Origin of the sequence: Enterobacter chinensis, assembly GCF_034008295.1 — a bacterium.
GTDB classification, from domain to species: Bacteria; Pseudomonadota; Gammaproteobacteria; order Enterobacterales; family Enterobacteriaceae; genus Enterobacter; species Enterobacter chinensis.
On the sequence record NZ_JARDVI010000006.1, the window covers coordinates 1 to 115,343 of the forward strand.

Consider the following 115,343-nt stretch of genomic DNA (forward strand, 5'->3'; position numbering starts at 1 on the left):
GGGCGAACGACTCGGACATCGCCTCGCGGCCGGAGAGTTTCCAGAAGAGCAGCCCCTCGACCGGGAGCTGAACGGTAATTCGGTTGAGCATAATCTGTATTCCGTAATGGTTTATGCTGAAAACGTGTTTGAACGTAAAGCTAATTTTGACTAAGTGGTTTTGGATATGCGCTTATGCGTCAGAAACGTTAAAGAAAGTTATCCTCAGGTGCACTGTGAAATAGCTCCCCTGCCATGCTGACGAGACGTTCGTGTTGGACCAGTTTATCTTTCCACTCCTGCGGAATACCGGAATAGCCATATAACGCACCGGCCAGTTGACCTGCCGTTGCCGCAACGCTGTCGGCATCATCCGCCAGATTGGCGGCAAGAAGGATCGCATCACGGAAATTATCCGTATGCCATACCGCCCACATTGCGGCCTCAAGCGTATCGATAACATAACCGCTGGAGCGAATCTGGTGACGGGCCTTATGCTTGTACTCACCAGCGTTGACGATCATAACCCTTGCACACAAAGGAAACCGATGAGGCTCGAACGACGCCTCTTTTGGATAACCGCTCATTAAATAATGGAGAATAAGCCCCAGAAACTGGCATGCATTAATGGATTCAACCGCGCCGTGAGTTGCCCGGCTCTGCGCCTGAGATTCAAAATAGATTGCGCGGAGCGATTTTCTGCGAAAGATCGAGACGGGCGCCTGACGAACAATAGCGGCATTCCCAGCGGTATGCTTCTCGGTGTTACCGTACCAGGATGGGCCGATACGCCTGTACTGTTCCAGCGCAAAACGGGTGGTATTACCAATGTCAAAACAACGGCCGTTGCTGCTGTTTGAACCTGTGAGATACCACTTCAGAAGCCATTGCCGCATAACATCGGTATGCATTCTTTTTTCTGAAAGGTAGGTCTGTGCCACACAGATTGCCATTGAAGTATCATCAGTCCATTCCCCAGGTTTTAACTGGAAAGGCCCGCCGCCGAGCATATCATTTATGTGTTCGCTATCTCGGCGCTTAAATTCCAGCGTCGCCCCGACGGCATCACCAACCGCCAGCCCTACGAATGCCCCCAGTGCTTTATCAAGCGAAACACCCTCCGTTGTGACGAGGGGTAATGTTTTATCCCATATCTCAGACGCTGTCGCTTCAGCCGTATCCATCTGCTGTATGGTCTTGCGGATATTTGCCGGCATCAGATTACGGTAGCGATCGGCATAATGGTTAACCACAGCATCGTCACTGTGAAGATCGAGCATTACGCGTCCTTCCGTATTGATGTCTCCACAGAGAGTAGATCTTAAGAAACTCTGAAAATATAAACAAAACACTATACAGCCAGACGTTCGAGGCGCCCGCGATATTCAACAACAACGGGAAAAGGGTCACCGAGTACCGGAAGGAGATCAGACGAAAAACTTCCTGGCAGAGCGCCAGTCTGCTCGCGAAAGGCTTCCCGGTCAGAAAGCACCATGCCGAGGCAAAGAGCGACAACAGCAACAGGAAATCGAGAATAAAGAAAAGCAGCAGAACGCCGGATCCACCACCAGAAAGCCAGTTTCCTGTCGCACTGAAAGAGGATATATCGGATACAAAGGGGACTCTGTCATGGCGCACGGACTGCGCACAGTAGACCGCAACAGCCAGCGCATCCATCGTTCCCCAGAAAATGAATACCTGCTTTTTAACACTCATCATTGCTCAAGGAAGTGCACTGTTTAACAACATCACTGACTCACCGGTGCAGGAGGCCATTTACCGCCATGCCGAATAAGCGCGTCTTTGATTTCAGTCAGCTTTTGATATTCGTCACTACCCTCTTTCGCCCGGTTCAGATAACGCTGCAGCTGGTTGGCCATTGTCCAGCCATTATCCGCCTTGATCTCAGCGTTTGCGCCACGCTCCAGCAAAAGCAGGACATGGTCGTAAGAGTGAAAGTCCAGCGCGGCGATCAGCAACGTATTACCCAGTGAGTTGGTAATATTGATGTCCGCTCCACCGTCAAGCATCGCCTGCAGCGTATCGGTGTTTTTTGCTTCGAGGGTCTCGAAGATAATCGGTTCCCCAAACGTTTTATCCTTCGCATCCGGCGATAATCCGCCCTCCAGCATCGCCTTTATCCAGACCCCACTGTCCGCTTTCAGCACATATTCAGCCGGACTGCTCTCTCCTTTAGGCCTTGGCTGGAGCGGGTCTGCCCCCGATTTAACCAGCGCGGTAATAATTTTTAGCTGTTCCGGTGTTTTTTTATCGTTAATTGAGTTCATCACCGCCCAAAACAACAGCGTCATGTCTTCTTTGCCGGGCTTATTAAGGTCTGTTTGCGAAGCTAATTTAATAACCTCATTCATCTCACCGGCTTCAATTGCACGCGCGACTGTGAGCTGCTGACCACTGAAGTAATTGTCTGGTTTTAAATCCATATTTTGCTTGCACCCCTGAACCATAAACATTAAACAAAGCGCTATCCAGCCAGTAATCAATGATTTCACGCGCGACTCCCGATAATTGCGATGTCTTCATCTTTCTGTTGCTCAATACAGTTAATCGCCTGATCGATGCCATGGCGATCGAGAGCGCCTCCCGTTCCCCCCGGAAGGTCGTGTGCAATTCCGGCAGCGTTAGGCATGACGGCAGAAAGCTCTTCTTTGGCTATCAGCGCCGGCACGTGTCCTTTAACCGTTTTGAAATCTTCCCAAAGGTTAACTTCCTGAATTTTTGTCAGCAGTTCACCTTCAACCCGGTAAGCCTGAATATTTTCCGTACTGCCCAACAAACTTCCGCCGTACTTCTCTACGGTACCTGAATTTAGACCGGCCGCATTGAAGGTCCATCCCGGCATACCGCTGGCCATCGCGGTAGCAGACGCTAATCCGCCCCCTAAAGAGTGGCCAGCAATGTCCACTTGTTGACCGGATTTAGAGAGTTGTTCACCAAGACCCACTGCTCTTTTATAATAATCTGACGCCATTCCGAGCCCTTGCGCACCGTTATTTTTCCAGTCAGCCATGTTCTTCATGGGGAAAAATTCGGGTTGCCGTGACCCTCTGAAAACCAACGTTGGGTTCATATCACGACCAAACACCTCTGGGTCGGGTTGATATACGCGGGCCAGAAAATCAGGAGAGGCTGTATTGTCGAAAAGTGATTTGCTGTTCAGCCCAAGCTTCTTCAGCGCCGCTGCGTCATTACTGATATCCGTCCACCCCTCCGGCACGCCCGGCGTTGTTTCCAGCGGGTTTACGGTCTTATAAACATTTTCCGCAAGCTTCGCTTTCTCCACGGCAATATTATTCGCCGCTAACCGTTTAGCCGCGATCTGCGCATCCGGGTAGAGACTGTTGCTGCCCTTCGCAATCAGGTCCTTTCGGGCCTGCCAGCGTTCGGCTTTGGTCATATTCTGCAACTGAGAGGCATAGGTTTTACCGTCTTTGCCCGGCGTCGGCTGGTCAGGCACCTGCGCCGCTTTGGATTTCACCACCTGCGTCGGCAGCTCCGTTGGCGCAGGGCGGGAACCATAGGTGCGCACCATCGTTTCATAACGATCGACAATAGTGCTTACCGGGTACCAGCCCAGCCCGGTGAGCGAGGCGGCCTGCAGCCGCCCCTGTGCATTGATATAAAAGATTTCCGTTACCGACGACCAGCTGCGAAAACTCTCGTCAATCGCAACGATTCTGCCCATATCGAGATCCTGCACAATCAGCTTGCGCGTATCGCGCCCGGACTGATAGGGATTCGCACCGGTAATGGTTCGCAGCAAATCGTAGCGCGTGAACAGCGAGCGCAGCGAATTGTCGGGCACCGACATAATCCACTGCCCGGCAACGGACGGGCGGATAATTTTCGCAAAAAGCGCTGGCGAGACGTTCTCGCTGAAAAGATAGACAAACTTAATGTTATACATTCGCTCCGTCCTGTTCCCTGTCCCTGCCTGACTTACGGATTCACCAGCCAGGTGCCCGGCTTGGTGATATCCAGCGTCTGGCTACGCATTCTCCCGTTGCCCTGCAGTTCAATCTTCACTTCGCCGGCTGGCAGCTTGAGCGACGCGTAGCCGTTATTCGCCGGACGCAGCGCTTTTGGTTCGCCGTTCACTTTCAGCGTTTCGCCGTCGAGAATACGGATGTAGACCAACGCCACCGGGCTGGCCTCGACAGGCGGTGGCGTCGGCTGCGCCGTTGCTGGCGCAGTGGCCTGCTCGTTCACCGTCGCCGTTTCTGGCTTCACGTCTGGCGCGTTCGCGGCTGTTTCCGTCGCACGCGTCTCTGCCGGTGCCTGCGCAGCCTGCTCAGGTGCGTCATGACTACCACCGCTGAACAGCATCGCGCCGGCAACGACGCCCACCAGCACGCCCGCGGCAACCATGCCCGGGATCTTGTAGCGACGCCAGTCGAGTGCCGAAGCCGGTTTTTCATCTTCTACCGGGACCAGCATCGTGCCGGGTTTTTTCGCCGTCAGCACGTCGTTAATGCCAGCAACCGGCATCTCAATCAGCGCGGCGAACTCGTCAATAGACTGAGGACGGTCCTCCATGTGCAGCGCCAGCGCGCGGTCGATAGCCTGCAGCAGCGGAATGGAATAGCCCTGCGGCATCAGCTCGACCAGCGGTTTACAGGTGTCCTGAATGGAACGCACCACGCTGACCGGCGGCGGCGATCCCACAATCAGGGTACGCAGCACGGCACCGAGGGCGTATATGTCCGTCCACGGGCCCTGCTCGCTTTCATTATCGTCGGTGTACTGCTCAATCGGCGCAAAGCCCGGACGCAGCATGGTTTCCGTTTCGTCGGAGAGGTTACCAATCGTGCGGCGCGCGGAGCCGAAATCGAGCAGCACCGGCAGGCCGTTATCCTGGATCTGGATGTTATCCAGAGAGATATCGCGGTGCAGATAGCCTTCGTCGTGGATGGTCTTGATCGCGCCAAACAGCATCGGCAGCGTGCGGCGGATCCAGGCTTCGTTAATCAGCTCCGGCTTTTGTTCACGCAGGCGCGAAAGCGTGGTACCGCTGTAAAACAGCGTCCCCATGTAGGCCGTGTCGTTTTGCACCCAGAAACGCAGGACGTGCAGCAGGTTCGGGTGGTTAAAGCGCGCCAGCAGACGCGCCTCCTGAATAAAGCTGTTCAGGCCGGCGGAAAAGGCTTTGCCAAAGCGCTCGCTGCGCAGCACCAGGGTCATGTCGTCGCCGCGCACGGCGAGCGAGGAAGGCATAAATTCTTTGATAGCGATAGTGCGTTCGAGCTGGTGATCCCACGCGCGATAAACGATGCCAAAACCGCCGCCGCCGATCACCTCTTTGATTTCAAACTCGTTGAAGCGGTACCCGACCGGGAGCGCGTTTGGGACAGTCCGATTGTTATCATTATCCGTCATCTTTTACAGTTCTCTTGATGATTATTACGCGGCAAACTGACAGTGAAACTCGCCCTGCTCGCAGGTAACGTGCAGACGTCGGTACTGCTCGTCGCTGCGGCTGGCGGTAAGTAATATCTGGCTCATCTGAGGCAGCAAGGTGTTGGTCAGAATAGCGTCCACCATGCGGCCGCCGGACTCCACCTCGGTGCAGCGCTGAACAATTTGTTCCACCACGCTGTCGTCAAACTCAGAAATAATGTTGTGATTCTCTTCCAGACGGCGCTGGATGCGCTTGAGCTGCAGGCGAACAATCTGCCCCAGCATCTCGTCGCTGAGCGGGTAGTACGGCACCACCAGCAAACGGCCCAGCAGCGCGGGCGGGAACACCTCCAGCAGCGGCTGGCGCAGCGCGCCGCTCAGGGCATCCGGCTCCGGCATCAGCTCCGGATCGGCGCACATGGCGCTAATCAGGTCGGTGCCCACGTTCGACGTCAGAATAATAATGGTGTTGCGGAAATCAATATGGCGCCCCTCGCCGTCCTCCATCCAGCCTTTATCAAAGACCTGGAAGAAGATCTCGTGGACGTCCGGGTGCGCTTTTTCAATTTCGTCCAGCAGCACTACGCTGTACGGGCGGCGGCGAACGGCCTCGGTTAATACCCCGCCTTCACCATACCCTACGTACCCCGGAGGTGCACCTTTTAAGGTGGAAACGGTATGTGCTTCCTGGAACTCACTCATATTGATGGTGATAACGTTCTGCTCGCCGCCGTACAGCGATTCCGCGAGCGCCAGCGCGGTTTCCGTTTTACCAACGCCGGACGGGCCGCACAGCATAAAGACGCCCACCGGTTTGTTCGGATCGTCCAGCTTCGCCCGCGAGGTTTTGACGCGGCGGGCAATCAGGTCCAGACCGTGACGCTGGCCAATGACCCGCTGGTTCAGCGTGTCGGCAAGGTTCAGCACCGCGTCGATCTCGTTTTTCACCATCCGCCCCAGCGGGATGCCGGTCCAGTCAGAGACCACCGCAGCGACAACGTTTTCATCCACCGCGGCAAACAGCAGCGGTTCATCGCCCTGTAAGGCGTTCAGCGCCTGCTGCTGCTCCGCCAGCTGGCTGCGCAGCTCGGCAGTATCGTCATCACCCGCCGCAAACAGCGCGGCACGCAGGCGGATGATCTCCTGTACCAGGCTGCGTTCTTCTTCCCAGCGCTGAGCAAGGGTTTCGCGTTTTGTTTCATACGCGTCGCGTTCTGCGCGTAATGCCGTTACGCGCCCGGCGTCACCGGCCCCCACGCGCGCTTCGCGTTCGGCTATCTCGATTTCCACGTCCAGCGCGGCGAGATGGCGCAGGCAGTCTTCCAGCTGCGCCGGCGGTGCGCTCTGGCTGACCGCGACGCGGGCACAGGCGGTGTCGAGCAGGGCCACGGCTTTATCCGGCAGCTGACGCGCCGGAATATAGCGATGCGACAGCTTCACCGCCGCGCTGACCGCTTCGTCGAGCAGCAGAACCTGGTGGTGCGTCTCCAGCGGGGATACGGTGCTGCGCAGCATCAGAACGGCTTTCGCTTCGTCCGGCTCGTGAACCTGTACGGTCTGGAAACGACGGGTCAGCGCCGGATCTTTCTCAATGTATTTTTTGTATTCCGCCCAGGTGGTAGCTCCAATGGTGCGCAGCTGTCCGCGCGCCAGGGCAGGCTTCAGCAGGTTGGCGGCATCGCCGGTGCCCTGCTGGCCGCCTGCGCCAATCAGGGTGTGGATCTCATCGATAAACAGAATAATCGGCGTGGCGCTGGACTGTACTTCATTGATCAACGCCTGCAGTCGGGCCTCGAACTCGCCTTTCATGCCTGCGCCTGCCTGCAGCATGCCGATATCCAGCAGCCACAGCTGAATATTTTGCAGCGGCTCCGGTACGTCGCCCTCGGCGATACGCAGCGCCAGCCCTTCCACCACCGCCGTTTTCCCGACCCCGGCTTCCCCGGTCAGCAGCGGGTTGTTCTGGCGGCGACGCATCAGAATATCGACCATCTGGCGGATCTCTTCATCGCGCCCGACAACCGGGTCAATCTTGCCGTCACGTGCGCGAGCGGTCAGATCCTGGCCGTACTGGGCCAGCGTCCCCTGCGCAGCCGGGACCGCACCCGCCGGGGCGTCAACCGCGGCAGCGGCCTGCTGCGTCTCTTTGCTGTTGGCACAAATGGCATCGAACTGCTCGATCAGCACCTCGACGTTAAGACGGGTGAACTGCGCCGAGATGCTTTTCAGCACGTTAGCCAGGTTCCAGGTTTTGAACAGGCCGATCAGCAGGTGGCCGCCGCGAATACGGCTAACGCCAAACTTCAGCGAGCCATAAACCCAGGCGCGCTCCACGGCGCTGTCGATATGTTCGGAGAGATCGGAAACGGAACTCGCCCCGCGCGGCAGGGCGTCCAGCGCGGCTACGATATCGCGCGTCAGCTGCTGTTCGTCGAGGGCAAAGTGGCGGATGACCTGCTGCAGATCGCCATCCTGCTGCTGCATCAGCTGATGCAGCCAGTGCACCAGCTCCACGTAAGGGTTGCCGCGCAGCTTGCAAAACGCAGTCGCACTTTCCAGAGAGGTAAATAACAGCGCATCCAGTTTGCCGAAAAGCACGGCACGGCTAATTTCTGACATGTTAGTTTCCATTAACAATGATTCGGTATACGGAAGGATTACCGCTCTGCGCGATACACCAGATCGCCACGCGGGACAGGCTGGGGTTGGTGGCCCAGCCAGGTGCTATAGCCTAATCGCCCGTCGCCGCCGAGCGTGGAGCCCTGCACCGCGTCTTCGCGCAGGATCACCCGTGTTTCCCACTCAAATTCCACCCCGGCATACTGGCGCACCCAGTCGCGCAGTTCGGTGACCCACGCTTCGCCCGGCAGGAAGCGGTTGTACTCCTCCGCGCTGAGCGGGCCAATCTCGATGCGAAACTTATGCTGCACGTCGCGCACCGCAACGCCCAGAAAGGCGGATTCACCCATGCGCGGCATGCGGCGTCCTGCTCCCAGCTGCGCCTGCTCACGCGCGGAGAGCGGCATCCACTGCGGCACGTTGCTTACCAGTCTGACCGGGGCCTTAAAATAGTCGCGAAGGATCTTTTCCAGCCCCTCCGGATCCCGCCCGTTACGCGTCAGGTGTCCGGCGTGGGTAAAGCGGGCATGGGCGCTCAGGCTGCCTTTGCTCATCTGACCCGGCTGCCCCATCCCAATCAGCGACGCCAGATATCCCTCAAAGCGCCTGTTGTCGGCGCGGTCAAGGGAGACGGCGGGCTGCGCATCCGCCCAGGCGCGGTAGAACAGCAGCGTCAGGCGATGGTGGAACAGGTCGGCAAACGCGCTCAGGCTGGTGTCCTGATGATGATGAATACGCTCGCGGGCGTATTCGGTCATATGGACCGGCAGCGGGCCGTTAGGGCCAAACAGGCCGAAGCTGAGGATAGACACCTCGTGCAGCCCGCTCTCTTCCCGCTGTCGTACCTGTGCCAGCGTGGAAGGCGCAAAGCTCATCGACGGCTGCTGGCCGATGCGTAACGGCTCAAATTTCGGCAGCGGCGCGCGTCCCAGCGGATAGCGCTCTCCGCCCTGGGCATCAATGCGCCTTAACAGCTGGAACAGGTCATAGCGCCACGGCGTTTCGCGCACGCCGCGCCAGAAACTGTCCGGCAGCGGCGTGAGGCGGTGAACGCGCAGCGGTGCGGCAGCAACGTCACTCATAGCAGCGCCCTTTTACCCATTCGCGGTGCCCAGTAGCCGATTTCACCGCGCTGCTGACTTTTCAGGGTGAATTCCGTGAAGCTGTTAATCGAGACCAGCCGGGCAAACAGGCGCTCCAGCACGCTGCCGAAAAGCCAGGGACTGGCACCGGAAAACGCTCGCTCATCTACCGTCAGGGTAATGCCAATCCCGCGGGCGAAAACGACCGGGCCGGGTTCAGGCACGCGGCGGTGAACCGGCTCCAGCACGCAGTGGCGAACGCCTTCCACCTGGCGCGCAACCGGTGTTTCTGCCAGGTTAGCGTACAGCCCTAACAGCTGACGCAGCGCGGCCGCGCCGTCTTCATTTTCGCTGTCCATCAGGCTGAGGTAGTTCATCTGCAGTTGGCTGATAAGCCGCCAGGTGCTGAACCCTTCGGCCAGCGCCGGACGTGGCGGCGTCGGGCCTTTACGCAGCGTCAGAGATTTCACCGGCATGGAGTCAGCCATAATGAACTGTCCGAGCTCCTGCTGCAGCATCAGCGGCAGGTCACGGCTGGTGCAGAGTACCTCGGCAGAGATATAGCGCAGGTTTTCCTGCCACGGCGCATGCTGTTCATCCACCAGCGAGACAAACACCTCCGAACCGATATAGCCGGTACGGGTGCCGTAACGCAGGGCATGCTCAGAGAGCACGCGCTGTTCCCGGCGCAGCGAAAAATAGGCCCCGTAGTTGCCCGCGTCGCCGCTCCAGGTGCTCCAGAAAGGACGAAACGTCTGGTCGTCACGCTGCCCGTCGGCGCTGCCGAAGATTTTATTCACGGCGTAAATTTCATAATCCAGCGGCCGGATGTTATCGACCACCAGATGGTATTCATGCTGGCCTTCGTTCAGCTTCTGCCGGGCCGCCACCTTCGGGAAGAGGTTGATCACCGGGGTGCAGTGCAGCGCCAGATGGCTGGCGTCGACCACGCGCTCCAGCTGTTCATCCGATTTATCCAGCAGGATGAAAATATCAAAGGCTTTTTCGTTTTCACAACGCTGAATCAGCTTGCTCAGACCGCTCAGGCTGATAAAGCGGAAACGAGCCGGGAAAGCAAAGTACTCCTGCAGCAGACGGTAGCCGTCAAAGTTGCGCAGATCGTCCGGGAGCAGCGCCTGGTCCGGCTCAAAGCCCTCCTGGCGCAGCGCGTCCGACGCCAATAGCTGCCGCTGCGGATGTTTGCTGACCGTCTGACAGACGATCCCGGCATGGTGCTCCATCACCAGCTCCAGCAGCTTCAGCGCTTCGATATCCGGGCCGCTAAGGAAAAACTCGAGCCGGTCAAAATCCAGGTGTCCGAGGTTTTGCGGACCGTCGCAGGCGATGCGGATCCGTAAGGCGCTGTTGATACCCCGCTGGCTCAGGCCCAGCTGCGCCAGCGGCAGGTCTGCGGGGACACCGCCCAGCTCAACCTTGTCGATTTTCACCGGCAGCAGATTGACCTCCTGCGCCGTCGTATAGCTGCAGGTAACACCCGTTTTTTTCAGCGCCAGGCTGTCCATCATGGTGCCGCGCGGCACGATAAAGCCTTTGCTCAGGTCGCCCCGGCTGCTGTCGGGCTCAATTTGGGCAATCGCCATCGAGGGCGTGGGCGCGAGGTAGTTCGGCGCAATCATCTCCAGCAGACGCTGGGAGAAGCGCGGAAACTCCGCATCCATTTTCATCTGCACGCGGGAGGTCAGGAAGGCGAAGCCCTCCATCAGGCGTTCAGTGTACGGGTCCGCCACTTCGATGCCGCGCATGCCCAGCCGCCCGGCGACTTTAGGATAGCGCTCGGCAAACTCGGCCCCCATTTCACGCAGGTAGGCCAGCTCACGGTTGTAATATTCGAGCAGTTTACTTTCCATGATTACCCCGCATCTTTCAGTTCAAAATGGCCGTTTTCCAGATCGACATCGGTGCGAAACAGGAACTCCAGCGGGTACGGCACACACCATAAACGCCCTTTTATCTCGATGGACAGCACGTTGTGCAGATCCAGCGAGGAGGTATCCGACACGCAGCGAACCTGCAGCCCCTGCGGCAAAATGCGCGGTTCAAAATTGATGATGGCCTCGGTGAGCTTGCGCTGAATATCGTGCCATTCGATATCCGACATTCGCTTCCCGGCCAGCGGCGCGACGCCGAAGTTAACCACCGAGCGGTTCACGTGCGGCAAGGCGCTTAAATCACTTGAGGCATCATGGTTGATGGTATTAAACAGCCACTGCAAATCCCGCAGGACATTGCGGCGCAGCGCGGCGTGGGTGATCAGATTGCTGTTGGCCGACTCGCGTTTTTTTTCCGGGTCGTTATCGGTGAGACGATCCAGCAGCGAGGGCTGCATTTTATCGCGCGCCCCCACCTTCTCCTGCTTGCTGCGGGCTTGCCAGCCGCTGCGCAGCAGATCGCCTTCGCCAGCGGGATTACTCATCGGCTCCGTCCGTCGCAAACGTCACAAGGCTTAGCGACAGCAGCGGGCTTTCGCTTTGTTCGCTCAGCCAGGCTTTCTGGCCCATCCCTTCATAAAGGGTGCCGTCCTCGTCGAGCGGACGCCACTCGGTGGTGCGTGCCAGTTTGACCGCATCGGAGGCATCGGCCGCAAAAGGATAGCGCGCCGGGATCTGGCACACCTGTTCCGTACCGTCGGTGAGACGCACCAGCGCATGACGCCAGACCAGGTCGGTGACGCTGGCCGGTGCCTGGAAACGGATCTCCGCAATAGCGCTAAACGGCAGCCAGAAATAACGACCGTTAACTATGGTTTCGCACACCGGGCCGAGACGGGCATCGCCGTCCATCAGCCAGTCAAAGGCCTGGGTCTCTTCGTTTTCAAGCACGATGTGGCCTGGGTTTGCCTGAGCCTGTTCAAGTGCTTCAAGACGCAGCGCCTGCGCACGCTCGCCCTCCTCGCTCAGCGCCGTGGCAAGGGTGGTCAGCCACGGCCACTGGGTTTCAGGCATGGCAGGACGCTGCGCACCGGCCATCACCTGCGCGCGCTGCAGCTCGCCCTGAATGGACTGCTCCAGTAGCGTCACGGTGGGCTTCGCCTGAGGCTTCAGCGCCAGCCAGCTTTTCAGCTGGGTCAGGGCCCGCGTCCAGTTGCCGCTGAGGGTTAAAAACTGCACGAACGCGGCGCGAAGATCGGCATCTGCCGGACGGGCTTTGATTTCGGCTTCAAGACGCGCCAGCGCGTCGCTGAGCGACTCACCCGCCAGGTGTTGATAGAGCGTATTCATAGCCATTCCTTAATTCGCCGCGCGCCATGCGCCCACTGCCGGATCGCGCAGCTGAGGACGCAGGGTGTCAATCAGAACGATATTCAGCGGGGTGCCGGGTGCAACCCAGGCGCTCCACGTCTTTTTCACCGCGGCGATACGCGCCTGCAGTTTGGCATCGTCGCTGGCGGTTTCACGCGAAATTTCCACCGCCACCGTGCCGTTGCTCTTCCAGCTGTTCAGAGAGTTATCGTAAGGCAGGATCATCCAGCTCTGGTCGCTGTTTGGGGTGCTGAATACCATGCGCTCTTTGTTGACGGAGGTGATCAGCGCATTTTCCGGGTCGGCGCTTTGGTTCAGTCCCATCACCGGGAAGCCATGAATGTAGGTCACTGCCATCTCTTTCTGCCCGCCGTTGCGGGACTGAGAAATAACGGTGTGTCCGCTCAGCCAGCTGCCGTTACCGCAGCGGGTGGTGTCAGAATCCGGAATGAAGAGCGCCGGTGCGGAAGCGCCGCCTTCCCAGAAGGTGCGCAGGTGGCAGCCGTCCTGAAGGGTAAACTCCTGCCACGGCGTGCGGTCGGCAGCGACGGTATTGGCTGCCACGTTCTGGTCTGGCGGCAGTAACGCGCCGCTGGCTGTGGTCGCGGTCGGGGTTGCGGCTGGCTCAGCCTGCGCCTGTTTCACCACCAGCGCCCAGTCCTGCGCTTTGCCTGCTGTGCCCTGCGCCAGCGTCGTACCCGCCGGATCGTTGAGCGTCCAGCTAAGTTTATTCACTTTGCTGCACTGGTGTTCCAGCAGTGAGCCAAGACGCGGCACAAAGTTTTCCAGCACAGAGACGTCTTTCTTGCCGTTCGCCACAATACGCAGCGCCACCTCTGGCTTACACCAGCTTTGTGGGGTGTTGTCTTTGATGTTGTCGATCCAGATATCCAGCTTCTGCGCAGGAGACTGCACGATGCGGAAATTTTCAGCCTGCGCGGTGGAGGTTACCGCCAGTATTGCCAAACCCGATAGCCAAAGTTTCATATCGTTCCTTGTGTGTCTAATCAGTTCCGCAGGGAAGAAATTGTGCTGCATCAGAGAGGGTATGCAGCAAAGTGGTATCCTGAGGGTTGCCCATCCATACCGCCAGGGCAGTATAGTTATCCTGAGCATTCCCCTCCTGTTCGCCATTCTTTTGAATGATTTGGTTCATTAAGGTCAGCCACTCCTGCGGCGTATTGACCATATGCAGCGACTGCTTCATTTGCTCTTCGCTGACGCCGTGCCAGAAGCCGTCGGTGCACAGTAAGAACGCATCGCCGTCTTCGACCTGCACCACGTCGCTGTAGCTGGCTTCTGGTCCACCGTTTTCAATCCCCAGCGCCAGATACAGCAGGTTGCTGTTCAGGTTGTCGGTCTGATGCCCGGCGTCCTTCATCTGCTGCACCAGGCTGTGGTCGGTGGTCACGTGCCACAGCCACCCCCGGCGGAACAGGTACAGGCGGCTGTCACCCGCGTGCGCCCAGTAGGCCAGGCCGTAATCCCGGTCAATGAACAGGCTGACCAGCGTCGTGCCCATCCGGCGATAGTCCTGAACGGCCTGCTGTTCACTCAGAATGGTGCGATTCGCGGTCTGCACGTAGTCGCGAATATGCTGCGCATTAAGATGTTTGTCGCCATCGAAGCGGGAGATAATGCTGTTGCGGGCCAGTTCAGCGGCGACCTCACCGCCCGGCAGGCCGGCAATGCCGTCGCAGACGACAAAGCAGGCTGAACGTTCCCCGATGGTTTCTCCCGTCTGATCCTGGTTGCTGGCGCGCGTCCCCTGTCGGGAGAGAGAAGCCGTTGCGATATTCATTTGTCTTCCGATCCGCTCTGTGAGTCTTTGTACTGATTCACCTCCATGTCATACGCATGAAGGAAGGCTTCGCCAAACAGGGTGTGGAAGTCATCTTCAATCTCGCCGGCCGTCTCACCGTAGCTGCGAACAAAATAGTCCCACAGGGCGGCTTTTCGGCTTCCCGGCAGCGCCAGACGAGAGGTCATCCCGTTCTGCTTCGCCTGCTCTTCGAGCTGTTCCGGGTTAAAGGACTGCAGCATCGCGGCAATAATGGCGCGGATACCGGAAATCATACCCAGCTGGTGCGCCTGCAGATCGATCAGCGCGTCGCGCACGGATTTTGTTGGCGGCATAAAGCCCGGCATTGGCGTACCGAACATCTGGATCAGAACAGTTTTCCCGGTCGGCAACAGCTTGAACGGGTTGTTGGCATCGTCCAGCACCATGGTCATGTCGGCTTTTACGCCGCGTTTGAGGATGGAGCGCGAGGAGAGCAGCGCCACGGTCCCCTGGGAGAACATGCCCAGGATCTGACCCAGTTGACGCATATTTTCGCGGTCAAACTGCGGCACCGGCTGCATTTCGCTCAGGCCCATGCCTTCCAGCAGCGCCTCCAGCAGTTCGCCCTGCAGCACTTCGCCCTTCTCACCGCTGTTCGCCGTGGCGGCTGGGGAGGCGGCGTTATTGACCGGGTCAATACGCAAACGGCCCTTAGGCGTCTGCGCGCTACTGCGCGCAACGGCCTGCGGCGTAGGCATGGTAAAGCCTGCGTAATCCGGCCGCGCGGGCTCTTCCTCAGCACGCGGGGTTTCCTGCGGCTCAGGGGCGAACAGCGGGGAAGCGGCAAGCACGTCCTCCTCCTGCACTGGCGCTGGCTCCGTTTTTGGCTCCGGCTTTTCGTCGGCAATGTCATCCGGATGGGTTAACGGCGCGCCGCCCATCAGCCCGAGCGGGTCGTCATTACGCGCAGCGGGCGCGCTGGCCTTTCCACCAAACAGGGCCAGCGGATCGAGCTCATCCGTCGCCTCTTCTTCTGGCTGCACGGGAGGCGTCTCGCTCGGCGGTACCAGCGTTGACGGGGTGACGTCGTCAAAAATACTCTCTTTTTTGAACAACGCCTCATCGCTGAACAGCGTGTCCGGATCGACATTCTTCCGCTCAAGCTTCAGATCGCTGTCGTTGAACATCGCCAGAGGATCTTCGGCGTTACGCTCCGGCGCCGCTGGCTGGGTGAAGGGGTCGTGCGATGCAGCGGGCTGAGGCCTCGTGCGGTTGCTGGAGATGCTGTCGGAGATAGAGAACTCCTGCATCAGGCTATCCCAGATTTCCGTTGGCACGGCTGTCGGCTCGGTTTTCCCGCGCGGGGCGGCGCTCGCCGGTTTCGGCTGCGGAGCGGGCGCTGGCGCTGCTGGACGAACCTGCTGCTGCATGGTGGCCGCCATACGGCTCACCGGCTGCGTGTCGTGGATAAGCTCGGTCACTTCGATGCGGTAGTCATCAATACCGAGAATGTCGCCATCCTGCAGCTCAACCTGACGCCCCCGCTCCAGCGGAATGTCATTTAATACCACGCGGGTGACGCTGCCACGGTTGGTGACGCGGCATTCCCCCTGGGCGTCAACGTGAACAATGGCCTGCAGACGCGAGATGGTGCGGTCATTGTCCGGCAATACCAGATTGTTATCCGTACCGCGCCCAATAGTGCCGCCCGGGGCGTAAAAATCACAGCTGCTCTGCGGCGGCTGATGACCGGGTTTTGTAGAAATAATCGTGAATCGCATGGCGTATTCCTGCTGGTATGATTAGCGCTCAAACGCTGCCGCTCTCGGGGATGAAAACGGCGGCGTTTGGGGGTTAAGCCTACAAAATCAATCATAAAGACAATGAAAAATTATATCTCATTAATACTCGCCAAAATTAAAAGCAGTATAAAAATAGCCATAGTGAATTTAATTTTTTTGTCATATGAATAAACCCAGGAGAGTTCAAAGCCGGACAAAACATCATGACATGCATGAGATTGAAGCCTTCGAGAGTCGGTTAGCTTAACGCTTTTCCCCCGTAATAACCTTAATAAAATTGTGATACGGAAACCGAAACCCCAGAACCCCAAGCCTTCCCAAACTTGATAATCTTCCTTCCTTAATAATCTAGCTTGCGTTAATGCATCATATATTTCAGAAACTTCACTTGAGTGCTTTCGATAATCAATATAAAAAGTAACCGTCAGGATTAAGAATAGAGCAAAAAGAAAAATTACAAAAATGGAGAAAGTATTATTAATAATCACATTACTCTTCATTGAATAATATTAGCACTCAAACGCTACCACACTCGAGGAGAGAACGACGTCTGGGAACTAAAGGTCGATAAAAGCTATTTTATGGCATACTGAAAAATAGTACCGACAACAAGCCACAGCGTAAAAAGCATTGCCTGAATAATATAACGTCGGTGCAGTTTTAATATCCAGCCAATTCGCTCTTCCGGTAAAGACTGAACAAATTTATAGGCTTCACTCTTAACATTTCTGTCTTTGATAAATTTTATCTTCACGCCTTTGCGAAGACGAACAAACCAGATTATTTTTTGATAATTCGCCAACGAGCCAAAAAACGATGCATAATTTGTCACCAGGTCGAGATCGTACCCTTTCAGGCGATACTCAGAGAGTAATTCCTTATAATCTGACTCGTGTTTTTTAAAATACCGAGAACTGTAAAAATCCATGATTACAACGTTGACAAATAAAACCACAAGAACCAATAAAGTTATATTTACCAAGCAGAAGGATGACATGGTTTTAATGCCCCGTAGCAACCAATAAGAACAGTAGAAGCATTAAAAAGACAACAAAAAGAGTCATCCTGTAAAACATTTTGATCCATGAGAAATCGTATGTCGATGATATTAATACTTCTGCCTCCGGGGGAAGATTTTTTTTGCTATTTTGTTTCGTGGCTTTTCCAGCCAAAATCTTTTTCATTAGGAACACACGATGCGCAAATCCGGGAAGACCAAGCTGTTCATAAAAAAGATAATCGTTCACATCTAAATATTGTTTATCACTCAAAAGATGAAATGATTTTGATAGCTCTTGGGAATATTTACGATAAAAATAAAAATAAAAACATAACGAAGCAAACAATCCTAAAAAAACAAATAAAAGCAATATTAAACGCAAATATCCATACATTTACTCGTCCCCGGAAAAAATCAAGTTGCTAATCTCTTCACCCAATTCAGCCCCTCCTTTTGTACCCATCCAGGCTCCCGCAGAAGTAGCGCCTAGTCCTACAACAATTCCACATACAAGGGCACCGGTGCCCATCGTAGGTATTCCCATTGCACCGCAAAGAGCGCCAGTTCCTAAAGACGCAGCCCAGGCTCCTCCCGCAGCACCAAGCGTACCTCCACCAAACTTACTGTATTCAGTAACAGCAACTTTTCCACATTCATCTTCACGATCGACAGTACAGGCTTTATAAACATCATTAGAAGTATTCAAAAAAGAGAAACCTAATGAGATCCACCCCCCTGCTTTCATAATACTAGCCGCGCGTGAAGAGCGTACAATATAATCTGAATATCCAGGAATCGCGCCAACACCTACCGTACTCCATTCATGGACAATAGAGCGACTTGATAAGTTCAGTGCTTTTTTAATGTTTTCGTAGGTTTGAATCTTAAGTGTTAGTTTGCTTACGTTATTTAGTAAAGGTTTTAGCTGAGAGAATAGCGCTCTTCTTTCTATATAAAACTGCTGACCAATTAAAGAACCTTGTGATATAAACTGATTCTGATAAGTCCTCTCAATTTTAATGAGTATACTTTCAATTTGCCTGAAATATTTCTCACCTAAATCACCAGCATTTCCAGCTAGTTTATCACCTAAGGAAGTCAATGCAGAAATATTGTCATAATTAGCGTGAAGATACTCTGCAACAGATGTGTTTAATGATGCCAACGCATGGTTAATTTTCTTTTTTGCTCTGGCAAGAATACTCAGTTGCGATGACTGATTCGTGTTGTTTGGGTCAGCCACGATGAGTAATTGCCCCGGTTTTAACCAAGGAGTATCATTGTTTATTTGCATAAAGTATCTGGCGGCTTCGCTATTGATATTATTAAACAATAATCTCGCTTGATAATCTAAAGTTCCAGGGTGTTGGACCACACAGTAGCCCGGACTAACGGTTGAACGATGTGTCATATTTAATCCCTTTAATCAACACACTTAGTGTCCAGAGTTTGCAGTGGTGAATTGTTTAATCATTTCGTAATTAAACAAATATTCAAACGCTGATGCACTCTTGAAAATACCGACGTTTGAAAAGTATATCATTCACTTGTCGTTAAAAGTAACTCGCTACTCATACCTTTCTTTAATATAAACCGTGCAGCATACCGAACAGCAGTTTTTTCATTGACAACCTTCAATACAACATCATACTCACCCTCGCGCCAGTCAACCTCATCCAGACGAATACATTCCTCTGAATTTAAGATACGCATTGATGGAAGTTGATCATGGAAATTAATAGTTTTCCATTGATTACCAACGTGTTTCATTACAGTTGGTGCGTAAACTGATACAGGCCCATTAAAATTTGAATCCTGCCTGATACCAAAACAAGGGATATTATTTTCTAACGTAACAGAAAGTTTCACATACTGCGCAGGAGGTGAGATACAAGCACTACACGCTAATGCAATCGATATTACGTTCAACTCTCTAATCATCATTAACCTGCAGCAAATGCGGAATCAATCATCATGACCGGGGCAAAACCCCGGTCAAGGATGAACAATTACGCTTCTTTGTTCTCTTTGATGTTCCAGCCAGCGCTGCTTTCAGCACCTTTACCACCGGCAGTGGTCTGCTCCCAGTACTGCTGTTTCACTTTCGCAGCCTGGAATGCATAGGTCACACCAACGGTATCGCCGTTGTCTGCACCGGTGTACTGAACAGAAGTGACCAGCACATCTTCCAGCGTGATGCGGGTATATTCCACTTGCTGGCCACCGGCTTTACAGACGGACAGCTCAACTTTGGTCAGGTGTTTACCGCTGGCGCAGTGCTTCAGGATTGCTGTAGTGGATTTGTCGATCAGGGCGTTAACGTGCAGATCGTTAAAGTTAACTTTACCGGCACCGCCGCCACCGCCAACGCTCATATTACCAGGCTGGGAAGCGCCCCAGGAGAAGGAGGTAATATCAGTCCAGCCGGTGTGGTTAGAATCTTTAGATTCGCCAGTAACACCCTCGACCTTCAGAAACATATCAATAGCCATAATATCTACTCTTCGTGGATGAACAATATTGCTTTCGAAAAAGCACTTATATGGCAAACAGGAAAGCATGGGGCTGAATAAAACCGTCCATATTTTACCTCTGCCTCATATCAAATGACCCGTGTCATTTGACAGTCTTACATTCCCCCTGAATGAACGGAAAGAATGTGAAGTCTTTTACTACTCCGGGTTATCCTGAATCCAGGTACGTTCAGGATCGCCAATGATGACCTGCGGAACCAGTTTATTCAGTTCGTCGCTATGATAAAGACGTAAACAGTTTAAGGTTACGCCTTTGACATCGGGTTTTCGCTCTGAATGAAAACCGTTAATTTGATTTTTATATTTCGCAATGAGGGCATTCACTTTATCAGTGCCATTTTCGGCATCAAAAGGTATCCACTCAATGAATGCACTCGCACTACCGGCCGCATCAGCAGAAAATTGGCTGTCTTTATCTGCCACCTGCGCAAGACAGCGCGCCAGAACTAAATCTTTTAAAACCTGCCGATATGTTTGCTGATGATAAAAATCAGGATAGCTATTTCCGGCACACACGTAAAAAGTCATAAATGCGAGGAAAAAACAGAAACGTTTCACCTTATATCCTTTGCCATATGCTCAGTAGCGCATCTGCCAGCGTGAGGCACTATTTTTTCTCTTTCCATTTCTCTGTGACAACGTATATCCCTATCGCTAATGCATTAAGCCCAGCACATAAGAACCCATGCATTGCGATCCGGGGTATATCTTTCGGCCAGTCAAAGATAAACAGATAGTAGCCGGATACCGTCACACACAGCATGAATGAAATAATTAACAACGTATAAATCGTTAAATAGCTGATGAATTTTCTTGTTATCGCTTTCACAGGTAAATTCATTAGCTATCTCGTATTCACAGTAAGGCCGCCGGCCCCAATGGGCCGGCCACCTTCATTACGCGTCTTTCGTCTTCAGCGACGGCAGTTTAGAAACCAGACGCAGGGAAACGGTCAGGCCTTCCAGCTGGTAGTGTGGACGCAGGAAGAACTTCGCGGCGTAATAGCCCGGGTTGTCTTCAATCTCCTGCACCTGCACTTCCGCAGCCGCCAGCGGTTTGCGGGACTTCGTTTCCTGAGAGGAGTTAGCCGGATCGCCGTCCACGTAGTTCATGACCCAGTCGTTCAGCCAGCGCTCCATCTCTTCGCGCTCGCGGAAGGAGCCGATTTTGTCGCGCACGATGCACTTCAGGTAGTGCGCAAAACGGCAGCAGGCGAACAGGTACGGCAGACGAGACGCCAGGCGCGCGTTAGCTGTCGCATCCGGGTCGTGGTACTCCGCCGGTTTTTGCAGAGACTGCGCGCCGATGAAGGCGGCAAAGTCGGAGTTTTTGCGGTGAACCAGCGGCATAAAGCCGTTTTTCGCCAGCTCGGCTTCACGACGGTCGCTGATGGCGATCTCGGTCGGGCATTTCATGTCCACGCCGCCGTCATCGCTCGGGAAGGTGTGGCACGGCAGGTTTTCTACCGCCCCGCCAGACTCCACGCCGCGAATCGAGGTGCACCAGCCATACTCTTTGAAGGAGCGGTTGATGTTGGCCGCCATCGCATAGGCGGCGTTCGCCCACGAGTAGCTGTTGTGGTTTGCGCCGTCGGTCTGCTCTTCAAAGTCAAAGCTGTCGACCGGGTTGGTGCGAATGCCGTACGGCAGACGCGACAGGAAGCGCGGCATCACCAGGCCCAGATAGCGGGCATCTTCAGATTCACGCAGTGAACGCCAGGCCGCGTATTCGGTGTTCTGGAAGATCTTGGTCAGGTCGCGCGGATTAGCCAGCTCCTGCCAGGACTCCATCTGCATCACGCCCGGTGCGGTACCGGTGATAAACGGACAGTGCGCCGCAGAACCAATGCGCGCCATTTCACCCAGCAGCTCAACGTCCTGCGGGCTGTGGTCGAAGTAGTAGTCGCCGACGATGCAGCCAAACGGCTCGCCACCAAACTGACCGTACTCCTGCTCGTAGATTTTCTTGAAGATCGGGCTCTGGTCCCAGCCCACGCCCTTGTAGCGTTTCAGGGTACGGCCCAGCTCCTGCTTGGAGATGCTCATAAAGCGGATCTTCAGCATCTCGTCGGTTTCAGTGTTGTTCACCAGGTAGCTCAGACCGCGCCAGGCGCTCTCCAGCTTTTGAAACTCGTCGTGGTGAATAATCTGGTTTACCTGCTGCGACAGCTGCTCATCGATACCCGCAATCAGGTTCTGAATGGTACGGTAGGTATCGTTTGAGAAGGTGACGGTATTTTCCAGCGCCTGCTGCGCCAGAGTTTTAACCGCGCTTTCTACGGCGGAACGCGCCTGGTCAGTTTTCGGGCGGAACTCTTTGTTCAGCAGCGCGCTGAATTCATCCTGGCTGAACGCCTGACCCGCCTGCTGCTCATGTTGTTGAGTCTGGTTGCTCATCGATTATTCCTCGCTACCTTTCGCGCTTTCGTCATTTTTCGGCAACTGGCTCAGGGATTTGAGCAGCGTCGGATCCTGCAGAATTTTAGCGATCAGCTCTTCCGCACCGTTTTTGCCGTCCATGTAGGTCAGCAGGTTGGAGAGTTGAGTACGCGCTTCCAGCAGCTTGTTCAGCGGCTCAACCTTGCGGGCCACCGCATCCGGCAGGAAGTCGTCCATGCTGTCGAAGGTCAGATCGACGTTGAGCTTGCCTTCGCCGGTCAGGGTGTTATCCACCTGGAACGCCACGCGCGGCTTCAGCGCCTTCATGCGTTCGTCAAAGTTGTCGATGTCGATTTCGAGGAATTTACGCTCGTCGACGGCCGGCAGATTTTCCACCGGTTTGCCGACCAGATCGGCCATGACGCCCATCACGAACGGCAGCTGAATTTTACGTTCTGCACCGTAGATCTCTACGTCGTACTCGATCTGCACGCGGGGGGCACGGTTACGTGCGATGAATTTCTGCCCACTGTTACTCATTGCCATGATGTTCTCCATCAAAGATGCGCGGTGAAGGTGAAACGGCAGGCTCCATGCCTGTCGTCATAATGCCTGGACGCGTTATTCGCGGCGTCCAAAGATGTTTTCCAGTTGGTTAACGCCGTCTGGCGCCAGGTCGCGAATAATGTCCATGAAGTTAAGTTCTGACAGCCGCTGCACCCGTTCAATCATCAGCGGTGCGGGGTGGCTCGGTTCGTACTGTGCAAAATACTGCTTCGCTTTTTCCAGCATCAGCTGCGCATCGGCGCGGCTGGTGACCTGCACGCTGCGCCAGTCGGTCACCTGCTGGACAGGCTGCGCGGCCACCGGCTGTGGCCCGGCAGGCTGTTCAGCCTGTGCGTCACGGTTCGGTAGCAGCTTGCTGATGTCGGTCACCTGACAGGCGTCGGCAACCAGCCCTACGGTTTTCAGTAGCTGCTCCATCTCCGGCACCCCGCTTTCACCGAGATAGCCGGTGAGCAAACCGCGAATCGCCAGCAGCCGTTCGTTAATGACGATAACCGCTGCGGTTCCCGGCTGGTCGCCGCGGGCCAGTTCGTCAATCAGCCGTGGACGGCCGCCGGGATAGTCCGGGCATTCCGTCTTACTGCCGTCCAGCAGCGCCTGGGCATCCCGGAGCGAAATTTCATCGCCGTTTGAACGCAGAAGCGAGGCGTTACGCACGGCGACGGTGAGATCAGACTTATCGCTCAGCCCGGCCAAGGCGTTGATGCGGTAGAACGGATCGGTCTCGCCAAACTCTTCCAGCAGCGGATAGAGCGGCTCCCAGTAGCGTGCGATCGCCTCCTGCACCAGCAGTAATCCATCCGCGTAGCCCGCCAGCCCGCGACGGCGCGTCCAGGCATGGGTTAACGCCAGCAGCACGCGAAGATCTTTGGTGCGGGTCAGCAGGCTGGTGGCGTATTTTTCAACCGTGTTCCAGTCAGCCGGCTCTGCCGGGATTATGGTGTCGCCAAACTGCTGTTCCGCTTTTCCCTGGCCTGCCTGATTCATGATCTGGAAGTCAGCGTCGTACTCCAGGTTTTCGCCGCAGGGTTTGTCGGGGCTGATTGGCGCGAGAAATTCTTCGATATTCATAAGATCCCTGCTTATTCAAACATAGGCGGATAAAGACCGTGACGGCCCGGGCGGGCCCCCCCTGCCGGATCGAACAGCAGGGTAAAAAGCTGCCCGGTAAAGTTACCGCTGTGAACGTGGGTGTACAGCGGGTAGCCGTCGCAGCGGTTGGTCCACCAGTAGCTGGTCTGACGAAGCGGATCAAAACATTCAGCCGCCTGAGGCCAGCCCAGCGTGCTTTGGCCGTCCTCGTCATAACCAATCACATCAAGGATATCGGAACGCTTTTGCGGCTCGACAGGCTGCGGTGCCGGAATGGTCATCAGCATCTCGTCCAGCTGCGAGGCGGAAAAGCTGTTGCGCACCGCATGCAGCCCCAGGCGTCCAATCTGCTGATACCAGCTTTCGGCCTGGCTGAGCAGGTTAGTCGACCACTCTGACGGGGCGAAGCTCAGCTGCAGGCAAACCGGATATTGTCGGCCAACGCTATCGCGACCGGGCAGCAGACAGCCCATCTGGATCATCTGGCTGCCCAGCATAGGCGGTACCACATAGTTCCAGACTGGCGCTTTATGGAACTGGCGCTCGCCGCTGCGCAGCTCTTCCTGCTGCCAGGCCAACAGACCGACCTGGAACCAGTGGGACCACTGGCGTTGTAAGGTGTCAGGAAAGCGGCGCTGCAAAAAATCTCCGGCGCTGGGTAATTTGCCATACCAGCTGTAGCGGTTCATCGCAGGGGTATTCGTCATACGGCTGTCCTTGCGGTTATGGGCATGAGAAACGAGGAAGCTGGAACGGGTTGCGAATGCTGTTTGGCGCAAACTCCAGCGTGACCTGATGTCCGTCAACGTTGAAGGTGGCCTGACGGCTCAGGCTACCCGCGCCCGGGCTGGTGCTCACTTTATCGAAAAAGCGGTTTAGTGCCCAGGCACCGTTCGTTACCAGCGTCGCCGTACTGCCGTTCGCCAGCCCCAGCTGCATACGGACCTGATTGGTACCGCCCGGCCCCGGCCAGTTCATGATCTGCACGGCCTGCGGGCCATGGCTGTAGCGCAGCAGCTGGCCGTCAACGTCCAGCGTCAGGTTCAGAATGGTGTTATCCATTCGCACGGTGCGTACCGTCACCTTGAAAGACGGCGTGGTTGCGCCGTTAGCAAAGAAGGCGTCGCGAATGGACTGGGCCTGCTGGAACGGTCTCAGCAGCCCTTCGCTTCCCGGCAGCGTTTTACCGTCAATGCCCGGCATAAAGCGCCAGTTTGCCTGCGTGGTATCCACTTTATTGGTCAGGTTGTCGCGGAAGAAGGCGTCCATCAGACCGGTGCCAGGGGCAAACATGCGCGCGAGATCGTCAGGGGTGACCTCGGTGCTGGCGCTGCGCACCAGCGGGTAGCGACCGGCAATCGCCTGGCGACAGAACCCGCCCACTTCAACGTTGATCCGCTTACGCACGTTTTCCAGGTCACGGCGCTGGGTATCGCTGCTGGCACCCACCGCCATATTGCTGAACATGGTTTGCAGCCCGCCCGGCAGACGACCGGCGCTGGCCTGCAGGCGGCTTATTGCCTCGCCGCCCGGCGCCGGCATGCCGCTGTTGGCGGCGTCCTGTACGGCGGTCAGGTAGCGATAAAGCTCGTCCACCTGCTTGAGAAAATCGTCAAATACGATGGTCTTCCCGCCCTTCTCCAGCGGCTGCGCCAGCTCAATCATCGGCGCATAGTGGTCGGTCACCAGCTGCTCCGGTGCCTGCGTAACCACGGCAGCCTGCGTCGGGGCTACGTCATTGTTACTGAACAGCGCTTCCAGCGTACGCGTGGCACGGTTGCTCTGATCCTGCGCTTTACCCGCATCCTCTGGTACTGGGGCATTGCGCGATAGATTCAGCACCTGGCTCAGGTTCTGCACCAGACGGCGCAGCGGCGAGTTTGCCCCTGAGAGCAGGCGCGCGGTGTTGATGCGCTGGGAAAGATCGGCGCTGTTGTTCAGCTGAATGTCGGCGAGAAAGCGATCCCAGTTAGCGATAAAGTCGCGCATGTAGAGCTGGCGCACGGCGTTATCAATTTGCTGTTTATCTTCCTGCGCCGTGGCGGCTCCCAGCACCCAGGCGTCGTCCTCGTGCAGCGCAGTGGTAACGCTGTCAATCTGGCCGTTAAAACTTTTCCAGTAGCCGTCCGGCGTATAGAGGCCCGGTACGCCTTCGCTCACCGGCTTGCCGCTTTTACGTGAAAAGACCAGCTCGCTCTGCGGTCCGCCGAGGTCGGAAAGGGAGACCGGCTTCAGGTTTTCATCATGCTCCAGCAGGCGCTTTAGACGACCGTACACGCGCGTGGAGAGCGGCTGCTGGTTGATCATCGCCCTTTCGCGCGCAACCAGAGATTCATCCTGAGCGTACGGGGAGGCCTGAATTTTCGGCTCAAGCAGCTGAGTCAGGTGCCATTCAAGCTGTTGCAGCTGCGCCTTCGTAACGTTCTGCGGCAGGTTACGCTGCAGGTTCAGCATCACCCATGAGTGCAGGAATTTGCCGTCATAGTGCTTCGGCTGATACAGCATCTGATAGGCTTTCAGCGCTTCGTAGCTGTATTCCACATCGCTGCCGTTGTCGTTGCGAAGCCAGGTGGTAATGTGCATGGCGACGGCGGGCAACAGCATCTGATCCAGCGCTTTCTGGTACAGAGACTGGGATGCATCGCTGACGTCATCGCCACGATAAAGCCCCATACGGCGGGAAACGGGCGGGTCGTTCACGTCAAACGCGTCGCTTTTCGGCAGGTCAACCAGACCGTTCAGCAGCGGCAGCAGATCGAACAGGTCGCGCTGGGTCTGGCCCTGCAGCGCTTTACTCTGCTGGTCCAGCAGAGGCACCTTCGCATCCACCTCTTCCAGATAAGCCTTGTTTTTGGCATAGCTGGTCAGCCACAGCCCGCCCAGGATCACCAGCAGGGCCAGCAGCGCCGCGTAGCCGGACCAGATCACGGCCCGGTTGCGCAGTTCCCACCAGCGGTTTTCTCCGGCGATCCCGGCTTCCTGGAAAATAACGTTTTGCAGCAGGTTCTTAATGAAGAAGCTCTGGCCTTTCGCCCCCGGGATAGGGGCCTCTTTGCTGACCGAATCCCAGCGATCCGCCTCCGCCCCTTCCGGCAGCGACAGCGCACGGTTCAGTTCGCCCATCACGCGGTCGAACGGCATGCCTTCCTGAGTGCCGCTGGCGAAGTAGATCCCACGCGGGGAGAATTCGGTTTCGAAGTTGGAGCGGGCGAAGACCGTGCTCAGGTAATCCGCCAGCAGCGGACGCAGCGCGGCGAACTCCTGAGGGAAGAGATACGCTTCGGCACGGGTTTTCGCGTCATGCTCTTTCAGCATGGTTTCCGGCAGCCCGGCATCGAGACGCTGCTGTAAAAGCGAAAACTCCTGCTGGAAGTTGCCCATCAGGTCGTAGTCGGCGTGTTTGGTTTGCTCCCACGGCAGCGTAAAGCCCCAGATCTGGTCGCGCTGCGCTTTGTCGTAGTCGGCAAACCAGGCGCGGAAGCCTTTAAGCAGGTCGGCCTTGGTCACCATCACGTACACCGGGAAGCGGATACCCAGCTGTTCATGCAGCTCAGACAGACGCTGACGCAGATTCACCGCCTGCTGGCGGGACGCCTCGGCAGACTGGGTAAGCAGGTCAGAAATGCTGATGGTGATGATGACGCCGTTGATCGGCTGGCGGCGGCGATACTTACGCAGTAGTCCCATGAACTCCAGCCATTCGCCGGCGTCCTGTATCTGCTCGCTCTCCTGCGTGGTGTATCGACCCGCCGTGTCCAGCAGCACCGCCTCGTTGGTGAACCACCAGTCGCAGTTGCGCGTGCCGCCGATGCCCCGCAGCGCGGTCTTACCGAAACGATCCGCCAGCGGGAACTGCAGCCCGGAGTTGACCAGCGCCGTGGTTTTACCCGATCCCGGCGCGCCGATAATCACGTACCACGGCAGTTGATAGAGATATTGCGTGCTGAAGCGCTGGGTCCACTGGGCACCCTGTCCCGCTTTGCTGAAGTGCGCTTTTTTCAGCATTTGCGCGGCCTCATCAAAACGGCTGGCGAGGATCTGCTCCTCGCTGTTCAGTCGCTTCTGCGGATCCGCCGCTTCCGGGCTGGTGGTGTTCTCATTGAGCTTGTCCATCAGCTTGCGGTTCAGCCAGGCATTATACAGCCGCGGCAGAATGTGGCCCTGCGCCCAGAGCAGATAGACCACGGCGATGCTGATAATGCGGTTCTGTTCGGATTCAAGCGGCCTGGTGTCCACGATGGACAACAGGGGACCAATCATCCAGATCACCGCCGCCAGCGCCGTTACGCCGAGGAAGCTCCACAGAATGCGGTTGGTCAAAATGGAAAGAAGTGTAGTCAGCATCCTTAGTTTCCTTGCGGCAATCCGTTCAGCTCGGCCTGCGTATTTTCAGGCGACACCAGCAGAGTAATTTCCACACGGCGGTTACGGGCGCGGTTTTCTGGCGTCGTGTTTGGCGCCACCGGGTTAATCTCGCCCCGCCCTTCCGCTTTCACGCGGCCAGGCTGAGAGAGGCTTCCCTGCAGCATTTTCTGTACAGAGCGGGCACGTTCCAGAGAGAGTTCGTAGTTAGAGGCAAAGCGCGCGCTGCGGATCGGCACGTTGTCGCTGTAGCCCACCACCAGAATTTTGCCGCTGACGTTATTCATCGCCTGCGCAATGCGGTTGATCACCGGTTCATAGCGGTCGCGCACGACGGTAGAGGCAGACGCAAACAGCCCGTCGCCTTTCAGGATAACGACGCTGCGATCCGCTTCGTCTTTCACCGCGACGAGGCCAGCCTCGATTTCCGGTTTCAGGAAGCCCCGCAGGTTCAGCACCGCCGGTAGCTGACGAGCCGGCTGCTGAATAGTGGTTTCCGGCAGCTGAGACTGGTAAATCTTCGCCAGCACCGGGTTAGTGTTATCGCCGAGACGCCAGTTAAGCACGATATAGAAGAGACAGGCGATAAACCCGGCCAGCGCCACGCAGGCCCACAGGGGAACCATCGGGCGCCAGAGCTTGCGCAGCACCGGACGATCTTCCGGATGGGGTGAGAGCGGCGGCGGATAGCTGCCGCGCACGCCGCGGATCATCTGCCACAGCCGCTGCTTGATGGTTTCAAGCTGGGTGCGGCCATTGTCCAGCACCCGATAGCGCCCTTCGAAACCGAGCAGCAGACAGTAGTTGATCATCTCCAGCAGGAGGATATGTTCGCGCGGGTTCTGCGACAGGCGCGCCAGCAGCTGGAAAAACTTCTCGCCGCCCCAGGTTTCGTTATGGAACGTGACCAGCAGGCCATTGCTTGACCAGACGCCACTGCTGCCCCAGGGGGTGAGCGCGGCGGCTTCATCAAGCGCCGTACACAGACAGTAACGCGCCCCGACGATCACTTCGTAAGGCAGCCCTGCCTGCTGGCAGCGGACTTCAAAACGGCGAATCTCATCGATCAGACGCTGGCGTAACGCCACCTGGTCGTCATGCGATACCGAATGACGAATCTGCGGGATCGCATTGAGCAGCGGATTGGCGGCCGCCACCAGCTGATTGTTGCTACTGGCTCCGGTAAACGCGGCATCACTGCCGGTATCCTGTCGTTCCTGCATATTAAGCGCTCGCTTTATTATTCAGTCGGGCTACGGATGGCCCAAAACTCCATATCCAGCCCCGGGAACTCCCCTGCAAGATGCAGGGCGAATGCGCCGGACTTATCCATCTCGTGCCACAGCTCGCTGCCCTTCTCGAGCTCAAAGTAGCTGTAGCCGGCATGCCACGGGATCTGCGGCGGTGCGACCGGCATGGCGCGCAGCATAATGCCCGGCAGCTGAAGCTGAACCAGATCGCGGATTTTCGAGACCGGCGCAACCTTCATCTGCGCCGGGAAATGCGTTTGCAGGTGTTCGCCTGGCACATTGGCTTTTACCGCCAGCACGAAACCAAACTCACGCACCATGCTCGTTTCAGGCACCGTGGCGATATTCAGGCCGTGAGAGCGCTCGTTAAGCGGCAGCTGAATCGCGTGGTCTTCCATCACCAGCGACAGTCCCTGGCGCAGCATCAGCATCAGTTTGCTGAAGCAGTTTGCCAGATCGTCATGATCGTAAATCGGCAACACGCTTTCGGTGGTACGTTGCGACGTCCAGGTGGAGAGCTCGGTGGCGAACGGCAGCCAGCTGCGCCAGAGCGTTTCCGGATGCAGCAGCGGGAGGGTTTTTAAATGAGACACCTCGCCCAGATGACGTTTAACCAGCGACAGCAGCGTAAACTCAATCATTTCCGAGGTGTTAAAGCGGCCAGGCTGGCGCAGACGGCCGCCAATCTGCTGGCTGCGCTGCACCAGTAAGCCGTGCAGGTCGTTAATCATGCTGTAGATCTGCGGGCTGTTATTGGCGTTCAGCATCGGCGGGATGTAGCTGTTATCGAGCCGCACGTGGTTGTCGTTACGTTTCTCAGCCACAAACGCCACGCCGATGGCGGTCCATTCGGCTGTGAGGTCTTTTTCGAGCATCAGAGTCAGACGCAGACGGCCAAACTGGACGGTGGCATCCCCCACCGACATGGCGTTATCGTCTTCCACCTCTTGCTCGAACGCGATAAAGCGCGCTAGCGACGCTGGCTCTTCGCTGAAAATCACCTCTTCTCTCTCGCCACGACGAACCGGCAGTGCGAGCACCACCTTTTCATTGGTGAGGTTGTCAGGAATTTTCAGCGGCACAGGACCGTTGCGCCCGTTACGGACCTGGAAAAAGGTGCCGTCGGGCAGCAACCCGCTGCAGTAGCTCAGGGCAATGCATCCCTGACGAAGCATCGCTTCATCCAGTTCAACGTCAAGAAAGCCCCAGAGATAGGAACGCTGCAGCGCACCCCATTCACGAACATGGTTGAGCAGATAACTTTCAGTCCGCTGAAAATGGTGTGGACGCAGGAACATGCCTTCGGTCCAGACGACCTTTTCTGCTTTGGTCATGATGATGTGTTTCCTGTTATGAAGCGCGTTACTGGCTGATGACCCGAATGCCGTTCACGTCGAGAAAGACGTTGGCCTGAAGTTCATCTGCGGACCATTTCCAGAACTGATAGATATGATTTTCGCCAGGCACAGGCAGAGGGAGTGAAACGCGCCATTTTTTGCCATCCAGCATCTGATATTCCGCCATCACGCCGATGTAGCGAGCCTCCGGAGAGCTTTGTCCGGTGAGGGTTTTCGACAGCTGTCCCGGCATCAGGAAGAACACATCGCTGTTCAGCAGATTCGCGCCAAGCGTGGCTGACGCGTTGTTCTGCAGGGAGTAGAAGTCGCTGGACATAAAATCCGCATCGGATTTCAGCAACAGCACCCGAACCTTAAGCGGCGCAGATTCATTGATTTGTGGATGAGCCTGAAACTGCAGATTGTAGCGGGAAGGGTCGCTGTGTGAAGACGACGTACAACCACTAACAAGGGCGAAAACCACCGCGTAAAAGAATAACCACAGCTTATGAAAATTTTTATTATTCATAAAAATGCGCTCATGAAAGCCGTTTAGTTCAGGATCCAGGTACCGTTAGCGCTGTCTTTGCAGGCTTTGCTGTTGCCATCGACATCCACACAGGTCGCTTTTTTACGCGCCTTAGGACGAATGGCCTGTTTACGCACGGCGGCATCGTACTGATCGGCCTTAATAACGGCGCGCATCGGGACGTAACCAATCAGCTGATCGTTACCTTCATCGGCGAGCGCCATCCAGTAGTGTTCAACCTGTCCCAGCACCACGTATGTTTTTCCGGTCTCCAGGTTGCGGATAACTTTACCGCCAAAGTCAGGACGGCTCATCAGGGAGGCTGGGTACATGGCACGATACGGCTCGTTGACCGGCGTGAACTCCGTCGGCGGCGTAACGGCGTGACGGTGGGTTAAGGTTACGCCGTTGACCTGGCTGGTCTCGATCGTATCGTCGTTGATCACAGGTTTCTGCGGCGCTTTACAGCCCGCCACCGCCATTACAAACAGAAGTGAAAACAGTACGCGCATTTTCATATGCTTTTCCGTAGCGATATTTCGATGATGGAGATAAGGGGATGAAGTTTGACTTAAGTGCTATCGTTAAAATAGCCAGGATATTTTCGGGGCGTTACTATTTTAAAGGCATAGCTACCGCACGAGCCCTTCAGAATAAGGCCCAGTGTCTTCCTGACATATTTTGACAAACGGTAAACAAGTTTACATGAGCTTCGTATCAATTCAATATTTACCGCTACGTAACTGATGGTAAATGAAGCAGTCGGAAAATTATAGGATTAATCTGAGAAAAAAATACGACACAGCCTGCACCCTTTTATTACCCCACCTCAACACCACATAACATCATGTTTTATAAATTAAAAACACAAAAGAGAACCACTTTCATTAACGCAATACTGCTATTATCGCCACTACCATAATTAGTAGAATTCGCGTATTGGTGATGCCACAAGAATATACCGACGATGAATTATTTGTTGCACTAACAGGGTATCTTTAATATTCATCGTAATTCACCGTCAAAATGGGAATATTTCACTTATGCCGCACGGCGTTAATTTCACGCCTCAAAATAACTTTATATTTCACGTTGTGATAATTACCCACTAAGACATAAATTATATCCATTAATCATTAAGCCTGAGTAAACATTCCCGTCACTCTCGCGTTGCCCAATGCGCCAGATCGCCTGCCAGGTGCGAATATTGTCTTTTTCACCAATCGTAAGCTTCATTCGAAGTTTAACTGGTACTACATCCTCCTGCGTTCGCCGCCATCTATCCCACCTACCGGGTGATAGATAAGATTTATTATTCAAATGATAAAATTTCGTTATAATTTCTTTAAATATTTATGCGACTTAGCTGATAAATAACTGTAATAAAAAGAATTTAAGATAAGGCGTTTTGCCGTGCCGTATGCGCACAGACACCCGGCCGTCATTGCTTTCGCTTATTGTCTTCTTCAGTGATTTATTGGCTTAGTCGCCGTAAGACCGAACGAATCAGGAGTTGGTATGAACAATAAAAGACGCTCAGTGCCCGGTATCAGACACTATGATGGTCCAGCCGGAGGCTGGGGCGCGTTAAAAGCCACGGCCATTGCGGTACGTACCCAGATGGATACCTTTGATGCCCCCGCGACGCTGTTGCGCACCAATCAACCTGACGGTTTTGACTGTCCGGGCTGCGCGTGGCCCGATAAAGAACATAAATCGACGTTTCAGTTCTGCGAGAACGGCGCCAAAGCGGTGACCTGGGAAGCAACCAGCAAACGTGTAACCCCCGCGTTTCTGGCGGAAAACAGCGTCTCCTCGCTGCTGGCAAAATCGGACTTTGAACTGGAAGGCTATGGTCGGCTGACGCATCCCCTGCGCTATGACCGGGACAGCGATACCTTCAGGCCCGTCGAATGGGACGAGGCGTTTCAACGCATCGGCGAGGTGTTGCGCGGGCTCGAACCGGACCAGGTTGAGTTCTATACCTCCGGGCGAGCCTCTAACGAAGCGGCGTATCTGTTCCAGCTGTTCGCCCGCGAATACGGCACCAATAATTTCCCGGACTGCTCGAATATGTGCCACGAGGCCACCAGCGTCGGCTTGCCGCGATCTATCGGGATCGGGAAAGGTACCGTCTCACTGGACGACTTCGACAAGACCGAGCTGGTGATCTCCATCGGCCACAACCCCGGCACTAACCATCCGCGCATGATGGGTACTCTTCATGAGCTGGCGCGTCGCAACGTGCCGATTATCGTCTTTAACCCGCTGCGCGAGCGCGCCCTGGAACGCTTCGCTGACCCGCAAAGCGTGATTGAAATGGCGACCTACGGCTCCACGGATATCGCCTCAACCTATTTCCAGGTGAAGGCCGGGGGCGATGCCGCCGCGCTGAAAGGCCTTGCCAAACACCTCCTGGAGATGGAGGCCGAACGCGGTGACGTGCTTGACCACGCGTTTATTGCAGAGCATACCCAGGGCTTTGAGGATTTTGCCGCCGATATCGCGCAAACCTGCTGGGACGATATCGAGCGCGAGTCGGGCCTGAGCCAGGCGGCGCTCGGGAAAGTGGCTGAGGCCTATGCAAAATCGAATGCCACCATCATTACCTACGGGATGGGGATTACCCAGCACAATAAAGGCACGGCAAACGTGCGGCTGATCGCTGACGTGCTGCTGCTGCGCGGCAATATCGGCAAGCCCGGCGCGGGAATCTGCCCGCTGCGCGGTCATTCTAACGTGCAGGGGAACCGCACCGTCGGGATTAGCGAGAAACCCACGCCGGCCTTCCTGAACCGTCTGAAGGACGTGTTCGGCTTTGAGCCGCCGTCTCACCACGGGCATGACGCGGTGCAGGCCACGCAGGCGATGATCGACGGCCGGGCGAAAGCGCTTATCTGCCTCGGCGGCAATTTTGCCGTGGCAATGCCCGATCATGAACGCGGTTTTCCGGCGATGGGTAACCTGGATTTGAGCGTCCACGTTGGTACCAAGCTGAACCGCACCCATCTGCTGGTAGGCAAAGAGACCTTTATATTTCCGTGTCTCGGCCGTACCGAACTGGATATCCAGGCAACCGGCCGTCAGTCCATCACCGTCGAAGACTCTATGTCGATGGTGCATGCCTCCTCCGGCAAGCTGAAACCTGCCTCACCGTTGCTCCGTTCAGAACCCGCTATCGTCGCCGGCATGGCAAAAACCACCCTGCCAGCCACTCGCGTGGACTGGATGACGCTGGTTGAGGATTACGACCGCATCCGCGATCTGATTGAGCAGACCATTCCGGGCTTTGAGAACTACAATGCGCGGATCCGCGTTCCCGGCGGCTTCCGGATGCCGCTGCCGCCAACGCAACGTATCTGGCCAACGGCGACGGGAAAAGCGATGTTCTCGGTATTCGACGGTGTTCACGAGAACGCCAGCGGCGAAGGTGAACACGTTCTGCGCCTGATCACGCTGCGCAGCCACGACCAGTACAACACCACCATTTACGCCCTCGACGACCGCTACCGTGGCGTGTTTGGCCGCCGCGACGTGCTGTTTATGAACGAAGACGATATGGCGCAGTCAGGACTGGAACACGGCGACCGCGTGGATATCGAAACCGCCCTGCCCGGCAGCGTTCAGCGTCTGGAAGACATCACCGTGGTGGCGTACAGCATCGCCCCGGGCTCTGTCGGCGCCTACTACCCGGAGGCCAACGTGCTGGTACCGCTCGACTATCTGGATAAGGACAGCGGAACGCCGTCTTATAAATCTGTTCCGGTTCGCATTACCCTGCGCTCAAAAGAGATCCGCATGCTGTAAGGCTGTTCGCGCAAAGAAAACGATGGATATTAAACAGTTAAAATACTTAATCGCACTCGACCAGACCCGGCACTTTGGTAAAGCGGCCTCGCAGTGCAATGTCACCCAGCCGACCCTCTCCATGCGCATCCGCAACCTGGAAGAGGAGCTGGGGCTGGTGCTGATCGTGCGCGGACAGCGCTTTGAAGGGTTTACGCCGGAGGGAGAGCGCATCCTTGCGTGGGCTCGCTCCCTGCTGGCCGCGCACGACGGCTTACAGGCGGAAGCCGCGCTGTGCAAAGGCCAGGTGGTGGGTGAATTACGGCTGGGGATGGTGCCGCTGGCGAGTGTGGATCCGATGATCTTTATTCGTCTGCTGACGCAAAAATACCCGGAGCTGACCTACAGCCTCTATTCTATGTCCTCCGCACAGATTGCCGATGGCGTCAGCCGCAACCAGCTTGAACTGGGGATTTGCTACCTGAATAGCATCGACACCAGCCTGTTCGACATTATTCAGTTGCCCAAAACGAAGATGGGTCTGCTGCACGACACCCGCCACTTCCAGCTACGCCAGGAGAGACTGACCTGGCGCGACCTGATGGATTTTCCGCTGGGGTTCCTGACCAAAGGGATGCATTACCGGGCGCATATGGAGGCCAGCTTTAACGCGGCGGGCATCGAACCGACGTCGGTTTTTGAGAGCGACTCCACGTTCCAGATCATTCAGGCGGTTCAGAGCGGCGTGTGCTGCGCCGTGATGCCGCTGAACAACGGTCTGGAGGATCTGAACAGTAATTTCAGGATAGTCCCCATCACCGACGCAAATATTGAGGCTCCCGTCGGACTGATTATGCGCAGGCAGAAACCCGTATCTTCACTGGCGCTGCGCTGTTTTACCGATGCGCAGGAAATTTTTCATGCGGACAATGAGGCGTAAGCCTGGCGCGCCACTACGCTAAAACCGCCGATGAGCACCGCGTCGCAAACGGCCCGGTGTTCCGGCGAGCTCACCAGCGCGCATAGCGCATCGCGGATGGCGTTCAGCGTTTCAGGCGAAGTGTTATGCGAGGTGATGAGCGGCAGCCCAGGCGTCAGGGGGGTGCGGTCAATAACTGCCAGCCCCGCAAGCCGCTCCGGCTCGTGACGCTGCAGCAGCGCCCAGGTGACACAGTCGATAGCCGCGATATCCCCAGCCCCGCGTTTGATATCAATCAGCGACTGCCGATGGCTACCGCTAAAGGACGTTTGCGCGAAAAACGGACCGTCAGTTGCCAGAGGAGCCACTTTTTTTCGCAGCGCACGGTAGCCGGACTGCGAGTCCGGGGAATTACAGACCGCCCGGCGTCCGCGAAAATCAGCCAGCGTGAGATGCCGATCCTCCTCGCGCACCGCCAGAACGCTACGGTAGTGGATCCCTTCGCAGCCCGGTGCCGTGTAGTGAAAACAGCCGACCACCTGCACATCCGGAAGCTGCGTGACCAGCGGATAGCCGCAGGCCTGGCTGAGGATAAGCCCAGGCTGTTGCCAGTGGGTCAGCAGGTCAGCCTCCGGCCAGCCGGGGTCACGATCGACGGGCACACCGCGCGCAACCAGTAAACCCTTTACCGCCAGCCAGAGCGCGCGGGTGTCGTCGCGATCCACGGCGTACATGGGAAACGCCAGCAGGTTACTCATACTCATCCTCTTGTTGTCTCCCGGGATGAACGGTGACGTCGACGGGTCTGGCCCAGAACTGTCGCAGCCATTCGCCGTAGCCCCTGACGAGAAAACCGTGGTTTCGCTCCCGGTACGCCTCACGGTTTTGCAGGTAGATCGCCTTCAGTCCGTACCAGGGAACGCCCGGTAAATCATGATGTACTGAATGGTAGTTGAGATTTAAAAACAGTACCCGCCAGAACAGCCCTGCCTCGTTAATGACGGAGCGCGCGAGCGGGTCGTCCGCCGCGCGATGTTCGAAAAACGATCGGACTTTAGTGAGCGCCAGCGCCGGATAGCTTACCGCCAGCACAAACCAGACGGGTGAAAAACCGACGTGCATCATCCAGGCGAAGAGTGCCGCCAGCAGCATAATGTGCACCAGCCACATCGTCATCGCCCGCAGGCGAAGATGACGAAACGCCGCCGCGGCGCTGCACAGGGTCTGAAGAATATCGAGCAGCGGCGCAAGCATCAGCCGACCGGCGAAGGTGTTTCGGGCGCGGATCGCACGCTTCTGCCACGGGGTAAAGCGCGCCCAGCTCTCGTCGGTAAAATAGTACGACTCCGGGTCATCCACCGGATGGGTCAGGCTATCGTACCGATGATGGGCCAGATGAGAATCCCGGTACAGGCCATACGGATACCAGACCGCCAGCGGGAGTGTGCCAAACAGCTGGTTAAGCCAGGCAAAACGCGTGGGGTGCCCATGGATCAGCTCATGCTGCAGGGACATGTACCAGGCGGTAAACCCGATCAGCAGCAGCGTGGCGGGAAGCAGGCCGAGCGTTTGCCAGAACGCCAGCGTGGCAAACCAGCCAGCATAAATAGTAATAATTAACAGCCAGGTGGGCAGTTCGCTTCGCCACAGGAATCCCGATGCGAGATGGTGGATTTGATTGCGTTGTTGCGGATGCAAATAGAGGGAGCTTCGTTTACCCATTCCTTCAGACGCCGTTTCGCCAGAGACAGTCTCCTGACAATCCGGGATTACATCTGAAATAACAAACAACTTAAATCGCTTTGCTTTGCCAGAAACATGGGGCTTGCCCGCTGCTTGACTTATTCTGTAATAAAGGTACTTTTCAGGACATGAAAAAGATCCTGATTATCGTTCCTGACGGCGGCATGCTGTTTGAAGCCGCCGGTATCGCCGACATTCTGATGCAGGCCAACCGGCTGCACCCGGAAGGGCTTGCCCAACCCCGCTACCGGATTATCATCGCTACGACCCAGCCTCACCAGGTGATCCACGGTCAGTCCGGCCTGAATCTGCTGGCGGATTACCGCCTGCCGGAGCTGGATCCGCGTGAACCGCTGGACACCATTATCATCACCGGACGCGGCATGAACGAGCAGGAGAGCACGGCGGTCGTCGACTGGCTGCACCTTGCGGCGCCGCACGCCCGGCGGGTCGCTTCAATATGTGGCGGCGCGATGCTGCTGGCCCAGAGCGGTTTGCTTGACGGTCGTCGCGCGACCACCCACTGGCGGCTGCTGGAGACAATGCAGGCTCAGTACCCGTCAATCAGGGTCGAGGGCGGCCCGCTGTATATTCAGGACGGTCCCATCTGGACCTCCGGGGGCGTGAGTTCCGGGTTTGACCTGACCCTGGCGCTGGTGGAGGACGACTACGGATTTACCCTCGCCCGCGATGTGGCGCAGGATATGGTGATGTATCTGCGCCGTCCTGGGGGACAGCTGCAGTTCAGTCGCTACAGCCTGCAGCAGCCTGGCGCATCGGGCCCGATAAGCGAGCTGCAGGCCTGGATTCTGCAAAACCTCACCGCCGACCTGTGCGTGGAAAATCTGGCCGAAAAAGCGGCGATGAGCCCGCGCAATTTCACCCGCGTGTTTACCCGTGAGACCGGCGTCTCTCCTGCCCGCTACGTGACCGAAGCGCGTCTGGCCGCCGCCCGCCAGCTGCTTGAGCAGACCAGCGATTCCCTTGAGCGCATTGCCGGGCAAAGCGGGTTTGGCACCAGCATTAATTTGCGACGCGTGTTCGAGAAACAGCTCCACCTCACCCCGGGCGAATACCGCCAGCGCTTTCACCGCCGGAAAATGGCGTAATCTGATCCTTTTTTGTCGTTTACGCCATTGCGCCTGACGCCTACAGTGACTCCAGACAACGAAAGATAAGGAGTGCACCATGGTTAAGGTCGGTATTAACGGTTTCGGCCGTATCGGACGTAATTTCCTGCGCGCGGCGCTGGGTAACCCGGATCTGCAGATTGTGGCCATTAACGATCTGACGGACAGCAAAACCCTCGCCCATCTGCTGAAACACGATTCCCTGCTGGGTAAACTACCCGCGCCCGTTGAAGCGGCAGACGGCGCGCTGCAGGTAGACGGGCAGCGGATCGCCGTATTTAGCGAACGCGATCCGGCGAATATTCCGTGGCGCGATGTCGGCGTTGACGTGGTGATTGAAGCTACCGGGTTCTTTACTGAACGGGAAAAAGCGGCAGTGCATATCACCCACGGCGGCGCGAAGCGCGTCATCATTTCCGCTCCCGGGAAGAACGACGACCTGACGATTGTGATGGGCGTCAATCATGAGCAGTACGATCCCGCCCGCCACGCTGTGGTGAGTAACGGGAGTTGCACCACGAACGGTCTGGCACCGGCTGCTCAGGTGCTGCATCAGCAGTTCGGGATTGAGCATGGTCTGATGAACACGACCCACGCCTACACCAACAGCCAGGCGCTGCACGACCAGCCGGAGAAAGATCTGCGCGGCGCACGCGCGGCGGCGCTGTCGATTGTGCCTTACTCCAGCGGCGCGGCGAAAGCGCTGGGGAAAGTGATCCCCTCTCTGGACGGTAAACTGACCGGGTACTCCCTGCGCGTGCCGGTTCCGGTGGTGTCGGTTGTGGATTTAACGGTGACGCTGAGCCGCAACGTGACCGTCGAAGAGGTGAACAACGCGTTCCGTCACGCTGCCGCCAGCGGGCCACTGAAAGGCATTCTGGGATACAGCGATGAACCGCTGGTCTCCAGCGATTACCAGGGCGACCCGCGCTCCTCGATTATTGACGGGCTTTCCACGCTGGTGATTGGCGGGAATATGGTGAAGATCCTGGCGTGGTATGACAACGAGTGGGGATTCTCAAACCGCCTGGTAGATTTGGCGGTATTTATGGATAAGAAAGGGCTGTAGTCTTACCTTGATGCCGGGTGGCGCTTGCGCTTACCCGGCAAGTGCATTACTCCGCTTTTACTTTCACGCCCATAAACACAATCACCATCGCCGTTACCAGCAGAAGGCCGCTGCCGGCAAATACGCCGCTGGCCCCGTTGAGGTCAAATACCGCCCCGCCCCCGGCCGCACCGGCGCTTATCGCCAGCTGGATTGAGGCTACCAGCAGTCCCCCTGCACTTTCGGCTTCATCCGGAACGGTGGTGGCAAGCCAGGTTGACCAGCCCACCGGAACCAGACCAAATGCAAAGCCCCACAGCGCAACCAGGAATCCGTCCAGCATAGCCAGGTGACCAAATGCCACCATGGTGAGCGCGAGAACGCCCATGGCGAACGGTACCAGCGCCAGCGTCAGGCGCAGATTACGCGCCAGAAGATGCCCGGCAACGGAGGTGCCCACAAAGTTGGCCAGTCCAAAGCCCAGCAGGATCAGTGAAATGGTCTCTACGCTCGCCTGCCCTACCGTTTCCAGGAACGGACGCAGGTAGGTAAAGAACGCAAAATGGCCGCTGAAGATCAGGATGGTCGCCAGCATGCCGCCGATCATTCCCGGGCGACGCAGCACGCGAAACAGCGTGCTCAGGCTGCCGCTGCTCTCCGGCTTCATGGACGGCAGGACCCAGAGCTGCCACAGCAGCGCCAGCATGCTCGGCAGAATGCAGAGGATAAACACGTTACGCCAGCCGATCAGGCTGCCAAGATAGCTGCCCAGCGGCGCCGCAACCACCGTGGCAATGGATACGCTGGAGAAGATCACCGCCAGCGCTTTCGGCACTTTGTCCGCCGGCACCAGACGCATCGTCGTGGCCGTCGACATCGCCCAGAATCCCCCGATGGCAACCCCCAGCAGCAAACGCCCCATCAGCAGAACGTGCAGGTTGGGCGCAAAAGCCACCAGCAGGCTGGAGATAATTTGCAGCACCGAGAAAAACATCAGCACCCAGCGGCGGTCGATGCTTTTGGTTGCCGGGGTAATCAGCAGCCCGGTCACCAGCGCCACGAGTGCGGTGGCGGTCACGGCCTGTCCGGCCATTCCCTCACTCACGCCGAGGCTCGCGGCCATTGGCGTTAACAAACTGGCGGGCAGAAATTCTGCCGTAATCAAGCCAAACACCCCCAGCCCCAGTGAATAGACGGCCCGCCAGGCGGGTTTTGCAGGCGTTACCGCCTCGCTCGCCGCGACACATGAATTCATCTGTTTTTCTCCCGTTATAGAAATGTGACAACTGTCGCAAAAGCATAGAAGGTTCACCCTGGACGATCTATGACATATAATCTCCACTTATTGATTATTCGTCCGGAGTTGCGTCATGACCGTACAGTCACCCGATTTGATCAGCGAACTTTTACGCGGCATGCGCCTGTCGGGGGTGAAATACCGTCGAATTGAAGCCAGCTCGCCGTTTGGCGTCGCGTTCCATCACGCGCCCGGTAGAGCACAGTTTCATTTCGTGAGCCAAGGCAGCGCCCTGCTGCGAATGGAGAGCGGTGCGACGTTCGAACTGAGCAGCGGCGATGCCCTGTTTATTCCCGGCGGTAATTCTCATGCACTACTCTCTGACGAGCAGGCCACCATAACCCCGGTCAACGACTTTCCCAGCGAACCTATCTGCAGCTCGGTCTGCGCTATTACCTGTGAGCCCTGCCCGGAGGGCGAGAACACCATCATCTTTAGCGGGTGCATGGATTTTGAGCTGGGCGGGATGCAGCCGCTGATCAAGGCGATGCCGGAAGTGATGATGGTTAGCCGGCTGATGTCCACCTGGCCGGAAATTCATCCGCTGCTCGCGGCAATGGAGCGCGAGTCAATGACGCGACAGGTCGGGTTCGCCGGGATCCTTGCCCGGCTGGCCGACGTGGTGGCGGCGCTGATCGTCCGCGGCTGGGTCGAGGCGGGTTGTGGAAAAGCGACGGGCTGGGTGCAGGTCTTACGTGACCCTCGCCTGAGCCGGGCCATCTACGCTATGCACCAGCAGCCCGGCCTGAACTGGAGCGTGGCGGACCTTGCAAAAGAAGCGGGCACCTCCCGTTCCGTGTTTGCAGAACGGTTTCTGTCCGCGACGGGAACCACCCCGGCCAAATATCTCAGCGAGCTGAGAATGCGGCTGGCCATTCAGTACATTCGCCATGAAAATCAGCCCATTGAAACGGTCGCGCTGCGGCTGGGATATGGTTCGCTGGCGGCGTTTAGCCGGGCGTTTAAGCGGATTATCGGGCATGCACCCGGCACGCTGCGGGAAGCCAGCCAGACCCCGGAAGAGGTGTGACTGGCGTACGACATCAGAAGTAGTATTTAAAGCGCACGCGTCCGCCGTAGCGATCGTCATTTCGGTCATCGCCGTCTTTCGGATGGGCTTCCACCCAGGACGCATACGCGCCAAGATAAATATTGAAATTCTTCATCTTCATCACGTTCGGGATCAGGTATGAAGCATGAATGGTGTGAATATCATAATCCCCGGGATCGGTTACCCAGCAGTCCCCGTCGCAGTCAGCGTCGAAGTTAGCGGTGTTGAAATTATCGATCTGGTTGTGCGCGTAGATATAGCCCAGCTCAACGTTACGCCATAAGGCATTCACGCCCGCGGTGAAATCCTTCTCATCTGTTGCATCCATATAAGCGGTATTCAGGTTCGCCACGATACCGCCATCCGGATCGGTTTTTTGCCCGTTCCACGTCATGGTGAAGCCGTAGCCGGTGCGATCAGACTGGTCTACCCATTTCCCCGATGCATCGCGGTAGCCATAGGCGTTGTTGATGAGGTTGCTCTCCATCGCGATGGCCGTCGAGAAGTTGCCTTCCTGCCAGGCAATGACTGGACGGACGTAGGCGACGTTTTTTTCGTTATCCAGGTCCACACCGTGGTACTGCTGGTCAACAAACAGCGAACTGCCATCCTCCAGCAGGGTGTTGACCTCGAAATACCAGTTTCCCAGGGTTTTACTCAGCTGGAAATTACCGCCGCTGTCGCTACGCCCACGCCCCTCTTTCATCATGTAGATGTAGCCGTAACCATCGCTGTAGAGGTCGTTAGCCGTGTTGCCGGAATATTCAACGAAGGTGTCCTGATTCAGCGGGAACATGTCATAGGCTTCGAAGCGCCCAACTTTCACCTTCCAGTCGTTTTCCGTACCAAAGAAGAAAACGGCATCATCAAGGTTCATTTTGCCCGTTAAGTCAGCCAGCGGCTGCACGGAGAAACCGGCAAAATTGCCGTTCTCCATCCGTTTATATCCGTCAAAACCCAGCAGCAGACGGCCGTTAATATCCCAGCGCTCGTGGCTGCCGGGTGCCCAGTCTTTATTGGCCGTCGTTTTCATGGAGGTTAAGCTGCCGGTCTTGCTGGCCGCGTCCATATTAAATTCAACGTCACCATAAAACTTAATATCGCCGTAGCCGGATAACGTCAGCTTCGGTACCGCTTGCGCTGTCGCAGGCTCCGCGGATTGAACGTCAACCGGATTCGCGGCCACCACGGTCTGCTGCTGTTTTGCCAGAACCTGAATTTGTGCTTCCGCCTTTTCAGCCCGGGTTTCGGCTTTTTCAAGGCGTGCTTCCAGCTGTGCCAGCTTATCTTCCAGACGCTGGGTATCTTTTGCTGCCATTGCTCCGGTAGTACAAAACGCACTGACAATGAGTGCAAGGGTTTTCACTTTCATCGACTCCATCCTCGTGAGTTAATCATTATTTCCTGACGGACACAGAGAACCTCGCCGATAATTCATATGAATTATCGGCTTACTACATCAACCATTAAGAATTAGCGAATTCGCCTTTATTTAAATCATTCACTACGCCATTCATGACGTTTTCGTTTAATTTATAAAACTTAATCGAGAACGCGGTGAGTAAATAAAACAGTGAAGGGATCAACGTAAACAGCAGAATGACACCCTGAACGGCGGATTGCGATTGTACGGTACTGTTTGACTCGTAATTAAACCCGGCGAGAACCCACCCCAGAATGGCACCGCCGACGGCGACACCTAATTTAATCACAAATATATTGGCAGCAACATTCATGCCTGTAATACGGCGCTGGGTTTTCCATTCACCGTAATTATTTGCATCGGTGATCATAGACCACTGCAGCGCACCGTTGCCGCCCTGGACAATCTGAATAAGCACGTGGGCGATCAGGGGAATAACCCAGAACTCCAGCGGCAGCCAGAAGCAGGCCACGCCTAATGCGGCATTCAGGATATTAATCCAGAACGAGAGTTTGACCTTGCAAAAACGGGTGCCGAACGGCTGAGCCAGCACGGAGCCAAACATCGAGGCCAGCATCCCGCCCAGCATAAAGAACGAGATGATGTCCGCCCCTTTGTTCAGCACGGTGTTGACGTAATAGACCACCGCGCCGCCGCGAATCACCACCGCCACCAGCATCATAAAGTTGTAAATGGAGAGAATGCGCCACTGATCGTTACGGAAGAGAATTTTAACGTCACGGGCGATGTTCAGATTCTCTTCTTTGATGGGCTGCACGCGCTCTTTTGTGGTCGCAAAACAGACGATAAACATCAGACAACCGATCACGCCAAAGAGCGCCATCGCTACCTGAATGCCGGTTGCTCTGTCACCAGGGTAGAGATAATCCGCCAGAGGCAGAATGAGGGCTGTACCAAGCGCACCGCCAATAGGGGTGATAGCAAAACGCCAGGACTGCAAAGAGAGGTTTTCACGCGGGTCGGACGTTAGCGCCGCCCCCAGGGAGCAATACGGGATATTAATGGCGGTATACATCAGAGTCATAAATATATATGCCCCGACGGCATAATAAATCTTTCCGGTTTCGGTAAAATTCGGAATGGAATAAACCAGTACGCAGCTCACCGCAAAAGGCACGCATATCGCCAGCAGCCATGGACGAAAACGCCCCCAGCGTGTTGACGTTGCATCGGCAATTGCCCCCATTACAGGATCGGTAATAGCATCTAATAAACGCACCAGAAGAAACATCGTTCCCATTACGGCCGGCGGTAATCCATATATATCCGTATAGTAATACGCCAGAATGGCCACCGATGAATCAAATACAATGTGACTCGCTGCATCTCCCAGGCTATAGCCTATTTTTTCTTTGACCGGAATTTTTTCTGCAACTGACATAGCGTGACTCCTCATTTATGAAACCGGTTTCTTTTGTTGCGACAATTTCGCCTGAGAGTGACGCCACGATCCATTATGTTTTTTCACCAGGAACTTATGTTTTTTGCTTTATGTGATCGTGATAATTAAAAGAAACAATTCACCGGGCACATTATGTGCAACGGATCGCAATTTATTTCCCATGCTGTTAGATATTCACAATATCAATATTTCACCCCATCACGCGCGGCATTAAGCGCAACGGTAAATAGTCTGGATTTGTGCAAAATGCGATGTTCGACACGCGAAGCGCGGCATATTCGACTAAGGTTTTCTGGTGATTGTTGACAGCGTAACTGCTGCTCAGTGAATAAGGAGAAGCACCAATGATAACCCCTCAAAAGCTGCGCCCTCGCCTCTTACCTCTGGTTCTGGGCAGTGCGCTGCTCGCGGTTGCCGCTTCTGGCGCCGCGGAAGAGATGAACGCTGGCCAGACGAATTCACCGGATATTTTGCTCGGGCCCCTCTTCAACGATGTTCAGAGTGCCAAACTCTTCCCCGATCAAAAAACCTTTGCCGACGCGGTACCTAACAGCGATCCTCTGACGATCCTTGCCGATTACCGCATGCAGCGCCGTCAGTCCGGGTTTGATTTACGCCATTTTGTTGAGGTGAACTTTACGCTACCGGGGGAAGGTGAAAAATATGTTCCGCCTGCCGGGCAAAGCTTACGTGAACACATTGACGATCTCTGGCCCGTACTGACGCGCACCACCGATAAAGCCAGCAACAAATGGGATTCCCTCCTGCCGTTACCGAAACCTTACGTTGTGCCCGGCGGTCGTTTCCGGGAGGTCTACTACTGGGACAGCTATTTCACCATGTTGGGTCTGGCGGAAAGCGGTCACTGGGACAAAATCAGCGATATGGTGGATAACTTTGCCTATGAAATCGACACCTTCGGGCATATCCCCAACGGCAACCGCAGCTATTACCTGAGCCGTTCCCAGCCGCCGTTTTTCTCACTGATGGTTGAACTGCTGGCGACCCACGACAGCGATGCGCTGAAGAAATATCGTCCGCAGATGGAGAAAGAGTATGCCTACTGGATGGACGGCGTTGACGCCCTTCAACCGGGGCAGGCCAACAAACGCGTGGTGAAGCTGGATGACGGCGCAATCCTCAATCGCTACTGGGACGATCGCGATACCCCGCGCCCGGAATCCTGGCTTGATGATGTGAATACCGCTAAAAGTAACCCTAACCGACCCGCGACAGAGATCTACCGTGATTTACGTTCCGCTGCGGCCTCGGGCTGGGACTTTAGCTCCCGCTGGATGGATAATCCGCAAAAACTCGGCACCATCCGGACCACCAGCATCGTGCCGGTAGACCTGAACGCCCTGATGTTCAAGATGGAAAAACTGCTGGCGCGGGCAAGCCAGGAGAGCGGTGATGCCGCCAGCGCAAGCAAATATGAGGCGCTGGCTACTGCGCGCCAGAAAGCCATCGAGAGCCACCTGTGGAATGATAAAGAGGGCTGGTACGCCGATTACGATCTCAAGAGCAAGAAGGTCCGCAATCAGCTCACGGCGGCGGCCCTGTTCCCGCTTTACGTGAAGGCAGCGGCACAGGATCGCGCCGATAAAGTCGCCGCGGCAGCCTCATCTCGCCTGTTGCAGCCGGGCGGGATAGCGACCACCACCGTAAACAGCGGCCAGCAGTGGGATGCGCCAAACGGCTGGGCTCCGCTGCAGTGGGTAGCAACGGAAGGGTTGCAGAATTACGGGCAAGATAAGGTCGCGATGGACGTGACCTGGCGCTTCCTGAAGAACGTTCAGCATACTTACGATCGCGAAAAGAAACTGGTCGAGAAGTATGACGTGTCGACAACCGGTACGGGCGGCGGCGGTGGAGAATATCCGCTACAGGATGGGTTTGGCTGGAGCAACGGCGTGACGCTGAAGATGCTGGACCTGGTCTGCCCGAAAGAAAAACCGTGCGACAGCGTGCCGGAGAATCGGCCTGCGGCGAATGACGAGGCTGCGCCGACGAAAGCTGCGGCGCAGTAAGTGTATTGCCGGGTGGCGGCTACGCCTTACCCGGCCTACATTTTGAACTCACAGGGCTTTGCTCAGAAGCTGTAACTCGCCCCTAGCTGATACGTTCTGTCACGCCCAATCCAGCAGTTTGTCGCGTCGTAACAGGTCAGCGTCTCTTTGTTGGTGATGTTCTGCGCGCTGGCTTTAAGCGTTAGCCCTGCCAGCGAAGGCAGTATTTCGCCCATCCGGTAGGATGCCGACAGATCGTACTGCGTAGTGCCGCCCAGCTTACCCGCATCGTTAGCCGGAGAGATTTCCATTGGCCCGGTGTAGCGTGCGCCTGCGCCCAGCATCAGCCCTTTCAGCGGCGTGTTCTCGAAGGTGTAATCCCCCCAGAGGTTGAAGGCGTTCTCCGGCACCTGCGTCGGACGTTTTCCTTTGTACTTGTCATCTTCCGTATTGATCGCGTGGGTGTAAGCATAGTTGGCAATCAGCGTCAGGTTGTCCGTCGGACGGCTGATGGCAGACAGTTCTGCCCCTTTAGATTCCACTTCCCCGGTCTGACGATAGTTCAGGAAGCCCGGATCGGAGGTGACGACATTCTTCTGACGGATGTTAAACACCGAGGCGGTAAAGGTGGTGGCGTAATCCACCAGCAGATATTTTACCCCGCCTTCCACCTGCTTGCTGGTGGTGGGTTTGACGTCTTTTGCCACGAGCGTTCCCTGCGGCGACACCGGCGCAAAACCTTCGGAATAGCTGATAAACGGTGAAATCCCGTTCTCGAAGGCGTACAGCGCGCCCAGACGTTTGGTGACGCGGTCCTGTGATACCCAGGCCTTATCACCGTTTTGCAGATAATTGGTGGTGACGGAGCGGTAATCATCGTAGCGCAGGCTACCCAGCAGATTTAAGCCGCCAAATTCAACCTGATCCTGCAGGTAATAGCCGTTCTGCTGATAGCTCAGACGGTTTTTCTGGGCGGTATAAAGCCCCAGAGCGCCTTCATTGATCTGCGAATAGTCAGGATTGCGCATATCAATGCCCGGCGTGGCCTTCGCGTAACGGTAGTGGAAGTGGGAGTTCAGCTTCTGGTAGTCAAACCCGGCCAGCAGATGGTGTTTCCACTCGCCCAGCGCAATGGTTTTAGTCACCTGGTTGTCAATGTTGAAGCTCTTCAGATCTTCATCGGTGGTGTAGGCAAAGCGGTTAAGCTGATAGACCTCGCTCCCCGCGCCGGTTGCGTAGACGCTGCGCTGATGGGTATCGACATCGAAATAGCGCGCCTTCTGGTTAAAGCCCCAGCCGCTGTCAAACTCGTGTTCAAAGCTGTAGCCCAGCATCCACTGTCGCTGCTTAAATCCGTTCCACTCATCTCCGGCGTAATCGCGCTTACCCGCGTATTTCGAGCGCAGGTAGGCGAGCGGCAGCGGGTTCGACGGCGTCAGGCTTGGGGTATTTTGCGCCAGCGCATCCAGGGTGAGGCGAGTTTTGCTGTCGGGTTGCCAGGTGACAGACGGGGCAACCAGGTAGTTTTCATACCGGGTGGTGTGCGGCTGATCGTCATTTTCCGTGGCTTTGCCCAGCAGACGGTAGTTCCAGTCGCTGTCGGCAATCTGCCCGGTTGAGTCGAGATAGCCCTCTTTCAGGTTTCGGGTCCCGGTATTTACGCCGATCTCGGTTCGGGCTTCCCGCTGCGGCTTTTTACTCTGAATATTTACCAGCCCGCCCGGCGAGCCGCCGCCGTAAAGAACCGATGAAGGGCCTTTCAGGATATCCACGCTGTCAATCAACAGCGGGTCGATGCGGGCTTTGGTATTGCCGGTAACGTTATAGGGCAGCTGCAGCCCGTTGTAGAACTCCTGGTCGACGGTAAAGCCACGAATTTTATATTCGCTCATGTAGGAGGTATTTCCCCGCACCTCCGTAGAGACGCCCGGGGCATAGCGCAGGATTTCATTCACGGAACTTGCATGACGTTTTTCAATTTCCGGCGCAGAGACGGTCGTGATGATCTGCGGCGTTTTACTTTCGGCCACGGCGGATTTCGTGGCGCTGTTTGTCCAGGCCGGCAGCGCGCTGCCCTGCTCTGAGCCCGTGACGACGATGGTTGATTCTTCGGCGAAGGCCTGGACCTGCAATGCCAGCGTAATGGCGCCTGCCAGGGCGCATAGCGTAAAACGGGAGGTATTCATAATGTCGTCTTGTTGTTGGATGCAATACGGAACGACAATTATTATCATTTCGATTAACAAATCAATATTCAGGCAAAAAAAACGGCCCTCCGCAGAGAGCCGTTTATGTCATTTTATGCTCGTCGCAGTAACCTGAATATGCCCAACACAACAATGGCACCCACGACAGCGACCAGGAAACTGTGCAGGTCAAAACCACTTATGTTGCCTCCAAAGCCAAACATCGTCGCCAGCCAGCCGCCTACAACCGCACCAACGACCCCGAGTACACAGGTCAAAATAAAGCCGCCGCCATCGTTTCCCGGCATGATCAATTTAGCGACAGCGCCAGCAATAAGACCAAAGATAATCCAGGCGATGATACCCATAGCGATGCCCTCTTGCAGGTTTAACGCATGTGCAGAAAACCTTCTGCGCAGCTAACTTAAGTATAGGTCATCGCCGGAAAATCATTTTCTTCTCACCGACTTATCTTTGCGTAAACAGGCAAAAAAAACTCACCGGTTTGTATTAAGTTTCATTGCAGATTGCCGATAACGCTAAGACAGTCTGTCATCTATCAAGGAGCCATCCGGCGTGAGTCATTACAGTGAGCAGTTCCTCAAGCAAAATCCGCTGGCTGTATTAGGGGTATTACGCGACCTGCAAAAAGGTGAAGTGCCGCTGCGCATCAGCTGGTCGAATAATCAGTTCATCAGCAAGATCCTTGACGTATCGCAGGAGCGGCTGGTGATTGATTTAGGCAGTCAGGAGTATGAAAACCGCGCTGCGCTGAGAGCGGAGAATATCGCGGTGATGGCCGAAACGCAGGGCGCCAAAGTGGAGTTTGTCCTGTCGCGGCTGGAACTGAGCGAATACCAGGGACTCCCTGCTTTTGCTACCCCGCTTCCCACCAATCTCTGGTTTGTCCAGCGTCGTGAATATTTCCGCATCAGCGCCCCGCTTCACCCCGCCTATTTTTGCAAGGCCAAAATGCCGGACAAAAAAGAGATCCGCTTCCGTCTCTTCGATCTGTCGCTGGGCGGTATGGGCGCGCTGATGGATACGCCGAAACCTGACGGACTGGTAGAAGGCATGCGGTTTACGCAAATCGAGCTGGATATGGGGGGCTGGGGTCGCTTTTATTTCGATGCACAGCTGATTGCCATCAGCGATCGCACCGTCGTGGACAGCAAAAATGAAACCATCACCACGCCGCGTCTGAGTTTCCGTTTCCTGAACGTCGGACCCGGTGCAGAGCGTGAACTTCAGCGTATTATCTATTCGCTTGAGCGGGAAGCGCGGGAACGTGCAAATAAAGTTCTCTGAAAAAAAGAGGGCAGCGTGACCGCCGCCCGTCTGCGGCATTACATGGCATCCATCGCTTTCTGTACTTTCCAGATATAACGAGGCGCCTGTGGTGCCGGGTGATTTTTCGCCACATGTTCAAAGAACTCGTCTTTGTCCATGCCGTTAATCTCTTCTATCGCCTCTTTGCGGTCAGAGGAGAAGGTTCTGAGCAACGCGCCGGCACCGTTAACGTAAGACACTACCAGCGCGTATTGCATCACCTCCGGATCCTGAATCCCCTTCAGCACGCCATGTTCCATAATGCTCAGATAGGCTGTACCCATTGAAATGTTGCGTTCCGGGTTCTTCAGCTCGCTGGTCGACGGCTGACCGCTCCAGCCCATATAGCGGTAAACTTCTCTTCCTGCCGTGGACGCTTTAAGCTGCATCAGCCCCACCGCGTTGGACTTGCTGACAAGCGTAGGATTACCGCCGGACTCGACCGCAATAATCGCCGTGATCAGACGCGGACTGACGCCCCAGGCCTTCCCGGCTTGTTCACTGATCGGCATCCACTGCATGGCCCGCTTCACCGGCACTTCAGGGTTCCAGGGCGGATTTTGATAATCATGCTTTGAACTACAGCCAGCGAGCAACACAATCAAAAAAGCAAACCATCTCAATTTCACGTCATCTATCCTTATAGCCGGTCATCGCAGTGCGCCGCCCCCTTGAAGCAGGCAGCGTATAAGCGGCATGATATAGACAATTAGTTTCTCATTCAGCAAGGAATTGCCATGTCTCAGTTTCATCTCATCGCGCCGTCGGGCTATTGCATTAACCAGGACGCGGCGCAGCGGGGCGTTCAGCGTTTGCTGGAATCCGGCCATCAGGTAGAAAATCAGACGATTATCCCCCGCCGTCAGCAGCGCTTTGCCGGCACTGAAGCGCAGCGGCTGAATGATATCAACAGCCTGGTGAACCTGAAGGGTGAAAACCAGATAGTTCTGGCGGTGCGCGGCGGGTATGGCGCGAGTCGGCTGCTGGAGAGCATTGACTGGCAGGGACTGGCACAGCGCCAGCAGCAGGATCCGCTGCTGATTTGCGGCCACAGCGATTTCACCGTCATCCAGTTGGGACTGCTGGCGCTGCATAACGTGATCACCTTCAGCGGCCCGATGCTGGCCGGCAACTTTGGTGCACCGGAGCTGGATACGTTTACCGTGGAACATTTCTGGCGCGCGCTGCGCAATCCAACCTACAGCGTTGAGTGGCAGGGAAATGGACCTCACTGGGAATGTGAAGGCCAGCTCTGGGGCGGCAACCTGGCAATGCTGGTCTCGCTCATTGGAACGCCGTGGATGCCGCACATTGAGGACGGCATTCTGGTGCTGGAAGATATTAACGAACATCCGTTCCGCGTCGAGCGCATGCTATTGCAGCTTTATCATGCCGGTATTCTTGAACGCCAGTCCGCGATTGTGCTGGGCAGCTTTAGCGGCTCTGCGCCGAATGACTATGACGCGGGTTACTCCCTTGAGACCATGGTCGACTTCGTTCGCTCGCGGCTGGATATTCCGGTCATCACCGGCCTGGATTTTGGTCATGAGCAGCAAACCGTGACCCTGGCGCTGGGGGCGCACGCCTCCCTGATTCATAACGATTCAGGCAGCCGGCTAACCATCAGCGGCCATCCTGTCATAAAGGCATAAAAAAGCCGTTATACCCGCTTAATAAAACGCTGTTGCCGTCGTTAATATGTTAGGGTTTTAGTAACAGCGTTAACATTGAGGTGGGAGTAAGAGAACATTGGATGCCGCAGCGATAATCAGCCTTTTCATTCTGGGTTCGGTCCTTGTAACCAGCAGTATTTTATTAAGTTCATTTTCATCGCGTCTCGGCATACCTATTCTTGTTATTTTTCTTGCCATCGGCATGCTGGCTGGCATTGATGGCATCGGCGGTATCCCCTTCGACAACTACCCTTTCGCTTACATGGTAAGTAACCTCGCGCTGGCCGTGATCCTGCTTGACGGCGGGATGCGCACCCAGGCGAGCTCCTTTCGCGTTGCCTTAGGACCCGCGCTGTCGCTGGCAACCGTCGGCGTGTTGATTACCTCTGGCCTCACCGGAATGATGGCCGCGTGGCTCTTCCATCTTAATATCATGGAAGGTTTGCTGATTGGCGCTATCGTGGGTTCAACCGATGCGGCAGCCGTGTTTTCCCTGCTCGGCGGGAAAGGGCTTAACGAACGCGTTGGCTCCACGCTTGAAATTGAATCCGGCAGTAACGATCCGATGGCGGTGTTTCTCACCATTACGCTTATCGAGATGATTCAGCAGCATGAAAACGGGCTGAGCTGGATGTTTGCCTGGCATATCCTGCAGCAGTTCGGCCTGGGGATACTCATCGGCCTGGCGGGGGGCTACCTGTTACAGCAGACAATCAACCGCATATCGCTGCCGTTGGGGCTTTACCCATTGCTGGCGCTGAGCGGCGGTATTCTTATTTTTGCCGTGACCACTGCGCTGGACGGTAGCGGCATTCTCGCCGTCTATCTCTGCGGGTTCCTGATGGGCAACCGCCCTATTCGCAACCGCCATGCAATCTTGCAGAACTTTGACGGCCTGGCCTGGCTGGCACAGATCGGCATGTTCCTGGTGCTGGGGCTTCTGGTTACGCCATCAGACCTGCTGCCGATCGCCATTCCGGCGCTGCTGCTGTCTGCATGGATGATCTTCTTCGCTCGTCCGCTGTCGGTATTTGCAGGCCTGCTGCCGTTTCGCGGCTTCAACCTGCGCGAGCGCGTCTTTATCAGCTGGGTGGGCCTGCGCGGCGCGGTGCCGATTATCCTTGCGGTCTTTCCGATGATGGCCGGTCTGGATAACGCACGGCTGTTCTTTAACGTGGCGTTCTTCGTGGTGCTGATCTCGCTGCTGTTCCAGGGGACGTCGCTCGGGTGGGCGGCGAAAAAAGCCAAAGTGGTGGTGCCCCCCGTGGGCTGGCCGGTTTCCCGGGTGGGGCTCGACATTCATCCGGAGAACCCGTGGGAACAGTTTGTCTATCAGCTCAGCGCCGACAAATGGTGCGTGGGGGCCTCGCTGCGCGATTTGCACATGCCGGCTGAAACGCGCATTGCCGCCCTGTTCCGCGACAATGTCCTGCTGCACCCTACAGGCAGCACCCGCCTGCGCGAAGGGGATATTCTGTGCGTGATTGGTCGCGAGCGCGACCTGCCCGCGCTGGGCAAGCTGTTCAGCCAGTCGCCTCCGGTGGCGCTGGACCAGCGTTTCTTCGGCGATTTTATTCTGGAAGCCAGCGCCAAATTTGCCGATGTGGCATTGATTTACGGTCTGGATGAAGGGCTGGAGTACCGCGATAAGCAGCAAACGTTAGGGGAAATCATTCAGCAACTGCTGGGGGCTGCCCCCGTCGTCGGTGACCAGGTGGAGTTCGCAGGGATGATCTGGACGGTGGCGGAGAAAGAAGATAACGCAGTCAGAAAAGTCGGCGTCCGACCAATGGAAGAGGACGCGGAGTAGCGGTTTTTTTTGCCGGGTGGCGCTGACGCTTACCCGGCCTACGTTCGAGGGTTTTGTAGGTCGGGTAAGGCGAGGCCGCCACCCGACACAAACACTCGTTACACCGTCACAACTGGCACTCTCGGTGCCAGCGCGCACATCAATTCGTACCCCACCGTTCCCGCCGCGGCGGCCACGTCATCAATTTTGATTTCGTTACCCCACAGTTCAACAGGTGAGCCAATGCCCGCCTGCGGGCATGGCGTCAGGTCAACGGCCAGCATATCCATGGATATCGTCCCCACCGTCCCCGTGCGGACGCCATCCACCCACACTGGCGTACCGGTCGGCGCGATGCGCGGGTAGCCGTCGGCATAACCGCCCGCCACGATACCAATGCGCTGCTCGCCCGTTGCCCGGTAGCGGCTGCCGTAGCCCACCGTGTCACCGGCCTTCAGGGTTTGCACGCCAATGATTTCGCTGCGCAGGGTCATCACCGGCTTCAGGCCGCTGTTGGCGATATCCTGCCACTGGCCTGAGGGCGATGCACCGTACAGAACGATCCCCGGACGCACCCAGTTATAGTGCGCCTCGGGATGCCACAGCGTGGCCGCCGAGTTTGACAGCGAGCGTGGACAATCCAGTCCTTCTGCCGCCTGCTCAATACGCACCATGGCATCGGCAATACCGTCGGTTTTTTCCGCGTCGGCAAAGTGCGCCATCAGCGTCATTTCACCCACGTTCTTCAGGGCTCGTAGCTGTTGCCAGACCGTATGCACCCGCTCAGGCTGGAAGCCCAGGCGGTTCATGCCGCTGTTCACCTTGAGATAAATATCCAGCGGAGCCTGGAGCTTCGCATCCTGAATCGCCTTAATCTGCCAGTTGCTGTGAACGCTGGTGGTCAGCCGGTACTTATCCAGCAGCGGCAGATCGGCGGCGTGGAAGAACCCCTCCAGCAACAGTATGGGCCCTTTCCAGCCGCGCTCGCGCAGCAGAATGGCCTCTTCCAGATTCAGTAACGCAAAACCATCGGTCGCGCTCAGCGCGCTCCAGATACGGTCAATGCCGTGGCCGTAGGCATTCGCTTTCACCACCGACCACACGCGAGCACCAGGTGCTACCCGGCGAACAATTTGCAGGTTATCCTTCAGGGCCTGCAGGTTCAGCTGGGCCAGAACAGGACGGGACATGACAACTCCTCAGTTATGCGCGCCGTGCAGGTGCTGTGGACGCGAAGGCATAAACCCCGATTGATAGCGTGCTGCACTTAAATCGTCAAACGGAATTGCCGGCGTACGCCCGGAAATCAGGTCGCTCAGCAGCTGGCCGGACCCGCAGGCCATCGTCCAGCCAAGCGTACCGTGACCGGTATTGGTCCACAGGTTTTTATACGGCGTGCGGCCCACAATCGGTGTGCCGTCTGGCGTCATAGGACGCAGACCGGTCCAGAACGTCGCCTGTTCAACAAAACCACCGCGTGGGAAGAGATCGCCCACCACCATCTCCAGCGTTTCACGCCGCGGCTGAAGCAGCTCGGTGTTAAAGCCGACAATCTCCGCCATGCCGCCTACGCGGATGCGGTTATCGAAGCGGGTAATGGCGATTTTGTAAGTTTCATCCAGAATGGTCGACACGGGCGCACCGCTCTCCTCTTTCACCGGAATGGTCAGCGAGTAGCCCTTCAGCGGGTAGACCGGAATATCGAGAATGCCTTTCAGCATCGCGGTGGAGTACGAACCAAACGCCATGACGTAGGCATCCGCTTTGATCACCTCTTCCCCACACTTCACGCCGTAAATTTTTTCCCCTTCCGACAGCAGCTTGTCGACTGAGGTATTGAAGCGGAATTTTACCCCCGCCTGCTCGCACATTTGCGCCAGACGTTGAGTAAAGAGCTGGCAGTCGCCGGTTTCGTCATTAGGCAGGCGCAGCCCACCCGTCAGCTTATGTGCCACTTCCGCCAGAGCCGGTTCAACCTGACCCAACTGGCTGGCTTCCAGCAGTTGATACGGCACGCCTGCATCTTCCAGCACGGCGATATCGCGGGTCGCATTTTCGTACTGTTGCTCAGTGCGGAACAGCTGCAGCGTCCCGCCCTGACGGCCTTCGTACTCAATTCCGGTCGAGGCGCGCAGCGCTTTCAGACAGTCGCGGCTGTATTCCGCCAGGCGCACCATGCGCCCTTTGTTCTCCATATAGTGGCGGGTGTCGCAGTTGCGCAGCATCTGCCACATCCACTTCAGCTGGAACTGCGTGCCATCGAGGCTGATGGCCAGCGGCGCGTGGCGCTGGAACATCCATTTAATCGCTTTCAGCGGAACACCCGGTGCAGCCCACGGCGCCGCATAGCCCGGAGAGATTTGCCCGGCGTTCGCCGCGCTGGTTTCCAGCGCAGGGCCTGGCTCACGATCGATAACGGTTACGTCATGTCCCGCCTGACTTAAATACCAGGCGCTGGTTACGCCAACGACACCACTTCCCAGTATGACAACACGCATAGCCACTCCATTATGTGCAAAAGAACAATCTTCTAATTACAGATTGATAACCTAGTTGAAAATATTATTCAACATACGACTTTTTTATGGTGACTTGCCTCACACATCCCCCAGCATCAGGGGATAGTGCTAATTTGGGATCTCCTGCTGCGCGTTATTTTTAACCAGCATAATGTACTGCGAGGCACCGTTTTTTTGCCGTATCAAAAACGCGAAATCGCAAAGAAAAAATTTCTGCCCCAGCACGCTTTTTAACACGTTGATCTATGCTTGAAAGGAGGCTCTCCAGACAGAGAGAGCACCCACAACGAGGGCGCGCTAATGGCTACTATTGATTCCCTGAACAAGGACAACACACGTCTGAGCGATGGACCCGACTGGACCTTCGAGCTGCTGGATGTCTACCTCGCCGAAATCGACCGGGTCGCAAAACTCTATCGTCTGGACACCTACCCCCATCAGATTGAAGTCATTACGTCTGAACAGATGATGGACGCCTACTCCAGCGTCGGGATGCCGATTAACTATCCGCACTGGTCGTTTGGCAAAAAATTTATTGAAACGGAGCGGTTGTATAAGCACGGTCAGCAGGGGCTGGCGTATGAGATTGTCATTAACTCCAACCCGTGTATCGCCTATTTAATGGAAGAGAACACCATTACCATGCAGGCGTTGGTGATGGCGCACGCCTGCTACGGGCATAACTCATTTTTCAAGAATAACTACCTGTTCCGCAGCTGGACGGATGCCAGCTCTATCGTCGATTACCTCATATTCGCCCGTAAATACATTACCGACTGCGAAGAGCGCTATGGCGTGGACGAAGTGGAAAAACTGCTCGATTCCTGTCACGCGCTGATGAACTACGGCGTTGACCGCTATAAACGCCCGCAGAAAATCTCCCTGCAGGAGGAGAAAGCCCGGCAGAAAAGCCGCGAAGAGTATCTGCAAAGCCAGGTGAACATGCTGTGGCGTACCCTGCCTAAGCGTGAGGAAGAGAAAGCGGTCACCGAAGCGCGTCGTTATCCGTCCGAGCCGCAGGAAAACCTGCTCTATTTTATGGAGAAGAATGCCCCGCTGCTGGAGTCATGGCAGCGTGAGATCCTGCGCATCGTGCGCAAGGTAAGCCAGTATTTCTACCCGCAAAAGCAGACGCAGGTGATGAACGAAGGCTGGGCGACATTCTGGCACTACACCATTCTCAACCATCTGTACGACGAGGGGAAAGTTACCGAGCGGTTCATGATGGAATTCCTTCACAGCCATACCAACGTGGTGTTCCAGCCGCCCTATAACAGCCCGTGGTACAGCGGGATTAACCCGTATGCGCTTGGCTTTGCCATGTTCCAGGACATCAAGCGTATCTGCCAGTCGCCGACGGAAGAAGATAAGTACTGGTTCCCGGATATCGCCGGCTCTGACTGGCTGGAAACGCTACATTTTGCGATGCGTGACTTTAAGGATGAGAGCTTTATCAGCCAGTTTATGTCGCCGAAGATCATGCGTGATTTCCGCTTCTTCACCGTGCTGGACGATGACCGCAACAACTTCCTGGAGATTTCAGCGATCCACAACGAAGAGGGATACCGTGAGATTCGCTCTCGCCTCTCTTCCCAGTACAACCTGAGCAACCTTGAACCCAATATTCAGGTGTGGAACGTGGATTTGCGCGGTGACCGCTCCCTGACGCTGCGCTATATCCCCCACAACCGCGCGCCGCTGGATAAAGGACGTAAAGAGGTGCTGAAACATGTGCATCGCCTGTGGGGCTTTGACGTACAGCTGGAGCAGCAGAATGAAGACGGGAGCGTAGAGCTGCTGGAACGCTGCCCGGCGCGGTTGAATACGCTGTAGTGTTTTTTGCCGGGTGGCGGCTACGCCTTACCCGGCCTACGGGTCCTGTAGGTCGGGTAAGGCGTAGCCGCCACCCGACGAAAAAAAACCTCTCGATTGAGAGGTTTTATTCTTTAGCGACTATGAATCGCTAAATCACCCGGCAGCGTTTTCTGCATACGGTGCCAGATTTCACCGGAATCGTGACCGTAGCGACGCACCGTTTCATAAACCTGATCGTGCAGGCCTTCAGTGCAGAGCTTGCTCAGCTTATGGTAAAAGCCCAGCGCCAGGCTACGCGCTTCCGGATTGGCAAAATAGTGGCGGCCGATGCGGGTATAAAGCCCTTTCATGCCGTTGAGGATAAGACCGTACACCGGGTTACCGGAGGCAAACGCCAGGCCGCGAAACACGTTGTAATCGAGGGTGGCAAACGCATCGGCGTGATCTTCCACCTCGTTCGCGGTAGCCAGCACCGCAAGGGCATCTTCCGGATGCTGACGGAAAGCGGTACGAATAAAGATCGTCGCGATGTTGGTGCGAACGGAGAGCAGGTTATCAATGAGCTGCGGCACGCTTTCATGATCGAGACGCGCCAGCGTTTCAAGAATGTTCAGTCCGGACGTTTCCCAGAAGTTATTCACTTTCGTTGGCTTGCCGTGCTGAATCGTCAACCACCCATCACGCGCCAGTCGCTGGAGGACTTCACGCAGCGTGGTGCGAGTGACGCCAATCAGTTCAGAGAGTTCGCGTTCAGCCGGAAGAATGGACCCTGCAGGGAAACGATTATTCCAAATGCTTTCAATGATGTACTCTTCCGCGAAACCCGCCGGGCTCTGCGCCTTAATGACCATAGTGAGATTTCCATTACACAGCTTTAGCAAATTGGACTCATCATACCAGAGGCGCGCAGTGGCAGGTAGCGCGGCAAAGCGAGAAAAGAGGGATCGCCGTTTCATTTTTGTGAAATTTACAATCCCGCCTTATCCGCCTCCAGGCCGCGATTTTTGCGTATACTGTTGTTTTGTCTTACTTGACGGGGAAGGACGTCTGTCGTGGAAATTTCTTTTGGGCGCGCGCTGTGGCGCAACTTTTTAGGCCAGTCTCCGGACTGGTACAAACTTATACTTCTGGTATTCCTGGTCGTTAACCCTCTCCTCTTTAGCGTGAGTCCGTTCATTGCCGGGTGGCTGCTGGTCGCGGAGTTTATCTTTACCCTGGCCATGGCGCTGAAATGTTATCCCCTGTTGCCGGGCGGGTTACTGGCTTTTGAAGCCGTCGTCATCGGTATGACCAGCGCCGAACATGTCAAAGCCGAGCTGGCGTCTAATCTTGAAGTGCTTCTGCTGCTGATATTTATGGTGGCGGGCATCTACTTTATGAAACAGCTGTTGCTGTTTATCTTCACGCGTCTGCTGCTCAGCATTCCATCGAAAATGTTCCTCTCGCTGGCGTTTTGCCTTGCGGCCGCTTTCCTGTCGGCCTTCCTGGATGCGCTGACGGTTGTCGCGGTGGTGATAAGTGTAGCGGTTGGGTTTTACGGTATTTATCACCGTGTCGCCTCCTCTCGCCCGGGAGAGGACCTGCAGGATGACAGCCACGTCGAAGCGCATAACCGTGACGTGCTGGAACAGTTTCGCGCCTTCCTGCGCAGCCTGATGATGCATGCCGGCGTCGGTACCGCGCTGGGCGGTGTGATGACGATGGTGGGCGAGCCGCAAAACCTGATCATTGCCAAAGCGGCGGGCTGGCACTTCGGTGAGTTCTTCCTGAGGATGGCGCCGGTGAGCGTACCGGTGCTTTTCTGCGGTCTGGCGACCTGTCTGCTGGTGGAGAAGTTTCGTCTCTTTGGCTATGGGGCGCAACTTCCGGAGCCGGTACGTCAGGAACTGCATAAATTCGATTTACAGAGCCGAAGCCAGCGGACGCGCCAGGAGACGCTGCGTCTGATTGCTCAGGGGATTATCGGCGTCTGGCTTATCGCGGCGCTGGCGCTCCATCTTGCCGAAGTGGGGCTGATTGGCCTGTCGGTCATTATTCTCGCCACCACCTTTACCGGCGTGACGGATGAACACGCCATCGGCAAAGCCTTTACCGAAGCCCTGCCGTTTACCGCCCTGCTGGCGGTGTTCTTTGCGGTCGTGGCAGTGATTATCGACCAGCATCTGTTCGCGCCGATTATTGCCTTTGTCTTACAGGCCGCGCCGGATGCTCAGCTGACGCTGTTTTACCTGTTCAACGGTCTGCTTTCGTCAATCTCAGATAACGTCTTTGTCGGGACGGTCTACATCAACGAGGCCAAAGCCGCGATGGAGCAAGGCGTCATCAGCGCCGGTCAGTTTGAGCTACTGGCCGTGGCGATCAATACCGGCACCAACCTGCCGTCGGTGGCGACACCCAATGGACAGGCCGCCTTCCTGTTCCTGCTGACCTCGGCCCTCGCGCCGCTCATACGTCTTTCGTATGGCAGGATGGTATGGATGGCGCTGCCCTATACGCTGGTGCTCACGATAGTGGGATTGCTTTGCGTCAAAATTACCCTCATTCCCTGTACGCAATGGTTGATACAAGCGGGTATACTTGCGGCGCAGTAAACAATGCATCTCGGGCAGTTCGCTGCCCGTTTGCCTTTTCGCACGATAAACATCCAATTACGTTTTATTTCGCCAGGTACAGGTGGCGCGAAAAACGAATTCGTTTACACTGCGCTTTCTAAGCATGTTCCAGGGAAATGATTATGTTGAGATTTTTAAACCAGTGCTCCCGCGGTCGCGGAGCGTGGTTGCTAATGGCCCTGACCGCCTTTGCGCTGGAAATGGTCGCGCTGTGGTTCCAGCACGTAATGGGACTCAAGCCTTGCGTGCTCTGTATTTACGAACGCTGCGCACTGTTCGGCATTATGGGTGCAGGCCTGGTCGGCGCGATTGCCCCAAAATCGCCGCTTCGCTATGTCGGCATTGCCATCTGGATCTACAGCGCCTGGAAAGGGATTGAACTCTCCTGGCAGCACACCATGATGCAGCTGCATCCGTCACCGTTTATGACCTGTGATTTTGCCGCCCGCTTCCCGAGCTGGCTGCCGCTGGACAAATGGCTGCCGCAGGTGTTTGTCGCCTCCGGTGACTGCTCCGTTCGTCAGTGGGAATTCCTGACGCTGGAGATGCCGCAGTGGCTGGTGGGTATTTTTGCCGCCTACTTCGTCGTGGCGCTGCTGGTGCTGATCGCTCAGCCGTTCAAACCGAAGAAACGCGATTTGTTCGGGCGCTAACTTGCCCGGCGGCGCTTCGCTTGCGCGGGCCTACGGTTTTGTAGGTCGGGTAAGCGCAGCGCCACCCGACACAACAGCGCACAATAAAAAACCCGCCTCGGCGGGTTTTTTAATCTCAACGGGTCGGGTGGTTCATGATGTGGTCTTCCCAGTCACGCACCTCGGACTCTTTCACCGCAATGTGGCGCACGGAGATACGCTCGCCGTGCATCGCCGCTTTAGAGCCGGTCAGCAGCGGGTGCCAGTCAGGCAGACCTTTCCCTTCCGCCAGCAGGCGATACGCGCAGGTATGCGGCAGCCACTCAAACGTTGGCAGATTATCCCGGGTGAGCTTGATGCAGTCCGGCTCAAATTCAAACCGACGCTCATAGTTGCGGCACTGGCAGGTTTTGATGTTTAACTGCTTGCAGGCAACGTTGGTGAAGTAGATCTCGTCCGTATCTTCATCCATCAGCTTGTGCAGGCAGCACTGCCCGCAGCCGTCGCACAATGATTCCCATTCCGCGTCAGTCATGTCGTCGAGAGTCTTGCTTTGCCAGAAAGGGATGTCGTTCATCAGGATGTCCACACGTCAAAAGAAAGCGCACCTTATAACGAGTCTGGCACGTTGTTGCAAGTTTTGCCGCCCTCATCAGGCGGCAAGATGGGGTTACAGCACGCGGGTTTTCAGCGACAGGCCGTTAAAACCGACCTCCAGTTCATCGCCGCTGAGTAGCGGACCAACGCCTTCAGGTGTTCCGGTCAGGATCACATCACCCGGTTTCAGGGTAAAGAAGCGGCTCATATAGGCAATCAGCGGGACAATCTTATGGATCATGTCTGCCGTGGTGCCCTGCTGGCGGATCTCGCCATTAACCTTCAGGCTGAGCGGCGTGTCCTGCGGATCGCCGGTAAATTCGCTCACCGGCACAAACGCCGATATCGGACAGGAATTATCAAACCCTTTGGCTTTTTCCCAGGGCTGCCCTGCTTTCTTCATTTTGCCCTGAACATCACGTAGGGTCAGATCCAGCGCCACGCCGTATCCGGCAATCGCTTTCTGAACATGCTCTTCAGAGGCCTGCCTCAGCGTCGCACCGATCAGCACGGCGAGTTCAACCTCGTGATGCACCGAACCCAGCCCCTGCGGCAGCGCCAGCGGCTGGCGGATATCGCAAAGCGCCGTTTCTGGCTTAATGAACAGGACTGGTTCTTCTGGCGTCGCACTGCCCATCTCCTGAATATGTTTTGCATAGTTGCTGCCCACGCAAACCACTTTGCTGACGGGATAATCCAGTAATGCACCTTGCCAGTTATGATGTTGATACATGGTCGACCCCTAAACGGTTGATGTGTTATGCCCAAAACAGTTGAGACTATTTTTTACCGTTCGCCTCAAGATGCTGTTTTAATAAATTCTCAGGCGGCGGTGGAAGTTGTAAATAATAGCCTTGCTCGGCTAATGCCTTTTTCACTTTATCCAGATCGGCATTGACCAGTTTCTTACGACCATCGAGCGGCAGCAGCATCGCCAGCTGTGGTCGGCCAAAGCTCTTCATTAATTCTTCAGGCACGCGTGAAAAATCGTCTTTCTTTTCGACATAAAGATAGGTCTGGTCACGGCTTGTACTTCTGTAGATCACACAAAACATGTTTTTACTCTGAATTAATGGGTGGTTGCTTGCCTCAATATACTCCTGACTATAACATGCCTGATACTCTTCGGAATATCGCAGCGAATGGTTGCGGTTAATAGCAAATTGAGTAAGGCCAGGATGTCAAACACGCCCATCGAGCTTAAAGGCAGTAGCTTCACCTTATCAGTGGTACATTTGCATGATGCAAAACCCGAGGTTATTCGTCAGGCGTTAGAAGACAAAATCGCCCAGGCTCCCGCCTTTCTGAAGCACGCCCCTGTTGTTATCAACGTCAGCGGTCTTGAGGCTCCGGTTAACTGGAAACTTCTCCAGAAAGCCGTCTCCTCGACCGGACTGCGTATTGTCGGCATCAGCGGCTGCAAAGATACTGAGCTGAAAGCGGAAATTGACCGTGCGGGGCTGCCCCTTCTAAGCGAGGGTAAAGAAAAAGCCCCACGTTCGGCACCTGTTGCCGTGCAAACGCCTCCTCCTGCGGTGCAAAACGTTACTACCGTCACAAAAACGCGAATGATTGATGTACCGGTTCGTTCCGGTCAGCGCATTTATGCACCAAACTGTGATCTGATTGTTACAAGCCACGTCAGTGCTGGCGCTGAGCTGATTGCAGATGGCAATATTCACGTATACGGTATGATGCGTGGACGTGCGCTCGCAGGCGCAAGTGGCGATCGAGATGCGCAAATATTTTGTACTCACCTGACGGCGGAACTGGTGTCCATCGCAGGTGAATATTGGCTGAGCGACAAGATCCCAGCCGAATTTTATGGCAAAGCGGCTCGCCTGCTTCTGGCAGACGACGCGTTGACCGTTCAACCGTTGAATTGATCCCTTTTTAACAAGGAATTTCTATGGCACGCATTATTGTTGTTACTTCGGGTAAAGGAGGCGTTGGCAAGACCACCTCCAGCGCGGCCATCGCTACTGGTTTGGCCCAGAAGGGAAAGAAAACCATCGTTATCGATTTCGATATCGGTCTGCGTAACCTCGACCTCATCATGGGATGTGAGCGTCGTGTCGTGTATGACTTCGTGAACGTCATTCAGGGCGATGCCACGCTGAACCAGGCGATGATTAAAGACAAGCGCACCGAGAACCTCTACATTCTCCCGGCTTCTCAGACGCGTGACAAAGACGCCCTGACCCGTGAAGGGGTGGAAAAGGTGCTCGAGGAGCTGAAAAAAATGGAGTTCGACTTCATTGTCTGCGACTCCCCTGCCGGCATCGAAACCGGTGCCCTGATGGCGCTCTACTTCGCTGATGAAGCAATCATCACTACCAACCCTGAAGTTTCATCCGTGCGTGACTCAGACCGCATTCTGGGTATCCTCGCCTCTAAATCCCGTCGTGCGGAAAATGGCGAAGACCCGATTAAAGAACACCTGTTGCTCACCCGCTACAATCCGGGCCGCGTGAACAAGGGTGACATGCTGAGCATGGAAGACGTGCTGGAGATCCTGCGCATCAAACTGGTGGGCGTCATCCCGGAAGATCAGTCCGTGTTACGCGCCTCTAACCAGGGCGAGCCAGTGATCCTTGATATAGAGGCAGATGCAGGTAAAGCGTATGCTGATACTGTTGACCGTCTGCTGGGAGAAGAACGTCCTTTCCGCTTCATTGAAGAAGAGAAGAAAGGTTTCCTCAAACGCCTGTTCGGAGGATAAGTTATGGCATTACTGGACTTTTTTCTCTCGCGGAAAAAGAACACCGCCAACATCGCAAAAGAACGTCTGCAAATTATCGTTGCGGAGCGTCGTCGTAGCGACGCCGAGCCTCACTACCTGCCGCAGCTGCGCAAGGACATCCTGGAAGTGATCTGTAAGTATGTGCAGATTGACCCGGAGATGGTCACCGTACAGCTGGAACAAAAAGACGGGGATATTTCGATTCTGGAGCTGAACGTTACGCTCCCGGAAGCGGAAGAGTCGCGTCCGTAGGGTTGTGATTTCGTAGCCCCGGTGAGCGCAGCGCCGCCGGGGAAATATGCCGGGTATAAGCCCGGCATATTTTTTAGCGCGGATAACCTTCCAGTAGCGTATTCAGGCGATCGGCCATCAATTCCCCTCGCCATCCTGCCATCATCTCCGGTACGCCATTCTGCAGCTTCAGCTTCCAGTGCCAGTTCAACAGCTGATTAATCTGTCGACGTGATGCGAGCAGCTCAGCGCTCAGTTTGCTTTCCGTTGCAACTTCCTGCACCAGCGCTTTGATATCCTTAAACGCTTTGCGATAGCCCGGCATATCCATCAGGTTCAGCAGCGGTTCCGGCAGCGCATCTTCCGGCAGTTCCTGCGCTTTTGCGACCAGCGCCAGCAGGGTTTTGCCGTGGAAGCGAATCTCACTGCCCGAAAGCCCAATGCTGTCCAGCTCGCCCAGGCTGCCCGGCATATAGCGCGCGACTGCCCAAAGATGCTCTTCGCGGACTACAAAGTTAACGGCCAGATCGCGCTCGCGTGCTTTACGCAGACGCCAGTCCGCTAACAGCTGCAGGCACGCCAGCTGACGCGTACGCAACTGCCAGGCATTACTGATATCGCGCCAGGCCTCTTTCGGGTCAACCACTTCCTGGCGACGCTGCTGGGTCATACGACACTCGTCCAGCGCCGCAGAGAGCCGTCCAGAGGCTTCAGCTTCTTTCATCAGCTGTCCGGCAATTGGCAGCAGGTAAAACACATCTGCCGCCGCATATTCCAGCTGACGCTCGGTAAGCGGACGCGCCAGCCAGTCGGTACGGGATTCACTTTTATCCAGCGTCAGGCCCGTATACTCCTCAACCATGGCAGCAAAGCCCCATGAGAGTGGACGATTGCTGAATGCCGCGAGGATCTGCGTATCAATCAGCGGCTGGGGCATGATGCCAAAAGTGTTCAGAAAGACTTCCAGATCTTCACTGCCTGCGTGCAGATATTTCGTCACGGCGGTATCAAGCAGCAGATCGCGCATCGGCGCCCAGTCGGTAATACCGAGAGGGTCAATCAGCGACACGTGTTTACCGTCATACATCTGAATCAAACCCAGCTGCGGATAGTACGTCCGGGTACGGACAAATTCGGTATCCAGGGCAATGGCAGGAAAGTCGCGCGTCACTTCGCACAGCGAAGCCAGCTCGTCATTGGTCGTGATCATCTGGTAATTCAAAACGGGTTCTCTTTTGTTTGCGCCCATAAAAAACGCCGGCTTAACCGGCGTCTGGGCGATTAGCGTGAAGCTCAGGCCTTATTGTCTACTTTGCCACGGGCTTCGTCACGTAATTCTCGTCGTAATATCTTTCCGACGTTGGATTTCGGCAGCTCATCGCGGAATTCAACCAGTTTCGGCACCTTGTAGCCCGTCAGCTGACGACGACAGAACGTTATCAACTCCTCCTCTGTCAGAGAAGCGTCTTTCTTGACCACAAATATCTTGACCGCTTCACCGCTGCTGCCGGAAGGAACGCCTACGGCCGCCACTTCGAGCACGCCGCTGTGCTGCATAACCACGTCTTCGATCTCATTCGGATAGACGTTGAAGCCGGAGACCAGGATCATGTCTTTCTTACGATCGACGATACGCAGGAAGCCCTCGTCATCCATTACCGCGATATCACCGGTGTGCAGCCAGCCGTCTTTGATGATTTCGTCGGTCGCATCGGGGCGCTGCCAGTAGCCCAGCATCACCTGAGGGCCTTTGACGCACAGCTCGCCCGGCTCGCCCGGCGCGACTTCGTTATCGTTATCGTCGACCAGTTTGGCCTCTGTGGAAGGGACCGGCAGACCAATGCTTCCACTGTGATAGTCGATATCATGCGGGTTAACGCTGACCAGCGGAGCACATTCCGTCAGGCCATAACCCTCCAGCAAATACTGGCCGGTGAGTTTTACCCAGCGCTCGGCCACCGCCTGCTGAACCGGCATGCCGCCGCCCGCAGAGAGATGTAGCGTGGAGAAATCCAGCTGCTGGAACTCTTTGTTATTAAGCAGCGCGTTAAACAGGGTATTCACCCCGGTCATGGCGGTGAACGGATATTTCGCCAGCTCTTTCACCAGCCCCGGAATATCGCGCGGGTTGGTAATCAGTACGTTTTGACCGCCCAGCTCAATAAACAGCAGGCAGTTCATGGTCAGCGCGAAAATGTGATACAGCGGCAGCGCGGTGATCACCAGCTCTTTACCCGGATGCAGCAGCGGCCCGTAGGTCGCATTAACCTGTTCCAGGTTCGCCAGCATGTTGCGGTGGGTCAGCATCGCGCCTTTTGCCACGCCGGTTGTGCCACCGGTGTATTGCAGGAAGGCCAGGTCTTCGCAAACCACTTCCGGCTTGACATACTGCATACGATAGCCCGCGTGCAGCGCACGGCGGAAGGAGATAGCATCCGGCAGGTGGTATTTGGGCACCAGACGCTTGACGTATTTGACGACAAAGTTAACCAGCGTGCCTTTGGCAGTGGAGAGTTGATCCCCCATGCGCGTCAGGATGACGTGTTTAACCTGGGTTTTGTCGACCACTTTTTCCAGCGTATGGGCGAAGTTGGACACAATCACTATCGCGGCCGCGCCGCTGTCGTTCAGCTGGTGCTCCAGCTCGCGCGGGGTATACAGCGGGTTGACGTTGACGACAATCATCCCGGCACGCAGGATACCGAACAGCGCCACCGGGTATTGCAGCAGGTTCGGCATCATCAGCGCGACGCGGTCCCCTTTTTGCAGCCCCAGCCCTTCCTGCAGATAGGCCGCAAACGCCCGGCTACGCTCCTCAAGCTTACGGAACGTCATCACCTCGCCCATATTCACAAATGCGGGCTGGTCCGCGTAGCGCCTTACCGAGTGCTCAAATAATTCCACCAGGGATTGATAACGGTCAGGATTGATCTCAGCAGGAACATCTGCGGGATAACGGTTAAGCCAAACCTTCTTCAATGCATCACCTCTGAAATGAGTGTTCGTCGTCATCACAACCCCGATAATAAACAGTTTGTTAACATTATATTAACTCAGCGTACCAGTTTATTAATTGTTCAGATTTAAGGTTGCGAAGCGCGTCACTCTTTTTTTTCGTTTTATCCGTAAAAAAACAGAGACAGCGGCTGAGCCGCTGTCTCTTTTCTAACAATAACAGTAAGTTACTCAGTAACGATCGTCTGTACCTGTGCAGGTCCCGGGTTATACCAGCCCCAGCCCGGGTAGCCGTAACGATAAGGATGTGGACCCCACATCCACGGATCGATCGGCTGAGGCGGCATGATCACCTGCTGCGCCAGCCGCCAGCGTTTATACCCGTTGACCTGCATGGTCATAAATTTATACGGCGTGTTGCCGATTTTGCCCTGCACGGCACCGGTTATCGGCCCGACAACGGTTACCAGCTGTCCGCGAAAATCGACCGGGTCGAGGAAACCACTGACGTCCGCATAGATACGTCCGCGGGAGGCCTCGCCCAGTACGGGCCGCGCGCCGCTGTCCAGCGGAACGGTCGCGATCTCCAGACGGGTTTTCCCCTGCTGGTTCTGCACGTCGATCACCTTGCCGCCGAAGCGCGCTTCCTGGCCGACGTACAGCTCAGGCGCATTCATCACCCGAACCAGATCCTGCTGGGGCGTCGGGCTGCTGCCCTTGATCGCATCAGGAACGGAAACGCATCCGCTCAATGCTATGGCCACCGCGCCTGCCATAATAAGGCGTACTGCTTTAGTCTGAACCGCCATGATGCGACTCCTTTTTCTCAGTTCCTGTTACTGAGATTCACTCGCGGCCCGGAAGTTTCTTCCACGCAACGGTGTTTCGTAAATAAACCGGCTCCGCGTGTTCAACGGCAACGGTTTTCCCTGCTGCAAGCAGCTGGCAGGCAATGGGAAGCATATCCTCAGCGGCAGGCAGAAGCATGTTGCCGTCCACCAGCATTAACCCGGTGTCGTTCGCCATATCTGGCCACGCCGGCCAGCCGGTGCCGACGGTCGCCCACTCACCGGACAGCTGTTTCAGCCGCTCAGTAACCGCTTCCGGCTTAAGTACGGCTTCCGTCTCTTCACCGTGCCACACGCCCTGCGCGTCGCGGGTGTATTCCGCCCAGTAGACTTCGCCCATACGGGCATCAATCGCGGCCAGGACGCGCGTTGCCCCGGTCATGCGCCATGCGCCCTGCGCCATAGTGGCGAGCGTAGAGACGCCAATCATCGGCAGTTCGGCGCCCAGCGCCAGCCCCTGGGCAATGCCAATCCCGATGCGTACGCCCGTAAAGCTGCCGGGGCCGCGGCCAAAGGCCAGCGCGTCGAGGTCGGTTAAGGAGGTATTGCCCTGGGTTAAGATCTCTTTTACCAGGGGCAGAATGCGCTGGGTGTGTTCCCGGGGGCACTCTTCGAAATGAGCAGAAACAGCGTCGTTGTTCAACAGGGCAACAGAGCAAGCCTCTGTTGCGGTATCAATAGCCAGAATTCGCATGGGTCGTCGCGCTCTCGCAAGGGTCAGTCACAAAATGGCGCGCATCTTAGCACACTCCGGGGTAAATTACTCCGCCGTTGGGTTTGCCAGGAAACGCACCGCGCGTTTTATGTCCCGCGTCCGCGGCGCGGGCGGCAGGCTTGCCAGGAAGATTGCGCCGTAAGGGCGCATGACCAGTCGGTTATCGCAAATGACCAGCACACCGCGATCGGTAACGTCGCGGATCAAACGCCCTACCCCTTGCTTGAGAGTAATCACCGCATCCGGCAGCTGTACCTCGTCGAACGGATCGCCGCCGCGCAGGCGACAGTCTTCCATCCGCGCCTTCAGCAGCGGGTCGTCCGGGGAGGTAAACGGCAGCTTATCGATGATCACAAGCGAAAGGGTGTCTCCCCGCACGTCGACCCCTTCCCAGAAGCTGCTGGTTGCCACCAGCAGGGCATTACCGGCAGTGACGAACTGCTGCAGCAGTTGCCCTTTGCTGGTTTCGCCCTGCAGCAGCACCGGCAAGGTCATAGTGGCGCGGAACTGCTCCGCAAGGTCGCGCATCATGGCGTGAGAGGTGCAGAGCATAAAGCAGCGGCCGTTGTTGGCCTCGATCATCGGTTTTAGCATCGCCGCCAGGTGGCGCGCCGCACCCGGCTGGTTAGGCAGCGGAAGATTTCGCGGGACACAGAGCAGCGCCTGTTTTTCGTAATCGAACGGGCTTGGCAGCAGCAGCGACTCCGCCTGCTCAATGCCCAGACGTTCGGTAAAGTGGTGAAGATTGTCATTCACCGACAGGGTTGCCGACGTGAAAATCCAGCTTCCCGGCTTTTGCGCCATCACTTCTTTAAATTTATCCGCCACCGTCAGCGGCGTGAGCGCCAGCGTGAAATGACGAGAGGTGCACTCATACCAGTAGCTGAACCCCGGCTGGTTAATCTCTTTTAGCCGCTTGAGTCGGCCACGATAGAGCGTGGCACGCTCGAAGGCGGCATCCAGCAGCGCGGAACGGCCGAGCGACAGTTTCGCCACGTCGTAGCAAAGTTCCAGGGCATCATCGAGCAGCAGCAGTGCGCGCTGGATATTTTTATCCGCCAGCAGCTCGCGCAGGTTACCGCGATAGCCCGGCTCGCCGAGCTGTAACCGGAAATCCTGCGCACTCTGCGCCAGGCGGTCAGCACACTTCTGCAGCTGCTGGGTATCTTTCAATTCGGTGCGGTAAGCAATGGTGAAGTCTTTCGCCAGATCCTGCAGCTGGCGGCTGGAAAGCGACTGGCCGAAATACTGGCTGGCGATATCCGGGAGCTGGTGGGCTTCATCGAAAATCATGACGTCCGCTTCAGGGATCAGCTCACCAAACCCGCTGTCCTTGACCACCATATCCGCGAGGAACAGATGGTGGTTTACCACGACCACATCGGCGTCCATCGCCGTTTTGCGCGCTTTCACCACAAAGCAGTCTTTATACAGCGGACAGTCGCTGCCAAGGCAGTTGTCGTTGGTGCTGGTCACCAGCGGCCAGGCAGGTGAGTCTTCCGGCACGCTCGCGCAGGTGCTGATATCACCCTCTTCCGTCTGGTTCGCCCAGGCGCGAAGGATAATGACGTCGCTCAGGGTTTGTACCGGCAAATCGCCGCCTGCCAGCGCCTGCTGCTCAAGACGTTCCAGGCAGAGATAGTTGGAGCGCCCTTTCAGCAAGGCCAGACGGCCTTTGTATTTCAGCGCTTTTGCCACCGTGGGCAAATCGCGGCTGTAGAGCTGATCCTGCAACGCTTTCGACCCGGTGGAAATAATCACCTTCTTTTTCGCGCGCAGCGCCGGAGCGAGATACGCGTAGGTTTTCCCCGTGCCGGTTCCGGCCTCTACCACCAGCGGCTGTGCCTTATCAATGGCACGCGCAACGGCGTGGGCCATCTGCCGCTGAGGTTCACGCGGTTTGAAGCCGGGGATAGCTTGTGCTAATTGACCTTCAGGGGAAAAATCGTCTGCCACGGTGCTCTCTCACTGTATTTTTGCACAGGGATTATGTCAGCCCATCCTCTCCAGTGCCACCCCAAATAGTGACGACAACGGAACAATATGGCAGTCTTGCCGCCTGATGACGAAAAATAACGAGGAAACGTTTATGACGATTGTGCGCATTGATGCCGAAGCCCGCTGGTCTGATGTGGTGATCCATAACCAGACGCTTTACTACACCGGCGTACCGGCTAACCTGGACGCGGATGCCTTCGAGCAAACGGCTAACACCCTGGCGCAAATTGATGCAGTACTTGTTAAGCAAGGTAGCGACAAATCCCGCATTCTGGATGCGACGATTTTCCTGGCAAACAAAGACGATTTCGCGGCAATGAATAAAGCCTGGGATGCATGGGTCGTGGCGGGTCACGCGCCTGTACGCTGCACCGTACAGGCGACGCTGATGAAACCGGAGTATAAGGTTGAGATCAAGATTATCGCGGCAGTTTAAGCCCGTTACTCTTCTTCATCTTCATCTTCGAATCGCGCCACAATCCGCTCGCCGGTATGACTGGCGCGAATTTCCTGAGCGACAACGGTAATCGCCTCTCCGCTGCTCATACCCTGGGTCATCAGTTCCTGAATGCGTTCAACCGCTTTCTGCTGTTGGTCATGACTGAGAGAAGGTAAACCTGCAAACATCGTCAACTCCTGCTAAATTATTCGCGCTAATTATTTCACGCTGCCCGGTAGTATGCCACACATGAACATGCGCTTCCCCACTGTTATTACCTTGCCCTGGCGTACAGACGCTGCGGAATTCTGGTTTGCCCGTCTGAGCCACCTTCCTTTTGCGATGCTGCTGCATTCCGGCTACGCGGACCACCCCTACAGCCGCTTTGATATCCTGGTAGCCGATCCGCTGAAGACGCTGACGACCAATGACCTGTCGCTAACGGACGATCCGCTGATGCAGCTTCAGCAAGAAATTAACGCGCTGGGCTTATCTGCCACACCGAACCCGGACCTCCCCTTTCAGGGGGGCGCGCTGGGCCTGTTTGGCTACGATTTAGGTCGTCGTTTCGAAACGCTGCCTGAGCATGCGCAGGCGGATATTTCTCTGCCAGACATGGCCGTGGGATTGTATGACTGGGCGTTAATTGTTGATCACCACAAAAAAACGTTTTCACTGCTGAGTCATCATGACGTGCAGGCGCGTCTGGCCTGGCTTGAGGCGCAGCAGCCTGCACCGGCAGAAACGTTCACGCTGACCTCAAAATGGCGCTCGAATATGAGCGCTGCGGAGTATGCAGAAAAATTCTCGCGCGTACAGGCGTATCTGCAAAGCGGTGACTGTTATCAGGTCAATCTTGCCCAGCGTTTTCAGGCAACATATGAGGGAGATGAATGGCAGGCGTTCACCCGTCTTAATGCCAGCAATAAGGCGCCGTTCAGCGCATTCGTACGTCTGGAACAGGGCGCGATCCTCAGCCTGTCGCCTGAACGTTTTATCCATCTGGCGGAAGGCACTATTCAGACCCGCCCGATCAAAGGTACCCTGCCGCGTCTTGCAGATCCCGATGCCGATCGCCAGCAGGCGGAAACACTGGCCGCTTCGCCGAAAGACCGCGCCGAAAACCTGATGATTGTCGATCTGATGCGCAACGATATCGGCCGCGTGGCCGTTCCGGGCAGCGTGCGCGTGCCGGAACTGTTTGTCGTTGAGCCTTTCCCGGCCGTGCATCACCTGGTCAGCACGATTACCGCTCGGCTGCCGCCCTCGCGCACGGCCTGCGACCTGCTGCGCGCCGCGTTCCCGGGAGGCTCCATCACCGGGGCGCCAAAGGTACGGGCGATGGAGATCATTGATGAGCTGGAGCCGCAGCGACGCAACGCCTGGTGCGGCAGTATTGGCTACATCAGCCTGTGCGGCACGCTGGATACCAGCATTACCATACGCACGCTGACCGCCTGCGGCGGAAATTTATACTGCTCGGCTGGGGGCGGTATTGTTGCCGATAGCCAGGTCGATGCGGAATATCAGGAAACCTTTGATAAAGTTAACCGTATCCTGAAACAACTGGAGTAATCACGGGTGGAAAAAGAGAACCTGACGCTGGATGACTTTTTATCTCGCTTTCAGCTATTACGACCGCAGGTCAACCGCGAAGCGCTGAATCAGCGCCAGGCGGCCGTGCTGATCCCGGTCGTGCGCCGCGCGCAGCCGGGCCTGCTGCTCACCCAGCGTTCTCCCCATTTACGCAAGCACGCCGGTCAGGTCGCCTTTCCGGGTGGCGCAGTCGACAGCACCGACGCCTCGCTGATTGCCGCCGCGCTGCGCGAGGCGCAGGAAGAGGTCGCCATTCCGCCGGAAGCGGTTGAGGTCATCGGCGTGCTGCCGCCCGTCAACAGCGTCACCGGCTTTCAGGTTACGCCGGTGGTCGGTATTATCCCGCCGAACCTGCAGTATCACGCCAGCGTCGATGAAGTTTCAGCGGTGTTTGAAATGCCGCTGGAAGAGGCCCTTCGACTGAGTCGTTATCACCCGCTGGATATCCAACGCCGGGGGCATGACCATCGGGTGTGGTTATCCTGGTATCAGCATTATTTTGTCTGGGGCATGACGGCGGGCATTATTCGTGAGCTGGCGTTGCAAATCGGCCTGAAGCCTTGACTATACTTTACGTTCCACCCTCTTCTGCCAGGTTTGCGATCCGCGTCGCGCTATTAGCAAAACCCATCGCCAACCATTAGTTTAATTCATGTGAATAGTTAAGCCGAGGTCGGTGTTCCCTCTTACACTATGCGCAGTTATAACATCGTTACTGGAACCCCGGTAACCCTGTCAGGAGTGTGAAAGTGATTAGTATATTCGACATGTTCAAAGTGGGAATTGGCCCTTCGTCTTCCCATACTGTTGGCCCGATGAAGGCCGGTAAACAGTTCGTCGATGATCTGGTCGAAAAAGGATTACTGGAAAGCGTTACCCGTGTCGCCGTGGATGTTTACGGCTCGCTGTCATTGACGGGTAAAGGCCACCACACCGATATCGCCATTATTATGGGTCTGGCAGGCAATATGCCGGATACCGTAGATATTGATGCCATTCCGGCATTCATCCGCGACGTGGAAACACGCGGCCGCCTGCTGCTGGCAAACGGTCAGCAGGAAGTCGATTTCCCGCAGGATGACGGCATGCGTTTTCGTAGCGACAACCTGCCGCTGCATGAGAACGGCATGACCATTCACGCTTTTAGCGGTGAAAAAGAGATTTACAGCAAAACGTACTACTCCATCGGCGGTGGTTTCATCGTGGATGAAGAACATTTTGGCAAAGATAGCGTTGGCGACGTCAGCGTTCCGTATCCGTTCAAATCGGCTACCGAGATGCTGGGTTACTGCAAAGAGACCGGTCTTTCACTCTCCGGCATGGTGATGCAGAACGAACTGGCGCTGCACAGCAAAAAAGAGATTGAAGACTATTTTGCGAACGTATGGCAAACCATGCGCGCCTGTATCGATCGCGGGATGAACACCGAAGGTGTCCTGCCAGGTCCACTGCGCGTGCCGCGTCGTGCCTCTGCCCTGCGCCGTATGCTGGTGACCACAGACAAATTCTCCAACGACCCAATGAACGTGGTCGACTGGGTGAATATGTTCGCCCTGGCGGTTAACGAAGAGAACGCCGCCGGCGGCCGCGTCGTGACCGCACCAACCAACGGCGCGTGCGGTATTGTTCCCGCGGTGCTGGCGTATTACGACCACTTTATTGAGCCCGTGACGCCGGATATTTACATCCGTTATTTCCTGGCGGCGGGTGCCATCGGTGCGCTGTATAAAATGAACGCCTCCATTTCTGGCGCTGAAGTCGGCTGCCAGGGTGAAGTGGGTGTGGCCTGTTCTATGGCGGCAGCCGGTCTTTCAGAGCTGCTGGGCGCAAGCCCTGAGCAGGTCTGTGTGGCGGCCGAAATCGGTATGGAGCATAACCTCGGTCTAACCTGTGACCCGGTCGCAGGCCAGGTGCAGGTGCCGTGTATCGAGCGTAACGCGATTGCGTCGGTGAAGGCCATCAACGCCTCACGTATGGCGATGCGCCGTACCAGCGAACCTCGCGTATCGCTGGATAAGGTGATTGAAACCATGTACGAAACGGGCAAAGACATGAACGCGAAATACCGTGAAACGTCCCGTGGTGGCCTGGCCATTAAGGTGCAGTGCGACTAATACTGCCTTTCGCCCATCTGCAACGGATGGGCGAATTTCCCTCTTCTTCCTCGTCTCCTTCTGCTTTCCCCACTACACTTTTACTGTTGCGTCCGGCTTTTGTGGCTGGTGGCTTATCAGGCGACCGTTCATGCAAACTGCACAAACGATCATTAAAAACTATCGCCAAAAACGCGTTATCGTCTGTGTGACGGTTGCGCTCCTGACGCTCATCCTGACATTAGGCATTCGCTTTATTTCACAGCGCAACGTTAACCAACAGCGGATCATCGATTTTACCAGCCATTCCGTTCGCGCCCTTGATAACGTACTGCTTTCTTTAGAAAACCGCCGCAGCGTGCTGCAGCCGCTGGTGGGTCAGCCCTGCCCGCAGGCGCATCTGGCCCTGCGAAAGCAGGCCGCCATTTTGCAGACGGTACGCTCCATCGCCCTGATCAAAGATGGAATCCTCTATTGCTCGAGTATTTTCGGGAGCCGTGATGTACCCGTTCGCGACTTCCAGAAGGAATTACCCGCCAGCACGGCGACGCTGATTTTATCGACCGACCAGTGGCTGCTGAAGGGCAGCCCGATAGTGATCCAGTGGTACCCCGTCTCCCGGGACGGTGAAGATGGCATTATTGAGATCATCAATATTGATCTGATCACTAAAATGATTCTTGAGCCCCAGCGTCCGCTTATCAATGACGTGGCGCTTAACGTGGGCGATCGCTTTTTGCGCTATGGTCAACGCGTCACCGACAGCCTGACATTTGATGAAGATGGTGCGATTTTCCAGCAGTCATCATCCCGAAATCCTTTCACCATTACGGTCAGCGGACCGGGGCCCGGAGTATTAGCCTTAAAAAGTCTGCCAGCCCAGCTGCCGCTGGGGCTCATGCTCAGCCTGCTGCTGGGCTATCTCGCCTGGCTAGCCACGGCAAACCGGATGAGCTTCACGTGGGAGATCGACATGGGGATTGCGTCGCGGGAATTTGAGCTTTTCTGCCAGCCGCTGGTGAATGCCCGTACCCAGAAATGCACTGGCGTTGAGATCCTGCTGCGCTGGAATAATCCCCGTCAGGGGTGGATTTCCCCGGAAGTGTTTATTCCTCTGGCAGAAGAACACAACCAGATTGTCCCCCTGACCCGTTATGTGATCGCCGAAACGGTGCGCCAGATAGGCTACTTCCCTGCCAGCGCCGGTTTTCACATCGGCATTAACGTCGCCGCCAGCCATTTCCGTCGCGCGGTGCTGTTACAGGACCTGAACCGTCTCTGGTTCAGCGCTAATCCGCGTCAGCAGCTGGTGATTGAATTAACGGAGCGGGATGCGCTGCTGGATGCGGATTATCGCATCGTCCGCGAACTGCATCGCAAAGGGGTGAAGCTCGCCATCGACGATTTTGGCACCGGAAACAGCTCCCTCTCCTGGCTTGAAAAGCTGCACCCGGACGTGCTGAAAATCGACCAGTCATTTACCACAGCCATTGGCACTGATGCCGTGAATTCAACGGTGACGGATATCATTATTGCTCTGGGTCAGCGGCTGAATATCGAACTGGTGGCTGAAGGGGTCGAGACGGAGGAGCAGGCGCGATTTTTACGCCGCCATGGCGTACCTGTTCTGCAGGGATTTTTCTATGCGCGGCCTATGCCGCTACGGGACTTCCCAGACTGGCTGGCGGGAAGAACTCCCCCGCCAGCGCGTCATAACGGACACATCGTGCCCTTAATGCCGCTGCGTTAAGCAGACTTACTCATCTTCATCGTGGGCAGATTGTTCTTTAACAATACGGACCATATCAACGCGATAGTCGTTGGCTTCGACAATCGTAATGTGCAGCGACGGCAGTTCAATCACATCGCCGACACGCGGGATTTGCCCGTTAACGGCGATAACCAGACCGGCAACGGTCGCGATGTCTTCTTCATCGTTGACCACGTTTTCCAGCCCCAGCGTGTGCGAGAGCGCGTGCAGGTCGGTCGTCCCTTTAACCAGCCAGCCTTCGCCGTCGGCGACGATCTCCGGCGTTTCGTCGGCATCCGGGAACTCACCGGCAATCGCTTCAAGCACGTCCAGCGGCGTTACCAGTCCCTGCACCACACCAAACTCGTTGGTGACGATAACAAAGCTACCGCGTGCGCGGCGCAGCACCCCCAGCAGGTTGATCGGATCCAGCGTTTCCGGAACGACAATCGCAGGCGATGCGGCGGCAACCGCTTCCACGTTAACGCCCTCTTCCAGGGCGACCAGCATTTCTTTCGCCCGCACGACGCCGATGATCTCATCCAGTTCACCACGACACACCGGGAACAGGCTGTGTGGTGAAGAGAGTAGCTGCTGACGAATCTCATCAACGCTCAGGTTTGCATCAACCCAGCTGATTTCCCCGCGTGGCGTCATGATCCCGCGCAGTGAACGAGAGGCCAGAGAGAGCACGCCGTTAATCATGTAGCGCTCTTGTTCCACAAACGCCCCTTCCGGGACCGGAACCGGGTTATGGTTTTCGGGGTCAGACTGAACGTTCCCCTGACGACGACCGCCCATCAGGCGCAGAATGGCATCTGCGGTACGAGCGCGCAGCGGCTGATTAGACTGCTGCTTAATGAAGTTACGACGTGCAATCTGGTTGAACAGCTCGATCAGGATCGAGAAGCCAATCGCGGCGTACAGGTAGCCTTTCGGAATATGGAAGCCAAAGCCTTCAGCCACCAGGCTCAGACCGATCATCAGCAGGAAGCTCAGACACAGTACCACCACCGTCGGATGCTGGTTCACGAAACGCGTCAACGGCTTCGAGGCCAGAAGCATGACCGCCATCGCAATGACGACCGCTGCCATCATCACCGGCAGGTGGTTCACCATGCCGACCGCCGTGATCACCGCATCCAGCGAGAAGACCGCATCAAGCACCACGATCTGCATTACCACCACCCAGAAGCTGGCATAGCCTTTACCGTGCCCATCATCATGCTGACGGTTTTCCAACCGCTCATGAAGCTCAGTCGTCGCTTTGAAGAGCAGGAATATCCCCCCGATCAGCATGATCAAGTCACGGCCGGAGAAGGTGTAATCCATGACGGAGAACAGCGGTTTGGTCAGCGTGACCATCCAGGAGATGACGGACAGCAGGCCCAGTCGCATGACCAGCGCCAGCGAGAGACCAATCAGTCGCGCTTTGTCACGCTGTTTTGGCGGCAGTTTGTCCGCAAGGATAGCGATAAACACCAGGTTATCGATGCCGAGAACAATCTCCAGCACCACCAGCGTGAGTAATCCCACCCAGATTGACGGGTCCATTAAGAATTCCATGACAAGCTCCTGCTAAAGGAATGACGAAACGGTGCCCCACTCAATGTGGGCAAAACAGAGGCAGACAGAGTCGATACATGGCGAGGATCGCCGGTGAAAAAGGCGCGAAATGGCCTGGAAGATGACTGACGTCGGTGACGGTCCATATAGTGGGCTGTAGCCCTATACTCCTGAACAATTAAACGGAGGCTAAACATATCAGACACAATGCATTTTTAGCAAAGATTTACGTTCTTTTGCAAAATCGCGAAAAGACTTTATTTGTGTTGAGTAATTTCTGTATCGGGAAAGCTAAATTACGGATCTTCATCACATAAATTATTTTTTCACTATCTAAAATAATTCGCGTAAGTCTTAGTTTATTTCTCTCTAACCCTTATCTGAATCGATTCGGTTCGCCAATACGATTCTCAGTACGACTGCCCGGCAGGCGTATTAATGATAATAAAAGGAGGTAGCAAGTGACCATTGCTATTGTCATAGGCACACATGGTTGGGCTGCTGAGCAGCTACTCAAAACGGCAGAGATGCTGTTGGGCGAGCAGGAAAACGTCGGCTGGATCGATTTCGTTCCCGGTGAAAATGCCGAGACGCTGATTGAGAAGTACAACGCTCAACTCGCGAAGCTGGATACCAGCAAAGGCGTGCTGTTTCTCGTTGATACATGGGGCGGCAGCCCGTTCAATGCTGCCAGCCGCATTGTCGTCGATAAAGAGCACTATGAAGTTGTCGCCGGGGTCAATATCCCCATGTTGGTGGAAACCTTCATGGCCCGCGACGACAATCCGGCGTTCGATGAGCTGGTAGCACTGGCCGTTGAAACCGGGCGCGAAGGGGTAAAAGCCCTGAAAGCGCAGCCGGTTGAAAAACCAGCCCCTGCGCCTGCTGCGGCACCGAAAGCGGCAGCGCCGGCAAAACCGATGGGCCCGAACGATTACATGGTTATCGGCCTTGCCCGTATTGATGACCGCTTAATCCACGGCCAGGTCGCCACGCGCTGGACCAAAGAGACCAACGTTCGACGCATTATCGTCGTCAGTGATGAAGTTGCCGCCGACACCGTGCGTAAAACCCTTCTGACTCAGGTTGCTCCTCCTGGCGTTACCGCGCACGTCGTGGATGTCGCCAAGATGATCCGCGTTTACAACAACCCGAAATATGCGGGTGAACGCGTAATGCTCCTGTTCACTAACCCGACAGACGTTGAGCGCATTGTTGAAGGCGGCGTGAAAATCACCTCCGTGAACATTGGTGGTATGGCATTCCGTCAGGGCAAAACGCAGGTCAACAACGCCATTTCAGTCGATGCGAAAGATATCGAGGCATTCAACAAGCTGAATGCGCGCGGTATTGAGCTGGAAGCCCGTAAGGTTTCCACGGATCAAAAACTGAAAATGATGGATTTGATCGGCAAAGTTGGGAAATAAGCCCGCGCCGGTTTTTCACATAGAGCTTATGTAATAGGAGAAGTGCAATGGAGATTACTACTCTTCAGATTGTGCTGGTGTTCGTCGTCGCATGTATTGCGGGTATGGAATCCGTACTTGATGAATTTCAGTTCCACCGCCCTCTGGTGGCCTGTACGCTGATTGGGGCCGTTTTGGGTGACATGAAAACCGGTATCATCATCGGTGGTACCCTGGAAATGATCGCCCTTGGCTGGATGAACATCGGTGCGGCAGTTGCGCCCGATGCCGCGCTGGCCTCTATCATTTCTACCGTTCTGGTTATTGCCGGTCACCAGAGTATTGGTGCAGGTATCGCCCTGGCGATCCCGCTGGCAGCCGCAGGCCAGGTTCTGACCATCATTGTTCGTACAATCACCGTAGCCTTCCAGCACGCAGCGGATAAGGCGGCCGAAAACGGCAACCTCACGGCACTGTCGTGGATCCACGTTTCGTCCCTGTTCCTGCAGGCGATGCGTATCGCGATCCCGGCCGTTATCGTCGCGATTTCCGTCGGTACCAGTGAAGTCCAGAGCATGCTGAACGCCATTCCAGAAGTGGTCACCGGCGGTCTGAACATCGCGGGCGGTATGATCGTGGTCGTCGGTTATGCAATGGTCATCAACATGATGCGCGCAGGCTACCTGATGCCGTTCTTCTACCTCGGCTTCGTGACCGCTGCATTCACCAACTTTAACCTGGTTGCACTGGGTGTGATTGGTGCGGTGATGGCGATTCTCTACATCCAGCTCAGCCCGAAATATAACCGCGTCGCGGGTGCCCCAGCGCAGGCTGCTGGTAACAACGATCTCGATAACGAACTGGACTAGCAGGTGAGCGAAATGGTTGATATGACAAAAACTACCACTGAGAAAAAACTCACTCCGGGTGATATTCGTGGCGTGTTCATCCGTTCTAACCTGTTTCAGGGTTCATGGAACTTCGAACGTATGCAGGCGCTGGGCTTCTGTTTCTCCATGGTACCGGCGATCAAACGCCTGTACCCGGAAAACAACGAAGCGCGCCGTCAGGCGATTAAGCGTCACCTGGAATTCTTTAACACCCATCCTTATGTAGCGGCTCCGGTTCTGGGCGTTACGCTGGCGATGGAAGAGCAGCGTGCTAACGGCGCAGAGATTGACGATGGTGCCATCAACGGTATCAAAGTCGGTCTGATGGGCCCGCTGGCCGGCGTTGGCGACCCGATATTCTGGGGTACCGTTCGTCCGGTCTTCGCAGCACTGGGTGCCGGTATCGCGATGAGCGGCAGCCTGCTTGGTCCACTGCTGTTCTTCATCCTGTTCAACGCCGTGCGTCTGCTGACTCGTTACTACGGCGTGGCCTACGGCTACCGTAAAGGGGTGGACATCGTTAAGGACATGGGCGGCGGCTTCCTGCAGAAACTGACTGAGGGGGCGTCAATCCTCGGCCTGTTTGTCATGGGGGCACTGGTTAACAAGTGGACGCACGTGAACATCCCACTGGTGGTGTCAACCATCACTGGCCAGGATGGACAAACTCGTGTCACCACCGTGCAGACTATCCTGGACCAGCTGATGCCGGGCCTGGTACCTCTGCTGTTGACCTTCGCCTGTATGTGGCTCCTGCGTAAGAAAGTGAACCCGCTGTGGATTATCGTTGGCTTCTTCGTCATCGGTATCGCGGGCTACGCTGTAGGCCTGCTGGGTCTGTAAAGCAATAACGTTAGACGCCGGGGGCTTGCCCCCGGTTTTTTTATCTGTTTACTGGAGGATGAATGACTGTCACGGACATCGTACTGGTTTTATTTATTGCAGCCCTTCTGGCTTACGCGATCTATGACGAGTTCATCATGCCCCGCCGTCACGGCGAGACGCTGCTCTCCCTTCCCCTTCTGCGACGCGGGCGCGTGGATGCGTTTATCTTCGCGGGTCTCATCGTCATTCTTATTTACAATAACGTCACCAGCCATGGTGCAATATTAACCACATGGTTATTATGTGCGCTGGCATTAATGGCGGTTTATCTGTTCTGGATCCGCACGCCGAAAGTCATTTTTAAAACCCGTGGATTTTTCTTCGCCAATGTATGGATAGAATATAACCGTATTAAAGAGATGAAATTATCCGAAGACGGTGTACTGGTTATGCAATTAGAACAGCGGCGCCTGCTTATTCGGGTGAGGAATATTGACGACCTGGAAAGGATATACAACCTACTCCTTAAAACTCAATGAGTTAGATATATAGCAATGGCTATGTTCTGCGTTTATTTTGCGCAAGAAATATAGCCGAAGCTATATCCCCTTCGTTAATTTGATCTCTATTTTTTAACGATACCTTCACACTTAAAAGTAAATGAAAACTGTTCTCAATAAGCAGACTGGATTATACTTATTCATTGTTGTTTTATATTCTCAAAATATGTTAAGGTTGCGCCCGTCGTTGGGGAGTAGCCGATTTCCTGTTCACAGGAAATGTACGTGTCAACATACTCGTTGAAAAACGTGGCACGTACGGATCGTTTTCAGCACATCTTATGTGTAGAGCGATCAGGCGAGACCATAGATACATCAACTGCTGTTTACTGGGGGCAGTGATGTGTCATATGGATATCCCCGGTCTGGACGCTGTTATGAATATCTCCGCTACGATCCTTCTCGCTTTTGGCATGTCCATGGACGCATTTGCGGCTTCCATCGGAAAAGGCGCCACGCTTCACAAACCGAAATTTTCAGAAGCCCTGCGCACCGGACTGATTTTTGGTGCTATCGAAACGCTGACCCCTCTTATCGGCTGGGGCCTTGGCATGCTCGCCAGCCAGTTTGTGCTGGAGTGGAACCATTGGATTGCCTTCATCCTGCTGGTATTTCTCGGCAGTCGAATGGTGATTGAAGGTTTTCGCGGCGGTGAAGATGAAGATGAGGAGCCGCTGCATCGCCACGGATTCTGGCTACTGGTCACTACGGCAATCGCCACCAGCCTGGATGCGATGGCTGTCGGTGTCGGTCTGGCATTCCTGCAGGTTAATATTATCGCCACCGCGCTGGCCATTGGCTGTGCAACCCTGATTATGTCCACGCTGGGCATGATGGTCGGACGGTTTATCGGCCCACTGCTGGGTAAACGCGCCGAGATCCTGGGGGGGATTGTGTTAATTGGGATTGGTGCCCAGATCCTCTGGGCACACTTCGCCGGTTAATCTTCGCGCTGCCAGACGTGGATACTAAAATCCGTCTGGCAGCGAAAGAGTGAATGCGCAGCTAACGCTTCCCACACTTCCGGCTTCGCCCGCCACGCAAACGGCGTCATCTGCAACAATGCTGTGGCCTCTTCCCCTTTCAGCGTCATTTCATACGCCACGGTTTGCGCTTGCTTCAGGGTAAAACCGGCCAGCTGTTCAGAATGAGGGGCATGCAGACGCACCTCATCGTAGATCAGCCCTTTCAGCTCCATCAGATGACGCGGGCCTGGCGTAACGGTGACCACCCATCCGCCCGGTTTCACCACACGCGCCAGCTCTTCCGCCTTACAGGGCGCGTAAATGCGGATAACAGTATCCATGCTGGCATCGTCAAACGGCAGCCGATGGCTGGATGCCACGCAGAACGTCACGTCAGTGTAGCGTTTAGCCGCCGCGCGAATCGCCACTTTCGACACATCCAGACCAAATGTCAGCGCGCCCTTCTCGCGAGCAACCTCCGCAAACCGCGCGGTGTAATACCCTTCCCCGCAGCCAATATCGAGCATGGCGGTTGCTGAACCAGACAAAATATCATCCAGTATTTTCGCGACCGTTTCCCGTAACGGCAGATAGTGTCCGGCATCGAGAAACGCGCGGCGCGCCTGCATCATCTCGGCACTGTCCCCGGGATCGCGGGAGCGTTTATGCTGCACCGGCAGAAGATTTACGTAGCCTTCTTTCGCCATATCAAACTGATGTCCCTGCGGACAGGTATAACTTTTATCTGAGTGCGTCAGGGCCGCGTGGCAAAGGGGACAACTGAAGGACATGGCTACTCCGGAGCATAATCAAAGGGCGAAGTGTACCGCTATTCGCCCTGGTTATAAACGCCCGGTTAGCGCATAACGATAAGGTGATCGGAACCCGCCGGTAGCCCGTCAGGCTTCACGTTCTCCAGACGCAGTACGTTACCCATAATCTCACTGAAGACAGGTGCGGAGACGGCACCGCCGTAGTAGGCTCCGTTTTGGGGATCGTTAATCACTACCACCAGGGCAAAGCGCGGGTCGCTGGCAGGTGCTACGCCCGCAGTGTAGGCCACGTATTTATCGACATATTTTCCGCTATCGTCAATTTTCTTCGCCGTGCCGGTTTTCACCGCAACCCTGTAATCACGAACGGCGGCCTTAACGCCCCCACCGCCGGGTAGCGCGACGCTCTCCATCATGTGCTCCACTTCGTGCGCAATCTCTTCCGGCATGACGCGTTGGCCGATGACGGGGGGATCGATACGGGTAATGGAAAGGGGGCGCTCAAGCCCGAAGCCGCCAATTGTCGCGTAGACGTGCGCCAGCTGTAGCGGGGTTACCATCAGCCCGTAGCCGAAGGCAAAGGTCGCGCGGTCGAGCTGGCTCCAGTACTTACGCCGTGGCAACAGTCCCGCGCTCTCCCCCGTTAAGCCAAGCCCCGTATTGGTACCAAAACCAAAGTTTCTGTACGTATCAATAAGATGCTGGACTGGCATTGCCAGGGACAGTCGCGACACGCCCGTGTCGCTCGATTTTTGCAGGATCCCGGTCATTGTCAGTTCAGGATAGTAACCCACATCGCGGATACGATGCCCGTCAAGGATATACGGGTGAGTGTCAATCACGCTATCCGGCTGGACCAGACCCTGCTGCAGGGCCGTCATTAGCACCAGCGGCTTGACGGTCGAACCGGGTTCGAACGTATCGCTGATGGCGCGATTGCGAAAGTCATTTATCGTCGCGCCTTCCCGATTATTGGGGTTAAAATTCGGATAGCTCGCCATGGCGAGTATTTCCCCGGTTGGGATATTAATCAGCACCGATGCACCTGACTCGGCCTTGTTCCAGGCCACGGCATTATCCAGCGCATCTTCGGTAATGGTTTGCAGCCGCTCGTCAATGCTCAACTGGATGTTGTGCGCCGGTGCGGGCGCAACTTCTGTCAGGTTTTCAACCACGCGTCCATAGCGGTCTTCCCTTACCTGCCGTACCCCCGCCTTGCCCGTCAATTGAGCGTTGAAGCTTTTTTCCACACCTTCAATGCCCTGCCCGTCAATATTGGTAAAACCAATCAGGTTTGCGGCGACATGCCCGGCAGGATAAAAACGGCGGGACTCATCGCGCAAATTGATGCCGGGCAAATTCAGTTTATCGATCCACTTCGCCTGCGCAGGATCGACCTGACGGGCAAGGTAAATGAAACGCCCCTGTGGACTGGCATTGATTCGCGCCGAAAGCGTGCTCAGGGAGAGATGCAGCGCATTTGCCAACGCCTGCCAGCGTTCATCAGCGCTGACGCCCCCTTTTGCCAGCACCGTTTTGGGATCGGCCCATACGGCCCGGACAGGCACGCTCACCGCCAGCGGTCGACCTTCGCGATCCATTATCATGCCACGCGGTGCATCAATTGCCAGCTGACGGAGGGATCGCATATCTTCCTGCTTCACCAGATTGTCAGGCTTGATGATTTGCAGCCAGGCAACGCGGCCCAGCAAAAAAGCCAGACTGCAAAAAATAGCGAAACAGAGCAGAGCAAAACGCACCGGCGTGAAATTTCCAGTTGCTGTTATTAATTTCTTCTTCACCTGAACCCCAGGGCTGTTAAACAACGCCCTGATTTAACGGGAAAAGACGGGAGGAAGGTGGTGAAACAGTGCTACTAACCTCGCAGCTTTGCAACAAGTTACGAACAAGGCCGCAGATCGTAATATTTTGAAAGATAAAGGGCATAAAAAAGCCCCGCGTTATGCGAGGCTTTATGTCTGAGATTGAAACGCGGCGCGTTTCAGTCAGCAGTGGTTCGATCAGATAGCAGTTACGTTAACTGCAGCTGGGCCTTTCTGGCCATCCTGAATTTCGAACTCAACGTTCTGGCCTTCAGCCAGAGTTTTGAAGCCGTTACCCTGGATTGCAGAGAAGTGTACGAACACGTCTTTGCTGCCGTCAGCAGGAGTAATGAAACCAAAACCTTTAGACTCGTTGAACCACTTAACTTGACCTTTAATCTTTGCCATTTGCAAAATTCCTTAGAGTGTTTTCTTAGCCCGCAGGCATTAACTGAGATAAAACTGAGACATTACTGCATGAGGCACTAATATAAGGTTCGGCAGAGAAGCGGTATTCAACGACAACGTGTTTACTCAGGACTTCTTTACTGAAAATGCCACACATAAACAGAACTGTACCTCGTTTGACCCAAAACGTGTTATCACACACAATGTTTAATATGGCAAGCCATTTTTAAACATGTCTCGATCCGCCGCACAAATTCGAACAGTGCTTGTCAGGTTTTGCACAATTATGCGCAATATGTACTGACAGCCCTGCTGCGTAACAAAGACCCAACGCTGCTTGCACAACCGCTGTAATCTAAGACATTTTTAACATAGCGCAATCATTACAAAGCGTCCAGCAACCGGGAAAAGAAATCTTAAGCATTGATTGAGTTAGAACAATTTGTGAAAACTTATGCTTAAATCATTGTAACGCGACCAAATTGTTTCAGGGAAAAAACATTGTTAATAACCCGCGGCCAGCTGTATTAAAATGCATCAGTTAATAAACAGTGTTATGCACCAAAATAATGAAATTTTTATGACTCTGCATCAAAACAAGGCAAGCAAAACGTTTCGATAAAAATAAAACATTCATATGCGCGTTTACATACAGAATATATGCAACAATTTATCGCGTCGTTTATAAGGATAAATATTCACCAATTTTCAGTATCCTGAAAGAATCATTAACTGGTGCTAAATTATCTAGCGCCTCAGTTAACTCCTGCACCGGTTCATCCAAGGCTTCATCTGCCAGTTCAAACACGCCCCAGTGAATGGGAAACGCCAGAGGACAACCCAACTGCTGCCACAATGCCACCGCAGATTGCGGATCCATATGATGTACAGCCATGAACCATCGTGGGGCATAGGCACCCACCGGTAACGCGGCAGCATCAACAGGCCCCAGACGTTCAGGTATCAACAGCAGCTCAGGTGAATACCCTGTATCCCCGCTGAACCAGAAACGATGATGCCGCCCTTCCATGACCCAGCCGCACCATAAGGAGCGATTGCGGTTCCATGGCGTGCGCATACTCCAGTGCTGCGCAGGTACGGCGGTTAACGTCATCCCCTGCCAGGTGAAACTCTGCCACCAGTCGAGCTCAACCACGCGTTTTGCTCCCCGACGCCGAAACCAGGCGGCCAGACCTAAAGGGACGAAGAGACTCACGTCGGGAAAGCGTTTGAGAATACGGCGAATGGTCGCATCATCAAGATGATCGTAATGGTTATGGGAAATGACGACCGCATCAAGCTGATGAAGTTGCTCGACAGACAGTGCAGGAGGCGTTTTACGCTGTGGTCCCAGGAAAGGGAGTGGAGAGGCGCGCTGTGAAAAAACCGGGTCGGTAAGGATGATATTACCGTCTAGCTGTAGCAGCACACTCGCATGCCCCAGCCACCACACTCCATCCTCTTGAGGTTGCGTAAGCTCGGCGGGTTGCCACCACTGACGAATAAAATCTTCATAACCCAGCGCGGGTGGTTTCGGCAAACAGGCTTCTTTACGCGCTTTACGCCAACGGTCCAGGTCGCCGGGTTGATGTCCAGCAGGATGGGTATTACGAAAACCGTTCGGGGTGTGGTGTTTCAGGGAGGGGTCATACCAGGGATTTTTCCAGACCACAGCCACCTCCCAGCACGAAAAAATTAACGCTCAGCCACCAGGCGGATAAAGTCGTCTTCGTCTTTGTTATCTTCAGCGACCACGTCTTTCGGCGCGTCTTTCTCTTCCGGCTCGTTAGCCTCACACAGACGGCGCAGCAGCGCGTTCTGACGTTTTTGCTGATCGAGCAGCGCTTCTAACAGTTCGATCTGCTCGTTCGTACGCGAACTGGCACGATTCACGAAAAACCAGATGACCAGCCCCACAAGCAGAACAACCAAAGAAATCATCAGGGATGCCATATTCAGCAGCCCTGAATTCAGTAACTCACCCATTTCACCACCTCAATAAAAACGTCTATTTTACCACTGGCGCGAAGGAAGGAAATCACCTTGAGAAAAAATGCGTGTTACCACGGAATAAACTTATTGATTGCGCAGACGCCGCTAAAAAACTGTACATCCTGATCGCACATTACATTGATAGTCTGCGTCCATAACACCACGCACGCTATCAGCACGATAATCAGAATCACCCAGCGTATTTTTTTCACTCCACACTCCGTCTAAAGACCTGATGTAACCAGGTTATCACGGTTATCTTAAACAAGGACTAACTGTACCGCCATCACGCTTTTTTCAGAATCCTGCACTTGTTTCATAGCGTAAACCGTTTACGCTAGCTTTATGATAACAACGATAAAAAAGAGGTAATGATGCGCTTAATTATTCGAACAATTATTGCACTGGCCATCGTCTGGATTGGCCTTCTGTTAACGGGTTATGGTGTGCTCGTGGGGAGCACCGAAAACGCAGCCGGATTAGGTATTCAGTGTAAGTACTTAACGGCACAAGGACTGAGCACTGCGCAGTATCTGCATTCTGACAGCGGGTTCATTGGTTTAACAAACTGTCCTGTACTGCGTAAAACGTCCGTCGTCATCGATAATGGCTAATCAAACGGTTTAATCACTGACAAAAAACGCCGCAACATCTGCGGCGTTTTTTATGCTAACAGAGATTAAAACGGGTAGTCGTGATAACCCATCTGTTCAGAAATCTTACGTGCGGCAGTGTGCAGGATAGCCACATACTCATGCAGACGCTCTTCTGAAAAGCGAAGGGTTGGGAAAGAGATACTTAAACCCGCGATCACCACGCCAAAGCGGTCAAACACCGGAACGCCGATACAGCGCAGCCCCTCTTCCTGTTCTTCATTATCTTCGCCATACCCCTGCTCACGCACGTGATCAAGCACCGTTAACAGTTCGTCAGTGCTGGTAATGGTTCGTGTCGTACTGCGTTTGTATTCTACGCCATCGAGGATCTGCTTCACTTCCTCGCGATCGCGCCACGCCAGCAGAACCTTACCAATGGCGGTACTGTAGAGCGGATTGCGACGACCGATGCGCGAATACATGCGCAGATTGTACATGGAGTCGATTTTATGGATATAAACAATGCTGTCTTCATCCAGCGCACCGAGATGGATGGTCTCTTTGGTCAGGCGCGAGATTTCACGCATCTGAATATCAGCGCTGCGGATCAGATCAACATTTTGCAGCGCACGGGCACCGAGTTCGAACAGTTTCAGGGTCAGAGAGTATTTTTCTGACTCGCCTTCCTGTGCAACATAGCCCAGTGACTTCATGGTTTGCAAAAAGCGATAAACGGTGCTTTTCGACATCATCACGCGCTGCGACAACTCTGTAATACCAATTTCACGCTCTTCCCCGAGCGCCTGTAAGATGCCAAACACCTTCAGCACGGAAGAAACAGAATCTGGCTGTTTATCCAAATCCGCAATAGCCATTTACCACCTCATAGAGAGTGTTTTATAAAAATCAGAACCGGTTTTTATTATAAGTTCCCGTCATGTCACCTGCAATCAATCCGCGTTTACTTCGTTACAAATCTGCGGCATATCGCGTCAGTAACAGTGCTAAAATAGTTACCCTGAGAATAATTTCACGCTGAGCTTTTTTAATCCTAATGGAAAAAAATCTTTCCGATGGCCTGCCTTTACCCCAGCGGTATGGCGCTATAGCGACCATCATTATCGGTATCTCAATGGCCGTCCTTGACGGCGCAATTGCGAACGTTGCCCTGCCAACTATCGCCAGCGACCTGCATGCATCCCCAGCCAGTTCAATATGGATTGTTAACGCCTACCAGATTGCGATTGTGGTTTCCCTGCTCTCGTTCTCTTTCCTGGGCGATATGTTCGGTTACCGTCGGGTGTATCAGTGCGGTCTGGTGGTTTTCACCGTTACCTCATTGTTATGTGCCCTTTCTGATTCACTTCATACCTTGACGCTTGCACGCATTGCGCAAGGTTTTGGTGGCGCGGCGCTCATGAGCGTAAACACGGCGTTGATTCGCTTAATTTATCCCCAGCGACATCTGGGGCGCGGCATGGGGATAAACTCGTTTATTGTCGCCGTATCTTCCGCCGCCGGGCCAACCATTGCGGCGGCTATTCTTTCCGTTGCCTCCTGGCAATGGCTCTTCGCCATTAACGTGCCGCTGGGTATCGTGGCCATCTTTTTTGCCCTGCGCTTCCTGCCCGCTAATGGCCCCAAAAGCACCATGCCGCGCTTCGACGTCGCGAGCGCGGTGATGAATGCCCTCACCTTTGGCCTGCTGATTACCGCCCTGAGCGGCTTTGCGCAGGGGCAATCACTGGTGCTGACCGGAGTGGAACTGCTCGCCCTGCTGGTCATAGGCTTCTTCTTTGTTCGCCGACAGCTCACTCTCCCGGTGCCTTTACTGCCTGTTGATCTGCTGCGTATTCCCCTCTTTTCGCTCTCCATTTGCACGTCTGTCTGCTCGTTCTGCGCCCAGATGCTGGCTCTGGTGTCGCTGCCCTTCTTTCTACAGAGCGTGGTAGGACGTTCAGAAGTGGAGACCGGACTGCTGTTAACGCCGTGGCCGCTGGCAACGATGGTGATGGCGCCGCTGGCAGGTTACTTAATTGAACGCGTTCATGCCGGTTTGTTGGGTGCTTTGGGGCTGGCGGTGATGGCGACAGGCCTCTTCGCGCTGGCGTTGCTACCGTCATCGCCGACCGATCTGGACATCATCTGGCGCATGATCCTGTGCGGTGCGGGGTTTGGCCTGTTCCAGTCTCCTAACAACCACACTATTATCACCTCCGCACCGCGTCATCGCAGCGGAGGTGCCAGCGGCATGCTGGGGACCGCGCGCCTTCTGGGACAAAGCACCGGTGCGGCACTGGTTGCCCTGATGTTTAACCTCGCCGGACAAAATGGCAATCATGTTGCTCTCCTCACCGCGGGTTTCCTTGCCACCCTCGCGGCTGCCGTCAGCGGCCTGCGGGTGACCCAGCCCAGGGTTCAGGCATAAAAAAAGCCGGGCGGAGTATTCTCCTGCCCGGCTCATTGCGGTTCTTTGTGTTACTTCAGGTATTCCCCACTGCGCAGCGCTTCAATACGCTTATCCAGCGGCGGGTGAGACATAAACAGCTCGCTCAGCGATTTCGATTTACCGTTAATGCAAAAGGCCATCATGCTGTTCGCTTCCTGCGGCTCATAGCTGGTTTTCAGACGCTGCAGCGCCGCAATCATCTTCTCACGGCCAACCAGTTTCGCTGAGCCGGCATCCGCGTGGAATTCACGGTGACGAGAGAACCACATGGTGATGATGCTGGCCAGAATACCGAATACCAGTTCAAGAACCATGGAGACAGCGAAATAGATCAGCGGGTTACCGTTGCTCTCTTCCCCTTCGTCGCGGTTGCCGCCCATAAAGCCAGCCGCAATCTGCGCCAGAATACGAGAGATAAAGATAACGAAGGTGTTCACCACGCCCTGAATCAGGGTCATGGTTACCATATCACCGTTTGCGATATGGCTGATTTCGTGAGCAATAACCGCTTCGGCTTCGTCACGGCTCATGTTCTGCAACAGACCAGTGCTGACGGCAACCAGTGATGCATCACGACGGGCACCTGTGGCGAAGGCGTTGATATCAGGAGCATGGTAAATGGCCACCTGCGGCATGGCGATCCCGGCCTGACGGGATTGCTGAGCCACCGTATTCATCAGCCACTGTTCCATATCATTACGCGGTTGCTCGATAACCTCACCGCCTACTGATTTCAGCGCCATCCACTTCGACATCAGCAGGGAAATGAAAGAGCCACCAAAACCAAACAGCAGCGCCATAATCAACAGACCCTGAACGCTGCTCGACTGAATCCCTGTCAGGCTTAGCACGAGCCCGAAAACCACCATTACCGCCAGGTTGGTGAGCAGGAAGAGCGCGATTCGCATCATAATTTTCTTTTTACCTCAGTTTAACAAAACGCACTATGCGATTACCCACATCGTATGGGTATTGCGGCTATTTTCAAGCATCCGGCGGGCGTAAGTCACCAGAAAGACACAACTTTACACAATTGAAAATCAGGCTGACGGAAGGATGCAGAACAAAAAGAAACAGGCACAATTTCTTGTGCCTGTTGGGAGGTTATTTTGCCGGAGCGGGCTGTACGGCAGGCTTGTCTTTTTCCAGATTCGCCAGGTCGAGTGCGATATGCACCGTCTCGTCCAGATACGGATCGGGCTCCTGGTAATCTTTAGGCAGATCGTCCAGTTTCTTGAGCAGAGGCTTACCTTCACGCTTGAAGCGATCGTTGATACGCGCCAGACGCGTTGCATCGTCTTCGTTGTTCTCTTTCTCACGCTGAGCGTAGTTCAGAGAAACAATATTCCGTTTATCTTTCAGAGCATTAAAGCGAGCAATGTCCTTCATGATGTACTGGAATTCCGGATCTTTCGCGATGCGGTCGTTATGTGACTTCAGCAGTTCAGGACCAAACTGCGTCATGTCACCCGCCTTCACGTACGTCGCGGCATTGATGCTGTCCCACGGCAACGCGTTATCTTCAAACTTCTCGCCGGTTTCAGTCTCTTCCGTGCCTGTCGGCATCATGATATCCGGCGTGACGCCCTTACGCTGCGTACTGCCGCCGTTCACACGGTAGAATTTCTGGATGGTGTACTGAACAGAGCCCAGTGCAGGCCATTCCGGACGCAGCATCTGATCGTAAATACGATTCAGAGAGCGATACTGCTGAACAGTACCTTTCCCGAAGGTTGGCTCACCGACGATCAGCGCACGACCATAGTCCTGCATGGCAGCGGCAAAGATTTCAGACGCGGAGGCGCTGAAGCGGTCAACCAGCACCACCAGCGGGCCTTTGTAGTAGACCACACCGTCGTTGTCAGCATCTTCACGCACTTTACCGTTGTTATCGCGCACCTGAACCACAGGGCCAGATGGAATAAACAGGCCAGAGAGAGAAACTGCCTCTGTCAGCGCACCGCCGCCGTTACTGCGCAGATCGATGATAACGCTGCTGACGTTCTGCTTTTCAAGCTTCTGCAGCTGTACTTTCACATCATCAGTCAGCCCCACGTAGAAGCCAGGAATATCCAGGACGCCCACCTTCTCTTTACCCACGGTTTTCACCGACATTTTCACCGCGCGATCTTCCAGACGGATACGCTCGCGGGTCAGGGTAACGATACGGGTTTTGGTGCCTTTTCCGGCCGGCAGAACTTCCAGACGAACCTTGCTGCCTTTCGGACCTTTGATCAGTGCAACTACGTCATCGAGACGCCAGCCAATCACATCGACCATGTTCTGGCCGGTTTGTCCCACACCCACAATACGATCGCCTACGCTAATCGCTTTGCTTTTGGATGCCGGGCCACCCGCGACCATTGAATTGATCACCGTGTAATCATCGTCCATCTGCAGTACCGCGCCGATACCTTCCAGAGACAGGCTCATTTCGGTATTGAACTGTTCGGTGTTGCGTGGAGAGAGATAGTTGGTATGCGGATCGATTTCGTGAGCGAAAGCAGTCATGGCCAGCGAGAAGACATCCTCACTGTTGGTCTGCGCCAGACGACGAATGGCAAATTTGTAACGACGCGTCAGCGTGTCACGGATCTCTTTTTCATCTTTGCCGGTCAGCTTAAGACTCAGTTCGTCGTATTTAACTTTGCTGTCCCACAGCGCATTCAACTCGGCTTCATCTTTCGGCCAGGGTGCTTTACTGCGGTCCAGATTAAAGGTGTCGGTACCGGTGAAGTCCATTGGACGTTCCAGCACTTTCAGCGCGTACTGATAGCGTTCGAAACGGCGCTTTTGCGACAGGTTGTAGAGATCGTAAAACAGATCCAGCTTGCCTGAACGCAACTCATCACCCACCTCGGATTTGCGCTTAGCGAACTGCTCGACATCGCTGGCGAGCAAAACGTTATGGCTGTAATCCAGCAAGTTCAGATAGCGGTCAAAGATTTTGGCCGAAAAGGCCTGATCGAGATCGAACTGACGATAGTGCGAACGGGTAAAGCGTGAGGTCACGCGCTCGCTCACCGTCGCGTGTTGCGTCTCTTCCTTAAGGACCGGAATTTGATCAACACGGGTGATATCGTCCACTGCAAAAGCATGACCTGTTATGGCAAACAGGCCCGCCAGCGCGGTGAGCTTAAAAAAAGTGTTCATGCCAGGCTTGGCCTCCGTTTCAGAACAACAAGTGTTCTGCGCGTACAATCATTGACATACCAGAAGTCAGCTGTACACGAACGCCATCTTTGGTGATTTCCAGTACGGTGGCGTCCATAGCATTGTTGCCCGCTTTAACCTTCAGCGCCTGACCAACGCTCAGGGCGTTAATGTCTGAAACCGGAGTATGGCGCGGCTCTTCACGAGGGGCGCGCGGGGCTTTAGCTGCTGGTTTGTCAGCACGCGGTTTGCGATCGTTATTATCGTGACGACGCGGTGCAGGACGTGGTTTACGCTCGCGACGAGGCGCTTCTTCCTGACCGTTTGCCGCTGCGGCTTCGCGTTTTTTCGCTTGCTGCTCTGCACGTTGTGCCTGAACGCGTGCTTTGGCTTCTTCAAGCTGTTTACGCGCGTGCTCAACGTGCTGCTCGTCCAGCTCACCACAAGGGTTGCCGTCGAGATCCACACGCGTCGCGCCCGCTTTGATACCGTAAAGGTAACGCCAGCTCGAAGTATAAAGACGTAAGGCGGAACGCAGCTGAGTTTTGCTGAGGTTCATTTCGCCCTCAACACGCGCCACCAGATCCTGAAAAATACCGACTTTCAGGGGACGAGCTTCACCTTCCGCGCTGAAGCACTGCGGGAAACGCTCGGCCAGAAATGCGATAACTTCTTTACTGCTATTCAACTTAGGTTGATTTTCCATGAAATTTCCTGATTACAACGGACGTTGCCAACAAGCGCAGGCATGAACAGGCGTCATTATAATGACGCTATCAGTAAATGCTACGTTATCCGTTGATTATCCTGCGACGCTCGCAAAGAATTTTTGATAATCGGTTGCTGATAGTACGTTTTCCAGATTCGCCACCAGTTCGCGCAGCCCCTGTTCGTCCTCGGTTGTAAAGCGGCCGAAGACCGTGCTGTCGATATCCAGAACGCCAATAATCTGATTTTTTACCGCCAGCGGCAGAACGATTTCAGAATTACTGGCGGCATCACAGGCGATGTGCCCGTCAAATGCATGAACGTCTTCTACACGCTGTACCTGATTTTCGGCCACAGCAGTGCCGCATACGCCGCGTCCTACCGGGATGCGCACGCACGCCAGTTTGCCCTGGAACGGGCCAAGCACCAGCGTTTCACCTTCCAGAAGGTAAAAGCCAGCCCAGTTCACGTCAGAGAGACGTTCAAACAGCAATGCGCTAGTATTTGCCAGAGTGGCTAAGAAGCTGGTCTCACCCGCCATCAATGCCTTAAAATCGCGGTTTAGATCCGCGTAGAATTCTGTTTTGTTCATTATTCAATCACTTGGTTGTCTTACAAAATTACCGCATAGCCTATTAAAATAAGCATTAAATGCGCTCATGCTCAAGATGAATCCGTTCATGAGTTATTATAACTTTCAACAATACTTATTTGTGCGCAGCTGATGGCCTTAAAAACAACCAAAATTACGCCGACAAGAAAGATAACTGTCCATACGGTAAGCAAAGCTTTGCCCCGTGCACATTATCAGCGTTGTCCCCAGTGCGATACGCTTTTTATGTTGCCGAAGATGAAATCGCACCAAAGTGCCTTTTGTCCCCGCTGCGACGCCAAAATTCGTGACGGCCGCGACTGGTCTTTAACCCGCCTCGCCGCGATGGCTGTCACCATGCTGCTGCTGATGCCCTTCGCCTGGAGCGAGCCGCTGCTGAAACTCTACCTGCTTGGCGTACGCATTGATGCCAACGTGCTGCAGGGTATCTGGCAGATGACCCGTCAGGGCGACCCAATCACTGCCGCCATGGTGCTGTTCTGCACCGTCGGCGCGCCGCTGGTGCTGGTCGCCGCCATTGCCTATCTTTGGTTAGGCAATATTCTTGGCATGAACCTTCGTCCGGTGCTGTTGATGCTGGACAAACTCAAAGAGTGGGTGATGCTGGATATTTATCTGGTGGGCGTGGGCGTTGCGTCAATAAAGGTGCAGGACTATGCATTTTTGCAGCCCGGCATCGGACTCTTTGCTTTCATCAGTCTGGTATTGCTGAGCATTCTGACGCTGATACATCTGAACGTTGAGCAACTCTGGGAGCGATTTTACCCTCAACGCCCCGCCACGCGTCCTGATGAAAATCTCCGCGTCTGTCTGGGATGCCACTACACCGGGTTACCCGACACACGTGGACGTTGCCCACGGTGCCACATTCCGTTAAGGCTGCGACGCAACAACAGTCTGCAAAAATGCTGGGCCGCACTTATCGCCTCTCTGGTGTTTCTGATCCCAGCCAACATGCTGCCTATTTCCATTATTTACGTGAATGGCGGGCGTCAGGAGGATACTATTCTTTCGGGTATTATCTCCCTTGCACACAGCAACGTCGGGGTGGCTGCGATTGTCTTTATTGCCAGTATCCTGGTTCCCTTTACCAAAGTCGTGGTGATGTTTACCCTGCTTATCAGCATTCACTTTAAGTGTGAACAAGGCTTACGTACCCGTATTCTGCTTCTGCGATTCGTCACCTGGATTGGCCGCTGGTCAATGTTAGATCTGTTTGTGATTTCGCTGATGATGTCGCTTATCAATCGCGACCAGTTACTTGCTTTTACAATGGGACCCGCGGCTTTTTATTTCGGCTCTGCGGTGATATTGACTATTCTTGCTGTGGAATGGCTGGATAGCCGCTTACTTTGGGATGCACATGAGTCAGGAAACCCCCGCTTCGCCGACTGAAGCGAGAATTAAAACAAAACGCCGCATTTCGCCATTCTGGTTGCTGCCCGTCATCGCCCTGATGATTGCAGGCTGGCTTATCTGGACGAGCTATGAAGATCGCGGGAGCACGGTCACCATTGATTTTCAGACCGCTGACGGCATTGTTGCCGGGCGAACTCCTGTTCGCTTCCAGGGGGTTGAAGTCGGTACGGTTCAGGACATCTCCCTTGGAAAAGGGCTGAACAAGATACAGGTGCGGGTCAGTATTAAATCTGACATGCAGGATGCCCTGCGCAGCGAAACGCAGTTCTGGCTGGTGACGCCGAAAGCCTCTCTGGCCGGGGTATCCGGGCTGGATGCCCTCGTGGGCGGTAACTACATCGGCATGATGCCGGGCAAAGGTGAGCCTCAGGATCACTTTGTGGCACTGGATACTCAACCCAAATACCGTCTCAATAACGGCGATTTGATGATCCATCTCCAGGCGCCGGATCTCGGTTCTCTGAACAGTGGCTCCCTGGTCTATTTCCGAAAAATCCCGGTTGGCCGCGTGTACGACTACGCGATTAACCCGAATAAACAGGGCGTCACCATTGATGTTCTGATCGAGCGTCGCTTCACTAACCTGGTGAAAAAAGGCAGCCGCTTCTGGAACGTATCCGGCGTGGACGCCGACCTCAGCCTGAGCGGCGCGAAGGTGAAGCTGGAGAGCCTGGCCGCACTGGTGAATGGCGCCATTGCCTTTGATTCCCCGGAAAACTCAAGCCCTGCCTCCGCCGATGACACGTTCGGGTTGTACGCTGACCTGGCGCACAGCCAGCGCGGCGTGATCGTCAAGCTCGCCCTGCCCGATGCTAAGGGGCTAAAAGCTGGTTCAACGCCGCTGATGTATCAGGGGTTGCAGGTTGGTCAGCTCACCAAAATGACGCTCAACCCGGGCGGCTCGGTCACCGGCGAAATGACGGTCGATCCGAGCGTGGTCGATCTCCTGCGCGAGAAAACGCGCATCGAAATGCGCAGTCCGAAGCTCTCCCTGAACGATGCCAGCCTCAGCACCCTGCTGACCGGCAATACGTTTGAGCTGATCCCCGGTGAAGGTCAACCCAGCAATAGCTTCGTGATTGCCCCGGCAGATAAAGCCCTGCTGCAAAAACCGGGTGTAGTGACGGTTACGCTGAATGCACCAGAAAGCTATGGTATTGAAGCCGGACAGCCGTTGATTTTACACGGCGTACAGGTCGGTCAGGTGCTGGAGCGTAAGCTCTCCGCGAGTGGAGTAAGCTTCTCGGTCGCTATCGATCCGCAATACAGCGACCTGGTACATGGCGACAGTAAATTCGTGGTGAACAGCCGCGTCGACGTGAAAGTTGGGCTGGACGGCGTGGAGTTCCTCGGTGCCAGCGCCAGCGAATGGGTTAACGGCGGCATCCGTATTTTACCTGGAGATAAAGGCCCCGTGCGTGAAAGCTACCCGCTGTATGCCAACCTGGATAAAGCGATTGAAAACAGCCTGAGCGATCTCCCTACCACCACGCTGACGTTAAGCGCCGAAACGCTGCCGGACGTACAGGCAGGCTCCGTGGTGCTGTATCGCAAGTTTGAAGTCGGGGAAGTGATCACCGTGCGCCCCCGTGCAGACGCGTTTGATATCGAACTGCATATCAAGCCGGAGTACCGCAAGCTGCTGACACCAAACAGCGTCTTCTGGGCCGAGGGTGGCGCGAAAGTTCAGCTTAACGGCAACGGACTGACCGTGCAGGCCTCCCCGCTCTCACGCGCGCTGCGCGGGGCGATTAGCTTCGATAATCTCAGCGGTGCCGGCGCGAATCTGCGTAAAGGCGATAAACGTATTCTCTTCCCGTCCGAAACCGCCGCACGTGCCGTTGGTGGGCAAATTACCCTGCACGCGTTCGATGCCGGCAAGCTGGCGGAAGGTATGCCAATCCGTTATCTGGGCATTGATATCGGACAGATCCAGAAGCTGACGCTGATCACCGCGCGCAATGAGGTACAAGCTACCGCAGTGCTTTACCCGGAATATGTACAAACCTTCGCCCGCACGGGTTCGCGCTTCTCAGTGGTCACGCCGCAGATTTCGGCTGCGGGCGTTGAGCATCTCGACACCATCCTGCAGCCGTACATCAACGTTGAGCCCGGCCAGGGCAATGCCCGCCGTGATTTTGAGCTGCAGGAAGCCACGATCACCGACTCACGCTACCTTGGCGGCCTGAGCATTGTGGTGGAAGTGCCGGAAGCGGGCTCGCTGAACATCGGCACGCCGGTACTGTTCCGCGGCATTGAGGTGGGTACGGTCACGGGCCTGACGCTCGGTACGCTCTCCGACCGCGTGATGGTGGCGTTACGTATCAGCGAACGGTACCAGCACCTGGTCCGTAATAACTCGGTATTCTGGCTGGCATCCGGCTATTCGCTGGACTTCGGCCTGACGGGAGGCGTGGTGAAAACCGGTACCTTCAACCAGTTCATTCGCGGCGGTATTGCATTTGCCACACCGCCGGGAACACCGCTGGCACCGAAAGCGCAGTCGGGTAAACACTTCCTGCTGCTCGAAAGTGAACCGAAAGAGTGGCGCGAATGGGGAACGGCCCTGCCGCGTTAATCTGAAAGGCTCCGGTGTCAACGCACCGGAGCCTTTATGTTACACTGCGCACCTGAACTTTTCCCTGTGGTGTGCCCGTGGCTCAAAACTCCGTATTTCTTCCTGAACAATTCCTGGCGCAGATGCGCGAGGCGCTTCCTTCTCACCTGTCGTTAGACGATTTTATTGCCGCCTGCCAGCGCCCGCTGCGCCGGAGTATTCGCGTCAATACGCTGAAAATCAGCGTCGAAGATTTTCTGACGCTGGTCGCGCCATACGGCTGGCAGCTTACGCCAGTCCCGTGGTGTGCTGAGGGGTTCTGGATCGAACGCGATGATGAAGACGCCGTGCCGCTGGGCAGTACCGCTGAACATCTGAGCGGCCTGTTTTATATTCAGGAAGCCAGCTCGATGCTGCCCGTTGCCGCCCTGTTCGCAGAAGGTAATACGCCTGAACGCGTGATGGACGTCGCTGCGGCGCCCGGCTCGAAAACCACGCAAATTGCCGCGCAGATGGGTAACCGCGGGGCGATCCTCGCCAACGAGTTTTCCGCCAGTCGTGTGAAAGTGCTGCATGCCAATATCAGCCGCTGCGGCATTCATAATGTCGCCCTGACGCACTTCGACGGACGCGTGTTTGGTGCCGCCTTACCGGAAGTCTTTGATGCCATTCTGCTGGATGCCCCCTGCTCCGGCGAAGGGGTGGTGCGTAAAGATCCCGATGCGTTAAAGAACTGGTCGGTGGAAAGCAATCTTGAGATCGCCGCCACGCAGCGAGAGCTGATCGAGAGTGCCTTTCACGCCCTGCGCCCCGGCGGCACGCTGGTTTACTCCACTTGCACTCTCAACCGCGATGAAAACGAAGACGTCTGTCTGTGGCTGAAAGCGCAATATCCGGATGCAGTCGAGTTCCTGCCGCTTAACGATCTGTTTGCCTCAGCACATGAAGCCGTCACGCCTGACGGTTTCCTCCATGTGTTCCCGCAAATTTACGACTGCGAAGGGTTCTTTGTGGCCCGTCTGCGTAAAACTGCCGCCGTTGCCCCGCTGCCTGCCCCAACGTTTAAGGTTGGCAACTTCCCGTTCGCACCGCTAAAAGGCCGTGACGCCGGGCAGGTCACCCTCGCCGCGGGTAAAGCAGGACTTAGCTGGGATGAAACGCTCCATCTCTGGCAGCGAGATAAAGAAATTTGGCTGTTCCCGGCGAATATTGAGCCGCTGATTGGCAAAGTCCGTTTCTCCCGCATCGGGATCCGCCTGGCGGAAGTCCATAATAAAGGGTATCGCTGGCAGCACGAGGCCGTCATCGCGCTTGCCGGTCACGACAATACCTTCGCCCTGACGCATCAGGAAGCTGAAGAGTGGTACCGCGGTCGCGATGTCTATCCGGAAAACACGCCATCTAACGATGAAGTGGTGGTGACGTATCAGGGATACCCGCTGGGACTGGCAAAAAAGGTCGGCTCCCGATTGAAAAACAGCTATCCGCGCGAGCTGGTTCGGGATGGTCGGCTGTTTACCGGTAACGATCGCACGGCCTGAAAAAAAGCGCATTTTTTTACTGGCGATTTTGCTCTCCTTGTCTACGATAAAAAATGGGTGATCGCACTGGTCATACCAGATTTTGACAACCGACCCGGAGAGCACTATGACGAAAACCAGCGTGCGTATTGGCGCTTTTGAGATCGACGACGCAGAATTGCGCGGCGAAGCACAAGGCGATCGAACGTTAAGTATTCCCTGCAAATCCGACCCGGATTTGTGTATGCAGCTTGATGCATGGGATGCAGACACCAGCGTCCCGGCAATACTTGATGGCGAACATTCTGTCCTTTACCGTGAGCATTACGATAGCAAAACCGATGCCTGGGTCATGCGCCTTGCCTGACCTAAAGTGAACCCGCCCGAAGGCGGGTTATTTATTACTGCAGCTGCGCCAGCGTGAAGTAACCATCGAAAACAGCGCCCGTATCAATGTAGTGGAGATTATCAAAATCATACCTTCTGTCGACGGGCGTATGTCCGAACCAGAAATGATCCGCGCCGCTGATGCCCTGCCCTTTACCTACCATAAACCCCATCAACCGATCGCGGTCCCATAAAACGCGCTGAGCGCTGACCGGCTTTTGCCAGCGGTATTCGGTTGCCGGATAATCGGCATGGGCAATCACATTCAGGCCGTTAGCACAGGTTATCTCAATGATATGCGGTAAATGGCGACAGTCATTAAGCAACGCCAACGCGTGCGGTTTCTGGTCGCGTTCAAGATGTGCAAACCACATTCCGCCATTCATCGTCCAGAGCGCGAAATCGTTATTATCCAGACTGTCGATTGCCATTTGCTCGTGGTTACCCCGCACGGCGCGAAACCATTTTTCATTGATTAGCTGCAGGCATTTCACGCTGTCAGGGCCACGATCGATCATATCGCCTACAGAAATGAGTAAATCCTCATACGGGTTAAAGTGACGGCGTTTAAGCTCATCCATAAGCCGCTGGTAACAGCCATGTATATCGCTGACAACCCAGACGTGACGCCACAGTCGCCCCTCTATTCGCTGGTACATAGAACCTCCCATAGGGAGTATAGTTGCAGTTGGAATATGCGCAGCGACGCTCTGCGGGAGCGCTTTTCACAAAGCTAAACAAACAGTAAACTAAGGATAAATAAATATTTCACCAGTATTAATCCACTTTTGCATGCCCCCTAAACTATGCATTGCATAAACTTTGAGGTTTTCCCGTGTCAAATACGCGCCTGCAAGACGATGCGCCACATTCGCATCGTACCCATATCATTTCCGAACTGGTGAAAGGTAAACTCGTTCCAGGCCCTATCTGGCAAAAACGCGAGTACCGTCTCAAATTTCTGTTACGTTCACTGCTGTTCTGGTCTTCCACGCATCGCATGCTCGATGCGCTGGCTCGCCGCGACGATTTCGATCAGTTGCTGGCATCGCAAATCACCCTGCCAAGTAAAACACACCGCCAGTATCTGATGCGTGGTATGAACGCTAACGCACGGGCCGACGCCATCATCAGCCATTATCAGTGGATTGACTCCCTGAAAGACGCCGAGCTAATCGCCGCTTTAACCGGACCGCAAGAGCAATCAATCGTTGAGTTTCATGCCAAAGATGGCGTGAGCTATAACGTCAATGCCATGAATGCCAGCAAAGCAGAGCGTGAGGGCGAGTGTACGCTGTGGCTGCGTGATAACGAAAACACCCTGCTTGCAAGCGTGACATTTTGCGTTGCCCGCGAAAACGGCGAATATGTTCTGGTTATTGGCGGTCTTCAGGGCCCACGCCGCAGCGTATCCCGTGATGTGATCAAGCAGGCAACCCGTGCCTGTCATGGTCTTTTCCCGAAGCGAGTGTTGATGGAAGTGCTTTTCCAGTTGGCAACGCTCTCCGGTATCAAAGCCATTTATGCGGTCAGCGATGAAGGACACATCTTCCGTGCGCTGCGTTATCGTCTGAGTAAAGGTCGCCATTTCCATGCCAGCTACGACGAGTTTTGGGCCTCTATCGACGGTCAAAAGCGCTCAACCTTCAGCTGGCAGCTACCCTTACAGATGGAACGCAAATCCCTTGAGGACATTGCCAGTAAAAAGCGTGCCGAATACCGCCGTCGCTTTGAACTGCTTGATGAAATTGAAGCGTCCGTTAAATCCCGCTTTTAAGCACGGCTCTTGCTTTTGCTGACTGTACACGAAAATTTAACAAAACAGGCAAAAAGGGCTGGACTTCCGCATGCTGTGTTGTGTTATGTTTTAACAGGACGTACAGGACGTGCGCGCTGTATGAAAAAGATAACGTTGGGATTACGCGTTTACTTTCATACAGATAAAAAGAGACCGAATACGATTCCTGTATTCGGTCCAGGGAAATGGCTCTTGGGAGAGAGCCGTGCGCTAAAAGTTGGCATTAATGCAGGCTAAGTCGCCTTGCCTTTTAAGAATAGATGACGACGCCAGGTTTTCCAGTCCACAGTTAAAGCGGTCGGAAAAAAAGCGTCAGAGCATCATTAAAAGTGAAAAACCGCAGTGCTTTCGCAAGCATCTGCGGTTTTTTATTGGAAACCTGAACGTTAGCAGAGCTTGTCGGCGCGCTCGATAAACGGTGCCAGACTCATTTTCTGTCCCGGATGAGCCGGGTCATCGATCTGAATCACGCCGATCGGCTGGCCGTTGCTCTTGCCGCTGGCCACCTGCTGCTCTGCGGTATCATTTAACGGGTATTGCACCAGCGTGCTCGGGTTAATCGCATACAGAGCATGGCCCGGACGGCAGGTCAGCATCACCTCTTCGCGATTGAAAGCCCATTTGTCCTTACCCACTTCAAAACGGCTGACGGTGATAACCTGCGGTGCGGCAAGCGCGCTCCCCGTGCAGGCCAGCAATACGAGAGAAAGTACTGTCTTTTTCATATGATATTTAACCTTGTCAGAAGGGTTCCCAGGTGGCGAACAGGCTGACCGTTGCCAGCACCAGCGCCCCCAGCACCACTTCTGCCTGTGTCATCCTGATAAAAATCTGTTGTGCACGCCCGGTCTCCGGACGAAACCGTGGCACCAGAAAATACCGATTTGCCAGCGCAATTACCACCATCAACGCCACCAGCGCACATTTGAACAACAAAAACTGCACGTAGCCAGCCTGCCAGGGAATATGGACGCCCAGAATCAATAGCGTATTAACAACGCCGGTGAGCAGCACACCTGCGACGGCGTAATGGCCTACGCGCGAGAAGCGCATCATGGTATAGATGGCAGCATTCTGCATGCGCCCTTTCGCCAGACGCATGCAGAATAGCAGCGGCAGTAAACCACCAAACCAGGTCGCCGCACACAGCAGATGAATAGCATGGTTAAGACGCTGCAAAGCCCCCATAGCGCCTTCGTTCATCGCAGCGTGCCCAACTCCAGCGAGCAGGATAAGCTGGCCCATTGCGAGCAGCAGCAGTCGAGAACCTTTCAGCGGTGCAAGCCATGCTGCACCGACCGTAATCGCAGCAAGTATAATTTGCCACAGCCAGACGCCACCAAACTGTGTCCCCATCACGCTGCGCCAGACCTCCGGGGCAAGCACATCTCCCCAGCCGCTTCCCATTAACCCGCCCTGCAGCATAAACATCAGGAGAGCAGACGTCAGGCTGATTAAGGACGCCACTTTCTGCTGCTGCTCGAAACGCCGGGACATCAGACGGTGGAGAGAGGAAGGCGCAAACCAGACGCTGTAAAGCGCATTGCCAAAAACCAGCATTAGCGCCGCAAAATGGATAAAGCGCAACCCGATATAAAACAGCGCCAGCATGCTATTTCACGCTAAAGTGATAGCTGCCTTTGGTTTTATGGCCGTCCACAGAGACCACATGCCAGTCGACCTGGTAAATCCCTGACGTCAGCGTTTGCTCCAGCGGCACGGTGAGCTGTGCCTTGTTCTTTTCGTCTCGCGTAGCGGTACCCGTCCTGATGGCCTGCTTTTGCGCATCCGTTACCACCACACCGCTAAATCCAGGTTCGATACCTTCAGAAAAATTCAGCGTAAGCGCCTGCGGCGCGGTTACCAGGCTATCAGCCGCCGGGATCTGCTGTTTAAGATGCGCATGTGCCAGCACGGAGGGCGTAACAAGAGTCGAGGCCAGAAAAACCAGTGCGCCTACCGCACGGGAAGCGGAGAAACTCATGGCAATCATTCCTTTTTGTTATGTCTGTATGCTAAAGAATAACGCTGTATAATAAACGAGTCGAGGATCATCCCGCCCCCGCTTGTCATCGTCGTGCAATCGCGGTAACGTTGCCGCCGCATAATAAGGAGAAGGTAATGAAGATCAATCTGGCCGCCCTTCCTCAGGACGAGATGGATAAAGTGAATGTCGATCTCGCTGCCGCTGGCGTCGCTTTCAAAGAGCGTTACAACATGCCCATCGTGGCTGAAGTCGTTGAACGTGAACAACCCGCCCATCTGCGCGACTGGTTTCGCGAAAGGTTAATCGCCCACCGTCTCGCCTCGGTCAACCTCTCTCGTTTGCCGTACGAGCCTAAAGTTAAATAAGCTTAACGAGTCGTTACATTTCCTTACGCGGAATCTGCCAGGATAAGAAGACCCTGATTAATTTAGGTGTATTCTTAAATCCCTGCGACTCAGTGTATAAGGAAGTCACGATGTCACATTGGAATATAGCGGCAGCCCAGTATGGCGGGCAGCATCAGAATATCGATGAACATGTTACGCACCACCTCCGCTTCATTGCTGAAGCAGCACGGCAGCGGTGCGATTTGCTGGTATTCCCTGAACTCTCATTGACGGGCTCAGGCGCGCCGACGTTACCTTCCCCACCCGGCGACGCGCAGCTGCAACCCCTTCTTAACGCAGCACATTTTTATCGGATTACGGTTATTGCCGGGCTCCCCCTTGAGCGGAATGGCCACTGCCAGAAAGGCCTCGTGCTGTTTTCGCCCTCTCGCCAGAGCATTTTGCGCTATCCCCAGGGGAGCGGAGCAAGTCTGGTGCCGGGAGATAAACAGCTCACCATCATTGATGCACATGCTGATTCCCCCCTTCTCGATCCCAGGGCAACGCTTGTTACCAGCTGTCAGTCTGTGGGGGATAACCGCTGGCGGCAGTCCATCAGTTCCCTGCAGCGATTTGCGCATAAATATGCCATTGCGGTGTTAATGGCGAATGCCTGCGGCGGCAGCGCGCTGTGGGATGAAAAAGGCCAGCTGATCGTCCGGGCGGATAAAGGCGAGCTGCTGTTAACCGGCACGCTCAGCAGACGGGGTTGGCAAGGCGATATCATTCCTTTAGGCTAAGCGTTTTAAGCTCAGGAGTTTTCCATGCTGCGCGTCATCGATACCGAAACTTGCGATCTTCAGGGCGGAATTGTGGAAGTGGCCTCTGTCGACGTGGTGGACGGTAAAATCGTCAACCCAATGAGCCATCTGGTGCGTCCCGATCGCCCCATCAGCCCACAGGCAATGGCTATCCATCGCATTACCGAATCGATGGTGGCGGATAAGCCATGGATAGAAGAGATCATTCCCCACTATTACGGTAGCCCGTGGTACGTCGCGCATAACGCCAGCTTTGACCGCCGGGTGTTACCTGAAATGCCAGGCGAATGGATTTGTACCATGAAGCTGGCGCGCCGCCTCTGGCCGGGGATTAAATACAGTAACATGGCGCTGTACAAGTCCCGCAAGCTCAGCGTTCGTACCCCTGAGGGGCTTCACCATCACCGCGCGCTGTATGACTGCTATATCACCGCCGCGCTACTCATTGATATTATGAATATCTCTGGCTGGACGCCGGATGATATGGCGACGATTACCGGTCGCCCTGCGCTGCTGACCACGTTCACCTTTGGTAAATACCGGGGCAAAGCGGTGTCGGATATTGCGGATAAAGACCCGGGCTATTTGCGCTGGCTGTATAACAACCTCGACAAAATGAGCCCGGAGCTGCGCTTAACGCTGAAACATTATCTGGGTGACGCTTAACGCTCCGCACGGCCTGGCAGCGTGTCCTGCGCCAGGCCTATCAAGAAGGCATATTCCAGGGCAACCCCTTCGTACGATTTAAACCGTCCCGATTTCCCCCCATGCCCGGAATCCATGTCGGTACACAGCAGCAGCAGGTTGTCATCGGTTTTCAGCTCCCGCAGTTTCGCCACCCATTTTGCCGGCTCCCAGTATTGCACCTGAGAATCATGCAAACCGGTGGTCACCAGCATGTGGGGATAGGCTTTCACCTCCACGTTGTCGTACGGGCTGTACTCTTTCATATAACGGTAGTAAATCTCATCCTGCGGATTCCCCCACTCTTCAAACTCCCCGGTTGTGAGAGGGATGGATTCATCGAGCATGGTCGTGACCACATCGACAAACGGAACCTGCGCGACAATCCCCTTAAAGCGGTCGGGACGCTGGTTGATAACCGCCCCCATCAGCATGCCGCCCGCGCTGCCTCCCATGCCAAAGCAGAGCTGCGGATCGCCATAGCCCTGCTCAATCAGCGCATCGCAGACGTCGAGGTAGTCATTAAAGGTGTTTTTCTTTTTCAGGAATTTCCCGTCTTCATACCAGTGCTGCCCCAGTTCGCCGCCGCCGCGAATATGGGCGATGGCAAAAACGAAGCCGCGATCGAGCAGGCTTAACCTGCTGCTGCTGAAATCGGCGTCCATGCTTGAGCCATAAGAGCCGTAGCCGTAGACCAGGATCGGATTTTTGCCTTTCTGGAAATGTGCTTTGTGATAGACGAGCGAGACGGGCACTTCCACCCCATCGCGAGCGATAACCCACACGTGCTCGCTTCGGTAGTTTTCAGACTCAAACCCTTTTACCTCGGTCTGTTTAATCACCTGACGCTGCCCGGTATCCATATCCAGCTCAAACAGGGTGTCCGGTGTGGTCATGGATGAGTAGCCATAGCGTAACCGCGACGACTCGGGCTCAGGGTTGAAACCAATCCACGTCACGTAGGCCGGGTCGTCGAACGCAATCCCCACCACTTCCCGGGTTTTACGGTTAATTTGCCGGATACTGGTCAGCCCCCGCTGGCGCTCTTCCACCACCAGCCAGTCGGTAAACAGGGTGAACCCTTCCAGCATCACCTGATCCCGCGCGGGAATAAGTACCTCCCATTTGCGCTCATCGCGCACTTTGGTTTTATAAAGACCAAAGTTTTTGCCCTCGCGATTCGAGCGCAAATAAAAACTGTGCTGGAAGTGATCCAGGCTGTACTCATGATCCTTACGGCGCGGCAGGAAGCAGAGCGGCTGGGCATCAGGCAGTTCGGCGTCCAGCAGCAGGACTTCCGACGTCGTCGCGCTGGCAAGGAAGATAATCACATAGTGGCGTGAAGAGGTTTTATGCAGGCTGACATAGAACGTTTCGTCTTTCTCTTCATAGACCAGTTCGTCGTCTGCGGAGTCCGTTCCCACGGTGTGTCGCCATACCTGATAAGGCAGCAGCGTGGAAGCATGCTTTTTGACGTAGTAAACCGTCTCGGAATCATTCGCCCAGACAAAATCCGGGGAGACGTTCTCCAGCATTTCAGGATACCAGTTACCGGTGTCCAGATTGCGAAAACGCAGGCCATACTGGCGACGGGAGAGGTAATCCTCCGCCAGCGCCATCACCGCGTTATCCGGAGAAATGGACATGCCGCCCAGGGTATAAAACTCGCTGTGGGCGGCGCGCTGGTTGGCATCCAGCAGGATTTCCCACTCGTCCCATTCTGCGCTTAACACCGACTGACGCTGGTAGATGGGATACTCATTGCCGGGCTCGTAAATATGGCGATAGCGATAGCCGTTTTTGGTCCAGGGCGCGGAGATATCGCGCTGGGGAATGCGCTGCACCATTTCATTCAGCAACTGGTCCTGAAGCGTCTGCTGGCTGGACATGACCTTGCGGCCATAGTCGTTTTCCTCGTGCAGGTAGTCGAGCACCTCTGGCCGGGAGCGTGAATCGTCCCGTAGCCAGTAATAGTTGTCTATGCGCGTATCGCCATGCGTGGTGATCGCATAAGGAGTACGTCGGGCTTTCGGTGGCATGTCATCATTCTTTTAAGTTTTACACCCTATAAGGTTGGCAAAACCCACGCATGATGCAAGCGAAACAGTGTCGCAGCCCATGCGTTAAGGTAACTCCGCTGCATAACGTGCTCGACATCAATGGCGGCACGGCTGAGGCAATAGAGTTCAGGCGGCTGATGTCGATGGATAATTCCCAGTTACGGTGTTGCATGCCGCCTCCGTTGTTTTCTGACTGAGACCCGCTATTATCCCATTGCTAAATTTCACCTTTATTATTGGGATAATAAGTATAAGTAACTTCGGTAAATATTTTCGCATGCGGCGTAACCCAACAATCGAAGGTGTCATTTTTCGCCGTCATGCTAAAACGGGTTTCCTGATAACCAGCGATAACACCTGCCCTATACTGGTCTATTGAATGTTATAAGTTACTAACATGTCTCCCATGCGGTCCCCTATACTTACTTTCCCAACGAACGTGGCTCTGCTATACAGTGCGGTAAGCAAAACCGTCACTGAACCGTTACTGCCAGCGTATAATAGATATAGCGATCAATTGTTGCGGTAAAAACGGATTATGATATCAATTAAGAGATTGATTGCATTAATTTTTTCGGTGTCGGTGTTTAGTCTGACTTATGGACTTAGTTCACCGCTCATCGCTTTTAAATTACATGCCGCAGGGATGAGTGAAAGTATGCTCGGCTTTAACGCCGCCATGCATGCCGTCGGCGTATTTATTATCGCCCCATTTTTACCCGCTTTATTTCATAAGTTTCGTCCGGTTACTTTGATAGTGGCATCGCTGACAGCGATAGCTATGATTTTTATGTTATTCACCGTTGTCCCTCTGCCGGTTTGGTTTGTGCTACGCATGGGGCTGGGGCTATTCAGTGAAATCATCATGGTGCAAACTGAGACCTGGCTTAACGGAAGCACGGTCGAGCGGGCAAGGGGAAAAGTGCTGGCACTGTATACCAGTGGCATGTCACTTGGCTTTGCCTCCGGGCCGCTAATTCTGGCATGGACAGGCAGCAAGGGCGATCTTGCCTTTTATGCCGCAGCCCTGCTGGCAGCAATCGCCATTATTCTTATCGCCGCCACGGGCATGCCGCGGACTAACGGACATCACGATACTCCCACAACACTTCGTAATAGCCTGAAGCTGGCAACATTGCCGGTGATAGCCACGATGCTGAACGCCTCAGTAGAAGTTCTTGGGATGAATTTTCTGTCACTGTACGCAACCCGGTTGGGCTGGAGTGAATCCGCGTCAGCTCTTCTGATTTCGGTGCTAATGTTTGGCGCTATTATTTTACAGTTACCCATTGGCTGGCTAGCCGATAAGGTTAACCGGTTGATGTTGATGAGATCCCTGGCGTTTATCGCTGCTGTGCTGGCGTTTGTCTGGCCACATATTCTCGCGTTTCACTTGCTCTCTTACGCCATGCTATTTCTCTGGGGGGGAATTTTCGTCGGTATTTATACCGTCGCCATCACCTGGGTAGGGGAGCGTTTTAAGGGAGGGCAACTGGCAGGGATCTACGCCGCTATGTCGGTGGCCTGGGGCGTCGGCGCGATGGCCGGACCGCTTCTGGGTGGTGTTGCGATGCAGTTTTCCCTGCATGGGCTGCCCTGGCTGACAGCTGCACTGTGCCTGCTGTTTGCCCTGGTCAGCCTGTTTCGTCCGTTCAGAAGCTATAGCTAAAGCCAACTGTCAATTCAGCGATTGCATTTTTGTTGACCATCGGGCTGTCGGTGATGGTTGAGGAGTAGAAACGTCCCGTGACTTCAGCCCAGCTATTCCAGTTATTCCAGTTATTTTGCCAGTCATAGTTTGCCGCCAGAGTGATAAAAGGTATGGCGCTGGCGTGAGGGCGCCACGCGTCAAGTCCCGAACGCCTCGCTTCGTCATCCGAGATACCATAGTAGTAGCGGTTTTGTTGGCCATTATTCCAGTCGACACCGGCCATGGGAACCAGCGTCAGGCCGCCCCATTGTTTCATCAGGATCCAGCTGAAATTAGCCGTAACCCCTTTACTCTGATTCAGTGTGTCAACACCCAATGTAGTCTGAAAGCCGCCAAATGGGGTTGTATACAAATAGCTGGCTCCGGCCAGCAGAGTGCTGTGGCGATTATTTAAACTGCGAAGAGCCGCGGTGCGCCCTTCGGAAGCGTCATATTGCACGTCCAGATACTCTATTTTCAGCTTCAGCGTATTGGAGGGTGAGTCAATAAGAGTGTACCCCAGCTCCGTGCCGTCGATATAAAACTGCTTATAATTCAGCCCAATATAGGGTAGTACCCAATTTTCAGCATGACGATCGTTATAAGGCGTGCCGTAACTTCCGCCCTGCAGCCCCAGCGAGATGGCCGAGGCCGGACGAGGTACAAAGGGCAACGCCGCAAGCGCGACAAAGAGACCAACAAAAATTTTCCTTTTGATAAACGTCAATAGTGAGAGCTTATCCGGATGAACAATCGCATGAAGCGCCCGGGTGTAGTCCAGCACCAGCCCTGGCGTCCATGCCATGGTTGTGGCTCGCTTACGCAGTTGGGCAGCAATCCACAGTTCAGGAACAAACAGAAGGCGTATGAAGCCAACATATGAGCAACGCTCGCGCAATACGCCGTCAAGAGCGGCTTCCAGCGCATAGGCCACGCTACTGGAACAGTTGCGCCAGGTCAGGTTATAGGTCTCGTTCTGCCGATAACGCGTCCAGAAACCGATAAGTGATGGGGCATTAAACGTTGAAAAGACGATTTTACGATCTGATTCGCACCAGGCCCGCGCCTCTGAGGCATAATCGGACTGGAACTTGCCGGCAACAGTATTCTCTTCAACCGCCTTCAGGGTATTAAAAAACTCAGACGGCGACCGGTCGATATCTGCTGCCGGATAGAGACTGATATACAAAGATGGCGGTAATTCCAGTGCGGCATGGCCGGTAGAGATCACGCCATTGGCATCCACGGCGGCAATGTAGCGGTTAATCACAGGTCTCCGAAGAGGCTCATTTTCCGCTGATCCTTCTGGTGTCCAGACATGAACAGTCAACCGGCCAGTAGCGGGCATATCCATCGCGGGCGTCTGTTCGACTGTGGGCGTCACGAGATCGCGCGGTGCAAGTATATCAAATACCGAGGAACCGTTTTTAATGCGCAGCATCCGTAACGACAAACGCACTGAATGGATACCACCGGTAATTAGCACCATTCCGATAAACTGCGATACCGTGCCATCATGTTCAGTGGGGTAAGGTAAAAACAGAAAAACAGAAAAAATAATTTGCCATACACCAGATAAAAGCGACCGCTGCCACTGTCTAAAGCGCACGACCAATGCAGAGGCAATGACAAAAAGCCCGGTGATGAAATAAGCCATGCCAAAAACAATCGCCAGTACCAGGTTACCGCTGTGGTGGCCCACCAGAATTAGCATGGCAATCAAAAAAAAGAGTCCGCCTTTAAAATAAAATATCCCACGCTGAGTACCACGGGCAGCTGAACCCATAAGCAGAGATACGACACTGTCAGTCAGCAGCAGCAGGCCAAACACGTGCAGCGGGAAATGACGCTCTCCCTGCAGACCATCGATAAAGATCGACAGGCCAAGACCCCCCCACACTATGCCTGAGAACATAAACACCGGGGCCGCTTTTCTGACAAAGGCCGCGCCAGCAAGTAAAAAAGCAATTTGCAACATAATTACTGTTTCCCTTTCGGTGCCGATTTATACAACCCGGGACGTGATTCAACCCAAAATCCGATAATGGCAGTAGCATCATTTGCCGTGACCAACAGCGTCCTGGTCTCAATCATATTCAACAACGTCTGGTCGTTCAGCTGCAGGGTAAAGCGAAAGGTGTCCGTTACGTCGTTACGCGCGACAACGGTCTGCCAGCGTGCCTGCAATTGCGATTTTTGCCCGTCATCAGGAATACAGGCCAGCAGTTCATCTCGGGTGCGAATGCAAGCAAGTTCGGTGCGCAGCGGGTAATCCGTATGGGGATTCCAGACAATCTGGCCTGAATCAGGATTGAGCGAATAGGCGATTTCCCGTGTTGCGGTCTCAACAGCGCCTGGCTGCATGCGTTTTAGCGCTCTGATAAAAACAATCAGCAGAGCCGCCCCCGAAAGATAACTCTGGGCCAGAATAATCGACTGTTCGGTATTCAGTCTGGCAATATAAAAAGGTCCAGTCTCATACCACGATGCCCCCATCACGACCATACTAAATAGAATGAATGCCACTGAGCCGGGCCGGTTGCCACACAGCACGGCGGCGATAGTTACCAGTACCAGCGGCACGCACGCCAGAGAGTAGGTCAGGGCAATATTTTCGACATTATCCGGCGTTCGCACGAAGATTAGAAACGTCACAACCAGAACGACAACGGACAAGAGATACGCCAGCCAGCCACGCCGGGGTTCGTTATAGCCGATCAACCCAACCAGCGCGGGTGTGGTGAACAGGGTGCCAGAAACGTTGGCGCTCCACCAAATCCATATTCCTTTTATCAACGGCGCGCCGTTATAAAAGCGGAGCCATAACACGCCCAGCATTGCCGCCAGCGCGCTAATAATGATGGTGGAAATAATCCATGTAACAACCTTATGCAGCTCATCATGGTGAGAGGAAAAATAACGAACGCACCATGCAATAGCCAGATCGTTTACCAGTGATATGCTCGCCAGCACCAGAGAGACTGTTAATTGATGATGGAAAGTCAGATCCAGCAATAAATGCGTAATAAAAAAGGCAATAAAAAGCAGCGTCCAACTTCGGCGGGGGGAAATAAGGAAAGCACTGACCGCCACTCCAGCGGGGAGCCATATAAAAGCGACCCGATTACCCGGGTCATCTATGGTTAAGGAGAGATATCCCAACAGGTAGTAGAGCATTCCCCACGTCAGCATTGTTAATGACCATATTTTTTGCTCACCTTTTAATGCCCTGTTTTGCATAATTATCTCCCACAAGCTTATCTGTCCCGTCATGCGTAATGAGGGGCGAAATGCCTAAATATGATCACCTCAATTGAATAGATTACAAAACAGTTGCGCTTCCTGCCCAGAAATGATCATCGACGGAACCTGACTGTATGTATTAACCGGCAGCAATACCCCTGCTGCAGATGACCCGGGCATTAGGGGGATTAATTTTTGGGCACTTTATCCCAGGAAAAATGGTTTCAATTGCCTATATGCCAGGACACACGCAAACGTTTTCGTTTATACTGCGCGCAACTTTTTCAGGGGGATTGTTATGATTCGTTTAGGAACCGCGCTGCGACCTGCAGCGACGCGAGTGATGCTGTTGGGATCGGGCGAACTGGGCAAAGAGGTCGCCATTGAGTGTCAACGTTTAGGCGTGGAAGTCATTGCCGTCGACCGTTACGCCGACGCACCCGCCATGCACGTCGCCCATCGTTCTTATGTGATTAACATGCTGGATGGCGAAGCCCTTCGCGAGCTGATTACGCGCGAGAAGCCGGATTTCGTTGTGCCGGAAATTGAAGCCATCGCCACCGATACGCTGATCGCCCTTGAACAGGAAGGTCAGCGCGTGGTGCCTTGCGCAAAAGCCGCAAAGCTGACCATGAACCGCGAAGGCATTCGTCGCCTGGCGGCGGAAGAGCTGGAATTGCCCACCTCGAGCTACCGTTTTGCTGGCGATAAAGCCGCATTCCTGCAGGCCGTCGATGAGATTGGCTATCCGTGCATCATTAAGCCGGTAATGAGCTCCTCCGG

Annotated in this window: 106 protein-coding genes, 2 pseudogenes and 1 riboswitch (1 of these 109 running past the window's edge); of the genes and pseudogenes, 38 read left to right on the forward strand and 70 right to left on the reverse strand. The window is 55.1% G+C overall.

Features of this window, described 5'->3' with window-relative positions:
* Positions 1-188: 188 nt before the first annotated feature.
* The 15 genes from tri1 to PYW49_RS17520 all read right to left on the reverse strand — a co-directional run bounded on the left by tri1 (position 189) and on the right by PYW49_RS17520 (position 16,871).
* The gene (tri1, locus tag PYW49_RS17450) at positions 189-1,259 is read right to left on the reverse strand and encodes an ADP-ribosylarginine hydrolase Tri1 (protein ID WP_320387074.1); all 1,071 of its coding nucleotides are present in this window, start codon (positions 1,257-1,259) and stop codon (positions 189-191) included.
* On the reverse strand, positions 1,240-1,698 hold the full coding sequence (locus tag PYW49_RS17455; RefSeq protein ID WP_320387075.1) for a hypothetical protein: 459 nt from the start codon (positions 1,696-1,698) through the stop codon (positions 1,240-1,242). Before PYW49_RS17455 ends, tri1 begins: the two co-directional genes overlap by 20 nt.
* Before the next feature lie 29 nt (positions 1,699-1,727).
* Positions 1,728-2,453 carry an ankyrin repeat domain-containing protein gene (locus PYW49_RS17460; protein WP_407057619.1) on the reverse strand — a complete coding sequence of 242 codons (726 nt, stop codon included), beginning with the start codon at positions 2,451-2,453 and terminating at the stop codon, positions 1,728-1,730.
* A gap of 35 nt (positions 2,454-2,488) precedes the next feature.
* On the reverse strand, positions 2,489-3,907 hold the full coding sequence (locus PYW49_RS17465; RefSeq protein ID WP_320387077.1) for a phospholipase: 1,419 nt from the start codon (positions 3,905-3,907) through the stop codon (positions 2,489-2,491).
* Positions 3,908-3,939: 32 nt separating this feature from the next.
* Positions 3,940-5,376, reverse strand: a complete 1,437-nt coding sequence (locus tag PYW49_RS17470; protein WP_320387078.1) for a serine/threonine protein kinase — start codon at positions 5,374-5,376, stop codon at positions 3,940-3,942.
* A gap of 24 nt (positions 5,377-5,400) precedes the next feature.
* A complete protein-coding gene (gene tssH / locus PYW49_RS17475) occupies positions 5,401-8,016 on the reverse strand; it encodes a type VI secretion system ATPase TssH (protein ID WP_320387079.1) in 2,616 nt (871 codons plus the stop codon).
* A 38-nt stretch (positions 8,017-8,054) separates the two neighbouring features.
* Positions 8,055-9,098, reverse strand: coding sequence for a type VI secretion system baseplate subunit TssG (gene tssG, locus PYW49_RS17480; protein WP_320387080.1), 1,044 nt, complete (start codon positions 9,096-9,098; stop codon positions 8,055-8,057).
* The gene (gene tssF, locus PYW49_RS17485; protein ID WP_134350607.1) at positions 9,095-10,966 is read right to left on the reverse strand and encodes a type VI secretion system baseplate subunit TssF; all 1,872 of its coding nucleotides are present in this window, start codon (positions 10,964-10,966) and stop codon (positions 9,095-9,097) included. Before tssF ends, tssG begins: the two co-directional genes overlap by 4 nt.
* 2 nt (positions 10,967-10,968) lie before the next feature.
* Entirely contained in the window at positions 10,969-11,532 is a 564-nt protein-coding gene (tssE, locus tag PYW49_RS17490) for a type VI secretion system baseplate subunit TssE (RefSeq protein ID WP_320387081.1), read from the reverse strand.
* Positions 11,525-12,337: a type VI secretion system accessory protein TagJ gene (locus PYW49_RS17495; protein ID WP_320387082.1), complete on the reverse strand. Its 813-nt coding sequence runs from the start codon at positions 12,335-12,337 to the stop codon at positions 11,525-11,527. Before PYW49_RS17495 ends, tssE begins: the two co-directional genes overlap by 8 nt.
* 9 nt (positions 12,338-12,346) lie before the next feature.
* A complete protein-coding gene (locus tag PYW49_RS17500) occupies positions 12,347-13,345 on the reverse strand; it encodes a hypothetical protein (RefSeq protein ID WP_134350610.1) in 999 nt (332 codons plus the stop codon).
* Between the two features lie 16 nt (positions 13,346-13,361).
* Positions 13,362-14,159 carry a PP2C family protein-serine/threonine phosphatase gene (locus PYW49_RS17505; RefSeq protein ID WP_014884226.1) on the reverse strand — a complete coding sequence of 266 codons (798 nt, stop codon included), beginning with the start codon at positions 14,157-14,159 and terminating at the stop codon, positions 13,362-13,364.
* On the reverse strand, positions 14,156-15,922 hold the full coding sequence (tagH, locus tag PYW49_RS17510; protein ID WP_320387083.1) for a type VI secretion system-associated FHA domain protein TagH: 1,767 nt from the start codon (positions 15,920-15,922) through the stop codon (positions 14,156-14,158). Before tagH ends, PYW49_RS17505 begins: the two co-directional genes overlap by 4 nt.
* 110 nt (positions 15,923-16,032) lie before the next feature.
* Positions 16,033-16,431, reverse strand: a complete 399-nt coding sequence (locus PYW49_RS17515) for a hypothetical protein (RefSeq protein WP_320387084.1) — start codon at positions 16,429-16,431, stop codon at positions 16,033-16,035.
* 86 nt (positions 16,432-16,517) lie between these two features.
* On the reverse strand, positions 16,518-16,871 hold the full coding sequence (locus PYW49_RS17520) for a hypothetical protein (protein ID WP_320387085.1): 354 nt from the start codon (positions 16,869-16,871) through the stop codon (positions 16,518-16,520).
* A gap of 168 nt (positions 16,872-17,039) precedes the next feature.
* Here PYW49_RS17520 and PYW49_RS17525 point away from each other — a divergent pair, with 168 nt between their 5' ends.
* Positions 17,040-17,369 carry a hypothetical protein gene (locus PYW49_RS17525; protein ID WP_320387086.1) on the forward strand — a complete coding sequence of 110 codons (330 nt, stop codon included), beginning with the start codon at positions 17,040-17,042 and terminating at the stop codon, positions 17,367-17,369.
* Here the strand turns inward: PYW49_RS17525 and PYW49_RS17530 are convergent.
* The 13 genes from PYW49_RS17530 to PYW49_RS17590 all read right to left on the reverse strand — a co-directional run bounded on the left by PYW49_RS17530 (position 17,338) and on the right by PYW49_RS17590 (position 31,510).
* Positions 17,338-18,354 carry a hypothetical protein gene (locus PYW49_RS17530; protein ID WP_320387087.1) on the reverse strand — a complete coding sequence of 339 codons (1,017 nt, stop codon included), beginning with the start codon at positions 18,352-18,354 and terminating at the stop codon, positions 17,338-17,340. The two genes, PYW49_RS17525 and PYW49_RS17530, sit on opposite strands and share 32 nt — an antisense overlap.
* A gap of 128 nt (positions 18,355-18,482) precedes the next feature.
* Complete coding sequence (locus PYW49_RS17535; protein WP_320387088.1) at positions 18,483-18,887, reverse strand: hypothetical protein; 405 nt, start codon at positions 18,885-18,887, stop codon at positions 18,483-18,485.
* 65 nt (positions 18,888-18,952) lie between these two features.
* The gene (locus tag PYW49_RS17540) at positions 18,953-19,435 is read right to left on the reverse strand and encodes an Hcp family type VI secretion system effector (protein WP_014884229.1); all 483 of its coding nucleotides are present in this window, start codon (positions 19,433-19,435) and stop codon (positions 18,953-18,955) included.
* A 180-nt stretch (positions 19,436-19,615) separates the two neighbouring features.
* Positions 19,616-20,005 (reverse strand): T6SS amidase immunity protein Tai4 family protein, encoded by a 390-nt coding sequence (locus PYW49_RS17545; protein WP_320387227.1) that lies wholly within the window; start codon positions 20,003-20,005, stop codon positions 19,616-19,618.
* Between the two features lie 368 nt (positions 20,006-20,373).
* A complete protein-coding gene (gene tssC / locus PYW49_RS17550; protein ID WP_028018712.1) occupies positions 20,374-21,873 on the reverse strand; it encodes a type VI secretion system contractile sheath large subunit in 1,500 nt (499 codons plus the stop codon).
* Positions 21,874-21,876: 3 nt separating this feature from the next.
* Positions 21,877-22,401 (reverse strand): type VI secretion system contractile sheath small subunit, encoded by a 525-nt coding sequence (gene tssB, locus PYW49_RS17555; RefSeq protein ID WP_008502644.1) that lies wholly within the window; start codon positions 22,399-22,401, stop codon positions 21,877-21,879.
* Positions 22,402-22,476: 75 nt separating this feature from the next.
* Complete coding sequence (gene tssA / locus PYW49_RS17560) at positions 22,477-23,493, reverse strand: type VI secretion system protein TssA (RefSeq protein WP_320387089.1); 1,017 nt, start codon at positions 23,491-23,493, stop codon at positions 22,477-22,479.
* Between the two features lie 11 nt (positions 23,494-23,504).
* Positions 23,505-24,221 (reverse strand): type VI secretion system-associated protein TagF, encoded by a 717-nt coding sequence (tagF, locus tag PYW49_RS17565; RefSeq protein WP_134350616.1) that lies wholly within the window; start codon positions 24,219-24,221, stop codon positions 23,505-23,507.
* A 16-nt stretch (positions 24,222-24,237) separates the two neighbouring features.
* Positions 24,238-27,858 carry a type VI secretion system membrane subunit TssM gene (gene tssM / locus PYW49_RS17570; RefSeq protein WP_320387090.1) on the reverse strand — a complete coding sequence of 1,207 codons (3,621 nt, stop codon included), beginning with the start codon at positions 27,856-27,858 and terminating at the stop codon, positions 24,238-24,240.
* Between the two features lie 2 nt (positions 27,859-27,860).
* Complete coding sequence (locus tag PYW49_RS17575) at positions 27,861-29,099, reverse strand: DotU family type VI secretion system protein (RefSeq protein ID WP_033145801.1); 1,239 nt, start codon at positions 29,097-29,099, stop codon at positions 27,861-27,863.
* A 17-nt stretch (positions 29,100-29,116) separates the two neighbouring features.
* Positions 29,117-30,460 carry a type VI secretion system baseplate subunit TssK gene (tssK, locus tag PYW49_RS17580; protein ID WP_320387091.1) on the reverse strand — a complete coding sequence of 448 codons (1,344 nt, stop codon included), beginning with the start codon at positions 30,458-30,460 and terminating at the stop codon, positions 29,117-29,119.
* A gap of 28 nt (positions 30,461-30,488) precedes the next feature.
* Positions 30,489-30,992, reverse strand: coding sequence for a type VI secretion system lipoprotein TssJ (gene tssJ, locus PYW49_RS17585; RefSeq protein ID WP_134350619.1), 504 nt, complete (start codon positions 30,990-30,992; stop codon positions 30,489-30,491).
* Positions 30,993-31,015: 23 nt separating this feature from the next.
* The gene (locus tag PYW49_RS17590; RefSeq protein WP_032647696.1) at positions 31,016-31,510 is read right to left on the reverse strand and encodes a hypothetical protein; all 495 of its coding nucleotides are present in this window, start codon (positions 31,508-31,510) and stop codon (positions 31,016-31,018) included.
* A gap of 1,000 nt (positions 31,511-32,510) precedes the next feature.
* On the opposite strand from PYW49_RS17590, the gene PYW49_RS17595 reads away from it, so the two are divergent.
* Together PYW49_RS17595 and PYW49_RS17600 are read left to right on the forward strand one after the other, a co-directional pair.
* On the forward strand, positions 32,511-34,799 hold the full coding sequence (locus PYW49_RS17595; RefSeq protein ID WP_320387092.1) for an FdhF/YdeP family oxidoreductase: 2,289 nt from the start codon (positions 32,511-32,513) through the stop codon (positions 34,797-34,799).
* A gap of 22 nt (positions 34,800-34,821) precedes the next feature.
* Positions 34,822-35,718 (forward strand): LysR substrate-binding domain-containing protein, encoded by an 897-nt coding sequence (locus tag PYW49_RS17600; RefSeq protein ID WP_320387093.1) that lies wholly within the window; start codon positions 34,822-34,824, stop codon positions 35,716-35,718.
* On the opposite strand, the gene PYW49_RS17605 is transcribed toward PYW49_RS17600, so the two are convergent.
* On the reverse strand, positions 35,697-36,455 hold the full coding sequence (locus tag PYW49_RS17605) for a phosphate/phosphite/phosphonate ABC transporter substrate-binding protein (protein ID WP_320387228.1): 759 nt from the start codon (positions 36,453-36,455) through the stop codon (positions 35,697-35,699). The genes PYW49_RS17600 and PYW49_RS17605 overlap by 22 nt on opposite strands.
* Positions 36,448-37,419 (reverse strand): fatty acid desaturase, encoded by a 972-nt coding sequence (locus PYW49_RS17610; protein ID WP_320387094.1) that lies wholly within the window; start codon positions 37,417-37,419, stop codon positions 36,448-36,450. Before PYW49_RS17610 ends, PYW49_RS17605 begins: the two co-directional genes overlap by 8 nt.
* A 149-nt stretch (positions 37,420-37,568) precedes the next feature.
* Between PYW49_RS17610 and PYW49_RS17615 the strand changes: the two genes are divergently transcribed.
* On the forward strand, positions 37,569-38,549 hold the full coding sequence (locus tag PYW49_RS17615; protein WP_320387095.1) for a GlxA family transcriptional regulator: 981 nt from the start codon (positions 37,569-37,571) through the stop codon (positions 38,547-38,549).
* A gap of 79 nt (positions 38,550-38,628) precedes the next feature.
* Positions 38,629-39,639 (forward strand): type I glyceraldehyde-3-phosphate dehydrogenase, encoded by a 1,011-nt coding sequence (gene gap / locus PYW49_RS17620; protein WP_320387096.1) that lies wholly within the window; start codon positions 38,629-38,631, stop codon positions 39,637-39,639.
* 46 nt (positions 39,640-39,685) lie between these two features.
* Here gap and PYW49_RS17625 read toward each other — a convergent pair whose 3' ends face one another.
* Complete coding sequence (locus PYW49_RS17625; RefSeq protein ID WP_059312785.1) at positions 39,686-40,873, reverse strand: MFS transporter; 1,188 nt, start codon at positions 40,871-40,873, stop codon at positions 39,686-39,688.
* Between the two features lie 115 nt (positions 40,874-40,988).
* On the opposite strand from PYW49_RS17625, the gene PYW49_RS17630 reads away from it, so the two are divergent.
* Complete coding sequence (locus tag PYW49_RS17630; RefSeq protein ID WP_134350625.1) at positions 40,989-41,945, forward strand: AraC family transcriptional regulator; 957 nt, start codon at positions 40,989-40,991, stop codon at positions 41,943-41,945.
* Positions 41,946-41,958: 13 nt separating this feature from the next.
* On the opposite strand, the gene PYW49_RS17635 is transcribed toward PYW49_RS17630, so the two are convergent.
* Both PYW49_RS17635 and PYW49_RS17640 read right to left on the reverse strand, forming a co-directional pair.
* Positions 41,959-43,338 carry a carbohydrate porin gene (locus tag PYW49_RS17635; RefSeq protein WP_320387097.1) on the reverse strand — a complete coding sequence of 460 codons (1,380 nt, stop codon included), beginning with the start codon at positions 43,336-43,338 and terminating at the stop codon, positions 41,959-41,961.
* 94 nt (positions 43,339-43,432) lie between these two features.
* Positions 43,433-44,791, reverse strand: coding sequence for a glycoside-pentoside-hexuronide (GPH):cation symporter (locus tag PYW49_RS17640; RefSeq protein ID WP_320387098.1), 1,359 nt, complete (start codon positions 44,789-44,791; stop codon positions 43,433-43,435).
* Positions 44,792-45,156: 365 nt separating this feature from the next.
* On the opposite strand from PYW49_RS17640, the gene PYW49_RS17645 reads away from it, so the two are divergent.
* Positions 45,157-46,842 (forward strand): alpha,alpha-trehalase, encoded by a 1,686-nt coding sequence (locus PYW49_RS17645; RefSeq protein ID WP_134350628.1) that lies wholly within the window; start codon positions 45,157-45,159, stop codon positions 46,840-46,842.
* Between the two features lie 62 nt (positions 46,843-46,904).
* Here the strand turns inward: PYW49_RS17645 and PYW49_RS17650 are convergent, their stop codons facing one another.
* The gene (locus PYW49_RS17650; RefSeq protein WP_320387099.1) at positions 46,905-49,007 is read right to left on the reverse strand and encodes a TonB-dependent siderophore receptor; all 2,103 of its coding nucleotides are present in this window, start codon (positions 49,005-49,007) and stop codon (positions 46,905-46,907) included.
* A 113-nt stretch (positions 49,008-49,120) separates the two neighbouring features.
* Positions 49,121-49,375 carry a GlsB/YeaQ/YmgE family stress response membrane protein gene (locus PYW49_RS17655; RefSeq protein WP_320387100.1) on the reverse strand — a complete coding sequence of 85 codons (255 nt, stop codon included), beginning with the start codon at positions 49,373-49,375 and terminating at the stop codon, positions 49,121-49,123.
* A 208-nt stretch (positions 49,376-49,583) separates the two neighbouring features.
* Between PYW49_RS17655 and ycgR the strand changes: the two genes are divergently transcribed.
* Positions 49,584-50,315 carry a flagellar brake protein YcgR gene (gene ycgR, locus PYW49_RS17660; protein WP_134350630.1) on the forward strand — a complete coding sequence of 244 codons (732 nt, stop codon included), beginning with the start codon at positions 49,584-49,586 and terminating at the stop codon, positions 50,313-50,315.
* Between the two features lie 38 nt (positions 50,316-50,353).
* On the opposite strand, the gene emtA is transcribed toward ycgR, so the two are convergent.
* Complete coding sequence (emtA, locus tag PYW49_RS17665) at positions 50,354-50,965, reverse strand: membrane-bound lytic murein transglycosylase EmtA (protein WP_134350631.1); 612 nt, start codon at positions 50,963-50,965, stop codon at positions 50,354-50,356.
* 108 nt (positions 50,966-51,073) lie between these two features.
* Between emtA and ldcA the strand changes: the two genes are divergently transcribed.
* Both ldcA and PYW49_RS17675 read left to right on the forward strand, forming a co-directional pair.
* Positions 51,074-51,988: a muramoyltetrapeptide carboxypeptidase gene (gene ldcA / locus PYW49_RS17670; protein WP_320387101.1), complete on the forward strand. Its 915-nt coding sequence runs from the start codon at positions 51,074-51,076 to the stop codon at positions 51,986-51,988.
* A gap of 97 nt (positions 51,989-52,085) precedes the next feature.
* Positions 52,086-53,819 (forward strand): potassium/proton antiporter, encoded by a 1,734-nt coding sequence (locus PYW49_RS17675; RefSeq protein WP_134350633.1) that lies wholly within the window; start codon positions 52,086-52,088, stop codon positions 53,817-53,819.
* On the opposite strand, the pseudogene PYW49_RS23430 reads toward PYW49_RS17675, so the two are convergent.
* The 3 genes and pseudogenes from PYW49_RS23430 to PYW49_RS17685 all read right to left on the reverse strand — a co-directional run.
* Positions 53,757-53,957: pseudogene (locus tag PYW49_RS23430) on the reverse strand (hypothetical protein); the annotation flags it as partial. The gene PYW49_RS17675 and the pseudogene PYW49_RS23430 sit on opposite strands and share 63 nt — an antisense overlap.
* Positions 53,918-54,988 carry a catabolic alanine racemase DadX gene (dadX, locus tag PYW49_RS17680; RefSeq protein WP_320387102.1) on the reverse strand — a complete coding sequence of 357 codons (1,071 nt, stop codon included), beginning with the start codon at positions 54,986-54,988 and terminating at the stop codon, positions 53,918-53,920. The gene dadX and the pseudogene PYW49_RS23430, both read right to left, overlap by 40 nt.
* Positions 54,989-54,997: 9 nt before the next feature.
* On the reverse strand, positions 54,998-56,296 hold the full coding sequence (locus PYW49_RS17685; protein ID WP_320387103.1) for a D-amino acid dehydrogenase: 1,299 nt from the start codon (positions 56,294-56,296) through the stop codon (positions 54,998-55,000).
* Between the two features lie 321 nt (positions 56,297-56,617).
* Between PYW49_RS17685 and PYW49_RS17690 the strand changes: the two genes are divergently transcribed.
* A complete protein-coding gene (locus PYW49_RS17690; protein WP_134350636.1) occupies positions 56,618-58,150 on the forward strand; it encodes a SpoVR family protein in 1,533 nt (510 codons plus the stop codon).
* A 113-nt stretch (positions 58,151-58,263) separates the two neighbouring features.
* On the opposite strand, the gene fadR is transcribed toward PYW49_RS17690, so the two are convergent.
* The gene (fadR, locus tag PYW49_RS17695; RefSeq protein WP_320387104.1) at positions 58,264-58,983 is read right to left on the reverse strand and encodes a fatty acid metabolism transcriptional regulator FadR; all 720 of its coding nucleotides are present in this window, start codon (positions 58,981-58,983) and stop codon (positions 58,264-58,266) included.
* A 201-nt stretch (positions 58,984-59,184) separates the two neighbouring features.
* Here fadR and nhaB point away from each other — a divergent pair, with 201 nt between their 5' ends.
* Positions 59,185-60,723, forward strand: coding sequence for a Na(+)/H(+) antiporter NhaB (nhaB, locus tag PYW49_RS17700; RefSeq protein ID WP_320387105.1), 1,539 nt, complete (start codon positions 59,185-59,187; stop codon positions 60,721-60,723).
* A 143-nt stretch (positions 60,724-60,866) separates the two neighbouring features.
* Positions 60,867-61,397, forward strand: coding sequence for a disulfide bond formation protein DsbB (gene dsbB / locus PYW49_RS17705; RefSeq protein WP_063439323.1), 531 nt, complete (start codon positions 60,867-60,869; stop codon positions 61,395-61,397).
* Between the two features lie 115 nt (positions 61,398-61,512).
* Here the strand turns inward: dsbB and PYW49_RS17710 are convergent, their stop codons facing one another.
* The 3 genes from PYW49_RS17710 to PYW49_RS17720 all read right to left on the reverse strand — a co-directional run bounded on the left by PYW49_RS17710 (position 61,513) and on the right by PYW49_RS17720 (position 63,028).
* Entirely contained in the window at positions 61,513-61,953 is a 441-nt protein-coding gene (locus tag PYW49_RS17710) for a YcgN family cysteine cluster protein (RefSeq protein ID WP_024909872.1), read from the reverse strand.
* Positions 61,954-62,046: 93 nt separating this feature from the next.
* A complete protein-coding gene (locus PYW49_RS17715; protein WP_032647730.1) occupies positions 62,047-62,706 on the reverse strand; it encodes a fumarylacetoacetate hydrolase family protein in 660 nt (219 codons plus the stop codon).
* A 46-nt stretch (positions 62,707-62,752) separates the two neighbouring features.
* The gene (locus PYW49_RS17720; protein WP_134350640.1) at positions 62,753-63,028 is read right to left on the reverse strand and encodes a YcgL domain-containing protein; all 276 of its coding nucleotides are present in this window, start codon (positions 63,026-63,028) and stop codon (positions 62,753-62,755) included.
* Between the two features lie 123 nt (positions 63,029-63,151).
* Here PYW49_RS17720 and minC point away from each other — a divergent pair, with 123 nt between their 5' ends.
* From minC to minE, 3 genes are read left to right on the forward strand one after another with little or no spacing between them, the layout of a single operon-like run.
* Positions 63,152-63,859: a septum site-determining protein MinC gene (minC, locus tag PYW49_RS17725; RefSeq protein WP_134350641.1), complete on the forward strand. Its 708-nt coding sequence runs from the start codon at positions 63,152-63,154 to the stop codon at positions 63,857-63,859.
* A 23-nt stretch (positions 63,860-63,882) separates the two neighbouring features.
* The gene (gene minD / locus PYW49_RS17730; protein WP_134350642.1) at positions 63,883-64,695 is read left to right on the forward strand and encodes a septum site-determining protein MinD; all 813 of its coding nucleotides are present in this window, start codon (positions 63,883-63,885) and stop codon (positions 64,693-64,695) included.
* A gap of 3 nt (positions 64,696-64,698) precedes the next feature.
* On the forward strand, positions 64,699-64,968 hold the full coding sequence (gene minE / locus PYW49_RS17735; protein WP_008500504.1) for a cell division topological specificity factor MinE: 270 nt from the start codon (positions 64,699-64,701) through the stop codon (positions 64,966-64,968).
* A gap of 73 nt (positions 64,969-65,041) precedes the next feature.
* Here the strand turns inward: minE and rnd are convergent, their stop codons facing one another.
* From rnd to PYW49_RS17760, 5 genes are all read right to left on the reverse strand, one after another.
* Entirely contained in the window at positions 65,042-66,169 is a 1,128-nt protein-coding gene (gene rnd / locus PYW49_RS17740) for a ribonuclease D (RefSeq protein ID WP_134350643.1), read from the reverse strand.
* Between the two features lie 71 nt (positions 66,170-66,240).
* Positions 66,241-67,926: a long-chain-fatty-acid--CoA ligase FadD gene (gene fadD, locus PYW49_RS17745; RefSeq protein WP_074164683.1), complete on the reverse strand. Its 1,686-nt coding sequence runs from the start codon at positions 67,924-67,926 to the stop codon at positions 66,241-66,243.
* A 203-nt stretch (positions 67,927-68,129) separates the two neighbouring features.
* Entirely contained in the window at positions 68,130-68,711 is a 582-nt protein-coding gene (locus tag PYW49_RS17750; protein WP_134350644.1) for a Slp family lipoprotein, read from the reverse strand.
* Positions 68,712-68,748: 37 nt separating this feature from the next.
* Entirely contained in the window at positions 68,749-69,444 is a 696-nt protein-coding gene (tsaB, locus tag PYW49_RS17755) for a tRNA (adenosine(37)-N6)-threonylcarbamoyltransferase complex dimerization subunit type 1 TsaB (protein WP_134350645.1), read from the reverse strand.
* A 66-nt stretch (positions 69,445-69,510) separates the two neighbouring features.
* Complete coding sequence (locus PYW49_RS17760) at positions 69,511-71,421, reverse strand: ATP-dependent DNA helicase (protein ID WP_320387106.1); 1,911 nt, start codon at positions 71,419-71,421, stop codon at positions 69,511-69,513.
* A gap of 133 nt (positions 71,422-71,554) precedes the next feature.
* Here PYW49_RS17760 and PYW49_RS17765 point away from each other — a divergent pair, with 133 nt between their 5' ends.
* Positions 71,555-71,899: a RidA family protein gene (locus tag PYW49_RS17765; protein WP_134350647.1), complete on the forward strand. Its 345-nt coding sequence runs from the start codon at positions 71,555-71,557 to the stop codon at positions 71,897-71,899.
* A 5-nt stretch (positions 71,900-71,904) separates the two neighbouring features.
* Here PYW49_RS17765 and PYW49_RS17770 read toward each other — a convergent pair whose 3' ends face one another.
* Complete coding sequence (locus tag PYW49_RS17770) at positions 71,905-72,090, reverse strand: YoaH family protein (protein ID WP_047345836.1); 186 nt, start codon at positions 72,088-72,090, stop codon at positions 71,905-71,907.
* Between the two features lie 61 nt (positions 72,091-72,151).
* Between PYW49_RS17770 and pabB the strand changes: the two genes are divergently transcribed.
* The 4 genes from pabB to PYW49_RS17790 all read left to right on the forward strand — a co-directional run bounded on the left by pabB (position 72,152) and on the right by PYW49_RS17790 (position 77,341).
* Complete coding sequence (gene pabB, locus PYW49_RS17775; RefSeq protein WP_320387107.1) at positions 72,152-73,477, forward strand: aminodeoxychorismate synthase component 1; 1,326 nt, start codon at positions 72,152-72,154, stop codon at positions 73,475-73,477.
* A gap of 6 nt (positions 73,478-73,483) precedes the next feature.
* Positions 73,484-74,062: a CoA pyrophosphatase gene (locus PYW49_RS17780; RefSeq protein WP_320387108.1), complete on the forward strand. Its 579-nt coding sequence runs from the start codon at positions 73,484-73,486 to the stop codon at positions 74,060-74,062.
* 185 nt (positions 74,063-74,247) lie between these two features.
* Positions 74,248-75,612: an L-serine ammonia-lyase gene (gene sdaA, locus PYW49_RS17785; RefSeq protein WP_134350649.1), complete on the forward strand. Its 1,365-nt coding sequence runs from the start codon at positions 74,248-74,250 to the stop codon at positions 75,610-75,612.
* A 130-nt stretch (positions 75,613-75,742) separates the two neighbouring features.
* Complete coding sequence (locus PYW49_RS17790) at positions 75,743-77,341, forward strand: EAL domain-containing protein (protein WP_134350651.1); 1,599 nt, start codon at positions 75,743-75,745, stop codon at positions 77,339-77,341.
* A 6-nt stretch (positions 77,342-77,347) separates the two neighbouring features.
* On the opposite strand, the gene yoaE is transcribed toward PYW49_RS17790, so the two are convergent.
* Together yoaE and PYW49_RS23400 are read right to left on the reverse strand one after the other, a co-directional pair.
* On the reverse strand, positions 77,348-78,907 hold the full coding sequence (gene yoaE, locus PYW49_RS17795) for a CNNM family cation transport protein YoaE (protein WP_134350652.1): 1,560 nt from the start codon (positions 78,905-78,907) through the stop codon (positions 77,348-77,350).
* On the reverse strand, positions 78,895-79,104 hold the full coding sequence (locus tag PYW49_RS23400) for a protein YoaL (RefSeq protein ID WP_407057617.1): 210 nt from the start codon (positions 79,102-79,104) through the stop codon (positions 78,895-78,897). The genes yoaE and PYW49_RS23400 overlap by 13 nt, the downstream gene beginning before the upstream one ends.
* Before the next feature lie 264 nt (positions 79,105-79,368).
* On the opposite strand from PYW49_RS23400, the gene manX reads away from it, so the two are divergent.
* The 5 genes from manX to mntP all read left to right on the forward strand — a co-directional run bounded on the left by manX (position 79,369) and on the right by mntP (position 83,532).
* On the forward strand, positions 79,369-80,334 hold the full coding sequence (gene manX / locus PYW49_RS17800) for a PTS mannose transporter subunit IIAB (protein WP_032658500.1): 966 nt from the start codon (positions 79,369-79,371) through the stop codon (positions 80,332-80,334).
* A gap of 47 nt (positions 80,335-80,381) precedes the next feature.
* The gene (manY, locus tag PYW49_RS17805) at positions 80,382-81,182 is read left to right on the forward strand and encodes a PTS mannose transporter subunit IIC (protein WP_008500490.1); all 801 of its coding nucleotides are present in this window, start codon (positions 80,382-80,384) and stop codon (positions 81,180-81,182) included.
* 12 nt (positions 81,183-81,194) lie between these two features.
* Positions 81,195-82,046, forward strand: a complete 852-nt coding sequence (locus PYW49_RS17810; RefSeq protein ID WP_006810994.1) for a PTS mannose transporter subunit IID — start codon at positions 81,195-81,197, stop codon at positions 82,044-82,046.
* Positions 82,047-82,108: 62 nt separating this feature from the next.
* Positions 82,109-82,567, forward strand: coding sequence for a DUF986 family protein (locus tag PYW49_RS17815; RefSeq protein WP_320387109.1), 459 nt, complete (start codon positions 82,109-82,111; stop codon positions 82,565-82,567).
* Positions 82,568-82,765: 198 nt separating this feature from the next.
* Positions 82,766-82,955, forward strand: a riboswitch (yybP-ykoY riboswitch).
* Between the two features lie 10 nt (positions 82,956-82,965).
* Positions 82,966-83,532 carry a manganese efflux pump MntP gene (gene mntP, locus PYW49_RS17820; RefSeq protein WP_134350654.1) on the forward strand — a complete coding sequence of 189 codons (567 nt, stop codon included), beginning with the start codon at positions 82,966-82,968 and terminating at the stop codon, positions 83,530-83,532.
* Here the strand turns inward: mntP and rlmA are convergent.
* The 7 genes and pseudogenes from rlmA to mgrB form a co-directional block, all read right to left on the reverse strand.
* The gene (gene rlmA / locus PYW49_RS17825; protein ID WP_320387110.1) at positions 83,529-84,344 is read right to left on the reverse strand and encodes a 23S rRNA (guanine(745)-N(1))-methyltransferase; all 816 of its coding nucleotides are present in this window, start codon (positions 84,342-84,344) and stop codon (positions 83,529-83,531) included. The genes mntP and rlmA overlap by 4 nt on opposite strands.
* A gap of 65 nt (positions 84,345-84,409) precedes the next feature.
* Entirely contained in the window at positions 84,410-86,128 is a 1,719-nt protein-coding gene (gene ftsI, locus PYW49_RS17830; RefSeq protein WP_134350656.1) for a peptidoglycan glycosyltransferase FtsI, read from the reverse strand.
* A 219-nt stretch (positions 86,129-86,347) separates the two neighbouring features.
* Positions 86,348-86,557, reverse strand: a complete 210-nt coding sequence (cspE, locus tag PYW49_RS17835) for a transcription antiterminator/RNA stability regulator CspE (RefSeq protein ID WP_001062678.1) — start codon at positions 86,555-86,557, stop codon at positions 86,348-86,350.
* Between the two features lie 12 nt (positions 86,558-86,569).
* Positions 86,570-86,714: pseudogene (locus tag PYW49_RS17840) on the reverse strand (DUF2627 domain-containing protein).
* A gap of 525 nt (positions 86,715-87,239) precedes the next feature.
* Entirely contained in the window at positions 87,240-88,229 is a 990-nt protein-coding gene (locus tag PYW49_RS17845) for an MBL fold metallo-hydrolase (protein WP_320387111.1), read from the reverse strand.
* Between the two features lie 23 nt (positions 88,230-88,252).
* On the reverse strand, positions 88,253-88,543 hold the full coding sequence (locus PYW49_RS17850; protein WP_039263640.1) for a YebO family protein: 291 nt from the start codon (positions 88,541-88,543) through the stop codon (positions 88,253-88,255).
* 74 nt (positions 88,544-88,617) lie between these two features.
* Entirely contained in the window at positions 88,618-88,761 is a 144-nt protein-coding gene (mgrB, locus tag PYW49_RS17855) for a PhoP/PhoQ regulator MgrB (protein WP_006175995.1), read from the reverse strand.
* A gap of 162 nt (positions 88,762-88,923) precedes the next feature.
* On the opposite strand from mgrB, the gene PYW49_RS17860 reads away from it, so the two are divergent.
* Positions 88,924-89,163 (forward strand): YobH family protein, encoded by a 240-nt coding sequence (locus PYW49_RS17860; protein WP_134350795.1) that lies wholly within the window; start codon positions 88,924-88,926, stop codon positions 89,161-89,163.
* Positions 89,164-89,228: 65 nt separating this feature from the next.
* Here PYW49_RS17860 and kdgR read toward each other — a convergent pair whose 3' ends face one another.
* The gene (gene kdgR / locus PYW49_RS17865) at positions 89,229-90,020 is read right to left on the reverse strand and encodes a DNA-binding transcriptional regulator KdgR (RefSeq protein WP_320387112.1); all 792 of its coding nucleotides are present in this window, start codon (positions 90,018-90,020) and stop codon (positions 89,229-89,231) included.
* 179 nt (positions 90,021-90,199) lie between these two features.
* Between kdgR and PYW49_RS17870 the strand changes: the two genes are divergently transcribed.
* Positions 90,200-91,573 (forward strand): MFS transporter, encoded by a 1,374-nt coding sequence (locus tag PYW49_RS17870; protein WP_320387113.1) that lies wholly within the window; start codon positions 90,200-90,202, stop codon positions 91,571-91,573.
* A gap of 50 nt (positions 91,574-91,623) precedes the next feature.
* Here PYW49_RS17870 and htpX read toward each other — a convergent pair whose 3' ends face one another.
* From htpX to PYW49_RS17890, 4 genes are all read right to left on the reverse strand, one after another.
* Positions 91,624-92,505 (reverse strand): protease HtpX, encoded by an 882-nt coding sequence (gene htpX / locus PYW49_RS17875; protein WP_014884290.1) that lies wholly within the window; start codon positions 92,503-92,505, stop codon positions 91,624-91,626.
* Positions 92,506-92,698: 193 nt separating this feature from the next.
* The gene (gene prc, locus PYW49_RS17880) at positions 92,699-94,747 is read right to left on the reverse strand and encodes a carboxy terminal-processing peptidase (protein ID WP_059312760.1); all 2,049 of its coding nucleotides are present in this window, start codon (positions 94,745-94,747) and stop codon (positions 92,699-92,701) included.
* Between the two features lie 19 nt (positions 94,748-94,766).
* Positions 94,767-95,453: an RNA chaperone ProQ gene (proQ, locus tag PYW49_RS17885; RefSeq protein WP_023336085.1), complete on the reverse strand. Its 687-nt coding sequence runs from the start codon at positions 95,451-95,453 to the stop codon at positions 94,767-94,769.
* A gap of 96 nt (positions 95,454-95,549) precedes the next feature.
* A complete protein-coding gene (locus tag PYW49_RS17890) occupies positions 95,550-96,047 on the reverse strand; it encodes a GAF domain-containing protein (RefSeq protein ID WP_134350660.1) in 498 nt (165 codons plus the stop codon).
* Positions 96,048-96,179: 132 nt separating this feature from the next.
* Here PYW49_RS17890 and yebS point away from each other — a divergent pair, with 132 nt between their 5' ends.
* The 4 genes from yebS to PYW49_RS17910 all read left to right on the forward strand — a co-directional run bounded on the left by yebS (position 96,180) and on the right by PYW49_RS17910 (position 101,931).
* Positions 96,180-97,463 (forward strand): membrane integrity lipid transport subunit YebS, encoded by a 1,284-nt coding sequence (gene yebS, locus PYW49_RS17895; RefSeq protein WP_134350661.1) that lies wholly within the window; start codon positions 96,180-96,182, stop codon positions 97,461-97,463.
* On the forward strand, positions 97,432-100,065 hold the full coding sequence (locus tag PYW49_RS17900) for a PqiB family protein (protein ID WP_320387114.1): 2,634 nt from the start codon (positions 97,432-97,434) through the stop codon (positions 100,063-100,065). Before yebS ends, PYW49_RS17900 begins: the two co-directional genes overlap by 32 nt.
* A gap of 77 nt (positions 100,066-100,142) precedes the next feature.
* Positions 100,143-101,585, forward strand: coding sequence for a 16S rRNA (cytosine(1407)-C(5))-methyltransferase RsmF (gene rsmF / locus PYW49_RS17905; protein WP_320387115.1), 1,443 nt, complete (start codon positions 100,143-100,145; stop codon positions 101,583-101,585).
* Between the two features lie 106 nt (positions 101,586-101,691).
* A complete protein-coding gene (locus PYW49_RS17910) occupies positions 101,692-101,931 on the forward strand; it encodes a YebV family protein (protein ID WP_008500472.1) in 240 nt (79 codons plus the stop codon).
* A 34-nt stretch (positions 101,932-101,965) separates the two neighbouring features.
* Here PYW49_RS17910 and pphA read toward each other — a convergent pair whose 3' ends face one another.
* A complete protein-coding gene (gene pphA, locus PYW49_RS17915; protein WP_134350664.1) occupies positions 101,966-102,610 on the reverse strand; it encodes a protein-serine/threonine phosphatase in 645 nt (214 codons plus the stop codon).
* 176 nt (positions 102,611-102,786) lie between these two features.
* Here pphA and PYW49_RS17920 point away from each other — a divergent pair, with 176 nt between their 5' ends.
* The gene (locus PYW49_RS17920; protein ID WP_320387116.1) at positions 102,787-103,728 is read left to right on the forward strand and encodes a VirK/YbjX family protein; all 942 of its coding nucleotides are present in this window, start codon (positions 102,787-102,789) and stop codon (positions 103,726-103,728) included.
* A gap of 407 nt (positions 103,729-104,135) precedes the next feature.
* On the opposite strand, the gene PYW49_RS17925 is transcribed toward PYW49_RS17920, so the two are convergent.
* The 3 genes from PYW49_RS17925 to yobA are packed head-to-tail and all read right to left on the reverse strand — an operon-like array spanning position 104,136 to position 105,733.
* Complete coding sequence (locus PYW49_RS17925; RefSeq protein WP_134350666.1) at positions 104,136-104,474, reverse strand: YebY family protein; 339 nt, start codon at positions 104,472-104,474, stop codon at positions 104,136-104,138.
* 16 nt (positions 104,475-104,490) lie between these two features.
* Entirely contained in the window at positions 104,491-105,360 is an 870-nt protein-coding gene (gene copD, locus PYW49_RS17930; protein WP_320387117.1) for a copper homeostasis membrane protein CopD, read from the reverse strand.
* A 1-nt stretch (position 105,361) separates the two neighbouring features.
* Positions 105,362-105,733, reverse strand: coding sequence for a CopC domain-containing protein YobA (gene yobA / locus PYW49_RS17935; RefSeq protein ID WP_320387118.1), 372 nt, complete (start codon positions 105,731-105,733; stop codon positions 105,362-105,364).
* A 137-nt stretch (positions 105,734-105,870) separates the two neighbouring features.
* Here yobA and PYW49_RS17940 point away from each other — a divergent pair, with 137 nt between their 5' ends.
* The 3 genes from PYW49_RS17940 to exoX all read left to right on the forward strand — a co-directional run bounded on the left by PYW49_RS17940 (position 105,871) and on the right by exoX (position 107,549).
* Positions 105,871-106,101, forward strand: a complete 231-nt coding sequence (locus PYW49_RS17940) for a DNA polymerase III subunit theta (protein ID WP_013096102.1) — start codon at positions 105,871-105,873, stop codon at positions 106,099-106,101.
* 110 nt (positions 106,102-106,211) lie between these two features.
* Positions 106,212-106,862, forward strand: a complete 651-nt coding sequence (locus tag PYW49_RS17945; protein ID WP_320387119.1) for a carbon-nitrogen hydrolase family protein — start codon at positions 106,212-106,214, stop codon at positions 106,860-106,862.
* 24 nt (positions 106,863-106,886) lie between these two features.
* A complete protein-coding gene (gene exoX / locus PYW49_RS17950; protein ID WP_320387120.1) occupies positions 106,887-107,549 on the forward strand; it encodes an exodeoxyribonuclease X in 663 nt (220 codons plus the stop codon).
* On the opposite strand, the gene ptrB is transcribed toward exoX, so the two are convergent.
* Positions 107,546-109,606, reverse strand: coding sequence for an oligopeptidase B (ptrB, locus tag PYW49_RS17955; RefSeq protein ID WP_320387121.1), 2,061 nt, complete (start codon positions 109,604-109,606; stop codon positions 107,546-107,548). The genes exoX and ptrB overlap by 4 nt on opposite strands.
* 559 nt (positions 109,607-110,165) lie before the next feature.
* On the opposite strand from ptrB, the gene PYW49_RS17960 reads away from it, so the two are divergent.
* The gene (locus PYW49_RS17960; protein ID WP_320387122.1) at positions 110,166-111,296 is read left to right on the forward strand and encodes an MFS transporter; all 1,131 of its coding nucleotides are present in this window, start codon (positions 110,166-110,168) and stop codon (positions 111,294-111,296) included.
* Here PYW49_RS17960 and PYW49_RS17965 read toward each other — a convergent pair.
* The gene (locus tag PYW49_RS17965; RefSeq protein ID WP_320387123.1) at positions 111,280-113,295 is read right to left on the reverse strand and encodes a MipA/OmpV family protein; all 2,016 of its coding nucleotides are present in this window, start codon (positions 113,293-113,295) and stop codon (positions 111,280-111,282) included. The two genes, PYW49_RS17960 and PYW49_RS17965, sit on opposite strands and share 17 nt — an antisense overlap.
* 2 nt (positions 113,296-113,297) lie before the next feature.
* Entirely contained in the window at positions 113,298-114,557 is a 1,260-nt protein-coding gene (locus tag PYW49_RS17970; RefSeq protein ID WP_320387124.1) for an MASE1 domain-containing protein, read from the reverse strand.
* Positions 114,558-114,858: 301 nt separating this feature from the next.
* Here PYW49_RS17970 and purT point away from each other — a divergent pair, with 301 nt between their 5' ends.
* Positions 114,859-115,343: the 5' end (the start) of a formate-dependent phosphoribosylglycinamide formyltransferase gene (purT, locus tag PYW49_RS17975; protein ID WP_320387125.1), read on the forward strand. It continues 694 nt past the right edge of the window; 485 of the gene's 1,179 nt are visible here — the first part of the coding sequence; the start codon lies at positions 114,859-114,861; its stop codon lies beyond the right edge, outside the window.

What these genes read in the sequence shown, in the direction of transcription:
- tri1 (WP_320387074.1), bottom strand. Translation starts at nt 1,259, where the DNA reads ATGCTCGATCTTCACAGTGACGATGCTGTGGTTAACCATTATGCCGAT.
- PYW49_RS17455 (WP_320387075.1), bottom strand. Translation starts at nt 1,698, where the DNA reads ATGATGAGTGTTAAAAAGCAGGTATTCATTTTCTGGGGAACGATGGAT.
- PYW49_RS17460 (WP_407057619.1), bottom strand. Translation starts at nt 2,453, where the DNA reads ATGTTTATGGTTCAGGGGTGCAAGCAAAATATGGATTTAAAACCAGAC.
- PYW49_RS17465 (WP_320387077.1), bottom strand. Translation starts at nt 3,907, where the DNA reads ATGTATAACATTAAGTTTGTCTATCTTTTCAGCGAGAACGTCTCGCCA.
- PYW49_RS17470 (WP_320387078.1), bottom strand. Translation starts at nt 5,376, where the DNA reads ATGACGGATAATGATAACAATCGGACTGTCCCAAACGCGCTCCCGGTC.
- tssH (WP_320387079.1), bottom strand. Translation starts at nt 8,016, where the DNA reads ATGTCAGAAATTAGCCGTGCCGTGCTTTTCGGCAAACTGGATGCGCTG.
- tssG (WP_320387080.1), bottom strand. Translation starts at nt 9,098, where the DNA reads ATGAGTGACGTTGCTGCCGCACCGCTGCGCGTTCACCGCCTCACGCCG.
- tssF (WP_134350607.1), bottom strand. Translation starts at nt 10,966, where the DNA reads ATGGAAAGTAAACTGCTCGAATATTACAACCGTGAGCTGGCCTACCTG.
- tssE (WP_320387081.1), bottom strand. Translation starts at nt 11,532, where the DNA reads ATGAGTAATCCCGCTGGCGAAGGCGATCTGCTGCGCAGCGGCTGGCAA.
- PYW49_RS17495 (WP_320387082.1), bottom strand. Translation starts at nt 12,337, where the DNA reads ATGAATACGCTCTATCAACACCTGGCGGGTGAGTCGCTCAGCGACGCG.
- PYW49_RS17500 (WP_134350610.1), bottom strand. Translation starts at nt 13,345, where the DNA reads ATGAAACTTTGGCTATCGGGTTTGGCAATACTGGCGGTAACCTCCACC.
- PYW49_RS17505 (WP_014884226.1), bottom strand. Translation starts at nt 14,159, where the DNA reads ATGAATATCGCAACGGCTTCTCTCTCCCGACAGGGGACGCGCGCCAGC.
- tagH (WP_320387083.1), bottom strand. Translation starts at nt 15,922, where the DNA reads ATGCGATTCACGATTATTTCTACAAAACCCGGTCATCAGCCGCCGCAG.
- PYW49_RS17520 (WP_320387085.1), bottom strand. Translation starts at nt 16,871, where the DNA reads ATGGATTTTTACAGTTCTCGGTATTTTAAAAAACACGAGTCAGATTAT.
- PYW49_RS17525 (WP_320387086.1), top strand. Translation starts at nt 17,040, where the DNA reads ATGTCGATGATATTAATACTTCTGCCTCCGGGGGAAGATTTTTTTTGC.
- PYW49_RS17530 (WP_320387087.1), bottom strand. Translation starts at nt 18,354, where the DNA reads ATGACACATCGTTCAACCGTTAGTCCGGGCTACTGTGTGGTCCAACAC.
- PYW49_RS17535 (WP_320387088.1), bottom strand. Translation starts at nt 18,887, where the DNA reads ATGATGATTAGAGAGTTGAACGTAATATCGATTGCATTAGCGTGTAGT.
- PYW49_RS17540 (WP_014884229.1), bottom strand. Translation starts at nt 19,435, where the DNA reads ATGGCTATTGATATGTTTCTGAAGGTCGAGGGTGTTACTGGCGAATCT.
- PYW49_RS17545 (WP_320387227.1), bottom strand. Translation starts at nt 20,005, where the DNA reads ATGACTTTTTACGTGTGTGCCGGAAATAGCTATCCTGATTTTTATCAT.
- tssC (WP_028018712.1), bottom strand. Translation starts at nt 21,873, where the DNA reads ATGAGCAACCAGACTCAACAACATGAGCAGCAGGCGGGTCAGGCGTTC.
- tssB (WP_008502644.1), bottom strand. Translation starts at nt 22,401, where the DNA reads ATGGCAATGAGTAACAGTGGGCAGAAATTCATCGCACGTAACCGTGCC.
- tssA (WP_320387089.1), bottom strand. Translation starts at nt 23,493, where the DNA reads ATGAATATCGAAGAATTTCTCGCGCCAATCAGCCCCGACAAACCCTGC.
- tagF (WP_134350616.1), bottom strand. Translation starts at nt 24,221, where the DNA reads ATGACGAATACCCCTGCGATGAACCGCTACAGCTGGTATGGCAAATTA.
- tssM (WP_320387090.1), bottom strand. Translation starts at nt 27,858, where the DNA reads ATGCTGACTACACTTCTTTCCATTTTGACCAACCGCATTCTGTGGAGC.
- PYW49_RS17575 (WP_033145801.1), bottom strand. Translation starts at nt 29,099, where the DNA reads ATGCAGGAACGACAGGATACCGGCAGTGATGCCGCGTTTACCGGAGCC.
- tssK (WP_320387091.1), bottom strand. Translation starts at nt 30,460, where the DNA reads ATGACCAAAGCAGAAAAGGTCGTCTGGACCGAAGGCATGTTCCTGCGT.
- tssJ (WP_134350619.1), bottom strand. Translation starts at nt 30,992, where the DNA reads ATGAATAATAAAAATTTTCATAAGCTGTGGTTATTCTTTTACGCGGTG.
- PYW49_RS17590 (WP_032647696.1), bottom strand. Translation starts at nt 31,510, where the DNA reads ATGAAAATGCGCGTACTGTTTTCACTTCTGTTTGTAATGGCGGTGGCG.
- PYW49_RS17595 (WP_320387092.1), top strand. Translation starts at nt 32,511, where the DNA reads ATGAACAATAAAAGACGCTCAGTGCCCGGTATCAGACACTATGATGGT.
- PYW49_RS17600 (WP_320387093.1), top strand. Translation starts at nt 34,822, where the DNA reads ATGGATATTAAACAGTTAAAATACTTAATCGCACTCGACCAGACCCGG.
- PYW49_RS17605 (WP_320387228.1), bottom strand. Translation starts at nt 36,455, where the DNA reads ATGAGTAACCTGCTGGCGTTTCCCATGTACGCCGTGGATCGCGACGAC.
- PYW49_RS17610 (WP_320387094.1), bottom strand. Translation starts at nt 37,419, where the DNA reads ATGGGTAAACGAAGCTCCCTCTATTTGCATCCGCAACAACGCAATCAA.
- PYW49_RS17615 (WP_320387095.1), top strand. Translation starts at nt 37,569, where the DNA reads ATGAAAAAGATCCTGATTATCGTTCCTGACGGCGGCATGCTGTTTGAA.
- gap (WP_320387096.1), top strand. Translation starts at nt 38,629, where the DNA reads ATGGTTAAGGTCGGTATTAACGGTTTCGGCCGTATCGGACGTAATTTC.
- PYW49_RS17625 (WP_059312785.1), bottom strand. Translation starts at nt 40,873, where the DNA reads ATGAATTCATGTGTCGCGGCGAGCGAGGCGGTAACGCCTGCAAAACCC.
- PYW49_RS17630 (WP_134350625.1), top strand. Translation starts at nt 40,989, where the DNA reads ATGACCGTACAGTCACCCGATTTGATCAGCGAACTTTTACGCGGCATG.
- PYW49_RS17635 (WP_320387097.1), bottom strand. Translation starts at nt 43,338, where the DNA reads ATGAAAGTGAAAACCCTTGCACTCATTGTCAGTGCGTTTTGTACTACC.
- PYW49_RS17640 (WP_320387098.1), bottom strand. Translation starts at nt 44,791, where the DNA reads ATGTCAGTTGCAGAAAAAATTCCGGTCAAAGAAAAAATAGGCTATAGC.
- PYW49_RS17645 (WP_134350628.1), top strand. Translation starts at nt 45,157, where the DNA reads ATGATAACCCCTCAAAAGCTGCGCCCTCGCCTCTTACCTCTGGTTCTG.
- PYW49_RS17650 (WP_320387099.1), bottom strand. Translation starts at nt 49,007, where the DNA reads ATGAATACCTCCCGTTTTACGCTATGCGCCCTGGCAGGCGCCATTACG.
- PYW49_RS17655 (WP_320387100.1), bottom strand. Translation starts at nt 49,375, where the DNA reads ATGGGTATCATCGCCTGGATTATCTTTGGTCTTATTGCTGGCGCTGTC.
- ldcA (WP_320387101.1), top strand. Translation starts at nt 51,074, where the DNA reads ATGTCTCAGTTTCATCTCATCGCGCCGTCGGGCTATTGCATTAACCAG.
- dadX (WP_320387102.1), bottom strand. Translation starts at nt 54,988, where the DNA reads ATGTCCCGTCCTGTTCTGGCCCAGCTGAACCTGCAGGCCCTGAAGGAT.
- PYW49_RS17685 (WP_320387103.1), bottom strand. Translation starts at nt 56,296, where the DNA reads ATGCGTGTTGTCATACTGGGAAGTGGTGTCGTTGGCGTAACCAGCGCC.
- PYW49_RS17690 (WP_134350636.1), top strand. Translation starts at nt 56,618, where the DNA reads ATGGCTACTATTGATTCCCTGAACAAGGACAACACACGTCTGAGCGAT.
- fadR (WP_320387104.1), bottom strand. Translation starts at nt 58,983, where the DNA reads ATGGTCATTAAGGCGCAGAGCCCGGCGGGTTTCGCGGAAGAGTACATC.
- dsbB (WP_063439323.1), top strand. Translation starts at nt 60,867, where the DNA reads ATGTTGAGATTTTTAAACCAGTGCTCCCGCGGTCGCGGAGCGTGGTTG.
- PYW49_RS17710 (WP_024909872.1), bottom strand. Translation starts at nt 61,953, where the DNA reads ATGAACGACATCCCTTTCTGGCAAAGCAAGACTCTCGACGACATGACT.
- PYW49_RS17715 (WP_032647730.1), bottom strand. Translation starts at nt 62,706, where the DNA reads ATGTATCAACATCATAACTGGCAAGGTGCATTACTGGATTATCCCGTC.
- PYW49_RS17720 (WP_134350640.1), bottom strand. Translation starts at nt 63,028, where the DNA reads ATGTTTTGTGTGATCTACAGAAGTACAAGCCGTGACCAGACCTATCTT.
- minC (WP_134350641.1), top strand. Translation starts at nt 63,152, where the DNA reads ATGTCAAACACGCCCATCGAGCTTAAAGGCAGTAGCTTCACCTTATCA.
- minD (WP_134350642.1), top strand. Translation starts at nt 63,883, where the DNA reads ATGGCACGCATTATTGTTGTTACTTCGGGTAAAGGAGGCGTTGGCAAG.
- minE (WP_008500504.1), top strand. Translation starts at nt 64,699, where the DNA reads ATGGCATTACTGGACTTTTTTCTCTCGCGGAAAAAGAACACCGCCAAC.
- PYW49_RS17750 (WP_134350644.1), bottom strand. Translation starts at nt 68,711, where the DNA reads ATGGCGGTTCAGACTAAAGCAGTACGCCTTATTATGGCAGGCGCGGTG.
- tsaB (WP_134350645.1), bottom strand. Translation starts at nt 69,444, where the DNA reads ATGCGAATTCTGGCTATTGATACCGCAACAGAGGCTTGCTCTGTTGCC.
- PYW49_RS17765 (WP_134350647.1), top strand. Translation starts at nt 71,555, where the DNA reads ATGACGATTGTGCGCATTGATGCCGAAGCCCGCTGGTCTGATGTGGTG.
- PYW49_RS17770 (WP_047345836.1), bottom strand. Translation starts at nt 72,090, where the DNA reads ATGTTTGCAGGTTTACCTTCTCTCAGTCATGACCAACAGCAGAAAGCG.
- pabB (WP_320387107.1), top strand. Translation starts at nt 72,152, where the DNA reads ATGAACATGCGCTTCCCCACTGTTATTACCTTGCCCTGGCGTACAGAC.
- PYW49_RS17790 (WP_134350651.1), top strand. Translation starts at nt 75,743, where the DNA reads ATGCAAACTGCACAAACGATCATTAAAAACTATCGCCAAAAACGCGTT.
- yoaE (WP_134350652.1), bottom strand. Translation starts at nt 78,907, where the DNA reads ATGGAATTCTTAATGGACCCGTCAATCTGGGTGGGATTACTCACGCTG.
- PYW49_RS23400 (WP_407057617.1), bottom strand. Translation starts at nt 79,104, where the DNA reads ATGTTTAGCCTCCGTTTAATTGTTCAGGAGTATAGGGCTACAGCCCAC.
- manY (WP_008500490.1), top strand. Translation starts at nt 80,382, where the DNA reads ATGGAGATTACTACTCTTCAGATTGTGCTGGTGTTCGTCGTCGCATGT.
- PYW49_RS17810 (WP_006810994.1), top strand. Translation starts at nt 81,195, where the DNA reads ATGGTTGATATGACAAAAACTACCACTGAGAAAAAACTCACTCCGGGT.
- PYW49_RS17815 (WP_320387109.1), top strand. Translation starts at nt 82,109, where the DNA reads ATGACTGTCACGGACATCGTACTGGTTTTATTTATTGCAGCCCTTCTG.
- mntP (WP_134350654.1), top strand. Translation starts at nt 82,966, where the DNA reads ATGAATATCTCCGCTACGATCCTTCTCGCTTTTGGCATGTCCATGGAC.
- rlmA (WP_320387110.1), bottom strand. Translation starts at nt 84,344, where the DNA reads ATGTCCTTCAGTTGTCCCCTTTGCCACGCGGCCCTGACGCACTCAGAT.
- cspE (WP_001062678.1), bottom strand. Translation starts at nt 86,557, where the DNA reads ATGGCAAAGATTAAAGGTCAAGTTAAGTGGTTCAACGAGTCTAAAGGT.
- PYW49_RS17850 (WP_039263640.1), bottom strand. Translation starts at nt 88,543, where the DNA reads ATGGGTGAGTTACTGAATTCAGGGCTGCTGAATATGGCATCCCTGATG.
- PYW49_RS17860 (WP_134350795.1), top strand. Translation starts at nt 88,924, where the DNA reads ATGCGCTTAATTATTCGAACAATTATTGCACTGGCCATCGTCTGGATT.
- kdgR (WP_320387112.1), bottom strand. Translation starts at nt 90,020, where the DNA reads ATGGCTATTGCGGATTTGGATAAACAGCCAGATTCTGTTTCTTCCGTG.
- PYW49_RS17870 (WP_320387113.1), top strand. Translation starts at nt 90,200, where the DNA reads ATGGAAAAAAATCTTTCCGATGGCCTGCCTTTACCCCAGCGGTATGGC.
- htpX (WP_014884290.1), bottom strand. Translation starts at nt 92,505, where the DNA reads ATGATGCGAATCGCGCTCTTCCTGCTCACCAACCTGGCGGTAATGGTG.
- prc (WP_059312760.1), bottom strand. Translation starts at nt 94,747, where the DNA reads ATGAACACTTTTTTTAAGCTCACCGCGCTGGCGGGCCTGTTTGCCATA.
- proQ (WP_023336085.1), bottom strand. Translation starts at nt 95,453, where the DNA reads ATGGAAAATCAACCTAAGTTGAATAGCAGTAAAGAAGTTATCGCATTT.
- PYW49_RS17890 (WP_134350660.1), bottom strand. Translation starts at nt 96,047, where the DNA reads ATGAACAAAACAGAATTCTACGCGGATCTAAACCGCGATTTTAAGGCA.
- yebS (WP_134350661.1), top strand. Translation starts at nt 96,180, where the DNA reads ATGGCCTTAAAAACAACCAAAATTACGCCGACAAGAAAGATAACTGTC.
- PYW49_RS17900 (WP_320387114.1), top strand. Translation starts at nt 97,432, where the DNA reads ATGAGTCAGGAAACCCCCGCTTCGCCGACTGAAGCGAGAATTAAAACA.
- PYW49_RS17910 (WP_008500472.1), top strand. Translation starts at nt 101,692, where the DNA reads ATGACGAAAACCAGCGTGCGTATTGGCGCTTTTGAGATCGACGACGCA.
- pphA (WP_134350664.1), bottom strand. Translation starts at nt 102,610, where the DNA reads ATGTACCAGCGAATAGAGGGGCGACTGTGGCGTCACGTCTGGGTTGTC.
- PYW49_RS17925 (WP_134350666.1), bottom strand. Translation starts at nt 104,474, where the DNA reads ATGAAAAAGACAGTACTTTCTCTCGTATTGCTGGCCTGCACGGGGAGC.
- copD (WP_320387117.1), bottom strand. Translation starts at nt 105,360, where the DNA reads ATGCTGGCGCTGTTTTATATCGGGTTGCGCTTTATCCATTTTGCGGCG.
- yobA (WP_320387118.1), bottom strand. Translation starts at nt 105,733, where the DNA reads ATGAGTTTCTCCGCTTCCCGTGCGGTAGGCGCACTGGTTTTTCTGGCC.
- PYW49_RS17940 (WP_013096102.1), top strand. Translation starts at nt 105,871, where the DNA reads ATGAAGATCAATCTGGCCGCCCTTCCTCAGGACGAGATGGATAAAGTG.
- PYW49_RS17945 (WP_320387119.1), top strand. Translation starts at nt 106,212, where the DNA reads ATGTCACATTGGAATATAGCGGCAGCCCAGTATGGCGGGCAGCATCAG.
- exoX (WP_320387120.1), top strand. Translation starts at nt 106,887, where the DNA reads ATGCTGCGCGTCATCGATACCGAAACTTGCGATCTTCAGGGCGGAATT.
- ptrB (WP_320387121.1), bottom strand. Translation starts at nt 109,606, where the DNA reads ATGCCACCGAAAGCCCGACGTACTCCTTATGCGATCACCACGCATGGC.
- PYW49_RS17960 (WP_320387122.1), top strand. Translation starts at nt 110,166, where the DNA reads ATGATATCAATTAAGAGATTGATTGCATTAATTTTTTCGGTGTCGGTG.
- PYW49_RS17965 (WP_320387123.1), bottom strand. Translation starts at nt 113,295, where the DNA reads ATGTTGCAAATTGCTTTTTTACTTGCTGGCGCGGCCTTTGTCAGAAAA.
- PYW49_RS17970 (WP_320387124.1), bottom strand. Translation starts at nt 114,557, where the DNA reads ATGCAAAACAGGGCATTAAAAGGTGAGCAAAAAATATGGTCATTAACA.